Genomic DNA, 112198 nt, shown 5'->3' with positions numbered 1-112198 from the left:
CCGGCGGCGTTGCCGCCCCGGTGCCGGAGGGCTTTTCGGCGGGGGATGCCACGGATCTCGCGGCCCTGACGGAGGCCTTCCGGGCGAGCGGCGCCAAGGTCGCGTGCCTGTGCTCCAGCGACGAGCGCTATGCGCGGGAGGCGGCAGAGGCGACCAGAGCCCTCCAGGGCGCCGGCGCCGCGGCGATCTGGCTGGCCGGCCGGCCCGGCGAGCTGGAAGCCGACCTGCGCGCGGCCGGCATCGAGGGGTTCGTCTTCGCGGGCTGCGACGTGCTGGCGACACTGCGCCAGGTCCACGCTACACTGGGTCTGTGATGGCACCTGAAGCCGACAGCCCCCGTTCCGTTCACCGACGCACGGCGGAGTGACGCCATGAGCCGCATCCCGGATTTCTCCACCCTGCCGCTGCCGGCAGCCTCGGTCCCGGCGCCGGCCACCTCCGGCGAACCCTGGGTGACGCCCGAGGAGATCCCGGTGAAGCCGGCCTACACCCAGGCCGACCGGGCCGGCATCGACTTCGTCGACGGCTTCCCTGGCATCGCGCCCTATGTGCGCGGTCCCTACCCGACGATGTACGTCAACCAGCCCTGGACCGTGCGCCAGTATGCGGGCTTCTCGACGGCGGAGGACTCCAACGCCTTCTACCGCCGCAACCTGGCGGCGGGGCAAAAGGGCCTGTCGGTCGCCTTCGACCTCGCGACCCACCGCGGCTACGACAGCGACCATCCCCGCGTCGCGGGCGATGTCGGCATGGCCGGCGTGGCGATCGACTCGATCTACGACATGCGCACGCTGTTCTCGGGGATCCCCCTCGACCAGATGAGCGTGTCGATGACCATGAACGGCGCGGTGCTGCCGGTCCTGGCGCTCTACATCGTCGCGGCCGAGGAGCAGGGCGTCGCGCCCGAGAAGCTGTCGGGGACCATCCAGAACGACATCCTCAAGGAGTTCATGGTCCGCAACACCTACATCTACCCGCCCGCGCCCTCGATGCGGATCATCTCCGACATCTTCGCATTCACCTCGCAGAAGATGCCGAAGTTCAACTCGATCTCGATCTCCGGCTATCACATGCAGGAAGCCGGGGCGACGCAGGACCTGGAACTCGCCTACACGCTGGCCGACGGCGTGGAATACATCCGCGCGGGTCTCGCGGCGGGGCTGGACGTGGACCGCTTCGCGCCGCGCCTGAGCTTCTTCTGGGCGATCGGCATGAACTTCTTCATGGAAGTCGCCAAGCTGCGGGCGGCGCGCCTCTTGTGGGCGCGGCTGGTCAAGCAGTTCGAGCCCAAGAGCGAGAAGTCCCTGCCGCTGCGCACGCATTCGCAGACCTCCGGCTGGTCGCTGACCGCGCAGGACGTGTTCAACAACGTCGTGCGCACGCAGATCGAGGCGATGGCGGCGACCCAGGGGCACACCCAGTCGCTGCACACCAACGCGCTCGACGAGGCGCTGGCGCTGCCCACCGACTTCTCGGCCCGCATCGCCCGCAACACGCAGCTCGTCCTGCAGCAGGAGAGCGGCACGACGCGGATCATCGATCCGTGGGGCGGCTCCTTCTACGTCGAGCGCCTGACGCAGGAGCTCGCGGCCAAGGCCTGGGCCCACATCCAGGAGGTCGAGGATCTCGGCGGCATGGCCAAGGCCATCGAAGCCGGCATCCCGAAGCTGCGCATCGAGGAGGCGGCGGCCAAGACCCAGGCCCGCATCGACGGGCGCACCCAGACCGTGGTGGGCGTCAACCGCTACCGGCCGACCGAGGAGAAGCCGATCGACGTGCTGAAGGTCGACAACTCGGCGGTGCGGGCACAGCAGCTCGACAAGCTGGCGCGCCTCAAGGCGGAGCGCGATCCGGCCGCCGTCGAGGCCGCGCTGAATGCGCTGACCGAGGGCGCGAAAGGGACCGGCAACCTGCTCGCGCTCGCCATCGACGCGGCCCGCGCCAAGGCCACCGTCGGCGAAATCTCGATGGCGCTCGAGAAGGTCTTCGGCCGGCACCGGGCCGAGATCCGCTCCATCTCGGGCGTCTACAAGCGGGAGGTCGGCACCATGTCCGATGTCGTCACGCGCGTGCAGCGCTTGGTGGAAGCGTTCGAGGAGAGCGACGGACGGCGTCCGCGCATCCTCGTCGCCAAGATGGGCCAGGATGGCCATGACCGTGGCCAGAAGGTCATCGCTTCGGCCTTCGCCGACCTTGGCTTCGACGTCGACATCGGGCCCCTGTTCGCCACGCCGGCCGAGGCCGCGCGCCAGGCGGTGGAGAACGACGTGCACATCGTCGGCGTGTCGTCGCTTGCGGCGGGCCACCTGACGCTCGTGCCCGAGCTGCGGGCCGAGCTCGAGAAGGCAAGCCGCCCGGACATCATGATCGTCGTCGGTGGCGTCATCCCGCCGCAGGACTTCGACGCCCTGCGCGCGGCCGGCGCCAGCGCCATCTTCCCGCCCGGTACCGTGATCGCCGAGGCCGCCACGGGCCTCATCGAAGAGCTGAACCGGCGGCTCGGCTACGTCCAGAAGGACGCGGCGGAGTAGGGCGGTCGCCTAAACGTCCGACAGCCTCAGTCGAAAACCGGGCGCGGCCGGATGCGTGAGCACCTCGGATTCCTCACGTGTCACGATGCTGCCCCAGGTCCCATCCTGTGGCTGCGTGTGCACGAAGGTCCGTCGGCGCTTCACGTCGATGACCCAGTACTCCGGCACGCCATAGCGGGCATAGAGGCGGGCCTTCAGGCCCCGATCATAGGCGAAGCTCGAATGCGAGACCTCGATCGCGAGAACCACATCGGGCCCAGTCAACTTCTCCGCTTTCAGTCGAGTCGGGCAGACCGAGATGTCCGGATCGAGCGCCGTCCGCTCGGCGAGGAACAGCGTGGTCTCGACGCCCAGCCAGAGATGCTCTGGAAGTGCTAGGACGAGCTGCCGAACGAGCGTGTTCTTGATCAGCTCATGGACCGGGGACTTCGACTGCATCGGGACGATCTCCCCCTCGACGAGCTCGAACTTCTCGTCGGGGTGGAAAATGCCCTTGCGCTGCATGGCCTCGACTTCGGCGACGGTGAAGGCCCGCCGCGCGAGACCCGTCGCCGCCCGTGTCGTTGCAGCTCTCATGCGAAACCGCTCCCATGCCCGGTCAACGGACGTCGGTTTCCAGTGTAGCATGAGGTGATCGCTCCCCGTGAGGAGACGAGTCCAGCAGGCTTTAGACTGGCCGACAACGAACTGCGGGTTGAACTCGCAGCGGTGCGGAGTGGCCCGGCCCCGGCCGCCCGGGCTAGACTGGGTCTCCCAGCAGCAGGTTCCCGTCTCATGGCCAAGCAGTTTCCCGCCCTCGAGCCCCAGCATCGCGCCTTCCTCGAGGCGCAAAGGATCTTCTTCGTCGCCTCGGCGACCGCCGACAGCCGCGTCAACGTCTCGCCCAAGGGGCTCGACTCCTTGCGCGTACTCGGGTCGAACCGCGTCTGCTGGCTCGACCGCACCGGCAGCGGAAGCGAAACGGCGGCTCATCTCATCGCCGACGGGCGGCTGACGCTGATGACCTGCGCCTTCGAAGGGCCACCGCTGATCCTGCGCCTCTACGGCCGCGGCCGCTCGCTGCCGCGCGGCACGGCGGAATACGCCGCCCTCCTGGCCGAAGCCTATGGGCCCGACGAGCCGCCGGGCTCCCGCCAGATCGTGGTGCTGGACTTCGACCTCGTGCAAACGTCCTGCGGCTTCGCCGTCCCGCTGCTCGACTTCAAGGCCGAGCGCCCGACGCTGGACCGCTGGGCCGAGAGCAAGGGCGAGGACGGCCTGCAGGAGTATCGCCGCGAGAAGAACGCGCGCAGCATGGACGGGCTGCCCACCGGTCTCGTCGACTGAGTTCCAGAGACACCTCGCGTAGCTTTCGCCGAATCGCCCCCACGCCCCTCAGCCTTCGACTCGGCCGCATGGCGGCCGGCTCGGGATGAGGGAGAGGGTGACGATTGGACCGCCAGGAGGCTTTCACGCCACCGAGCGGGCGGCGGCGCGGTCGCGTTTGCGCTCCAGCGCGTGCACGGCCAGCAACTGGTCCCGGCCCCGCACGCGGTGGCTGCCGAGGTCGCGTTCGGCGATGCCTTCGGGCAGTCCCGGCAGGCGCGCCAGCAGATCGCCCGAGATGAGGTAGGAGACGTTGAGCGTGCGGCTCAGCGCCTCGATCCGGGCGGTGGTGTTCAGCACGTCGCCGAAATAGGCGATCTTGTGCCGGTCGACCCCGATCTCTGCGGCGACCACCGGCCCGCCGTGCATGGCGGCCCGGATCTGCGGCACGCGGCCGAAGCGGCGCTGCCAGCCGAGAGCGTCGCGCGACAGCGCCGCGTCGATGGCGAACAGGCAGGACACGCAGCGCGCCTCGGCGATCCCTCGCTTCAGCGGCCAGGAGATGATGGCGAGATCGCCGACATAGTCCTCGACCGACCCCCGGTACTCGCGGACCGGGTCGGCGATGGCGGCGAAGACGGCGCCCATGAAGGTCTGGGCGGCGAGATCGCCGTGCTTCTCGGCGTAGGCCGTCGACCCCACGATGTCGATGAAGAGGAAGACCCGCTCGATCTCGATCGGCTTGTGGTAGCGCCCGAGCAGGAGGTTGAGGAAGATCTCGCCGCCGATGAGGTCGCGGACACGGGCCGCGAAGACGTAGAGCGACGAGACGACGAAGCTGTAGATGACGGCGCGTGCCGTCGGCGTGATCGCCTCCTGGAGCGACCAGTCGGCGAGGCCGAGGGCCCAGCATGCCAGGCCGCCGGCCGAGTTGCCCACCACCACCGCCAGCAGCATGATGGCTTCCGCGACGGGCAGGTAGATCAGCGTCGGCCCGGAGCGCAGGCGGGCGAAGGCCGGCGAGCGCCGCAGCAGGGAGTCGGTCCCGAGCGCCGAAGCGCCGGTGAAGATCCCGTAGATCGGCGAGGTGAGATAGCCGCCGATCCCGAAGAGGCGGGTGTAGAGGAGCCCCGCCCCGGCACTCACCAGAAGCGTCACGGCCCAGAAGATCCAGCTTCGGCTGATCGGTCTCATGCTTCGTCTTTGCGCCTGCCGAAGGCTCGGTGCAACTCCTAAGCGAAAACTTGGTATCGTCGGCTTCCGGACTCCAGTTTCGGGAGAGACTACCGTGATTCCGCCATGGTTCCCGGGTTGAAGAGCGCCATGCCGAGGCTGAGAACCGTGCTGCTCGCTTTTCTCGTCGTCTTCATCCTTCCCCTCGTCGCCCATGCCGCCTGGTGGTTTGCCCAGGACCGTCCCCGGTCCTGGTCCCAGGCGAACTGGTCGAGCGCGGGCCTGCTGCCGTCGCCCGCCGTGAAGCGGGACGCGGTGCTTCACGTCTATGCCGCCCGCGTCGGGTGGTGGCGCGGCATCTTCGCGCACCACACCTGGATCGTGATCAAGGACCGGGATGCGCCGCGATACACCCGCTTCGACAAGGTGGGCTGGGGCTCTCCCGTGCGGACCGACAACTGGGCTCCGGACGGGCGCTGGTTCGGCCAGGTGCCGGAACTGGTCGCGGCCATCGAGGGGCCGGAGGCCGAGGCCCTGCTGCCGCGCGTCCGTGCCGCGGTCGCGGACTATCCGTACCGCGACTACGGGCAGTACCAGGCCTGGCCGGGGCCCAACTCCAACACGTTCGTGGCCCACGTGCTCGCCGCCATCCCGCAAGCCGGGATCACGCTGCCTCCGACGGCGCTCGGCAAGGACTATCGCACAGACGGCAAGATGGTCGGGCTGACGCCGACGCGCACCGGGGTGCAACTCGAGCTCGCCGGTCTGCTCGGCGTCACGCTGGGCTGGATCGAGGGGCTGGAGGTCAACGTGCTCGGCGCCGTCGCCGGGCTCGACTGGCGGCGCCCGGCGATCAAGCTGCCGGGCTTCGGCCGCATCGGCCTGCCGCAGTGGCCGGAGATCGGCCGCGCCGCGGCGCAGGGCGCGCCGCGGTGACGGACGGGGCGCTTCAGCCCCGGATGTAGCCGGCGCCCGGCCACAGGTTGGGCTTCACGCGCGCCATCTGCGGCGGCCGGGGCAGGTCGAAGCCGAGCGCGTCGGCCGCATGCCAGCCCCAGCGCGGGTTGTCCAGGAAGGCGCGGCCGATGGCCACCTGGTCGGCGGCACCACGCTCCAGGACCTCCTCGGCCTGGGCCGGCGTCGCGATGAGCCCGACGGCGCGCGTGACGATGCCGGTCGCCTTCTTCACCGCCTCGGCGAGGTGCACCTGGTAGCCCGGGCCGGTCGGGATCTTCTGGGCGAGCGAGTTGGCACCCGAACTCACGCAGACGAAGTCGAAGCCCGTCTCCTTGAGGGCGCCGGCCAGCGCGATGCCGTTGTCGACCGTGAGGCCGCCGTCGACCCAGTCGGACCCGGTGATGCGGGCCCCGACCGCCACGCGCTTCGGCACGGCCTTGCGCACCGCCTGGGCGAGGTCCACCAGTGTCGACAGGCGCTTCGCCGCGGTCCCGCCGCGCGCGTCGGTGCGCTTGTTCGACAGCGGCGACTGGAACGAATGCATCAGGTAGCCGTGGGCCATGTGCATCTCGACCTCGTCGAACCCGAGTTCGGCGGCGCGCACGGAGGCCTTCACGAAGAGATCGATCGTGTGGCGGACGTCCTCCTCGGTCATCTCGGCGGGGGTCGCCCAGCCTTCGGCGAAGGGAATGGCCGACGGCCCGATCGTCGGCCAGGCATCTTCTGACGGCTGCAGCGACCGGCCGCCTTCCCAGGGGCGCTGGGCCGACGCCTTGCGGCCCGCATGGGCGATCTGGATGCCGAACTTCGTGCCGGGCAGGGCGACGGCCCGCGCAGCCGCGAGGCAGCGGGCCATGGCGAGAGCATTGGCCTGCGAATAGAGGCCGAGGTCGCCATGGGTGATGCGGCCGCGGCGCTCGACGGCCGTGGCCTCCAGCACGACGAGGCCGGCGCCGGACATGGCGAGGTTCATCCAGTGCTGCAGGTGCCAGTCGGTCGCGCTGCCATCATCGGCGCTGTACTGGCACATGGGCGCCACGGCGATGCGGTTCGGCAAGGCGCAGGGCCCGAGGTCGAGAGGCTGGAAGAGGCGTGCGGTCATGCGTAACGTCCATGTCTGGCAGGCGATGAGGGTTCAGCCGCGAGCGCGCTCGCGGGCGATGTCGACGAGGCAGAGTTCCGTGAAGAGCACCTGGGCCGCGGCATGGGCCGTGTTACTGGTGTGGTCGTATTGCGGGGCCACCTCGACCACGTCGGCCCCCACGACGTCGAGCCCGGCGAGGCCGCGCAGGACCTGGAGGGCCTCCCGGGTCGTGAGACCGCCGACCTCCGGCGTACCGGTGCCCGGGGCGAAGGCCGGGTCGAGGCTGTCGACGTCGAAGGAGACGTAGACGGGCCCGTCGCCGACCACCGCGCGGGCCTTGGCGATCACCGCCTCCGGCCCCATGGCCGCGAACTCCTCGGCATGGATGACGGTCATGCCGCTCTCATAGGAGAACTCCCAGAGGTACTCGGCCCCGCCGCGAATGCCGATCTGGATGGTCCGCTCGGGATCGAGCACCCCGTCGAGCACCGCGTTCCGGAAGGGACCGCCGTGGTGGAACTTGGATCCCTCGTAGGGACCCGACGTATCGGCATGGGCATCGATGTGCACCATCCCCACCGGTCGCGTCTCGCCGACGGCCCGCAGGATCGAGTAGCTGATCGAATGGTCGCCGCCGACGGACAGCGGTACGACGCCGGCCGCCACGACGGAGCGCGTGAAGGCCTCGATGTCGGCGTGGCAGGCCTCCAGGCTGTAGCGGCTGGACAGCGGGATGTCGCCGACGTCGGCGACGCGCAGCGTCTGCATCGGCGCCCGCCGCAGGACGTGCTCGAACGGGCCGATCCGTTCGATGGCCCGCACGGCGCGTGGACCCAGGCGCGCGCCCGCCCGGTTGGTCACCCCCAGGTCCATCGGCACGCCCACGAGCGCCACGTCGAGACCGGCGAAACCCTGCGCGGCGGCATCCGGTCGGAACTCCGCGCCGAGCAAGGTGGCGGGATCGGCGAAGGGCCACTTGCGGCGCTCGCCGCTGAACTGGCCGGCGGCCACGCGCGCAAATTCGGGATCGTGGATCGTCCCGCCGGAGGCATTGGCGTAGCGATCCCTGAGAGCCTTCAGCCGGGCGTCGTCGACCATGTCTGCTCCTGTGGCACGGCATCGGGGGGTGCTGGACGGCCGGGCCGAACACTGTAGGAATGGACCCGCTTGCACCAGCGCGAAATTTGCGCTGCTTGCGCGCCCTGCCTGCAAGTCTGGAGCCTGACATGGCCTCGCGCCGGGCAGGGTCGAGCCGCGGCAGGCGCATGACCCATGCTCGATCGGAGTGTCCCGTGGCCGCCGTCAATTCCCACCTGCTCGACACCGGCACGCCACCCATCCCCGAGGCCAAGGCCTGGGCCCGCCGCTACGACGGGTCTCGCGGGCCTCTCATCGACCTGTCGCAGGCGGTGCCCGGCTATCCCGCCCATCCCGACCTCCTGGCGCGCATCGCCGCCGCCGCGGGCGAGGCGGCGACCGCGTCCTACGGGCCCATCGGCGGCGACACGGCGCTAGTCGACACCTATGCCGCGCACGTCTCCGAGTTCTACGGCGCGCCGGTTTCGCCGGCCGAGATCTCGCTGACGGCAGGCTGCAACCTCGCCTTCTTCGTCGCCATGATGGCCACGGCGAAGGCCGGCGACGCCGTCCTCCTGCCCTCGCCCTGGTACTTCAACCACGAGATGGCGCTGCGCATGAGCGGCATCGAGACCCGTCCGCTGCCGTGCCGCCCGGAAGCCGGGTTCGTTCCCGACCCCGACGATGCGGAGCGGCTTCTCGATGGCAGGGTCCGCGCCATCGTGCTCGTCACGCCCAACAATCCGACGGGCGCGGTTTATCCGCCCGGCACCATCGCGCGCTTCGCCGAGCTGTGCCGGCGCAAGCGCCTGTGGCTCATCCTGGACGAGACCTATCGCGACTTCCTGCCGGGCGAGGGCGACGTTCCGCACGCGCTGTTCAGCGATGCCGGCTGGCGCGACGTGCTGATCGGCCTCTACAGCTTCTCAAAGTCGTACTGCGTGCCCGGCCACCGCCTCGGCGCCATCATCGCGGCCGCGTCCCTGCAGGCGGAGATCGGCAAGATCCTCGACACGGTTCAGATCTGTCCGCCGCGCGTGGCGCAGGGCGCCGTCGCCTGGGGCGTCGGCGCGCTCGCCGACTGGCGCGAGGCCAATCGCCTCGAGATCGCCGGGCGTGCCGCGGCCTTCACCGCCGCGATGGGCCAGGCGCCCGACTGGCGTGTGGATTCGGTCGGCGCCTATTTCGCCTATGTGGCGCACCCCTTCGCGGGCGTCCCGGCCCCCGTGGTGGCGGAGCGGCTGGCCGTCGAGCGCGGTGTCCTCGGATTGCCCGGCGGCTATTTCGGCCCGGGGCAGGACGGGCACCTGCGCATCGCCTTCGCCAACGCCGATGCCGCCGCCCTGGCCCAACTGCCGGCCAGGCTCGCCGGGTTCGGCATCTGACGCGCGCCACTACTGCAGGCGCACCATCACGCTGTCGGTGGCGCCGTTGGCGTCGATCACGGACACCCGCGCGAAGCCCGCGCCATCCGGTGTCCAGAACGACTGGCGCCGCGCCTCGGCTTCGCCCACCGGACGGCCGTTGACCATCCATGTCAGCGGGGGCACGCCGCCCTGGGCCTTCATGGCCAGCGGTGAGGCCTGCGCCTGGCCAAGCGCCAGGCCGAGATCGACGCGCGAGCCGTCCGGCGGGAAGGCGATCTTCAGCGGGGCGTTGGCGGTGGCCGCGATCGTCTTCGGGACGTCCCGGCGCAGATGGCGCAGCGGAGGCGGCAGCGTCGCCGACGAGGCGAACAGCGCGTTGCGGGGCGCGGGCAGGGGTTCCGGCTCCCCGCCCAGGCGGGCGAAGGCATCGAACAGCAGCGGTGCGGCGATCGAGCGACCGACGAGCCCCGGCACCGCCGCGCCGTCGGCCCGGCCGACCCAGACCGCGACGGTGACGCGGCGGTCGAACCCCACGGCCCAGGCGTCGCGGTAGCCGTAGGAGGTCCCCGTCTTGTAGGCGATCCGGCCCGGCGGCGCATTGGCCGGCGGAGGGGCGCCGTGCAGCACGTCCCAGACGTACCAGGACGCCACCGGCTCGGCGATGCCGCGGCTCTCGGCGACGGGCGCTCCGCTGCGCCACACGAGCGACGGCACGTCGCCGCCGCGGGCCAGTCCCGCATAGAGCCGCGCGAGGTCGGCGAGCCTGATCCCCAGTCCGCCGAGCGCGATGGCGAGCCCGGGCGCCCCGCCCTCCTTGGGCAAAACCACGTCGGCCCCGGCGCTGCGCAGCCGTGCGATGAGGCGCGACGGGCCGACCTCGTTGAGGAGCTCGACCGCCGGGACGTTGAGCGACAACTGGAGCGCGCGCCTCGCGGTCACTGTGCCCTGGTAGGCGAGGTCGAAGTTCTCCGGCGCATAGAGCCCGAAGCGCGACGGCCGGTCGTCGAGGACGGTCTCGGGATGGGCGATGCCCGCCTCGAAGGCCATGGCATAGATGAAAGGCTTGAGCGCCGAACCCGGCGAGCGGATCGCCTGGACCATGTCGACGCTGCCGGCCCGCTCGGTGGCGAGATAGTCGACACCGCCGACATGGGCCCGCACCTCGCCGGTCGCATTGTCGATGACGAGCGCCGCACCGGTCAGCTTGGGCCCCAATGCCGGCACCCGCTCGCGCAGCAGTGCCTCGAGCGAGGCCTGCAGCCGGCCATCGATGGTGAGGCGAATGCTGCGGCTCGACGGTTCGGCCCGCACCGCCGCCTCGGCGGCATGGGCGGCGAGCATGGGGACGGGACGGCGGGCCGTGGGAACGGCTTCGGCGCGCGCCATCTCCCGCTCGGCCGGCTGCAGGGCCAGGGCCGGCGCGACGCGCGCCAGCACCCGCTCGCGGCCGGCACGGGCGGCCTCGGGAAAGCGGTCCGGGCGCCTCAATTCCGGCGATTGCGGCAGGGCCACGAGGAGGCCGGCCTCGGCGGCCGACAGCCGCTTGGGCTCCTTGCCGAAATAGGCGATCGACGCCGCGCGGACGCCTTCCAGGTTCCCGCCGTAGGGCGCGAGCGCCAGGTAGAGATCGAGGATCTCGTCCTTGCGGAAGCGCCGCTCCAACTGCACCGCCCGCACGACCTGGCGGAACTTGGCGGCGAGGGTGCGCTCCTCGCGCGGCTCCAGCAGGCGCGCGACCTGCATGGTCAGCGTGGAGCCGCCCGACACCACCCGTCCGTGCCGCACGGCCTGCCATGCGGCGCGACCCAGGGCCGCCGGATCGACACCGTGGTGGCGGCGGAAGCGCTTGTCCTCGTAGGCTTCCAGCATGGCGAGGTAGCGCGGATCGACGTCGCGGGTGCGCGCCGGCAGGCGCCAGCGACCGTCGGCAGTCGTGAAGGCCCTGAGCAGTCGTCCGTCCCGGTCGAGCACGACGGTCGAGCCGTCCGGCACGCGCGACATGTCGAACGGACCGAGCGAGTCCACCGCGTACCAGAGCCAGCCGCCGGCAGCCGCGGCGAGACCCAGCGTGCCGAGCCCGGCCGCGGCGAACCATCGCCGCGTCCGGGAGGCAGGCTTGGCCGCCACACCTGCGCCGGCCGGCTCGCTCATGGCCGTGCGACCACCTCGACGCTGCCGAAGCCCGTCCGGCCGAACCGTTCGGGACGGTACATGTCCTCCACCGTCGCCGGGGGATGCACGTACTTCCCGGGCGCCACCGCGCGGGCGATGTAGGCGAGCGTGAAGAAGGCCGGTTGGCCGCTCTCCCGGTCGATGGCCGCGACGAAGCGGTCGTCGCGGTACTCGGTGGCCGCCGGCGACACGTCGCGCTTCAGGAAGGAGAGACCCGCGATCGAGCCGCCGTCCACGAGGTTGGGATTGTCGATTTCCCAACCGGCGGGCAGCGCATCGACGACGAGCAGGCGCGCATACTTGGCCTCCGTCTCCGTCACCTTCACCACCACGGCGAAGCGCTCGTTCTGGCGGATCGACGCGGGGTCGATCTTGGTGCCGTCCAGCTTGTAGACGGTGCGCTCCACCGTGTAGCCCTGCGATGCGGCAGGCTCCTGCGCCACGGGGTAGCCGGACACGGTCAGCACGACCTGCGCCGGCGTGGTGCCCGCGTTGCCGATGGTGAGGCCCTTCGTGAGCGCCGCGCCGCGCAGCGTGCGGTAGTAGGCGCCCTGCTGGCGAAGACCATCCACCGTGACGCCCATCTGGGCCGCGTCGCGCGCCAGCGCGCTCGCCGCCAGGACCATCCAGGCATTCTCCTGGGTGCTCGTGTAGGGGCTCGCGTTGCGCGATTCGTCCACCACGACACTGGCCCGCTGAAGCAGGTCGGGGCCCTGGTTCGCCTCGGCCGCGAGCGCCAGGATTCCCGCACCGTCACGCAGGCGGCTGCCGTAGTCCGGACGGGAGACCTTGTCGTCCTTCGTCGTGCGCAGGCGCTCGAGCGCCGAGGCGAAGGCCGTCTGGGCCCTGCCACGATCGCCGAGCAGCGCGAGGGCCGCGGCGAGCTGCGCGCGAGACAGCGGCGTCGCGAAGGAGGCGAGCTTCGTGTCGGCGAGATAGCGCAGGTCGCCCATCACCGGGCGGCCGTTGCGGGCCAGCACGTAGATCGCATAGGCCAGCCCCTCGCTGCGCTTCTCGTCCACCTCCGTGGTGTTGGCCACCGTGTTGCGCAGGCGATCGAGTGCGATGTCGAGCGATCGCTGCGGCACCGTGAAGTTGCGTTCGCGCGCCCGGGTGAGGAAGTCGGTGACGTAGCTGTCGAGCCAGATGTCCTCCGAGCCGCCGACGCTCCACAGGCCGAAGGCGCCGTTCGAATCCTGCCGCGACAGCACGCGCTCGATCGCATCGCGGATGCGGTCGTCCGCCTTGTCGTCGAGGGCGAGCGACTCCTCCGCCGCCAGACGGTTCACGTAGAGGAGCGGCATGGCGCGGCTGACGATCTGCTCCGAGCAGCCATACGGGTAGCGATCGAGGGCCTGCAGGAGGGCAGGCACGTCGATGGAGCCATAAGGCGAGGCCGCGATCGAGACCGCGCCGGTCCCGGGCAGCACGTCCGCCGCCAGGTCCTCGGACACGGCCAGCGTGGCGCCCGGCGCGAGCGGCCGGACGATGCGGCGGTACAGCGTCGAGGAGCCGGGCTGAACCCGCAGCCGGAAAGTCTGCGTGGCATCGACGCCCGGCCCGGTAAGCCGCAGGTCGAACACGGCGGTGCCGAGGCCCGCGGCCGTGACCGGGATCACCAGCGAGCTCTTTCCGTTGGCCTCGAGCCTCACCTGCGCGCGGGTCGCGGAGGCCGGAAGCACGACCGGACCCTTGACGTCGAGGTCGACGGTGTAGTCGGCCGCCGGCCCTTCCACGTTGTCGATCTGCAGGAAGAAGCGCGACTGATCGCCGAGGCTGAGGAAGCGCGGCAGGGTGCCGGTGACGACGACGGGATCGCGCACGATCACGTCGGCCTTGGCGCTTCCCGTCCGGCCCTTAGACCAGGCCACCGCCATCACGCGGGCGGTGCCGTTGAAGCCGGGGATCTCGAAGCTCACCTTGGCCGTGCCGTCGGGCCCGACCTTCACGACGCCGGAATAGCGCGCCAGCGGCTCCTGCGTGGGCGGGCTGGCATCGCCCGACAGCCCGGCCCCGTCGCCACCCGAGCGGATGGCGCCGCGCACACCCTGCATGCCGTCGATCAGGTATCCGTAGAGGTCGCGGATGTCCGCGCCGAGCTGGCGCTGGCCGAAGAAGAACGTGTTCGGATCCGGCAGTTCGTAGCGCGTCAGGTTGAGGATGCCGACGTCCACCGCAGCGACCGTCACGAAGGCCTCTTCGCCCGCGGCGAGCCCGGCGAGCCTGACGGGAATGTCGAGCGTTCCGCGCGGGCGCATCTTCTGGGGCGTGTCGAGGGAAACCTCGAGCGTGCGCTGCGCCTTGTCCACGGCGAACCAGGACACGCCGAGGGCTCGCCCGGGCATGCGCTGGGCCGCCTGGTCGAGCGGGCGGTGGGCAAGGGCCACGACATAGGCGCCGGCGCCCCAGGTCGAGCCCACCGGCACGGCGATCCGGTTCTCGCCGGCGCTGACCGGCACGACCCGGATGTCCTTCACCCCGTCGGAGACGATCGCGATCGTCGCCTGGCCGGCGAACCGCGGGGCGATGCGCAGGTTCATCGTGTCGCCCGCCGCATAGGCCGGCTTGTCGAGCGTGACGTCGAGGACGTCCGGCGTCTCGGCGGTGGCATCGCCGCCCCAGCCGACGCTGTAGGCCACGCTGGTCGTTCCGCCCGCATCCCCGCTGCGCACCTCGAGGCGGAAGCGGCCGAGTTCGGTGGGCAGCGTGAGGCGGGCCGGCGCGTCGGCAGCCACGTCCAGCGCTCCGTCGCGCAGCTTGCGCGTGGTCGTGATCGGCTCGAACGACCAGCGCCCGTCCTGCTGGAACCACTGGTAGCGCTTGTCGATGCGGTAGAGGGTCCACTGCAGGCCCTTGCGCGCGAGCTTCTGCCCGTCGGGCGCGGCGACCACCACGTCGAAGTTCGCCGTGGCGCCTTCCTGCAGGTCGTCGCCGAACAGCTTGCGCACGCCCACCACCGGGCCCGACGGACGGATCGGCAGGGTGACCGAACGCTCGACGGCCCGGCCACCGGGCTCGCCGACGCGCAGCGTGATCCTGGCCTCGACGGGCTTGGGCGGCGTGAGCTCGGGCAGCGCGGCCGTGATCGTCGCCTTGCCGCGGGCGTCCGTCGCTCCGGTCTCCTCCAGTTCGCCCGAGACGTTCTCGAACGGCTCGTCCTGGAGGCCGACGGTGTAGGCCTCCAGTCCCGGCACGCCGGGCTTGTCGGAGGGCTGCACGACATACTCGCCGGTGACGTCGAGATTGGCGCCGGGCGCCCCGTAGAGGAAGCGGACGCCGAGGTCGATGACGGCTGGCTCCCCGGCGCGCAGGAACGGGGCCTTCGGCGTGAGCTCGACCTCCATGCGCTCCGGGACGTAGTCCTCGACGAGGAAGGTGGTTTCGCCCACGGCCGGCCCCTTCGGATCGGCGTAGGCCTGCACGCGCCAGGTGCCGCGGGCCGCACCGCTCAGCAGCGGCAGCGAGAAGGCCCGGCCGCCCTGGCCCTGGTCGGCGACGGTCTGGCGCTTGTACTCGACCCCGTCCGGACGGCGCGCCACGAGGGTCAGCGGCACTCCGGCGACCGCGACGCCCGCCGGATCGCGCAGCAGGGCGGTGACGAAGACGGTCTCTCCCGAGCGGTAGACGCCGCGCTCGGCGTAGAGCATCGCGTCCAGCGCCTTCGGCGCGACGCGGCCCTTCACGCCGCGGTCGGTGAGATCGAAGGCGGTCTGCCCCAGGTCGAGGAAGCCATAGTCGCCTCCGGCATCGCTGGCGACGACGAGGCTCGGCGCTTGGCCGCCGGTGCCGCGGGCGAGACCCGGATCGAAGGCGACGTGGCCTGTCGCGTCGGTCTCCCGGGTGCCGAGGATCTCGTTGTTGCGCGCGACCAGCCGGATCTCGACCTTGCCGACGGGCGACGCCGTAGCCAGGGAGCGGACGAACACGTGGACGCCGTCGTCGCCTGTGAAGGCGGTGAGGCCGAGGTCGGACACGACGAACCACTGCGTGGCTCGGGCCGTGTAGTCATCGTCAATTCCGTTGTCGTCGCCGGGCTGGGCGGCCTGCGCCTTCCCGTCGGACGGCTTGGCGGTCATCACGTAGACGCCGGGCTGCAGCTTGCCCACGGCATCGAGCACGGGGAAGGCGGTGACGACGTCCTTGTTGAGCTCGCTGCGGGTGTCGAGCGTGCCGCCCCAGACGCGCGTGCCCTTCTCGTTGCCGATCTGGCGTGCCCGGTAGGCTTCGAGCTGGGCGAGGAAGTCCTCCGAGCGGACGGTCGGCAGCAGGTTGCGGTCGCCGATGCGGCTGATCTCCACGTCGACGCGCTGCGTGTTGACGGAGACGACGGGAATGCCTTCCTGGCCGACGCGCGGAAGCACGTAGTTGCGGCCGGTGAAGCGAACCTGGGGCGAGCGGTCGCGGACATAGATCTCGTAGTCCGCGGCCTTGAGCAGGGCCTCGCCGACCGACGAGGGAAGGCCCTGGCGCACCACGATCGCGTAGCGTTCGCCGTGCTTCAGCCCGTCGACGCAGAGCTGCTGGTCCTCCGGAGCGATGGCGGCGTTGGCGGTGCCCGAGACCGCCACGTACGGGGCGAAATCGACCTTGCCGCGCGCGAGCGGCTCGGAAAACTGGAAGCAGACCCGCGGCGAGGCGGAATCGGAGTCGACCTTGTAGTCGAGGATGCGGAAGCCGCGTTCCTCGCGCAGCGCCTGGTAGGTGGCGCGCACCTGGGCGACGTCGGCCAGGGCGAGGCTGGCCTTGTAGGCATCGAGCGCCGGGCGCCAGACCTCGCGGGTGGCATAGGCCTCGCCCAGCAGCGCCAGCGCGGACGCTTCGTCCGCGCGCGCCGAGGCCCGAAGGTAGGCGCCGTAAGCCGCCGTGGTCGCGCGATGCTGGAAGATCCAGCGGTCCGAGGAATTCGCGGCATTGGCGGCGAGCGCCGTCCGGGTGTAGGCGAGCCAGGAGCCGGCATCCTTCGGATCGGCCACGATGGCGGCCGCGATCAGCTGGACGCCGCGCTTGTGATCGTTGCGATTCGCCGCGGCGAGGCCGTCGCCGCGCAGCTGCGCGGCGGGCCGGCCCACGAGGGCAGCCGGCGTCTCCTTGCGGAACTGCTCTTCCAGCCGGATCACGTCGCTGGCCAGGTCGTCGCGGACGTAGCTCTTTCCGGGCGGACTTGCGGGGGTCTGGGCGGCCAGTGGCGCGGCGGCGCCCAGAAGACCCAGCGAGACGAGGAGCAGGGCGAGACCGCGGGACAGCATGCGCATCGGTGACCTCCGGATGGCGAGAGCCTAGCACCGACTGGTGGCGGAGCAATCAGAGTTGCTCGACCGTGGCGTGTCCTTCTGCAACAGTGCGGCTGAAGTTCATCGCCGGTTCGATGGAGAAGGCGCGATGGCGCGCATGACCCTGCTGCCCACGATTCTGCTGGCGCTCGCGGCGGTTCCGGCCGGGCCCGGCCCGGCCTGGGCTCAGACGGCCGCACCCCCCGCGCCGGCCGCCGTGGATCCCGTGTTCACCGCCGCCCAGAAGGCGTTCGACGTCCTGCCCGAAGCCGATCGCAAGGGGATCCAGGAAAGCCTGATCTGGACGGGGGATTTCTCCGGCGCCGGCACCGGTGGCTTCGGCCCGTTGACCTACAAGGCCATCATGGCCTTCCAGGCCCGCCAGAAGGGCAAGCCCGACGGCATCCTCAAGCCCGTCGAGAGGGCGGCGCTCGACGCCCAGGCCTCGCTGGCGCGGATGAACGTGAAGTTCACGCGCCTGCTGGATGCCCGCACGGGCGCCCAGATCGGCGTGCCCCAGAAGGTCCTGGACAAGATCCGCCCCGGTGCGACCGGAACCGTCTACTACAGCGCCGACAACGCCGCGATGCTGGAGACGATGGGCGGCAAGGACGATCTGGCCAAGCTCTATGGTGCCATGATCACGGAGGTGCCCGGCCGCAAGGTGACCTACAAGGTGCTGCGGCCCGACTGGTTCGTCGTGGCCTCGGAGATGGCGGGCCGGCGCAGCTACGTCCGCGTCAACCTCCTGAAGGATTCGCTCAGGGGCTACACCTTCACCTACCCTCTCGCGCGTGCCGCCGAATTCGACAGGCTGTCGATCGCCATCGCCAACAGCTTCGACCAGGCGCCCGCCGCTGGATCGCCCGGCACTCCCGCGGTGGCGGGACCCGGAACCGGCCAGCCGGCCCTGCAGGTGCTGCCGCCGGGCCCGGCCAGGCCGCCGGCTCTCCTCCTGACGGGGGTTGCGGTCGCGCCCGGAAAAGTCGTGACCACGGCCGCGATCGAATCCTGTGCCGCGCCCCTGGTCGCGCGCCAGCCGGCGACGATCGCGAAGGTGGACAAGGCCGCGGGGCTCGCGCTCCTCGACGCGCCGGCCTCGCGGGCGTCCGCATCGCCGGCAGCGCAGGTGCCCGCGGATGGCGCTGACCTCGTCGTGGTGGGTTTCACGGCGCCGGGCGCCGACGTCCAGCTCTCGGCCGCGCCCGGCGAGGCTCGGGTTCCGGCGGGGGGCGGCCTGCGCATCTTCGCCCCGCTGCAGCGCGGCGCGCCGGGAAGTCCCGTGTTCGACCGTTCGGGCGCCCTGGTCGGCCTGGTGGCCTCGGTGCAGCAGGAGCCCAGGCAGGTGGCCGGGATCATGCCGGCGTCGAGCTGGCCTCTCGTTCCGGCAGCCGGCCTGGCGACCTTCGCGGGGATGACCGCGGCGGCGAAACCGGCCACCGGTCCCATGACCACGGGAGCCGTCGTGGCCGCGGCCCGGCCCTGGGTCGTGGCCGTGGAGTGCGCGCGCTGAGGGGTCGGACGGCGGTGCGGGTTCAGCCCGAGAACACCACCGTGCGGCGCCCGTTCATGATCACCCGGTCGTCGAGATGGTCGGCCAGCGCGCGGGCCAGCACCCGGCGCTCGATGTCGCGGCCCTTGCGGACGAGGTCGTCGGGGGTATCCCGGTGCGAGATGCGCTCCACGTCCTGCTCGATGATCGGACCCTCGTCGAGGTCCGAGGTCACGTAGTGGGCGGTGGCGCCGATCAGCTTCACGCCCCGCTCGTAGGCCTGGTGATAGGGCTTGGCGCCCTTGAAGCCGGGCAGGAACGAGTGGTGGATGTTGATGCAGCGGCCCGACAGCTTCGCGGCGAGCCCATCGGACAGAACCTGCATGTAGCGCGCGAGCACGACGACCTCGGTCCCGGTGCTCTTCACCAGGTCCCAGAGCTGGGCTTCCTGCTCCATCTTGGTCTCCCGCGTGACCGGGAGGTGATGGAAGGGAATGCCATCGAGATCGATGTGTCCGTAGGACTGGCGCGGATGGTTGGCGACGACCGCGGTCACCTCCATCGGGAGTTCGCCGATGCGCTTGCGGTACAGGAGGTCGACCAGGCAATGGTCGAACTTCGACACCAGCAGCATCACCTTGCGCAGTTCGGCCCGGTCGCGGATCGACCAGTCCATGCCGAAGCGCTCGCCGATGGGCGCGAAACCCGATCGCAGGGCCTCCAGGCTCGCCTCGCCGGTGGCCCGGTTGAAGACGACGCGCATGAAGAAGCGGCCCGTGTCGACGTCGTCGAACTGCTGGGCGTCGAGAATGTTGCCGCCGGCCTCGAACAGGTAGGTCGACACGGCCGCGACGATGCCGGGACGGTTCGGGCAGGCGAGCTTCAGGACGAAGGCGGCATGGGGCATGGCGCGGTCACTCTCGATCGGGCCGGGCAGCGGGCCGTCCGGCAAGGTGGGCGTTTCCTACCGAGTGGACGTCCGCCGCGCTAGAGGTGGGGCGACCCAGCGCGGCCCACAGGCGACATCAGGTGCCCAGACCGCCCGCCTTCTCGATGAACGCGGCGACCGCATCGACGCCTTCGCCGCCGCGCACGTTGGTGAACACGTAGGGCTTGTCCCGCCGCATCGCCTTGGCATCGCGGTCCATGACGCCGAGGTCCGCTCCGACGAAGGGCGCGAGATCGATCTTGTTGATCACCAGGAGATCCGACCGGGTGATGCCCGGCCCGCCCTTGCGCGGGATCTTCTCGCCGCCGGCGACGTCGATCACGTAGACCGTGATGTCGGCGAGCTCGGGCGAGAACGTGGCCGCGAGGTTGTCCCCGCCGGACTCGATCAGCACCAGGTCGAGGTTGGGGAAGCGCTTCACCATCTGGTCGACGGCGGCCAGGTTGATCGAGCAGTCCTCGCGAATGGCGGTGTGCGGGCAGCCGCCCGTCTCCACGCCCATGATGCGCTCGACGGGCAGCGCGCCGGCCACGGTGAGCAACCTGGCGTCTTCCTTGGTGTAGATGTCGTTGGTGATGGCGCACAGGTCGTACGTGTCGCGGAAGCGCTTGCACAGCACCTCCATCAGCGCCGTCTTGCCGGAGCCCACCGGGCCACCGATGCCGACCCGGAGCGGGCCATTGGGGGAACGTGCCATGGGACGTCGTCCTTCGTGATGCCGCTCAGGAGCGGAAGAGGCGGGTGTACTGGGTTTCGTGGCGCGCCGACGCGATGTCCGATCGCCATGCGGCGCCGCCGAGATCGTCGAGCGTGGACGTCGCGGCCGTCGCGGCCGTGGCCCGCACGGCCGGCAGCAGCGCCGCGGTGACCCGCTGGCCGTCCGTCTGGCCGATCGCGCCGAGCCGGACGGCGGCGGACACGAGATTGGCGACGAAGGCGAGCATCGCCGCGTCGAGGGTCTGCCCGAGATCGAGCCCGTGCCCGGCGGCCGCCACTCCGACGGCCACGGGATAGACCACGTCGCCGGGCCAGGCGGATGCCAGCAGGTCGAAGGTCGGACAGGGCCATGAGGCCCGCGCGGCGGTCACGAAGGCGTTGCCCTGGGCGGTGGCTTCCAGCCGCCGCTCGGCGGTGGGCTGCAGCGCAACGCCGAGTTCCACGACCTCGCGAAGCGCGGCGGCATCGCCGGCGCTGGCGGCGCGGTAGGCGGCCGCCAGCAGGATGGCGTCGTTGCGGCCCGAGCCCATCTCCAGCAGGTCCGCGATCCAGCGCCGGGCCGTCTCGCCGTCGTGGATCGCACCGGTTTCGACGGCCCATTCCAGCCCGTGCGAATAGGCGAAGGCCCCGACAGGGAAGGCCGGGGAGAACCACACCATCAGCGGCAGGCTGGACCCGCCATCAGCCATGCTTGTGGCCGTGCTGGTGACCATTGTCGTGAGGGTGATCGTGGGAATGGTCGTGGCCGCAGCCGCAGTCCGGGCCATGCTCGTGATGGTGCTCATCCTTGTGCGCATGCTTGTGCTCTTGGGCATGAGCGTGGCCGTGGTCGTGATCGTGGCCATGCGCGTGGTCGTGGCCATGATGCGCATGGTCGTGGCCGCAGTCCGGACCGTGCTCGTGGTGCTCGTGACCGTGGTCATGGTCGTGACCGTGGTGATGGTCATGCCCGTGATGGTGGCCGTGGCCACCCTGGTCATAGGCACCCTTCTCGGGCTGGAAGGGGCGTTCGACCGCGGTGACGCTGCAGCCCTGGCCGCGGACCATCTCGGCCAGGACGTGGTCGTCCTCGATGTAGATGGCGTCGGCGGTGATCTCGGCCGGCGTATGCCGATTGCCGACGTGCCAGGCCACCCGCAGGAGGCGCAGGGGGTTCTCCGCACGGATCTCCAGGAGCTTCTGCGCGGCCGCCTTCACCTGGACGAGCCGTCCGTCCTCGAGCTTCAGGGCATCGCCGTCGTTCAGCACCGTCGCCTTCTCGAGGTCCATCAGGAAGGCGGTGCCCCCGGCGCCCGTCAGGGTCATGCGCCGGCGGTGGCGGCCCTCGTGGTCCAACGTCACGGTGTCGGCCACGCGCTCGGGCTTCACGGCGGGTTTGCGGAGGACGGAGGTGGCGCGCAACATGGGGAATTCCTCGTCAGGACTGTCCAACTGGGCCTCTGGATAGCACGGCCTTCGGCGTCACACACGCCTGCCGGCGGCTCCGAGCGCCAGGGCGAGGGCCTCCAGCGCGCGTGCCATGGCATCGACCGTGGGCGGCCGCGACGTGCGACGCCGCCGTCCGGCCGGCCGTTCCCCGGCCCGTGGGGCCGGCCAGGGCAGGTGCACGAACAGCACCGGCCGGCCGGGCGCGTCGCCCGCGGCGGCCAGCAGCGACCAGTAGTAGACGGCGTTGCAGAGATAGGCCCCCGCGTCCCGGGACAGGCGGGCCGGGATGCCGGCGCGCGCGAAGGCCGCCCGCGCCGGGCCCGCCAGAGCGTGCCCCCGCAGCGTCGACGGCCCCTGCGGGACCAACGCCCGTCGACCGGGAAGCCTGCCGCGGACGTCGACCGCGAGGCTGCGGGTGCGGTTTTCCGCGCGGGTCTCGACGCGGACCTTCGGGGCGCGCGGCGCGAGGCCGAGATGCAGGCACGCCACGGGAGCCAGTTGCTCCAGCAGCGGCCCGATGTCGCGCCCGGCGGCGGCGTAGGACGTTTCGAACACATGGGCCCGCACCGCCAGGCCGAACCGCGAGAACCGCCGCGACCGGCCGATCCGGGCGGCGAGGGATCCCGTGGGATTGACGCGGACGCGCGGATAGGGGCCGAAGCCCGTCACCAGCACGATGGGGTCGTCCGCCGGCGTCACGGAGCCAGGCCCATCAACTGCAGGGCCTCTTCCGCCGCCACGGTCGGGGACAGGGTCCCCTGGGCGACCTCCTTCTCCAGGCCGGGCATGCGGGCCCGCACGGCCGGACTGGTGCGCAGGCGCTCCATGAGGCGGTCCTCGATCATCGTCCACATCCAGCGCGTCTGCTGCTGGCGCCGGCGGGCCTGGAATTCACCGGTGGCCGTGAGGCGCCGGCGATGCTCGAGAACGAGCTGCCAGAGGCCCTCCAGCCCTTCGTTGGCAAGGCCGGAGATCAGCACCACGGCCGGCGTCCAGTTGGGAGAGGACGGCGCGAGGATGTGGAGGGCGGCCTTGTACTCGGCCGCCGCGGACCGGGCGCGCGGCAGTCCCTCGCCCTCGGCCTTGTTGACGGCGATGATGTCGGCCAGTTCCAGCACGCCCTTCTTGATCCCCTGGAGTTCGTCGCCGGCGCCGGGAAGCATCAGGACGAGGAACAGGTCCGTCATGTCGGCGACGGTCGTCTCCGACTGGCCGATCCCCACCGTCTCCACCAGGATCACGTCGAAACCGGCCGCCTCGCACAGGAGCATGGTCTCTCGGGTGCGCGCGGCGACACCGCCGAGCGTGCCGGACGAGGGCGAGGGCCTGATGAACGCGGCTGGATCGACGGCCAGCCTGGCCATCCGCGTCTTGTCGCCCAGGATCGACCCGCCGGTCCGGCTGGACGACGGATCGACCGCCAGCACGGCCACGCGATGGCCGGCGGCCGTGAGGTTCGAGCCCAGGGTATCGATGGTCGTTGACTTGCCCACGCCGGGGACACCGGTGACGCCGACCCGTATCGCCCGGCCCGTGTCCGGCAGGAGGGACTGCACGAGGCCCCGCGCGGCCGCCTGGTGGTCGGCCCGGCGGGACTCGACGAGCGTGATCGCCTTGGCCAGCGCCGCGCGGTCGCCGCTGCGGATGCGTCGGGCGAGCTCTGCGATGTCGATGACGGGCGGGGCGGGCGGCATTGGACTGGCTTACGACGGGGCCCGGCGCGGTTCAACCGGGCCGTCACCTGATACCGCGCGGGCACACCCGCTAGAATCCCGCCGGCCGAGGGCTGCTCTCGACGGTTGCACGAACGCCGATGTTTGACCGGGGGCTGGGGCTTGGCTATCGATGGGACCTCTCAGCGGCGAGTGGCGTGCGATGAACCCCCGGGGCGTGTTGCGTATTCTGGCCTGTGTCGGCCTCTGCCTCACCATGGCCGCCTGCGGCGGATTGCCGAAGGACGTTCTCAACCCGGTGGCGGCGAGTTCGCTTCCGCCGGACGCCCGGCCGGTGAAGATCTTCGTCGCGACGACGCGGGCGCCGAACCAGGCCGAGCCCGACCGCATGTTCGGCGGCGACCGCGCCAAGACCGTCAACCACGCCAGCATGGTCGTCTCGGTGCCGGGTGCCCACAAGACCGGCGAGATCGAGTGGCCGAGCCGCAGCCCGGGCGACCCCAAGATCAACTTCGTCACGGTCAGCCGCGATCTCACCCCGCCGGATGCGTTCTTCGACGGCATCCGCAAGGCGATCGCGGCGAAGCCCGCGGCCGATCGCGACGTCCTGGTCTTCATCCACGGCTACAACACCCGCTACGAGGAGGCCGTCTACCGGCTGGCCCAGATCGTCCACGATTCCGGGTTCAAGGGCGTGCCGGTGCTGTTCACCTGGCCCTCGCGCGGCGAGCTGCTGGCCTATCCCTACGACCGGGAAAGCGCCGTCTATTCGCGCGACGACCTCGAAGCGACGCTGCGTGGGATCGCCAGCAAGACCGGCGCGCGCAAGTTCGACATCCTGGCCCACAGCATGGGCAATTTCCTGATGGTGGAGACGCTCCGCCAGGCGGCGATCCGGGGCGACGGGCGCTTCGGCGGCAAGCTCGGCCAGGTCATGATGGCCGCCCCCGACATCGACATCGACGTGTTCCGGCGCCAGCTGCAGGTCGTGGGTCAGCAGAGGCTGCCCATCACGATCTTCGTGTCCAAGGACGACAAGGCCCTGGGCTTCTCCAAGCTCGTCTGGGGCAGCACGCAGCGGGCCGGCGCCTTCACGGTGGACGATCCCGAGATCGCCAAGCGCCTCGAGGCCATGAACATCACGGTGTTCGACCTCAGCGACTTGAAGACCAGCGACCGGCTGGGCCACGGCAAGTTCGCCGCATCGCCCGACGTCGTGAAGCTGATCGGCTCGCGGCTGGCCGACGACGGCGGCATCAAGGGCCGCGGCGCCACCATCGGCGAAAGCATCGTCGTGGTCGGCTCGTCGCTGGGCAGCACGGTGGGCAGCGTCGCCGGCGGCGTCGTGGCCGCGCCGGTGAAGGCGCTGAGTGGCCAAAATCCCATAGCCGTCGACGAAAACTGAAACCCGAGCCGGTCGCGTCCCATTTGCGTCACGATCGGCTGGCAACTCCGCCCGGTGCGCCGCGATGACTGCAAAGCCATCCAGCGCGTTCACGATCGGGTAACTTTCGCGGATCATCACCGGCGGACCGGACCGGGCGCGAGAAGCGCCTCCATCCCGGCAACAACGCCCGCTTGCATGGGAGTTTCGCCGTGCCCCTCGGCGCGACCGATACGTTCGTTTCCTCCGCCGGCCGCTTGAAGCGAGCCGCCATGCTGGCCTGCGGGCTGGCCGTCCTGGCTGGTCCCCTGGCCGGCTGCGCCGGCACGATGGACACCGTGACGGGATCTACGGGCCTGTTCTCCTCGGCTCAGGCCGCCCAGGCGCGCACGGTCCAGATCTTCGTGGCGTCGACCCGCAAGTCGAACAAGGAAGGCGGCACCGGGGAGACCTCCCGCAACGCCCGGTTCTCGATCACCTCGGTCAGCATCCCCCCAGGCCATGAGCCCGGCGCCATCGAGCGTCCGTCGATCACGCCGGAAAGCCGCTCCCGCCATTTCGTGGTGGTCGGCGAGCGGCGGATCGAGCCCGAAAGCTTCCAGCAGCAGGTCGCGGCCCAGGTGTCCGGACGCATCGGGGTGAGCCGCGACGTCCTCGTCTTCGTCCACGGCTTCAACACCAGCTACGACGAGGCCCGCTTCCGACTGGCGCAGATCGTCGCCGACGGCAACTTCACCGGCGTGCCGGTGCTGTTCACCTGGCCCTCGCGGAGCCAGCTGCTCGCCTATGGAAGCGACAAGGAAAGCGCCACCGCCTCGCGCGATCCGTTGGACAAGCTGCTGCAGGATCTCGCCGCGACGCCCGGCGTCGGGCGCGTCCACATCCTCGCCCACTCCATGGGCACGTGGCTGGCCATGGAATCGCTGCGCCAGGCTGGCATCGCCGGGCGCGCCGATCTCGGCGGCCACATCGGCGAAGTGATGCTGGCGGCACCCGACATCGACCTCGACGTGTTCCGTGCGCAGATGGCGCGCGTCGGCAACGTCGCCCGAGTCTCGGTCTTCGCGGCGGCCGACGACCGCGCCCTGTCGGTGTCGGCGACCCTGGCGGGCAGCCGCACGCGCCTCGGCGCCCTGGACCTCGACAACAAGAAGCACCTGGACGAGCTGCTGGGCTTGAACGTGCGCGTCTACGACCTGAAGGGCACCGGGTCCTCGGACCTGCTGCGCCACGGCACCTTCGCCGAGGCCCCGACGGTGGTGAAAACCATCGGTGCCCAGCTCGCCGAGGCTCCGAAGGTCACCGAGGGCGCCGGCGCCCAGCAGGCGCAGTCCTTCATCGACCCCACCGTGGACGCGGCCCGCAAGGCCGCCCCGCCGGCGCCGGAGAACACCGAACCGGTCGAGGCGAGGCCACTCGCGCCGCTCTGAGGCGAGTGCCGCCCGAGCTGGTCACCCAGCAGCGCGTGAAACGCCCGCGGCCTCGCGGCAGGCCGCCGCGTGACCTCGTCGCGATGCACGGCCATCCGGGCCGGCGTGCTGTTGGCAGGAGGACGGCCGACCGGTAGGAAGGAGCGTCCCTCCGTCGCGGCGTCGCGCATGTCCCCCTCCGAACGATCGAGCGTGATGACCGGCATCGGCCTGGCCATCGCCGGCTATGCCGCCTTCAGCGCGCAGGACGCCATCGTGAAGTGGCTGGTGGTGCACTACTCGGTCTTCGAGATCCTGTTCGTGCGCAGTCTCTTCATCCTGGCCATCGCGCTCGTGGCGACCCGGGGCCGCAGCCTGGAGGCGACGCTCAGGAACCGGGCCCGCACCATGCTGCTGGTGCGCTCGGCGATGATCCTGGTGGCGTGGCTGAGCTACTACACGGCCGCCCGCGACCTGCCGCTCGCCGACCTCGTGACGCTCTACTTCGCCGCGCCGATCTTCGTCGTCCTGCTCTCGTTCCTGATCCTGCGCGAGAAGGTCACGGCGGCACGCTGGGTCGCGGCGCTCATCGGTTTCGGCGGCGTGGTGCTGGCGGTGGACCCCAGCGGCTCGGTGTCGCTCGTGCCGGCCGTGCTGGCGCTGACGGGGGCCTTCACCTGGGCATGGACGACCATCCTGGTGCGCATCATCGCCCGGACCGAGCTCACCACCACGACGATGACGGCGTCCAACCTGCTGTTCGCCGTGGCATGCGCCATCGCGCTGCCCTGGGTCTGGCAGACGCCGACCTTGCATCATTTCGCCGTCATGGCGCTCCTCGGCATCATGGGGGGCGCCGGCCAGTTCCTGGTGTTCGAGGGCTTCCGCCACGCACCGGCCTCCGCCATCGCCCCCTTCGAGTACAGCGGGCTGATCTGGGCCTTCGTCTGGGGCTTCATGATCTTCGCGGAGATCCCGCGCCCCGGGGTCTTCCTCGGCGCGGGCCTGATCCTCGCGTCGGGCGTGGGGCTCTTCCTGTGGGAAGCCTTGTCGGCACGCCGGACGGCATCCTGAAAACGCCACGGCCGGCGCGAAGGGCGCCGGCCGTGAAAGGTTGCGAGGCGATAGCTGGAGGTCAGGCGACCTTGAGCACCGTCTTGACCCGCGACTGGAGCGCGTTCGGCTCCACGGGCTTCAGGATGAACGCGTCGACGCCGGCGGTCTTGGCCTGCCGCACCGTGTCCGACGAGGTCTCGCTCGTGGCCATGATGACCGGCGTGCCCTTGAGCACGGGATGCGAACGGATCGCCTTCAGCAGGCCGAGGCCGGAGATCCCGCCCATGTGCAGGTCGGTGATCACCAGGTCGTAGCGCACCTGCGTGAGCTTCTTGATGGCCTCTTCGCCCGACTCGGCGCCGTCCACGGTCTCCATCCCCATCTGCAACAGGGCGAAGCGGACGAGGCCGCGCATGCTCTTCTGGTCGTCGACGACCAGAACCTTCTTCGACTTCAGATCAGCCATTGCGGGCTCCCATGGACTTGCGGGCGAAGCGCGCCCCGCGGCCTGACGTGGCGACAGCGACGACGCTGTCGGCGATTCGTTCGAGCGGCAGGATCTGGTCGGCGGCACCCAGCTGGGCGGCGACCTTCGGCATGCCGTAGACAACGGACGTCGATTCGTCCTGAGCGACCGTAAACGCGCCCGCCTTGTGCATGGCGAGCAGGCCCTCGGCTCCGTCGCGGCCCATGCCGGTCAGGATGACGCCGATGGCGCTGCCGCCGACCTGGCGTGCGGCGCTGTCGAACAGGATGTCGATCGACGGCTTGTGGCCGCTGTGCAGCGCCTCGTCGGAGAGCGCCGCGTAGAAGCCGGAAGCCTTGCGCACGATCCGCATGTGCAGGCCGCCGGGCGCGACCCAGACCGTGCCGGGCGTCAGCCGGACATTGTCGGTTGCCTCGAGCGAGGGCAATCCGGTTGTTTGCTGAAGGCGTACGGCCAGGCGCGAGGTGAAGCTCGGCGGCATGTGCTGCACGACCACGATCGGGAAGGGCGCGGGCGCCAGCCCGCTCACCACCTGGCACACGGCGGGAACGCCGCCGGTCGAGGCGCCGATGCACACGATCGTGTCGGGATCGGCCAGCGCGCCGCCGCTCTGGGGCTGGGCCGACCGCAGGATCGTCTGCAGGGGCGCGGCGGGCGAGGGGGCCGACTGGTGATTGCGGTGGTTGCTTTCCGCGGCGCGGACGAGGCCCGCCGCGGTGTCCGCGATGAAGCGGTCGATTTCCGCCGGGCGTCCGTCCGGCTTCTGGATGCAGTCGATCGCGCCGTTCTCCAGCGCCTGCACCGTCAGATCCGCGGCGGAGTCGGTGTGTCCCGAGACCACCAGCACCGGCATCGGCCGGACCGCCATGATCTTCTTCAGGAAGTCGATGCCGTTCATGCCCGGCAGCTCGATGTCGAGCGAGAGCACGTCGACCTCGATGTTGGGCTGGCGCAGGACGTCCCAGGCGTCCTCGGCGCTCTCGGCGGAGCCGGCGAGGACGAGACCTTCCGTCTCGTCCACGATGGCACCGATGAGACGCCGGATGGTCCGGCTGTCGTCGATGACGAAGACCTTGTAGGGGGGTCCCTTGCGCATCAGAAGAACTCCACGTCCCCAGCCGGTGCACGACGCGTGATCGTCTTCCGGTAATTCTCTTCCTGTGTGGTGACCGTCGCCGCGCTGGTGCGATCCAGCTCCTGCACGAAGGCCCGTCCGGTGGCCGGATGGAACCTCAGGCGGCGCGGAGCCGTCCCTCCAACGGAACGGGCGACGATCGGGAAGCCTTCCGTCCGCAGGAAGTCCTCGACGAAGGCGATGTTCTGTTCGCCGATCTTCAGCATGGAGTTGCCGCCGAGCACGCGGGCTCCGCCGAAGATCTTGAACTCGATCCGTCCGCGCTGGCCGCCGCGGCGGTAGATGGTGTTGAGCAGCTTTTCCATGGCGAAGTCGCCGAAGCGCATGGCTTCGTCGCCGCCCTGGGACAGGTCATGGGCGTCGCTGGTGGGCAGCAGGAAGTGGTTGAGCCCTCCCACGCCGGTCAGGGTGTCGCGGGCACAGGCCGCCACGCACGACCCCAGCAGCGTCACCACGACCTCGTTGGGATCGTCGGTGACGTAGTGGTCGCCGGGGGCGACGTTCACCAGGGTGGCGCCGGTGGAGTCCTGGAAGGACCGCCGTGCGGGAGGAGCGGAGGTCGGCGACAGCGCCATCAGCGCCTCCGGTAGACGGTGCGGCCGATCAACTCGAACGAGGGATGCGGCGGTGACAGGGATTCGGAATGGCCGAGATAGAGCCATCCGCCGGGCCGGAGCATGTCGACGCAGCGGTCGACGATGCTCTTCTTGGTCGGCCCGTCGAAGTAGATCATCACGTTGCGGCAGAAGATGGCGTCGAACGGCCCCTTCATCGGCCAGGGCTGGATCAGGTTCAGCTGCCGGAAGGTCAGGAGCCGGCGCAGGTTGGCCCCGATCCGCACCATGTCGCCGCCCGCAGGCTCCACCTGCAGCAGCGGCTTCATGTCGGCGGGCGACCGTTCGTAGACCTCGCGCGAGTATTCGGCCGCCTCGGCCCTGGCGAGGACGTCGGTGTCGATGTCGGTCGCCAGGATCTTGAGGTCGATGCTCTTGGGCGGCTGGGCCGCGATCACCGTCCCCGCGATGGTGTAGGGCTCCTCGCCGGTCGAGGACGCCGCACACCAGATCCGCACGCGCTGGTCGCCCTTCTGGGCACGCTGCACGATCTCGGGCATGGCCTGGGACCGCAGGTGGTCGAAGTGGTGACGCTCGCGGAAGAAGGCGGTGTGGTTGGTCGTGAGCACGTTGAGCAACTGCGGCAGCTCGCGGTGCACGTCGGGACCGCGCAGCAGTTCGCAATACTCGGCGACGGAGCGCATCTGGAGCGCGCGCAGGCGGCGCAGCAGGCGGCCACGGATCATCGCCATCTTGTGGGCGCGGATCACGATGCCGGCCTGCTCGCGGGCGATGCCGGCGATCAGCTCGAAGTCACGCTGCGACAGGACGAAATCGCCGTCGTCAACGGCGGCGGGTAGCGCTGACACTGAACACTCTCCCTTGCGTAGGCCCTCTCGGGACCCCGCTCACGCAGCCATGTCGTGCGTCGTCTCGCGGACGATCGCCGCCAGATCGAGCAACGCGACCACGTCGTCGCCCTTCACGAGAAGGGCGGTCAGGACGTCGTCGCCGTCACCCGCGACGTCCGGGGCAGGCCGCAGGTCCGAGGGAAGGATGTCGACGATGTCGGAGACGGCGTCGACGAGGATCCCGCCATAGCGCTCGCCCAGATCGAGGACGATCACGACGGACGAGCGGGAGACCGGCGACGGGCCGAGGCCGAGCCGCTGGCGCAGATCGTAGACGGCGATGATCGCGCCGCGCAGGTTGATCACGCCGAGCACGTGGGCGGCAGCGTTCGGCAGCGGCGTGGTCGGTTGCCAGCCCTTGATCTCGCGCACGGCGCCGACGTCGACGCCGAAGGTGCGGCCCTCGACCTTGAAGGTGACGATCTGCTGCGGCTTGCCCGCGCGCGTCGGGTCGACGTCGAGACCCTCGGGGCCGGAGGTCATGGCAAGGCTCATCACGCTGCTCCCGTCAGTTCTGAAGTGGTGGGCGCCCGGCGCTGGGTCTGGGACAGACCCGGCAGGGCGTCGACGTCGAGAATGAGGGCGACGAGGCCGTCACCCAGGATCGTCGCCGCCGACACGCCCTCGACGCGCCGGAAGGAGGATTCGAGGTTCTTCACGACGACCTGCTGCTGGCCGACGATCTCGTCCACCGCGATCGCCAGGCGCCGCACGGTCTCCGTCTCGACGATGACCACGTTGGGCTCGTTGCCGATGGCGCGGATGCCCAGGAGGTCGCGCAGCTTGAGCAGGGGCGCGATCTCGCCGCGCAGCTGCATGATGTGACGGCCGCCGGGCAACTGCTCGACCATCTTGCTGTCGAGCTGCATCGTCTCCACGATGCTGGACAGCGGGAAGACGAAGCGTTCCGTGCCGGCGCGCACGATCATGCCGTCGAGCACAGCAAGGGTCAGCGGCAGGCCCAGCGTGAACTTGCAGCCCTTGCCGGGCGTCGATTCCACGGTGATGCGGCCGCCCAGGGCTTCCACGTTCCGGCGCACCACGTCCATGCCCACGCCGCGGCCGGAGACGTCCGTGACGGTCTGGGCAGTGCTGAGGCCCGGGTGGAAGATCAGGTTGTCGGCTTCCTCGGGCGTCGGATCCGGCGCATCGGCCGGGATCAGGCCGCGCGAACGGGCCTTGGCGATCAGCCGCTCGCGATTGATGCCGCGGCCGTCGTCAGACACGCAGATCAGGATGCGCGAGCCGCGATGCTCGGCCGAAACCCGGATCGTGCCGTCGGCCGGCTTGCCGGCTTCCAGGCGCTCCTGCGGGGTCTCGAGACCGTGATCCATCGAATTGCGCAGCATGTGGATCAGCGGGTCGGCCAGTTCCTCCACGATGGTCTTGTCGACCTCCGTGTCCTCGCCGGCGAGCACCAGGTGAGCCTTCTTGCCCAGCGAGCGCTCGAGCTCGCGGACGAGACGAGGCAGGCGCTGGAACACCACCTTCACCGGCTGGGCACGGACCGCCATGACGTTGTCCTGCAGCTCGCGCGTCTGGCGGGCCAGCGAGAACAGGGCGTCGACGAAGGCGGCCGCATCGCGCTTGGGAAGCACGTTGGCCCGTTCCGTGAGCATGGACTGCGTGATGACGATCTCGCCCACGAGGTTCATGAGGCGATCGATGCGGTCGAGGTCGACGCGGATCGTGCCGCCGCCGTGCCGGCGCACGGGGCCGGAGCCGTTGGCCAGCGGCGGAGCGGTCGCCTGGGCCGCGGCAGCCGCGACCGGCTTCTCCGCGGCGGCGGCCGGATTAGCGCCGGCGTCGTCGGGTTGCACCGCGGCCGCGGTCTCGGGAGCCGCCGCCTCGATCTCGCCGATCACCGGCACGTCGTCCTCGCCGTCGCGGACGATGCGGAACTCGTGGTCGGCCAGGAAGCTGTCGAGCGTCTCGGCCAGAACCTGGTCGCTGGCGTCCGTCTCCAGGCGCACGGACCAGGACAGGCAGCAGTCGAACGGCTCAAGCGTGTCGATCGTCGGCACCTTGGAGGTGTCGCAGGTCACCTCGATCGAGCCGAGCGAGGCGAGCGTGTCGAACACCATCCGCGGGTTGAACGCGCGCCGGAAGACGTCGCGGTCGGGAGCGATGCGCAGCTCGACGCTGTGCTTCGCGGCCACCGGAGCGGCCGGCGCGGGCGTCTCTTCCGCCGCGGGCGCCTCGTCGACGGGGTCGTTCAGCAGATCGATCTCGGTCGCGGACCCCTTGGGCTGGGGCTTGCCGCCGGCCATCGCTTCCAGCGCCTCGACGAGGGCCGGGGGCGGGGGCCGCGAGCCACCGTCGCGGGCCGCGGCGACGACTTCCGACAGGATGTCGCCGGCCTGCAGCAGGATGTCGATCGGCGCGTCTTCGACCGCGATGCGGCCGGAGCGCAGGGCATCGAGGCAGGCCTCGAAGAGGTGGGCGAATTCGACGAGCTGGCTCAGGCCGAAGGCCCCGGCGCCGCCCTTGATCGAATGCACGGCGCGGAACGCGGCGTGGATGTCGTCTGTCTTGGCGCGACCGTCCGCGATGGCCGCAAGAGTCGACTCGAGCTGGCCGAGGAACTCGTCGCATTCATCGAAGTAGATGCCGCGGATTTCGGCAAGGGCGTCCATGGCGTGATCAGGTCCTGAGGCGGGTCAGCATGTCGAGGAGGCGCTGCGGATCGAATGGCTTGACCATCCACGCGGTGGCGCCGGCCTTGCGGCCTTCCGCCTTGATGTCCGCTCCGCTTTCCGTCGTCAGGATGATGATCGGCACCTCGCCGCCATCGGGTCGCTGCCGGACGGCGCGCGTGAACTCGATGCCGTCGAGGACGGGCATGTTGAGGTCGGTGATGACCACGTCGGGCTTGTGTTCGTGGAAGCGGTTCAAGCCCTCTTCCCCGTTCTCAGCCTCGACCACGTCATAGGATGCAGCGCGCAAGGTGCGGCACAGCAATTCGCGCAAGGTCCGCGTATCGTCGATCGCCAGGATCCGCACTGGTCTACTCCATTCCAATCGTCATGAAATCGGCGAACATCCCCAGCGCCTGGAACCCGTCCACGACGGCTGCAGGGGGGGACACGAGGGTGAAGGATCCACCGGACGCCTCAGCCGTGCGACCGGCCGAGATGATGATCTGGGCGAGTGCCACCGGGAGACGGCTCACCTGGGCCGCATCAAGGCGCACGGCCTCGTTGGCCGCGAAGGCGTCCTTCATCTTGCGGTAGGCGTCAAATATCTCGTCCCGCGTCGGGTCGGGGCTCAGGGCAAGGTCCAAGGCGGCTCTCCGATTGGCTCTCTGCCTCGGACGCTAGGGTTTAAAGGTTAAAAACCGATGGGTGCCATGCCTGGGGCTGAGCCTCTTGGCCGGTTGGGAAAACAAGAACTTACGAAAGCGATGGGAGTAGAGTTTATACAATCTAAACGTGTAATTACCCGGGTAACAGTTGCCAGATCAGTCACTTGATAAAAATCAAGTGATAAAAACAGGCGTCGATGCCTTGCTGAACTTGCGTCTCATCTTGTCGTGCGTGACCTCCGCTTCATGACGGTGTGAGACATCGATGGACGCCGCGCCGGACCGTCCATGCGTTCCCGCTTCCCCAACGGCGGTCCGCCGCCTCCGTTGAGCGCAAGCCTGGCCGTTACGGACTCCGTCGCTCCTGCCATGCCGGTCGAAAACCAAGGGGGCCCGATGGGTTTCGACTTGATTTTGCCGCCGCGTCTTCTTATGGAAGCACCCGAAAGCCGACGGCCTCCGCCGGCGCGCTGCCTTTTTGCCGGGACGAGACCGATGAAGATTCGCAACTCCCTGAAGTCGCTGCGCGAGCGCCACCGCGACAACCAGATCGTGCGCCGCAAGGGCCGCGTGTACATCATCAACAAGACCCAGAAGCGCTACAAGGCCCGCCAGGGCTGAGCGTTTCCGGCGCTCTCAGGCGCCGTCCGTCGTCTTGAAGCAGGGTGCCCGACAAGGCGCCCTGTTTTTGTTTGTCCGGGTCCAGGCTCACCGGCCTCCTCGCCGATCCGTGATGCGGTGCCTTTTGACAAGGCGGCTCGTCGCCCTAAACTCCAAGCCATGGCAGAATCTCGCGTGTCACCGTTCGGACCGCGTCTGCGCCTGGCGGGCGCAACGCTTCTCGTCGCCCTGGGCGTGACGGCGGGGCTGCAACCGGCCTTCGCCCAGCAGCAACAGCGCTCGCCCGGACGTCCCAACCCCGCGCCGACGGCTCCCGTCCGGCCCCAGACGCTCGATGACCTCTTCGACCGGCTCGCGCGGTCCAAGTCCGAGGACGAGGCCAAGGGCATCGCCGGCGCCATCGAGCGTCGCTGGATGCGCTCTGGCAGCGATACCGCCGATCTCCTGATGACGCGGGCGATGGACGCGTTGAAGGCGGGAGACCAGCCTCTCTCCGTCGAGATCCTCGATCGGGTCATCACGCTGCAGCCCGGCTGGGCCGAAGCCTGGAACAAGCGGGCGACGGTGTTCTACCTCATGGGGGACTACACCCGCTCGGTCGCCGACATCCGCGAAGTGCTGGCTTTGGAGCCGCGTCATTTCGGCGCGCTGGCCGGCCTCGGAATGATTCTCAAGAACAACGGGGACGACAAGCACGCCTACGAGGCGCTCAAGAAGGCGCTGGCCGTCCATCCGTACATGAGCGACCTGCGTAACATCGTCGAGCGGATGGCTCCCGACGTCGAGGGACGCGACATCTGAATTCGCGCGGCACGCCGGGCGTTGCCGCGTCGTCCCTTCCGTCCCACCTGGTGCAAGCCTTGATCCTCGGCATTCTTTTCGTGGTCGTGCTGCTCGTGTCGGCGGGCATCGTCGCGACCGTATTCCTCACGACCTGGGCCGAGCGGCGCTATCCGGCCATCGGCCGCTTCGTTCCGGTGACGGGAGGGCGGCTGCACGTCATCGACCGCGAACCGGCCGAACCCGCGGGTCCTCTTCCCGTCGTGCTGTTGCACGGCGCCTCGGGCAATGCCCGTGACATGATGGCCGCGCTGGGCGACAGGGTGGGCCGGGTCCGCCGGGTCATCGCCATCGACCGGCCCGGTCACGGCTGGAGCGACCGGCCGGGGGGCCGGTCCGACGCCGCGCCCGCGCGCCAGGCCGCGCTCATCCGCGAGGCGCTCTCCGCCATGGACGTGCGCCGCGCCGTGATCGTCGGCCATTCGTGGTCCGGCGCGCTCGCGACGCGGCTGGCGCTCGACGCGCCCGATCTGGTGGCCGGACTGGTGCTGCTGGCCCCCGTCACCCACCCCTGGCCGGGTGGCGTGACGTGGTACTACACGCCCGCCTCCCATCCCCTCGTCGCACCGCTGTTCGCCTGGGCCGTCTCCGCTCCGGTGGGGGCCCTCCAGCTGACCGGATCCGTCGCCGGCGTCTTCGCGCCGGACCCGGCTCCGCCGGACTATGTGTCCGCGACCGGCACCTGGCTCGTGCTCAGGCCCGCCGAGTTTCGCGCCAACGCCCAGGACGTGAAGGATCTCCACGGCCACGTGGTGGCCCAGGCACATCGCTATGGCGAGATCGCCGTCCCGACGACCATCGTCCACGGTGAGGCCGACAACACCGTCTCCCCGCGCATCCACTCCGACGCGCTGGCCCGGGAGATTCCGGGTTCGAAACTGGTGCTGCTGCCGAACGCGGGCCACATGCCGCATCATGCCTATCGCGACCTGGTGGCCGCGGAGATCGAACGCGTGGCGGAACGGGCTGAAGCCTTGCTGCGCTGACCGCCGACGCGGAGCCCTCGCGGCTCCGGAAACACGCGAAGGCATGCTGCGCCACCGTCGAAACGCAGCATGCCCCGCTTGGACCGGGGACAGCCCCCCGGATCAACCCTCGAACATGCTGCGAAAAGGCGGAACCCGGCTTTTCGCGTGAAGCATGCGACGATCAAGAATTCTGGAGCATGCTTCGTGTCCATCAGAACGAAGCATGCCCGGGGTTCAGCCGGCCTTGCGCCAGCCGGCAGCGGACGATCGGGCCACCGCGGCTGACGGACGACGCCCGGCGGCGCCCGCTTCGCGTGTCCTGAAGGACGCGACGAGGGTGTCGAGCTTGCCGATCTGGCTGGTCAGGGTGTTCGACGACGCGGCGCTCTGCTCGGCGAGAGCGGCATTCTGCTGCGTCATCTCGTCCATGTGCGCGATCGTCTGGCTCATCTCGTCGATGCCGTTGGCCTGCTCGCTGGCCGCCGTGGCGATCTCCGACACGGCGGTGGAGACCTTGCGCGACGAATCGACGATCTGGTGCAGCACTTCGCCGGCGGTCTGGACGAGCCGGACGCCCTCCGACACCTCCTGGCTCGACGACGCGATCAGGGAGGTGATGTCCTTGGCCGCCTCGGACGAACGCTGCGCCAGCGTCCGCACTTCCGACGCGACGACCGCGAAGCCCTTGCCGGCCTCGCCGGCCCGCGCCGCTTCCACGGCCGCGTTGAGCGCCAGCAGGTTGGTCTGGAAGGCGATGTCGTCGATCACCGACGTGATGTCGGAGATCTTGCGCGACTGCTGCTCGATGCGCGCCATGGCATCGACGACCTGGCGCACAGGTCGCCATTGGCGAGGGCCGCGAGCACGCCGTCGAATTCGCGCGTGGCGTCGTCGACGATGGCGTTGAGCTGGTTCACGTCGCGCACGAGCTGCGTCAGCTCCGCCTCGGAGCTGTTCTCATCCGCGCGCTGGCTGAAGTCGCCCTGCGAGGCCGCGGCCACGACGACCGCGACGTCCTTCACCACCCGCGCCATCTCGGCCGCGCGGGCCTGCTGGCGCTCGGTGTTCAGCTTCTCGGCGGCGCGGAGTTGCTCCGCTTCCACCAGGCTGTCTCGGAACGACAACGCGGCCCGCGCGCTGTCCCCCACTTCGTCCCGGCGCTCGGTGAAGGGCACGGTGACGGAGGTCTCTCCCGACGCCAGGCGACCGAAGATGGCCGAGATGCCGGCGATCGGCCGGGCGATGGTGCGGTTCGCCGCGAAGGCGACGGCGCCCAGAATGAGCATCGCGACGAGGCCGAGGCCGATCCCGACGGTCTGCGCGAAGTCGATGGTCGTGGTGACGACGCCGGAGGCGTCCCGCGAGCGGGCCACGGCGGCATCGCGGACTGCGTTGACGCCGTCGCGCAGTTGCACGCGCAGGGGGGTGGAGCGTTCCGTGAGGAGCTTCTGCTGGGTACCGTTGACCTCCGCGATCCGGGCCATGCCGGCCTGCAGACCGTGGACGATCTTCTCGAGCCCCTCCAGCGCCTCCTTCACGTCGGCATCGTCCACCTGCTTCAGCAGGGGTGAAATCGTGCTCTCGGCATTCTTCAGGCCCAGGCCGACCGATGCGACGAGAACGCTGTCGGACATGGCCTGGCTGCGCCACATGGCGGCGCGCGCGGCCTTGAGCGCCACGTCGGCGTCGCTCAGGCGGCTCTCGATCCGGTCGGACTCCGGAAGCAGGGAGGTCGCGATGATGGTGCGGGTCTGGACGAGCTTGAACTCCCATTCGCCGGTCAGCGCGATCTGCTGGCCCAGGGCTTCCGCCCGCGCCTTCTGGAGCGCGGCCATCTCGACCACGGTGTCGAGGTATCCGGTGAACTGCCCGCGGATGGTGGCCAGGCGTTCGCGGTTCGCGGGAATCACCGCATGGGTCAGCGCCTCCTCCACTTCGGCGAGGCCGGCCTTGCGGATGTCGGCCAGCGGAGCGGAGGCCTTCGCGACCTGCTCCGGCGTGATGGACAACCGCACGTCGCGGCTGGCGATCAGGGCCTCGCCGACGATGCCGTCGAGCGTCAGGACGCTCTTGATCACGGCCGCCGCGCGATCGCTCTGTTCCTTCGCGCCATCGATGCGGTTCAGAAAGACAAACTGGCTGGCCACGAGTCCTAAAATGACGAAAGCGGCAGCGGAGAGCTGCACAAAAAGCTTTTGCCCAATCTTGAGCGACCTGAACATCAGGGGGATACTCCCAACACCAACGCTGCGAAGTGTGTCCCCAAACAGTTACAGTTTTCCTATGCGCAGCCTGTGGCGCATGGAATCACTACGTCTTGGTTGCAGAAGTCGAGTCAATAAAGCCAAGGAAGATCGTAGAATTAGCATTTGCTAATTCTACGACTGATGTGGGTCGATGGAATCGCGGGCAGCCGCCGTCGGCCGCCCGTTGCTTCAGAACAGGAAGTATCGCTGCGCCATCGGCAGCTCGACAGCCGGCTCGCAGACGAGAAGCTCGCCGTCGGCGGTGACGGCGTAGGTCTCCGGATCGACCTGGATGTCCGGCGTGGCCGAATTGTGGATCATCGACGCCTTGCCGATGCCGCCCCGGGTGTTCTCCACCGCGACGAACGCCTTGCTGACGCCGAGCCGTTCGCGCAGCCCCCCGTCGATCGCGGCCTGCGACGTGAAGACCAGCGAGGACGCCGTCAGGGCCTTGCCGAAGGCCCCGAACATCGGTTGATAGTGGACCGGCTGCGGCGTCGGGATCGACGCGTTGGGATCGCCCATCGGGGCTGCGACGATGGTGCCCGCCTTGACCACGAGATCGGGCTTCACGCCGAAGAAGGCCGGCGACCAGAGCACGAGGTCGGCGAGCTTGCCGACTTCGATGGAGCCGATGTGCTTCGACACGCCATGGGCGATGGCGGGGTTGATCGTGTATTTCGCCACGTAGCGCTTGGCGCGGAAGTTGTCGTTGCCCACGCCGTCGCCGGCCAGCGCACCGCGCTGCTTCTTCATCTTGTCGGCCGTCTGCCAGGTGCGCGTGATCACCTCGCCCAGGCGCCCCATGGCCTGGCTGTCCGACGACATCATCGAGAGCGCGCCGAGGTCGTGCAGGATGTCCTCGGCGGCGATCGTCTCGCGCCGGATGCGGCTCTCGGCGAAGGCGAGGTCCTCGGGGATGCTGCCATCGAGGTGATGACAGACCATCAGCATGTCGAGATGCTCGTCGAGCGTGTTGCGCGTGAAGGGCCGCGTCGGGTTCGTCGACGAGGGCAGCACGTTGGGCAGCCCGGCGACCTTGATGATGTCCGGCGCATGGCCACCGCCGGCGCCCTCGGTGTGGAAGGCGTGGATGGTGCGGCCCTTGAAGGCCTTCACCGTGTCCTCGACGAAGCCCGACTCGTTCAGCGTGTCGGTATGGATCATCACCTGCACGTCGTAGTCGTCGGCCACCGCCAGGCAGTTGTCGATGGCGGCGGGCGTCGTGCCCCAGTCCTCGTGCAGCTTCATGGCGCAGGCGCCCGCCTTGATCATCTCGATCAGGGCGCCGGGCAGGGCCGCATTGCCCTTGCCGGAGATGCCGAGGTTCACGGGGAAGGCGTCGAAGCTCTGGATCATCCGCGCGATGTGCCAGGGGCCCGGCGTGCAGGTGGTGGCGTTGGTGCCGGCCGAGGGGCCAGTGCCGCCGCCCAGCATGGAGGTGACGCCCGACATGAGGGCGTGCTCGATCTGCTGCGGGCAGATGAAGTGGATGTGGCTGTCGAAGCCACCGGCCGTCAGGATCTTGCCCTCGCCCGCGATGACGTCGGTGCCCGGGCCGATGATGATGGTCACGCCTGGCTGGATGTCCGGGTTGCCCGCCTTGCCGATGGCGGCGATGCGACCGTCCTTCAGGCCCACGTCGGCCTTCACGATGCCCCAGTGGTCGAGGATCAGCGCGTTGGTGATGACCGTGTCGACCGCGCCTTCCGCGTTGGTGCGCTGGCTCTGGCCCATGCCGTCGCGAATGACCTTGCCGCCGCCGAACTTCACCTCCTCGCCGTAGACGGTGAAATCCTTCTCGACCTCGATGACGAGCGAGGTGTCGGCGAGCCGAACCTTGTCCCCGGTCGTGGGCCCGAACATGTCCGCATAGGCGGAGCGGGAAAGGGTGGTGGCCATCGTTCGTCTCCCGCTCAGAGCTTGCCCATCACGTCCTGCCGGAACCCGTAGACGGTCCGGTCGCCGGCCAGGGCCACGAGGCGGACCTCGCGGGTCTGGCCCGGCTCGAAACGCACCGCCGTGCCGGCGGGAATGTCGAGCCGCATGCCGCGCGCCTTGGCGCGCTCAAACGCAAGGGCGGGGTTCGTCTCGAAGAAATGGTAGTGGCTGCCGACCTGGATCGGCCGGTCGCCGGTGTTGGCCACGGTGAGCGTCACCGTCTCGCGGCCCGCGTTCATGACGATGTCGCCGGGCAGCGTCGTCACCTCGCCTGGCGTCAGCGCGCCCGACGCGCCGCGGATCGGGTTGTGGACGGTCACGAGCTTGGTGCCGTCGGGGAAGGTCGCCTCGACCTGCACGTCGTGGATCATCTCGGCGATCCCGTCCATGACTTGGTCGGCGGTGATGACGTGGGCGCCGGCTTCCATCAGGTCCGCGACGGTCCGGCCGTCGCGCGCGCCCTCCACCACGAAGTCGGTGATGAGCGCCACGGCCTCCGGGTGGTTGAGCTTCACGCCGCGTTCGAGCCTGCGGCGCGCCACGACGGCGGCCATGGCGATCAGCAGCTTGTCCTTCTCGCGCGGGGAGAGGTTCATCGGTCGACCCTTGTCAGCAACAGCGTGTCATCAGCATTGCCAGACCCGCGGCAGCGGGCCCGACCGGAAGGCCTGGAGGAAGCGGGCCAGGTCGCGGCGGACCACGGCTGGCGACGGCGCGGCGAAGCGCACCACCATCATACCCGACCAAGCGGAAGCGCCACAGTCGCTCTCGGCCCCTTCGAGCGCGTCCCGCGCCTCGTCGATCCGGGCCTCCGCGTCCGGCGCCACGTGCAGCATCGTCGCGACGTCGCGGGCGGCTCCGCCGATCGCGGGCCGGTCGAGCAGCGCGGCGAGATCCCCGTCGAGGCGGATGTTCTCGGCAAACAGAAGCTCCCCGTCCCGGCGCACGCGCCAGGTGTCGGCCAGCGCCGCGTTGCGAACCTCCTCGCCCATCGCGCCGCGCCCGAACGTGATGCTCTCGGCCAGCGTCAGGCGGGCGTCGCCGGCCATCTCGACGGCGAACCTGCGGGAGAGCCTTGCGCGGTCGAAGAGGATCGATTCCTGCGGCAGCCAGGCGAACCGGCTGCCGCCGGCGAGAGCGAGGCGGACGTCCACCTGCGTGGCGGCACCCGTGGACCTGTAGACCTTCTCGGCCGATTGCGTCGTGGCGATCGCCTCCGCGCCGGCCTCGAGCGTGATGTCGACCGACAGCCGGTCACCGCCCGTCATGCCGCCGCCGGTGTTGATCATGACGGCCTCGCAGGGACCGACCCGCGGGAAGCGGACCCTGAAGCCGCCGCTTTCGCGCAGATCGATCGCCTCGGTGCCGCGGGGCCGTGGGGCGAAGCGCATGCGCAGCACGCCCTCGCCGCGCACATAGGCGGGGAGGTCAGCCCCGGCGTAGGGCGCAGGGGGCGCGTCAGACGGAAAGGTGCCGGCGTACATCGGCCTCGACCATGTCCTGCTTGCGGCCGGCGAGCACCACCTGCCCGCGGTCCATCACGGCGAAACTGTCGCACAGGTCCCGGGCGAACTCGAAATACTGTTCCACCAGCACGATCGCCATGCCGCCCTTGCCCCGCAGGTAGGAGATGGCGCGGCCGATGTCCTTGATGATCGAGGGCTGGATGCCTTCCGTCGGCTCGTCGAGCACGAGCAGCGAGGGCCGCGTCACCAGGGCCCGGCCGATCGCCAGCTGCTGCTGCTGGCCGCCCGACAGGTCGCCGCCGCGCCGGTTCAGCATGTCCTTCAGCACGGGAAACAGATCGTAGATCTCGTCCTGGATGTAGCGCTCGCTGCGCGGCACCGGCGCGAACCCCGTCTCGAGGTTCTCCTTCACGGTGAGCAGGGGAAAGATCTCGCGGCCCTGGGGAACGTAGGCGATGCCGCGGCGGGCCCGGTCATAGGGGGCAAGGCTGCCCAGCGACTGGCCGTTCCAGGAAATGCTGCCGGAGCGGATCGGCTGGATGCCCATGATGGCGCGAAGGAGCGAGCTCTTGCCCACGCCGTTGCGGCCCAGGACACAGGTGACCTGCCCGGTCTCCGCGGTGAGGGACACGCTGCGCAAGGCCTGCGCCGCGCCGTAGTAGAGATCGACCGAGTCGATGGCGAGCGTGCTCATCTCAGCGCCCCAGGTAAACTTCGATGACGCGCTCGTTCGTCGATACCGCGTCGATGGTGCCCTCGGCGAGGACCGTGCCTTCGTGCAGGCACGTGACCTTGCAGCCCAGCGCGCGGACGAAGGCCATGTCGTGTTCGACCACCACGACCGCGTGGTCCTGCGCGATGCGCGACAGCAGCGCGGCGGTGTGCTCGGTTTCCGCGTCGGTCATCCCGGCGACGGGCTCGTCGACGAGGAGCAGCTTGGGATCCTGTGCGAGCAGCATGCCGATCTCGAGCCATTGCTTCTGGCCGTGCGACAGGTCGGCGGCCATGCGGCGGCGGTGATCGATGAGGCCGATCGTCGTCAGGATGTCGTCGAGCTCGCTCTCCGGCACCCGGTTGCGCCACCCGAAGAGCGACGATCCGGCCGAGCGCGGACCCTTGAGCGCGAGCAGGATGTTGTCGGCCACCGTGTGGGACTCGAAGACGGTCGGCTTCTGGAATTTCCGGCCGATCCCGAGCTCGGCGATGCTCGCCTCGTCGAGCTTCGTCAGGTCGGTGCGCCCCTGCTGGAACAGGACGTCGCCTTCGTCCGGCCGCGTCTTGCCGGTGATGACGTCCATCATCGTGGTCTTCCCGGCGCCGTTGGGACCGATGATGGCCCTCATCTCGCCGGGCCCGATGATCATCGACAGGTTGTTGAGGGCGCGGAAGCCGTCGAAGGAAACGCTGACGCCGTCGAGATAGAGGAGCGACTGGGTGAGTTCGGATTCGGTCACGGCGTCTGCTCCGCCACGGCAGGCCCGACGGAGGCGGAGCGGGCCTCGGCGCGCTTCTGGCTCCAGGCCGACAGGGTTCCGACGATGCCCTTGGGCAGGAACAGCGTCACGACGATGAAGAGGGCGCCTAGGCCGAAGAGCCAGATCTCGGGCAGCGCGCCGGTGAGCCAGGTCTTGGCGAAGTTGACGAGCACCGCGCCGAGCGCCGCGCCGACCAGCGTGCCGCGCCCGCCGACCGCAACCCAGATGACCGCCTCGATGGAGTTGGCGGGCGCGAACTCGGACGGATTGATGATGCCCACCTGCGGGACGTAGAGAGCTCCCGCCACCCCGGCCATGCAGGCGGAGACCGTGAAGGCGACGAGCTTGAAGCGCTCGACCCGGTAGCCCAGGAAGCGGGTGCGGGACTCGGCGTCGCGGATGGCGATCAGCACCTTGCCATAGGCGGAGGTCACCATCGCGCGGGCCAGCAGGTAGCCGGCGGCCAGCGCCACGGCGGTGATGCTGAAGAGGGCCGCGCGGGTTGTCTGCGCCTGGACGTTGAAGCCGAGGATGTCCTTGAAGTCGGTGAGGCCGTTGTTGCCGCCGAAGCCCATGTCGTTGCGGAAGAAGGCCAGCAGCAGGGCGTAGGTCATCGCCTGGGTGATGATCGACAGGTACACGCCCGTCACCCGCGAGCGGAAGGCGAACCAGCCGAACACGAAGGCCAGGAGGCCCGGCACCAGCAGCACCATGAGCGCGGCGTAGGGGAAGGACTGGAAGCCGTACCAGGTGAGCGGCAGGTCCTTCCAGTTCAGGAAGACCATGAAGTCCGGCAGGATCGGGTTGCCGTAGACGCCCCGCGGTCCGATCTGGCGCATGAGGTACATGCCCATCGCGTAGCCGCCCAGCGCGAAGAACGCCCCGTGGCCCAGCGAGAGGATACCGCAGTAGCCCCAGACCAGGTCGAGCGAGATCGCCAGCAGGGCGTAGCAGAGATACTTGCCCATCAGCGACATGGCGTAGGTGGGCACGTGGAAGGCCGAGCCCGGCGGAACGGCCAGGTTCAGGATGGGCACCAGAATGGCGACCGCCGCCAGGATGGCCAGGAAGATGCGGCCGCGCGGGTCGAGGCCGGCGATGAGACGTGCCGTGATCATGCTTCCACCGCCCGGCCCTTGAGCGCGAACAGGCCGCGCGGACGCTTCTGGATGAACAAGATGATGAAGACCAGGAGCGCGATCTTCCCCAGGACGGCCCCGGCGAAGGGCTCCAGGAACTTGTTGGCGATGCCGAGCGCCAGGGCGGCCACCAGGGTCCCCCACAGGTTGCCCACGCCGCCGAACACCACGACCATGAAGCTGTCGACGATGTAGCTCTGGCCGAGGTTGGGCGACACGTTGTCGATCTGGGAGAGCGCCACGCCGGCGATCCCGGCGATGCCCGAGCCCAGCGCGAAGGTGAGGCTGTCGACCCAGGGCGTGCGGATGCCCATGGCCGAGGCCATGCGGCGGTTCTGGGTCACGGCCCGCATCTTCAGGCCGAACGACGTGGCGCGCAGCACGAAGTTGAGACCGATGAACACGCCGATGGCGAAGACGATGATCCAGAGGCGCCCGTAGGTGACCTGGATCCCGTAGAAGTCGAAGGATCCCGCCATGAAGGAGGGCGCGCCGACCTCGCGGTTGTTGGCCCCGAAGATCGACCGCACGGTCTGCTGCAGGATGAGGCTGACGCCCCAGGTCGCCAGCAACGTCTCCAGCGGCCGCCCGTACAGGAAGCGGATGACGCTGCGCTCCAGGACGATGCCGACCGCGCCCGAGACCAGGAAGGCCAGCGGGATCGCGATGGCGAGCGAGTAGTCGAACAGCCCGGGATATTTCGTGCGCAGGAACTCCTGGACGACGAAGGTCGTGTAGGCCCCCAGCATCACCATCTCGCCGTGGGCCATGTTGATGATGCCCATCACGCCGAAGGTGATCGCGAGGCCGATGGCCGCGAGCAGCAGGACGGAGCCGAGCGAGAGCCCGTACCAGGCGTTCTGGATGCCGGAGAGCAGGGCGAGCCGGCGCTTGATGGTCTCGGCCGCGAGGTCGGCCGCGACCTTGACGATCTGGGACGACTTCGCCGCGGCGGCGCCGAGCAGGTTGAGCGCGTCCTGGTCGCCCCGGTCGGCCACCACGTCGATGGCGTTGACCTTGTCGGCGTCGCTGCTGTCGTCCTTGGTGAGGATCACGGCGGCGCGGGCCTGCGCGAAGGCGCGCTTGACCTTCGGGTCGGTTTCCTTGGCGATGGCGGCGTCCAGGGCGGGCAGGGCGCCCGCATCCCGGGACTTGAAGACCGCCTCCGCCGCGAGGAGCCGCTTGGCGGGATCGGGATTGAGCAGCGTCAGCGCGCCGAGGCCCGCCTCGATCGCGCGGCGGACACGGTTGTTGACGCGCACGGGACGGGTGGTCGGCGCGGCTTCGACCTTCGCGCCGGTCCGGGCATCGACGAGCGAGCCGTCGGGCATCTTGATGAAGACGCGCTTGTCGGACGGGGCGTAGACGAGGCGGCTGTCGTTGAGGGCCTCCAGCGCCGGCTGCGCCCGGGGGCTGCCGCTGGCCGCGAGATCGTTGATGCCGGCCTCGATGTCGGGAAAGGCCTCCGTGGCCATCCGCGTGAAGGCTGCGTCCGCCGCGTCCTGTGCGCGGACGGCCTGACCGCCGGCCAGCGTTGCGGCCGCGAGGGCCAGCAGGAGGACGGCATGGCGCAGGACGAGTGCGAGCCTGGATTTTGACATTGGGAGACCGGAACGTTTCAGGTGCCCGAAGGCGGGAAAGGGGCGGGCGGCCGAAGCCGCCCGCCGGGTGACGGCGCCCAGGTCCCCTCCCGGCGCCGTCGATCGTCAGGCGGTGCCGCTCACTTGCCGGCGCCGCCGCACTTTCCGGTCTTGACGTTGAAGTTGCCGCAGGAGAGCGGAGCGCGCCAATCGGAGATCAGGTCCTTCGAGCCCTCGAGGTAGTCGGACCACTCGTCGCCGACCACGAGGCCCGGGGTCTGCGAGACGATGTTGAACTGGCCGTCGGCCTTGATCTCGCCGATGAGCACCGGCTTGGTGATGTGGTGGTTCGGCATCATCGCCGAGTAGCCGCCCGACAGGTTCGGGACGGAGACGCCGATGAGGCTGTCGATGACGGCCGCGGTGTCGGTCGTGCCGGCCTTCTCGACGGCCTTGACCCACATGTTGAAGCCGATCACGTGCGCTTCCATCGGGTCGTTCGTGACGCGCTTCGGGTTCTTCGTGAAGGCCTTCCACTTCTCGATGAAGGCCTTGTTGTCGGGGTTCTCGACGGACTGGAAGTAGTTCCAGGCGGCGAGGTGGCCGACCAGCGGCTTCGTGTCGATGCCGGCGAGCTCTTCCTCACCCACCGAGAACGCCACGACCGGGATGTCGGTCGCCTTGATGCCCTGGTTGCCGAGCTCCTTGTAGAAGGGGACGTTGGCATCGCCGTTGATGGTCGAGACCACGGCGGTCTTCTTGCCGGCGGAGCCGAACTTCTTGACGTCCGCGACGATCGTCTGCCAGTCGGAATGACCGAACGGCGTGTAGTTGATCATGATGTCGTCGGCCTTGACGCCCTTGGCCTTCAGGTAGGCCTCGAGGATCTTGTTGGTCGTGCGCGGGTACACGTAGTCGGTGCCGGCGAGCACCCAGCGCTGGACCTTCTCGTTCTCCATCAGGTAGTCGACCGCGGGGATCGCCTGCTGGTTCGGAGCGGCGCCGGTGTAGAAGATGTTCTTCGAGGACTCCTCGCCCTCGTACTGCACCGGGTAGAACAGGATGCCGTTGAGCTCCTCGAACACCGGCAGCACGGACTTACGCGACACGGAGGTCCAGCAGCCGAACGTGGCCGCGACCTTGTCCTTGGTGAGCAGCTCGCGCGCCTTCTCGGCGAACAGGGGCCAGTTCGACGCCGGGTCGACGACGACGGCCTCGAGCTTCTTGCCGAGCAGACCGCCCTTCTTGTTCTGCTCCTCGATGAGCATGAGCATGACGTCCTTCAGCGTGGTCTCGCTGATCGCCATGGTGCCGGAAAGCGAATGCAGGATGCCGACCTTGATCGTGCCCTGCGCCTGGGCAGCGAACGAGGCCAGCGCGACCCCGGCCGCGACGGTGGCGCCCGCGAGAAGGTTTCGGATACGCAAAGTCATGGATTATCCCCTCTGGACCAGAATGACCGGGGACCGGGTCGCAAGGGGCGTGCCAGACGGGCCGCTGCGTTGTTGGCGACAATGGGGCGTACACCTCCAAGGCGTCACTGGCCTGGTCTGCACGCAAAGCAATGCTGGCTTGCGTATGAAATCCGGTGGTTTCGAATTATAGAATATTACTGCAATGACGGAATCGCGCAGCTTTGCGCGGATTGCGCAGAAAGCGGGCAAAAACGGCGTCCGGAAGCCCGAATTCCATGGAGCTGTATGGGGAAGGTCTCATGCAGGAAAATAGTCGTAGACGCGAAACCTCGTCGAATATCAAGCCGTGGCTTGGCGTATCGGGCGAATTCCGCGGGTCGCGGCAGGCCGGAAGTCGGAGGACCACCGAAAGTTGCAATGGCCGGGCGAAGCCATCGCAGGACAATAGTCTTTACGTGAGGACCCTTAGCGGGTTAACTGGCGCCGCTGATACACCATTGGGATTGCTACCCATTCCATGACATCCCCATCCGAAATGGATATGCTCGTTTCACGAGCCCGCGAGGCGTCGTCCTTGCTGAAATCCCTCTCGCACGAAGCCCGCCTCCTCATCATGTGTCACCTGATGCAGGGCGAGAAGAGCGTCACCGAACTCGAGCGAAACCTGGGCAGGCGCCAGGCGGCGGTGTCTCAACAGCTCGCCCGGCTGCGCCTCGACGGCCTCGTCCGAGCTCGCCGCCACGGCAAGACGATCTTCTACAGCGTCGCTTCCCAACCCGCGGCGGACATCCTGAGCGCGCTGCAGCACGCCATGGAGAAGGTGCCGAGCGAGAGCGCAGCCCAATAAGCGGGCAGAAAAGCTCCGGCGTACTCAATTGCCCAATTTCTGATCAATAATCAGGCATTCGTCATCCAGCGCAGGCCTTCGAGGGTGCCTGCCCGGGGGCGATACTCGCACCCGACATAGCCGGCAAACGCGAGCCGATCCAACTCGGCGAAGACGAAGGGGTAGTTCACCTCTTCGCCGTCCGGCTCGTTGCGCGAGGGGACGCTGGCGATCTGAACGTGGTCCGTCACGGGCAGCAGCGCACGCAGGGCCATGGTCATGTCGCCGTGGAGAATCTGCCGGTGGTAGCAGTCGAACTGGAGCCTCAGGTTGGGCCGGCCCAACTCCTCGATCAGGGCCGTCGCCATGCCGAAGTCGCCGAGATAATAGCCCGGCATGTCGCGCGGGTTCAGCGGCTCCAGGAGGACGTTGACGCCGCGTGCCCCGAGCAGGTCCGCGGCACGTGCGGCGTTGTCCCGGTAGGTCGCCGCATGGGCCGGCGTGCGCGGTGCGATTCCAGCCATCATGTGCACACGGCCTACGCGGGTTGCCTCGATATACGGCAAGGCCGTCGTGAGCGTGTCGGCGAACTCCGCCTCGCGTCCCGGAATGGCGGCCATTCCGCGCTCTCCCGCCTGCCAGTCGCCCGGCGGAAGGTTGAAGAGGGCCTGCGTCAGGCGGGCCTCGTCCAGGGCCCGCCCCACGGCGTCCGCGGGATGGTCGTAGGGAAACAGGAACTCCACCGCCTTAAAGCCGGCGTCGGCCGCGGCCGCGAAGCGGTCCAGGAAGGACCACTCGTTGAACATCATGGACAGGTTGGCGGCAAAGCGCGGCATGGAGTCCTCCCGATCAAGGCGCGGTGTTTTCACTGACCCATATCGGCTACGAGCCCGGCGGCCGCGATGCCCGCGCACGCGGCATCCTCGTCCTTGTCCGATGTATCGCCGGAAATCCCGACCGCGCCAACAAGAACTCCCGACGCGTCGCGAATCAGCACGCCGCCCGGCACCGGCAGCAGAGGGCCGTTGACGCAGCTGTGCAGGCCTTCGACGAAGTGCGGCCGCTCCGTCGCCATGCGATGCAGGGCCCGGCTGCCCATGCCCAGCGCCACCGCCCCGTTGGCCTTGCCGCGCGCCATCTCGCCACGGTTCAGGCTGGTGCCGTCCTCGGCGGCGAACGCCTTCAGGGCGCCGCGCGAATCGAGCACGGCCACCGCGAGCGTGTTGAGGCCGTTGGAGCGGGCGTGAGCCAGCGCCGCGGTGATGATGGTCTGGGCGTGCGCGAGGGTGAGGTCGGCCATGGCGTGTTCTCCGGGGCGGTAGCATCGTGCGGCCGTGGTGGCGCGCGGATCGTCGTCCGATCTAGCACAGGCGGATGCGGTTTGCCTTTAGCGCCGCGAAGCGGCCTTCGGGCGCCGAGGGCCGGTGGCACACGGATCGATGGCCGGGGGCAAAAGCCGGTTTCCACCGTCCCGCCGCATGCTCTAGCTTGCAGCCATGACCAACGCTTCCTCCCGCACCACGTCGTTCGGCGCCCGCGCCATGCGCCGCCTCGACGCTCTCAAGGCCTACACCGACGTTCCCGGGCAGCTGCACAGGCTGTACCTGGCGCCCTCCTATCGCGCCGCGGTGGACGCCACGGCCGCGATGATGCGGGATGCCGGCTTCGACCAGGTGACCGTCGACGCGATCGGCACCGTCGTCGGCCGCTACGACGGCACCGGCCGGTCCGGACCCACGCTGCTGATCGGATCCCACATCGACACGGTGAAGGACGCGGGCGCCTTCGACGGGACGCTCGGCGTGGTGGCGGGAATCGGCGTGGTCGAGGCGCTGCGCGAGGCGGGCGAGCGCTTGCCCTTCGCCATCGAGGTCCTGGCCTTCGGAGACGAGGAGAACGTGCGCTTCCCGTCCAATCTCTCCTCGTCGCGAGCGCTGGCCGGAACCTTCGACATGGCGACGCTCGATGGCCGCGACGAGGACGGCGTGAGCTTCCGCGAGGCGCTGGTCGCTTTCGGCGGCGATCCCGACGACATACCGGCCCTGGCGCGCAGCCGCGACGACGTGATCGGCTACGTCGAGGTCCACATCGAGCAGGGGCCCGTGCTCGAGGCGAAGGATCTGCCGGTCGGCATCGTGTCCGCGATCAACGGCGCGAGCCGTCGCCGGCTGGTGATCACGGGCGAGGCCGGACACGCCGGAACGGTGCCGATGCCGCTGCGCAGGGACGCGCTGGCCGCCGCCGCGGAGATGGTGCTCGCCGTCGAGGCGCTGGGCGGGCGCGATCCCCTCACCGTCGCGACGGTCGGCCAACTCACGGTGGAGCCGGGGGCCGCCAACGTGGTGCCGGGGCGGGTTCGGGCGACGCTCGATGCGCGCGGGCCCGACGACGCCATCCGGGTCGCCATGGTCGGCGAGATCGAGGCCACGTGTCGTGCGATCGCGGCGCGGCGGGGCGTCGCGCTGGCGATCGAGCCGTTCTACGAGTCGGCGGCCTGCCCCGCCGACGCCGGCATCGTGGGCGGCCTGTCGGCGGCGGTCGAGCGCCGCCAGCTGCCGGTGGCCGTGATGCCTTCGGGCGCGGGCCACGATGCCATGGCGATGGCGGCCCTGTGCCCGATGGGCATGCTCTTCGTGCGCTGCAAGGGCGGCATCAGCCACAACCCCGCCGAGGACGCGACCGAGGCCGACATCGACGTCGCGGTCGCCGTCCTGCTGGACTTCGTGCGCAACGTTCGCCCCTGAAGGTCACCGGCCTGGGCGGGGTGGCCGTCGCTCGGCCGTCCCCGCCTTACTCGGCGGGAACGAGGCGCGGCGCGGGCTGGCCGAGCTTGGCCCATGCGGGCCGCTCGAACAGCCAGCGCAGGGGCGTGCCGCGGACGACGCGGTGGATGAGCAGCGGGACGGCGAGGCCGACCATCGTCACGATCACCGAGGACCAGCCGATGCCGAGCGCCAGGCCGCTCTTGACGATCAGGCCGCGTGTGATCGCCATCGGCAGGAAGAACGCGAGATAGATCACGATCGAATGGCGCCCGCACGTGCGCAGCAGGCCGGCCCGGCCGGACGCGGCCAGCAGCGAGGAGATCGTCACGATGGCCAGCGCGCCGGCCATGCCGAGCACGAGGCTGACGCCCGGCAGCATCGACACCGTCGTGTCCTTCAGGAACGACACGGGCGTGATGACGGCGAGCGTCTCCACGTCGAACCACACGACCAGCCCCGCCAGGGCGAGCAGCGGACGGCGGGCGGCGGCCTGGGCGAGCGAGAAGACCGCCGGCGCGAAGATCCAGCCGGCGAGGAAGTAGACCCACCGGGCGGCGAACTCGTCCGGCACCGTCCAGCCGGTGTGGACGCGGGCCGTCTCCAGGGCTGCGCCGACGGCGAGCAGGACGGGCGCGGGCAGGCCGCGCAGCAGCCGGGTCACGACGAAGAAGACGGGCAGCAGATAGATGAACCACAAGGTGCCGAACGGTTCGATGACCGCCAGCGCGAACGGCTCGATGGCCGCGAGATCGCCGTGCAGCAGGGCCGGCGGCAGCTTGAACGCGGCCTGGATCGCCACCCACAGGACGTAGAAATAGGCGAAGTGGACGACCTTCTTGTCGAGGTAGCTGCGCCACGGGCGGTCGATCACCCGCGACAGGAAGAGGCCCGAAACGAGGAAGAAGTCGGGCATGCGGAACGGCTTGGCCCAGGCCACGACCGTGTGCAGGAACCCCGTCCCGCCCATCGCCTCGCCGGTGCCGAGGGTGGAATGCATCATCACCACCAGGATGATGCAGATCCCCTTGGCCATGTCGATCCAGGCCACCCGGCCCTCGTCGCTCGCGTCCGTCACCCGATTGTCCATCGCTGCCTCGTCTCGATTCGGGACACGGCACGCGCGGCGCGTACCGGGACGGAACGACAATTGACCCTGGAGGAGCCAGTTGAGCCGCCGTCGGGTCCATTCGCGCAATCGCGGGGCCAACGGCCGGCGGACGGAGGGCGCTGGTAAGGACTTGGTTAAGAAACAGGGTTGATGATGCGTAAACATCTTCAACCTCGGGTAGTCGCCATGAGCCCAAGCTCTCCGGTCCGCCGCCACCGTCCGGCCAAGCCGCCGGCCCTCATCGAGGGCACCGTCGTCGAGACCCCGCCTGCGGCCGAAACGCCTGCCGCCGCGGAGGCCGGCCCCGCCGCCGCGTCGTCCGGCGATGCGGACGCGGCGCGCAGGCGATCCGCCGCCTTCGCCAGCCGGCCCGACCTCCGCGAGAGCGGGCCTCCCTCCTGGAGCGCGCGTTTCAACGCCTTCGCGGTCGAGTTCGTCCGCCGCCATGCCTCCACGGGCGTGGCGGTGCTGCTCGCGGTCGCCGCCGGGACCCTGGCCGGCCGCATGCTGCCCCAGGCGGCGGCCCCGGTCGCCTCGCGGCCGGCGCCCGACCTCGACGTCCTGCGCGGGACGCTCGCCTCCCTCGACGCGAAAACGGCGACGCTCGCGGCCGCGGCCGACGTTCAGGCGCTCGAGCGCCGCATCGCGTCCCTGCGCGAGGTCGTCGAGCGTGGGCGCACGGAGGCGACGTCGGGCCTCTCGCAGCTCGCCGCCCGGGATCCCTCGTCCGCGATCGCCCAGCTCTCGGTCCAGGTCGGACGCATGGAGGACGCTGTCCGCGACATCGGCGCTCGCCTGGATGCGGCCGAGCAGCGCGCCAGCCTCACACCCACGACGACGGGCTCGATCGCGTCCCGTCAGAGCGTGTCGACGCCCGCCCAGTCGGACGGCGCGACGACCGTTCAGGCCAAGACGTCCGAGCGGCCCGTGCTGACCGGCTGGCTCGTTCACGACGTCCGTCGCGGCGTCGCACTCGTCGAGGGTCCCGCGGGTCTGCTGGAAATCGCGAAGGGACAGTCCGTTCCGGGGCTGGGCCGGGTCGAATCGATCGAGCGGCGTGGCCGTGGCTGGATCGTCCTCACCAGCCGCGGCGTCCTCGAGCCGGCGCCCTGGTAGGCGACGCGGCATCGCATCGGGAAGATTGCGACACCGTAGTCATCCCGATGGCCCGCCAGCCAAGCTTGCTGTTCAAGAGCATGGTACGGAGACGCCCATGCCATCCACCCAACAGCGGCCCACCCGGCTTCCACGCCAGCTCGAGGGCGTCGTCGTCCTGAACGGCGCCGCGCCGGACGTGGAACTCGCCATCGGTGAGCACATGTTCAAGGGCATCGCCTTCGCCGTCGACTACGAGGCCGTCCCGGATCCGGAGCGCACGGCGCTGCAGGACCAGCACCTCACCCTGATGCGCAGCCTGCAGGATCTCCTGCGGCAGCGTGGCTCACGCCTTCACTAAGCGGGCCTCAGGCCAGCCGCGAGAGCGAGAAGGCGGCCACGTCCTTCAGGAGCCGGATGAAGGCCTCGGCCTGGTGCGCGGCCGTGAGGCGTCCCTTCTCGGCCGTGCCGAGGGAAGCATCGCCCGCCGCTCCGTCCGGATGCAGGTCCTGCGCGATCCACCCGAAGGCGTTGACGCCCGTCGGCCGGAGGATCGAGAAGGTCCTGGCGATCTCGATGGTCGTCGGGGCGAAGTTCTGGGCCTTGTCCATCTTCACCAGGTCCGGACGGAAGTGGAGCATGAGGGAGGTCTCGGCATCCCCGCCATGGATTCCGACCATGTCCTCCTCGGCGGTGTAGAGCCCCGCCGGGCGGCCGAGCCGGCTCCAGGCCGAGTGGACCGCGAGCATCTGGCAGCGGATGCGCAGTTCGCGGGCGACGACCTCCAGCAGGGCCGCGTTGCCGCCGTGCGAGTTCACCATGACCAGCTTGCGGACACCGGCCCGGGCCACGCTCTCGCCTATCTCGGTCCATACCGCGGCCGCGGTGGAGGCCGTCAGCGTGAGGGTTCCGGGCGAGCGCAAGTGTTCGTTCGACTTGCCGATCGCCTGGGTCGGCAGCACCAGCACGTTGAGGTCCTCGGGAAGCCGCGACAGCATCTCCGAGACCATGCCCTCGGCGATGGCCGTGTCGGTGCAGACGGGCAGGTGGGGCCCATGCTGCTCGATGGCGGCGATCGGCAGGACGGCGATCGTGGTCTCGGGGTCGAGCCCGTGGAAATCCACGGTGGTCAATTCACCCCAGAAGCGGTGCGGCATGGCGAGTGTCCGGTTGGAGGAGGTCAGAAGCGCACCATGGCCGATCGCACGCGGCGCTTGAAGGCCTCGCGCTGGTCGGCCGTGGCCACGTTCATATGGTAGAGCGCATGATAGTCGACCGTCGCGCGCGGTCCCACATACCAGCGCAGATAGCGTTTCACCATCTTGCGCGGCGGATCCGCCATGGCGATGGCCCGCCAGCGCGGGCGCCCGTAGGTGGAGATGCCTGCGACCTTGCGGATATGCCCCAGCAGGGGACGGACGTTCGCCGGATCGGAGATGTCGAACCCGACGCCCGGCATGAACAGGCGGTCGAAGTAACCTTTCAGCATGGCGGGGAAGCCGAAGCACCAGGTCGGAAACTGGACGATGAAGCCTTCCGCCCGCATCAGGCGATCGATGTGCGGTTCGAGGCCGGCCCGGTTGCGTGCGGTGTCGTGATAGAACCGGCGCCCCTCCTCAGACAAGACGGGATCAAAGCCCTCGGCATAGAGGTCGAGCAGGTCGACCTCGTGTCCCGCCTCCGCCAGGCCCGCCAGCGCCTCCGCCCGCAGGCCGGCATGGAAGCTCTCGGGCAGGGGATGGCAGTAGACGTAGAGGATGCGCACGGTCAGGCCACCTTCGGGACGAAGGTGCGCATCTTTCCCGGGTTGAGCAGGCCGTAGGGATCGACCTCGTGCTTGAAGCCGAGCTGGTCGGCTTCGACGCGCTTGTGCCGGCTGCCGTCCTCCAGCGTCACGACGTGCGGGTTGGCGATGAACACGCCGCGCGCCTCGTGCATCGCGATGATCTCATCGAGGCGCTCGGGCGTGGAATAGCGCACGATCGGCAGGGCGCTGCAGCTGACCCGGCCGTTGAAGCGGATCATTTCCAGATGGGGAATCACCTCGTCGGGGAACAGCTCCACCATCTCGCGCACGGACGCCATCATCCGGTCGTGCGGATAGAGGCACTGGAGATAGGTGATGCTGCGGTCGGTCTTCAGCCACTGCAGCGTCGTGTGGTTCCAGGTGTACTCGTAGAGCGGAACCTTGCCGGGGCTTTCGTCGGCCGGCTGTTCGAGCGTGATGGTGCGGCGTTTGCCGACGATGGCGCGGAAGGTCTCCATCGAGGCTTCCGCGATCATGCAGATCAGGATGGCCTTCCCCTGTGGGCAGGATGGCTTCAGGGCGCCAAAATACTCGGGGATCGGCGCGGCGATCGGCGTCACCAGCTTCTTGATGACGCCATCCGCCAGCGCCACCTCGTAGCCGACCTGGGCCGCATCGAAGAAATCGTCGAAGACGACGACCACGTCGATCCAGGTCCAGGCTGGCGCGAGGGGCATCTCGAGCGCCGTGATGATGCCGGTCGTGCCGTAGGCGCGGTTCACCTTCTGCGCCGCGTCTCCCCGCAGCTCGATGATCCTCGGCTGCTCCTCGACCGTGACGACCCGCGCCGCGAGGATGTTGCCGGGCTCGCGGAGGCCGCCATAGGTCACCCCGCCGATGCCGCCGGACCCGCCGGCGACGAAGCCGCCGATCGTGGCCGTGCGCTTGGTGGAGGGGTGGAGCCGGATCTCCCAGCCGTGCGGGCGGGTCTGCGCGTCCATGTCGTGCATCTTCGCGCCGGTCCCGACGCGGACGACCCCCTCCCTGTGCCATTCGATCGCGGACAGGGCCGTCATGTCGAGCAGGACGCCGCCCTGCAGCGGAACCGCCTGGCCGTAGTTTCCGGTGCCGCCGCCGCGGGGCGTGACCGGCACGCGGTGGCGGGCGCAGGCCGCCGCCACGCGGATCACGTCGGCCTCGTCGCGCGGGGCCACGATGATGTCGGCGGACTTGCCGGTCAGCTGCTCGTTGAGGATGGGGCTGTACCAGAAGAAGTCCCGGGACCGCCGCCGAACGACGGTGGATTCCGTGACGACGGGCACGTCTCCGAGCTCTTCGAGAACGGCATCGATGGCCGAGCCATTCGCCGCTGTGGCCGTGGCAAGCTTCTGGGACGTCATGGTGCAACCTCGATCGATCGGGATGCCTCCCCGGAGCAAGAAGCGTACCCGGCCGGGCCGTGCGGCAGCGCGCCGCGCCTGGCGGCCGCATGCTCATGGTTTGGGCGGATGCACACGAAGGCGGCAGCCGACCTGCGGCTTCGTGTCCTCGGCGGGGCGCCTAGGCCGGCACGACCGTTGCAAACCAGCCGTCATGCGCCGGCGACTGCCGGACCCGACTGGAGGATCGCCATGACGAGCATGAAGTACCGCATCGACCGCCGCGCCGCGCTGGGCCTCATCGGCGGATCCGCCGCATCCCTGCTGATCCCCGTCCCGGGCGCCCGCGTCAACGCGCAGACGCTGGACAAGGTGAGCTACCAGACCAACTGGCGGGCGCAGGCCGAACATGGCGGCTTCTATCTGGCCGTCGCCAACGGCATCTACAAGAAGTACGGCATCGACGCCGACATCCGCATGGGCGGGCCGCAGCAGTCGCCCTCGCAGATGCTGATGGGCGGACGCGTCGACATGACGATGTCGAACAGCTTCGAAGCCATCAACTACGTGAAGGAAGACCTGCCCTTCCTGTGCATCGGGTCGATCTTCCAGAAGGACCCGCAGGTCCTCATCTCCCATCCGGGCGTCGGCAACGACAAGCTCGCCGACCTCAAGGGCAAGCCGGTGCTCATCGCGGCCGGCGGGCGCACCAGCTACTGGCCGTTCCTGAAGGCGAAGTTCGGCTTCGCCGACGAGCAGATCCGGCCCTACACCTTCAACATGGCGCCCTTCCTGGCCGACAAGCAGATCTCGCAGCAGGGCTTCCTGTCCTCCGAGCCGTTCGCGATCATGAAGGCCGGCGTCAATCCGATCGTCCACCTGCTGGCCGACAGCGGCTACGACGCCTACCAGACGACCATCAACATCTCCCGCAAGATGGTCACCGAGAAGAAGGACCTGGTGCAGCGTTTCGTGTCCGCCTCGCTCGAGGGCTGGGCCGAGTACATCAAGGGGGGCGCGGCCGCCGAGCCCGCCAACGTCCTGATCAAAAAGGACAACCCCGACATGGACGACGAGAAGATCGCCTACGCCATCAAGGTCATGAACGAGAAGGGCATCGTGCGCTCGGGCGATGCCGACACGCTGGGGATCGGCGCCATGACGGACGAGCGCTGGAAGCACTTCTACGACCAGATGGCCGATGCCGGCGTGTTCCCCAAGGGGCTCGACGTGCGCAAGGCCTACATGCTCGACTTCGTCAACAAAGGCATCGGCAAGGCCTGATCCGGTGAGCGCAGAGCCCTCGTTTGCGGCGCCCGCCTCGCGGGCGCTCGTCTCCATCCGCCGCGTCTCCAAGCAGTTCGCCAACGGAACGCTGGCTGTGCGCGACGTGGATCTCGATCTCGCCCAGGGCGAGTTCGTGAGCCTGCTCGGCCCGTCGGGCTGCGGCAAGTCCACGCTGCTGCGCATGATCGCGGGTCTCGGCGCTCCCAGTGCCGGGACGATCGACTGGCCGACGGCGGTGCACGACGCCGACGGCCGCCCGCAGCGCGACCTCGGGTTTGTGTTCCAGGACCCGACGCTGATGCCCTGGGCGACGGCTCTCGCCAACGTGACGATGCCGCTCGTGCTCAAGCGCATGAACCGTCGCGAGGCGGACGAGCGCGCGGCCGAGATGCTCGCGCTCGTGGGGCTGAAGGGCTTCGAGAAGGCCTATCCGCGCGAACTCTCGGGCGGCATGAAGATGCGCGTGTCGATCGCCCGCGCGCTGGTGACCCATCCCAGCATCCTGCTCATGGACGAGCCCTTCGCCGCGCTCGACGAAATCACGCGGCACAGGCTCAACGACGACCTCCTGAGGCTCTGGGCCGACCAGCGCTTCACGGCGGTGTTCGTGACGCACTCGGTCTTCGAGTCCGTCTACCTGTCGCAGCGCATCGTGGTCATGGCCGCGCGACCCGGGCGCGTCATGGCCGACCTCACCGTCGACGCCGCCTATCCGCGCGACGACCTGTTCCGCACGTCGGCGGAGTACGCCCACCTGTGCCGGGTGGCGTCCGAGACCCTGAAGAAGGCCATCGCGCTATGAGCGACAGCGTCCTGCCGGCCTCCGTTCCGCACGACGGAACCGACGCCGAGGCCCGCCCCGTCTTCGTCACCGAGCGCCGCGTCCTCGGCATCCCCGTGTCGACCTGGCCGAGCATCCTCGCGCCCGTCGCCATCGGGTGCCTCGCGCTCGCCGCATGGGAGGCGATCGTCCGGATCAAGGGCATCCCGTCCTACATCCTGCCCGGCCCGCTGCTCATCGCCCAGACGCTCGTCGCCGACTGGGGCACGCTGTCGGGCGCGCTGTGGATCACGCTGCGGATCACCTTCGCGGCCCTCATCGCCGCCGTGACGGTGGGCGTGGCGCTGGCCGTCGTCTTCACACAGTCCAAGTGGCTGGAGAAGTCGCTGTTTCCCTACGCCGTCGTGCTGCAGGTCACGCCGGTCGTGTCCATCGCGCCGCTGATCATCATCTGGGTGGGCGACATCAACCTGTCGCTGCTCATCTGCGCATGGATCGTGGCGTTCTTTCCGATCCTGTCGAACACGATCCTCGGGCTGAACTCCGCCGACCACAACCTGGTCAACCTGTTCCAGCTTTACGGCGCGACCCGCTGGCAGACCATGCGCTACCTGAAGCTTCCGGCGGCGCTGCCCTATTTCCTGGGCGGCCTGAAGATCTCGGGTGGCCTGGCGCTGATCGGTGCCGTCGTCGCGGAGTTCGTGGCCGGATCGGGCGGCAGCGCGTCCGGCCTCGCCTATCGCATCCTCGAGGCCAGCTACCAGCTCAAGATCCCGCGCATGTTCGCGGCGCTGGTGATGATCTCGATGACGGGCGTGGCCATCTTCCTGGCGACGAGCTTCGTCGCGCATCTGCTCCTGCGCCGCTGGCACGAGAGCGCCGTGAAGCGGGAGAACTGACATGGGCCAGGGCTTCGCGGCGGTGCCGGACGCACCGGCCTATCGCCTGCTCGACGCCACGCTGCCGGCCTGCCTCGTCGAGGGCGGCGGCCTGCCGGTGGCGGGCGAGGCCACGGTGCGGGCCGACCTGACGATCGCGGAGGGCCGCGTGGCCGCCGTGACGCCGCCCGGCGCGGCGCTGTCGATCGCGTTGCCCGCGCTCAACCTCAGGGGCGGAATGGTCCTGCCCGGGTTCGCGGACTGCCACACCCATCTCGACAAGGGGCACATCTGGCCGCGCAGCAGCAACGCCGACGGCACCTTCATGGGCGCGCTCACGGCCGTGCTGGCCGACCGCGAGGCGAACTGGTCCGCGTCCGACCTGGACGCGCGGATGGATTTCGCCCTGCGCTGCGCCTACGCGCACGGCACCGTCGGCATCCGCACCCACATCGACAGCCGCCCCGGGCAGACCAAGGTGTCCTGGCCCGTGTTCGGGGCCATGAAGGACCGCTGGGCGGGGCGCATCGCGCTCGAGGCCTCGCCGCTGTTCGGGGCCGACCTTGCCCTCGACGACACGCTGCTGTCCGAAGTGATCGAGATGGTGACCGAGCACGGCCACATCCTGGGTGCCGTCACCTACATGGCGCCCAACATGCCGGCGGGCCTTGCCCGGCTGTTCCGGGTCGCCGACGAGCGCGGATGGGACCTCGACTTCCATGTCGACGAGACGCTGGACCCGACGGCCACCTCGCTCCGGCTCATCGCCGAAACCGCGATCGCGACGCGGTTTGCCGGCAGGATCCTGGTCGGCCACTGCTGCTCCCTGTCGATGCAGGCCGAGGACGAGGCGGCCCGCACCATGGACCTCGTGGCGCGGGCCGGCGTGGCCGTGGTGTCCCTGCCCATGTGCAACATGTACCTGCAGAGCCGCGGCCCCGCCCAGACACCGCGGCGCCGGGGCGTGACCCTGCTGCACGAGCTGGCCGCGCGCGGCGTCCCGGTGATGGTCGCCTCCGACAACACCCGCGATCCGTTCTATGCCTATGGCGACCTCGACCTCGTCGAGGTGTATCGCGAGGCCACGCGGATCGCCCATCTCGACCATCCGATCGGCGACTGGCCCAGGGTCGTCACCTCGGCCCCGGCCGAGATCATGGCCTTGCCGGGGGCCGGACGGATCCGGGCCGGAGTGTCCGCCGACCTCGTGCTGTTCAAGGCCCGGTCCTTCAGCGAGTGGCTGTCGCGCCCGCAGGCCGACCGGACCGTGCTGAGGGCCGGCCGGCCGATCGACACGACCCTGCCCGACTATGCCGAACTGGACGAGGTCGTCGGCAGCCGCTGACGGTGCGCCTGCGCCGTCACACGCCCAGCATGGTCAGGGCCTGCGGCTGGACCTCGCAATCGATGAGCGACAGCTCCCGCTCGACGCGGTCGAGGAAGGCTTCACGCTGCTTCGCGGTGGCGGTGTCCATCTTGTGCAGGGCCAGCCAATGGGTGCGGCAGGACGGGTGCATCAGCGCCCTGAGGCCTCGCAGGATGATCTTGCGCCCCGGAGCCCCGATCACGAAGGTCCACCACCACCAGGGCGAGCCCAGGGTGGTGACGACGCCGAGGACGCGGATATGCGTGAGCACCCGCCGGATCGGCGTGTTCTCGTCGGGCATCGTGAAGGTGGCGTGCGGCACCCAGACGCGGTCGAGCCAGCCCTTGAGCATGGCGGGCTGGGCGTACCACCAGGTCGGATAGACGAAGATCAGGCCCTCGCACCAGCGCAGCAAGGCGAGGTCCGCCGCCACCGGCTCCTCGTTGATGCCGGGGGTGTGGTAGTCGCGCCGTTCGGCATCCGACATCACCGGGTCGAAGTCCTGGGCGTAGAGATCGAGCAGGCGTGTCTCGTGGCCGGCGCCCCGCAGGGTCGAAAGCACCCGGTCCCGCAACGCTGCCGAAAAACTATCGGGGCAGGGATGGCAGTAGACGACGAGCATCCGCATCAGCCGGCGGTCTCCCCGAGGCCCTTGAAGAGATAGGTCTTGCCCGACTTGTAGTCGTAGGCGGGATCCTCCCAGGCGATCATCTTGCCCGGGTTCAGGAGGCCCCTGGGATCGGCCTCCTTCTTGAACGCGAGCTGCACGTCGTCCGTCTGCTTCATGCCGCCTTCCTCGAGGGTGTAGCGGTGCGGATCGAAGATCACGGCGCCCATCTCCTCGTGGATCCGCATGATCTCCACGAGCCGCTCCTCGCTGGTGAAGCGCACCAGCGGCAGGCCGAAGCACGTGATCTTGCCGTCGAAGCGGACGAACTCGAGATGGGCCGGAAGTTCGTCGCCGAACCGCTCATGGATGGCCGCGACGAGCTTCACCTGGTTGGGGAAGGGGTAGAGAACCTGGAGATAGGTGATCGAAGGATCGACCCGCAGCGCCCGCAGGGTCGTGTGGTTCCAGGCGAGCTCGAAGCCCGGCGGCAGGCCCTTCAGGTCCTCGGCGCTCGTCGTGTCCTGGCGGAACAGCACCTGCGCGCCCTTCCAGCGTCCCGTGAAGGCGAGCATGGGGCCGAGCGCGAAATCGGCCACCGTGACGATGGCGACGTGGCTGTCGCGGGGGATGAACTTGCGGTGGCGCGGGAAATAGTCGTGCGGAACCGGCGCGCCGACCACGGCCAGGTTCTTGAGGAGCAGGCCGTCCTGCTCGCCGAGCGCGTTCGCAAAGGCCGCCGCGGCCTCGAGCGACGAGAACCCGACGATGACGTCCAGCCAGCCATAGGCCGGGGCGAGCGGCATCTCGACCTCGGTGATGATGCCGTTCGTGCCATAGGCGTGGCTGACCTTGTGCAGGTCCTCGCCCTCGATGGTCAGCAGGCGCGGCGTGGCCTCCATCGTGGCGACCCGCAGGCGCAGGATGTTGCCGAAGTCGCGCAGCCCGCCCCAGCGGATGGAGCCGACCCCGCCCGAGCCGCCGGCGACGAAGCCGCCGACCGACGCCGTGTGGTAGGTCGAGGGATGGAGCCGCAACTCCTGGCCCGACTGCGGCCGTGTCACGGCGTCGATGGCCGAGAGCACGGCGCCCGGTTCCGCGACGACCCGGCCGGATTGGACTGACTTGACCCCGGCAAAGCCGGACAGATCCAGGACGATCCCGCCGGACAGGGGCATCGCCTGGCCGTAGTTGCCCGTGCCGGTGCCTCGTGGCGTGACAGGAATGCCTAGTTCATAGGCAGACGCGAGCGTGGCGACGACCTCCTGCTCGCTGCTCGGCGAGACGACGATGTCGCCCGTCACGCCATCGAGCTGCCGCTTCAGGCGCGGCGAGTACCAGAAGAAGTCGCGACTCTTCTGACGGACGAGAGCGGGGTTTTCCTCGACGCGGATGCCTCCCAGCCGCGCCTTCAACCCCGCGATGTCGTAACGTCCACTCATGCCAGGCTCCGCCCATCTCCACGCGGTCGAGCGAAGCAGGGTTCGTGCCGGGCGCAGGAGCCGGCTCGCTACCGGCCCTGCGGCAGGTAGGCCGTCGCCTCCACCTCCACGAGCACCCGCTCGTCCGGCAGCATCGCCGTGACCTGCACCACGGTGCTCACCGGCGGATCCGTCGGGAAGAACGATTTCCGCACGCGATTGTAGTGCGGGTAGTCGCGCAGGTCCCTGAAATACTGGACGAGCTTGAACACGTCGGCCATCGAGCCGCCCGCGCTCTCGATCGTGGCGCGGATGCGATCCAGCACCCACCAGCTTTGGGCCAGGATCGGGCCTTCCTTGATGTCGACGGACATCTCCCCGGTGCGCCCGAGCAGCGCCTGCGCCTCGGGTGGAATGTCGTCGTAGCCCGACACGACCAGCGACCGCGCCGGATCGACGGCGATGATGCCGGACAGGAAGACGAAGTCGCCCATCCGCTTGAACGCGGCATACCGGGCGAGGGGGGCGGCAGGGGCGGATGGCGATGCGGTCATGGGCAGGCTCCGGACAGGGGTGCGACGGCACCATTCATAGCGCGTGCCACCGGCTTGGGAGACCGCGCAGGTGGGAAATTGCAACTGAAAGTAGAAAAATGACATTGACGGTAGAAACGGCTCTTCATTCGCGTTTTGAAACGATAAATGATCCCGTAAAACTTTCGCGATAGGATCTCACGCGGTGTTGTCATGTGCGACAGCGTCACTTACACAAAAAAGACAACAATCCTGATTTGACGATACTAAACTCTAGATTGTGGTCTTTCCCGTGCACATCATTTCCAGCGCCGCCCCGGTTGCTCGCCTGCATCCCACGAAGACTGTCACGACATCCAGCGGGAAGGGGCCCGCCGACGCCTGGCCGTCGCTCCGGCGCCGTTGGCTTCGGGGCGCGGGCGCCATGACCGCGGTCGGCCTCCTGATGGGCCTCTCGGCCTGCACGCTCGCGCCCGAACCGCTCGAGACGTCCGCCATCGGCGATGCGGCGCGGTCCGCGCTCGACGCGACCGTGCAGGAACAGGTTCCCGTCACCCGGCCGATCGACCTCGCCGAGGCGATGGCCCGCGCCGTGAAGTACAATCTCGACACGCGTGTCCAGCTCCTCGAAGAGACGGTCCGCTCGCGGCAGCTGGTACAGGCGAACCTCGCGATGTTGCCGGCTCTGGCGGCCAACGCCGGCTATGCCGGCCGCGACCAGTTCGAAAGCAGCTACAGCCGCTCGCTCGAGACCGGCCAGCGCTATCTGCAGAACAACACCTCGCAGGACCGCGACCTGTTCACGCGCGACCTGCAGATCTCCTGGAACGTTCTCGACCTGGGTCTCTCCTATGTCAGGGCCGAGCAGGCGGGCGACCGTGTGCTGCTGGCCCGCGAGGAGCGGCGCAGGGTGATGGCCCGGGTCATCGAGGAGGTCCGCACGGCCTACTGGCGCGCCCTGGCGGCGGAGTATGTCGGGCGCGAACTGCAGGTTCTGCAGGGCCGTGTGAAGGGAGCTGTGGCCCAGGCCGAGAAGCTCGTGGAGAACCGCCAGGCCTCGCCGCTGGCCGCGTTGTCGGCCCAGCGCGACCTGCACGAGCTCACCGAGCGTGTCCAGCAGATCCACCAGGAGGTCGCCACGGCACGCAGCCAGCTGGCAGCGCTGATGAACCTGCCGCCTGGCACCCGGTTCAGCCTCGTCCGCCCCGCCGGGCTGCGCTTCCCGGCCCTGCCGGCCACGCCGGAAAAGGCGTTGGCCGAGGCGCTGCGCCAGCGTCCCGAGATCCGCGGCGCCCTGTATGGCCAGCGCATCGAGGAGCGGGAGGCCACCGCCGCCCTGCTCGAGCTCCTGCCGGGGATCACGCTCACGGCGGGGCCGAACGCCACCTCCAACAGCTACACCTTCGCCAATGACTGGGTGTCCTGGGGCGCGAAGGCGAGCTGGAACCTCCTGCGGCTGGCGAGCTACCCCGCCCGTAAGGCCGAGCAGGAGTCCCGCGAGGCGCTCGCGCAGGAGCGGGTGAAGGCGACGGTGGCGAGCGTCGCGCTGCAGGTGCACGTCAGCCGGCTGCGCTACGACCTGGCGCGACAGCGCGCCGAAACGCTGGCCCAGTACGAGGCGACCCAGCGCAAGCTGCTGGCGCAGGTCCAGGCCTCCGCCGCCACCAGCATCACCGGCGACAACGAGCTCGTGCGCGAGCAACTGAACGCGCTGCTGTCCAGGGCGCGGCTGGACGTCGCCGTGGCCGATGCCCAGGCGGCCTATGGTGGCGTGCTGACGGCAATGGGCCGCGACCCCTATCCGCAGGGATCCGACATGTCCCTCGCAGAGCTGGCCGCCGCGTTCCGCCGCGGCCCGGTCGGTCCGTCATGACCGCGCGGGAGGGCATCACCAGCCTCGTTCCCCTGTGTGCGGGGACCCGCTGGCGCCCTCTCCAGGGCCTCGTCATGGCCCTCGTCGTCGCCCTCGCGGCGGGGCGTGCCTTCGCCGGCGACGACGACGGTCTCGAGACACGGGCCAGGGGCGTGGTCCGCTCCGTCGCCGAGGCGACCATCACGAGCGAGATCGCCGCGCGGATCGTGTCCTTCTCCTTTCGCGAAGGACAGGCCTTCCGAGCGGGCGACGTGCTGGTGGCGTTCGATTGCACGCGGCTCCGGGCCGAGGTGGACGGAGCGCGGGCCGACGTCGCGGCGGCCAGGATCGCGCACGAGGGCAGCCGCGAGATGGAGCGCCTCAAGGCCGCGGGCGCGCGCGACGTGGCCATGGCTGCCGCCCGGCTCGAGAAGGCTTCGGCCGATCTGGCCGCCGGCCAGGCCAGGCTGACCGCCTGCGAAGTTCGCGCGCCCTTCGACGGCGTCGTCACCGACAAGGCCGGGAACGAGCACGAGGTCGCCTCGCCGTCCCAGCCCCTCCTGAGAATCGTCGACGATCGACGGTTGGAGATCGAGCTGATCGCGCCGTCCCGATGGATGGCATGGCTGCGCCCCGGCATGGCGTTTCGCTTCGCCATCGACGAGACCGGCCGGGACCATGGCGCGGTCGTCCAGCGCATCGCCGCCGTCGTCGACCCCGTCAGCCAGACGGTGAAGCTCTTCGGGCGTTTCACCGAGCAGGAGCCGAACGTCCGGCACGGGATGAGCGGGGCGGCGCGCTTCGACGGCGGGAGCCGCTGACATGACGCAGCAGCGTCTGCGGTCCTCCCCGCCGGAAAGCCTGGACCTGCCCCGTGAGGACGCGCTGCGCTCCGCGGTCGCTTCGCTCCAGGTGGTGCTGCATCTCGAAGCGTCGATGCGCTCGGCCGCCAATGCCGAACTCCTCGCCAACCTCGTCGCGACCGACTGGGGCACGGTGGTGGGCGCGCAGCAGATCTTCGTGGTGAGGCTGCACCGCCGCCGCCAGGACGTGCTCGCGGTCACCGGTGTGTCGAGCGTCGAGCGCAATGCGCCGCTGATCGTCGCGGTCTCCGCCCTGGCCCGCCGTTTCGTGGAGCCCGACGAGGACAGGCCGCGCATCGTTCGCAGGGAGGCGCTCGAGGGTCCCGACTGGCAGGAGTATCCTCTCCCGCACCTGATGCTCGCTCCTTTGGTGGAGCCCGGAGGCACGGTGTTCGGCGCCGTCCTGCTGGCGCGCTCGACGCCCTGGGGCGACGAGGACGTGGCCCTCGCAGGCCGGCTCTCGGCCTGCTGTGCCCATGCCTGGCTCGCTCTGGAGGGCAAGCGCCGCCTGCGTGGCGGGCGGTGGCAGGGGCTTGCGACGGCGCTGGTCGCGATGGCGCTGGCGGCGCTCGGCGCCGTCCCCGTGCCGCTGAGTGCGCTCGCCCCCGTGGAGGTCGTTCCCCGCGACCCCGATCTGGTGACCGCCGCCATCGACGGCGTGGTGCGCACCATCGCGGTGGAGCCGAACGCCGCCGTGAAGCCAGGGGACGTTCTGGTGCGGTTCGCGGACACCGCGCTGCGCGGCCGCCTCGCCGTGGCGGAGCAGAACGTGGCGGTGGCACAGGCGCGCGAGCGCCGGCTGGCCCAGTCCGCCTTCGACGACCGTGCGGCGCGCCGCGAGTTGGCCGTCGCCACGAGCGAGCTGCGCCTGGCGGAGGTCGAGCGCGACGCGGCGCGCGATGCACTCGACCGCGCGGAGCTGCGGGCGACCAAGGCCGGCGTCGCGGTGTTCCAGAGCCGCAAGGATCTCGAAGGCAGGCCCGTGGCGGTCGGCGAGAGGCTGATGAGCATCGCGCGCCCGGAGGACGTCGAGTTGCGCATCGACCTTCCCGTGAAGGACTCGATCCTCGCGCGGGAAGGCGCCCCGGTGCGCGTGTACCTGGATGCCGATCCGCTGGATCCCCTGGAGGGGACGGTCGAGCAGGCGGCCTTCGCCGCGGCGCCGGTGCCGGGCGGCGGCCTCGCCTTCATTCTGCGGGCCCGCATCGAGGGCTCCGCCGCGATGCCGCGCATCGGATACCGGGGCACCGCACAGGTGCGCGGCGAAACCGTCTCGCTCGCATACCTGCTGCTGCGGCGCCCGCTCACCGCGGCGCGCCAGCATCTGGGCCTCTAAATGTCGGAGCCCCTGCTCCTGCCGGCCCTGCGGCCGGACCTGCAGATCCATGCGGGGGCGACGCTGCCGTCCGGCGAACCTGGCTGGGTGATCCACGACCCGGTCCGTCACCGCTTCTTCCAGATCGGCCGCGACGTCCTGGACATGCTCGCCTCCTGGGCGCCGGGAACGGTCGAGGAGCTGGCGGCCGCCATGCGCCGGCGCGGCGCGCGCGAGCCCGACCCCCGGGCCGTCGCCGATCTCGCCCGGTTCCTGTCCATGCACGAACTCGCCCTCGAGCCGCGGGCCGGGGCGCGGCTGGCGGAGCGGGCCCGGTCGCGCCGGCACCACTGGCTGGTCGGCCTCGTCCACAACTACCTGTTCTTCACCATCCCGCTGGTCCGGCCGCAGCGGTTCCTCGACCGCCATCGCTGGATCGGAGCCCTGTTCTTCTCGCCCGCCTCGCTGGCGATCTTCGCCGCGCTGGGTGTCGTGGCGATGGTCCTGGTGGCGCGGCGGTGGGACATGGTGGTCAGCACGGGGCTCGGCTTCCTCAACCTGCAGGGCCTGGCCGCCTATGGGCTGACCCTGGCCGCGGTAAAGAGCGTGCACGAGCTCGGCCACGCGACGATGGCGACGCGATACGGCGTGCGGGTGCCCAGCATGGGCGTGGCGTTCATGGTGCTGGCGCCGTTTCTCTATTCGGACCTCAGCGATGCCTGGCGACTTCGCAGCCGTCGGCAGCGCTTCATGATCGACGCCGCTGGCGTGCTGGCCGAACTGATCCTGGCGGTGCTGGCGCTTCTCGCCTGGATCTTCCTGCCCGACGGACTCGCCCGGTCCGCCGCCTTCCTGGTCGCCACCACGAGCATCCTGTCGAGCCTTCTGCTCAACCTCAATCCGCTCATGCGCTTCGACGGCTACCACATGCTGGCCGACGGCGTGGGCATACCCAACCTGCAGACCCGCGCCATGGCGGTGGGTCGCTGGCGACTGCGCGAGCTGCTGTTCGGTGTCGGCGCGCCCCCACCGGAGGCGTTGGCGGCGCGCACGCTGGCGGCCATGACGGTCTATGCCTGGGTGATCTGGATCTACCGCTTCTTCCTCTTTCTCGGCATCGCGCTGCTCGTCTACCACATGGCCTTCAAGGTCCTCGGCGTCATCCTCTTCCTGGTCGAGATCGTGTGGTTCATCGCGCGCCCGATCGCCCAGGAGTTGAGGGTTCTCTGGGAGGGACGAATCGTGCTGGTCAAGCGGCCCCGGGCCTGGATCACGGCCGGCGTGGCGGCCCTGTGCGCCGCCGGGGCGTTCGTCCCCCTGTCCACCTCGGTGACCGTACCGGCCCTGCTCGCGGCCAAGCGGGACAGCACGCTCTATCCTCCGCAGCCCTCGCGGATCGATGCGGTGCTCGCGACCCGTGGCAGCGCCGTCGCCGCGGGGCAAGCGCTCTTCGTCCTGTCCTCGCCCGACCTCGAGGCCGAGTTGCGCAGGGTGCGCCGGCGCGCGGAGCTGCTGGCCCTGCGTCTGGCGCGCTCGCCCGCCGAGGCGACGGACAGGGCCGAGATCCAGGTGCTCCAAAGCAAGCTCGCCGCGGAGCGCGCCGCCGAGGTCGCCCTGGTGCGGCAGCTGTCGGAGCTCATCGTTTCGGCGCCCTTCGCCGGCGTCCTGCTCGACGTGGACCCGGGCCTCGTCCACGGCGCCTGGGTCAACCCGCGCACGATCCTCGGCCGGGTCGTCTCGCGCGAGGAGGCGGAACTGCAGGGCTACGTCGAGGAGGCCGACATGCGCCGGATCGCGCCCGGCGCGCGCGGGGTGTTCATCCCCGAGGAGCCGAGGCTCTCCGCTATTCGGGTCACGCTCGCCACCGTCGGGCGGACGGCGGCCGAGGACCTGGCGGTGGCCGCGCTGGCGGCGGTCCACGAGGGCAGCATCCCGGTGGTCGAGGATGCCAGGCACCGGCTCGTGCCGGCCGTCGCCGTCTATCCGGTGACCATGACCCCGGACGAGCCCCACGCCCTCGCGCGTCCGATCCGCGGGCAGGCGCGGATCGAAGGCACGGCCGAGAGCCTGGCGGCCCGCGTGATCCGCCGCGCCGTCGGTGTGCTCATCCGTGAATCGGGCGCGTGACGGGGAGGCGAGCGCTCGAGGCCGCCGGGCTCACGCCGCCGAAAAAGCCGATTTCCACCTTCGCGCGGCATGCATTAAACGAAGACGGCCCGCCGGCCGGAATTGCGATGGCTGCGGAACACCAAGGGGTCGCAGCCAATGAAAGTCCGCTCCGCCATCCTGCGTCAGTCCGGTCTCCCCCGGCCCTACGCCACGTCCCGGCCGCTCTCGATCGAGACCGTCGACCTCGCCCCGCCCGGGCCCGGCGAGGTCCTGGTCAAGATCGCCGCCGCGGGCGTGTGCCACTCGGACCTGTCAGGCATCAACGGCGATCGGCCGCGGCCCTTGCCGGTGGCGCTGGGGCACGAGGCGGCGGGCATCGTGGAGGAGGTCGGTCCGCAGGTGACGGACCTGAAGCGCGGCGACCACGTCGTGATGAGCTTCGTGCCGACATGCGGCACCTGCGCCATGTGCGCCGAGGGGCGGGCGGCGTTGTGCGAGCCCGGCAACGCGGCCAACGTGGCCGGGACCCTGCTTTCGGGAGCGCGGCGGTTCACCTGCGACGACGGCGAGATCAACCATCACTGCGGCGTCTGCGCGTTCTCGGAGTACTCGGTCGTGTCGCGCCGCTCGATCGTCAAGATCGGGCAGGACCTGCCGCTGGCCGAGGCCGCGCTGTTCGGCTGCGGGGTGATGACGGGCGTCGGCACGGTCATGAACACCTGCCAGGTCCGGCCGGGCCAGTCGGTGGCCGTGATCGGGCTCGGCGGCGTCGGGCTCGCCGCCCTGCTGGGCGCGGTCGCCAGCGGAGCCGGCCGCATCGTCGCGGTCGACCTGCAGCCCCACAAGCTGGAGATCGCCCGATCGCTCGGTGCGACGGACGTCTTCCTCGCCAACGATCCGGACGTGGTACGGCTCATCCGCGAGCGGACCTCCGGCGGCGTCGATCACGCGCTCGAAATGGCCGGCGCGACGAAGGCGTTCGAGCTCGCCTATGCGATCACCCGGCGGGGCGGCACGACGGCCACCGCCGGTCTCCCGGCGCCGGCCACCCAGTTCTCCATCCCGGCGGTGCCGCTGGTGGCGGAAGAGCGCGTGATCAAGGGCGGCTACATGGGCTCCTGCGTCCCCTCCCGCGACATTCCGCGCTACGTCGCGCTCTACCAGGCCGGAAAGCTGCCGGTCGACCGGCTCCTGTCGGGCACCGGTCCTCTGGACCAGATCAACGCCGCCTTCGACCTGCTCGACCGCGGCGAAGTGATCCGCCATGTCATCGTCATGTGACCCACATCGTCATGTGAGGCGGCACGGGCGTTAGCTGCGATCCCGCGGGATGGCGCGGGTCTCGTGAAGGGCCGGATACCGGCTCGCCACAGCATCCTGTAGGATCGCAGACAACGGGGAGAAGCGAGCGTGCAGGACCTTCGGGCCGCGTCCCTCATCGCAGACCTTGCCACGCTCGCCTCGCGGGCCGGCGAGGCGATCATGAGACATCGCGGCTGCGCAGCCGCGGCCAAGCACGACGGCAGCCCCGTGACGGCGGCCGACCATGCCGCCGACGGCATCATCGCCGAGGGGTTGGCAAGGCTGTTGCCCGGGATCCCGGTGCTGTCCGAGGAGCGCACCGAGGCCTTCGCGCCGGACGGCTCGGGCACCTTCGTCCTCGTCGATCCCCTCGACGGCACGCGTGAGTTCGTTTCCGGAAGCGACGATTTCACCGTCAACATCGCCATCGTGACGGACGCCCGCCCCTTGACCGGGATCGTCTATGCACCGGCGACCGGCCGCCTCTGGACGGGAGGCAGCATCGCCACCGCGACGCGGGTGGCGCCCGGTGATGGCGCGCGCCTGGACGGCGTCAGCGACCGCATCGCGGTGCGCACCTGCGGCGAACGGCTCACGGCGGTCGCGAGCCGGTCCCACCGGGACGAGGAGACGAACGCCTGCCTGGCGCGCCTGCCCATCGCGGACCTGCGCAGTGCCGGATCGTCGCTGAAGTTCTGCCTCGTGGCGGAGGGAGAGGCCGACATCTACCCCCGCTTCGGGCCCACGATGGAGTGGGACACAGCGGCGGGACACGCGGTCCTCGCCGCCGCGGGCGGGGTCGTGGTCACGCCCTCCTGCCACCCGTTCCTCTACGGGAAGGCGGAGAGCGACTACAGGAACGGCCCTTTCATCGCCGCAGCCAGCCTGGTGCTGGCCCAGCGGGCCTGCCGCTGATCGCACGCTCGGCCGCGCAGCTCACTCCCGGAAAACGGTCGTCCCGGTCCATGCGAGGGCGTCGTGCGTGTGCGCCCGGCGCCTCGCCGGGGCAGGGCGGCGGACGCGCTCTCGCCGCGCGCCGGCCATGTTTTGGTCCATCTCAACCCTGAGCCTGACGAAATCGAAGCAGCCGCCTCTTGCCTCGATCGTAAACGGGACCCGCGCCGCCATGACGGGCTTCCGGCCGACCACCGTGCGGAACCACCGCGACCCGCCGTGTTTTACGATTTGCTAATTCCTATAATCTGACTAGGATAATGGGAATATGGAAGCCGGGAGGCCATTTCATGCTCGGAGCCGATATCCGTCGCGTCGTCGACCACGTGCTTTTCTTCGGGGCCGTTCTCGTCGTCGTGTGCGTGGCGACCTTTGCCCACGCGCAGACCACGTTCCTCAACGTTTCGTATGATCCGACCCGCGAACTCTACAAGCAACTGAACCAGGCCTTCGCGGCCGAGTGGAAGGCCAAGACGGGAGAAGCCGTCACCATCCGGATGTCCCATGGCGGCTCCGGGGCGCAGGCCCGCTCCGTCATCGACGGCATCGACGCCTCCGTCGTGACCCTGGCGCTCGCCGCCGACATCGACCAGATCGCGGCGCGCACGGGCAAGATCCCGGCTGACTGGCAGAAGCGCCTGCCCAACAACGCCTCGCCCTACACCTCGACCATCGTGTTCCTGGTGCGCAAGGGCAATCCCAAGGCCATCAAGGACTGGGACGATCTGGCCAAGCCCGGCATCGCGGTCATCACCCCGAACCCCAGGACCTCCGGCGGCGCCCGCTGGAACTACCTCGCGGCCTGGGGCTACAAGCTCGAGCAGGCCAAGGGCGACGAAAAGGCCGCGCAGGATTTCGTCACCGCGATCTTCCGCAACGTCCCGGTGCTCGACACCGGCGCGCGCGGCTCGACGGTCACTTTCGCGCAGCGCGGTCTGGGCGACGTCCTGATCGCCTGGGAGAACGAGGCCTTCCTCACGTTGCAGGAGTTCGGCGCCGACAAGTTCGACGTGGTCGTTCCCTCCGTCTCGATCCTGGCCGAACCACCGGTCTCGCTGGTGGACGGCAACGCCGACGCCAAGGGCACGCGCAAGGTGGCCGAAGCCTACCTGCAATGGCTCTACACGCCGGCCGCCCAAGCGATCATCGCCAAGAACTTCTACCGGCCGTCGCTGCCGGAGGCCGCGGCAAAGGCCGACCTCGAGCGGCTCCCCAAGCTCAAGCTTTTCACGATCGACGCGGTCTTCGGCGGCTGGGCCAAGGTCCAGAAGGCCCACTTCGACGATGGCGGCGTGTTCGACGTCATCCAGAAGACGATCGCGAAGTGATGGCGGTCGCCCACGCCGACCCCGGCGGCGCCGCCGCGCCTCCCCTCCGGCCCCGGTCGCGCCCGCTCCTGCTGCGGCGGGCCAGCGTCCTGCCCGGCTTCGGCCTCGCCTTCGGCGTGACGCTGGCCTGGCTCGGCCTGATCGTGCTGCTGCCGCTGGCGGCGCTCGTCCTGAAAGCCGCGGGCCTGGGACCGGACGGCTTCGCGCGGCTCCTGTCCAACTCGCGGATCCTGGCCTCGCTGAAGGTGACCTTCGGCATCGCCTTCGCCGCCGCCGTGGTGGATGCCGTCTTCGGCGTCGTCGTGGCCTGGGTGCTCACGCGCTACACGTTCCCGGGTCGCCGCCTGCTGGACGCCGTGGTCGACCTGCCCTTCGCCCTGCCGACGGCCGTCGCCGGCATATCGCTCGCGGCGCTCTATGCTCCCAACGGCTGGATCGGCAAGCCCCTGGCCGAACTGGGCATCAAGGTGGCCTTCACGCCGCTGGGCATCTTCGTGGCCCTCGTGTTCGTCGGCTTGCCCTTCGTCGTGCGCACCGTCCAGCCGCTGATCGCGGATCTCGACCGCGAGATCGAGGAGGCCTCGGCCACCCTGGGCGCCGGCCGCCTCCAGACGCTGGCGCGCGTCGTGCTGCCGCCGCTCGTTCCCGCCGTGCTGACCGGGTTCGCGCTGTCCTTCGCGCGCTGCGTCGGGGAATACGGCTCGGTGATCTTCATCGCCGGCAACATCCCCTTCGTGTCCGAGATCACGCCGCTGCTGATCGTGGTCAAGCTGGAGGAGTACGACTACGCGGGCGCCACGGGCATCGCGTGCATCATGCTGGCGATCTCCTTCGTGATGCTGCTGGTCATCAATCTCCTGCAGGCCTGGACCTACCGGAGATTCGGCCATGTCTGACGCCAGCGCCGGACCGTCACCCAGGGGCAGGGCGGGCCGCATCGCGCCCACGGCCGAGAGCGCCCTCGTGCGCAACCTTCTGATCGGCATCGCCGTGGCGTTCCTCGGCCTGTTCCTGCTGCTGCCGCTCGGCGTCGTGTTCACCGAGGCCCTGCGCCAGGGCGTCGGGCGCTACCTCGCGACCTTCGAGGATCCGGATGCGCAGGCGGCCATTCGTCTGACGCTCACGGTCGCGGCCATCGCCGTGCCGCTCAACGCGGTCTTCGGCGTGGCGGCGTCCTGGGCGGTCGCGAAGTTCGAGTTCCGCGGCAAGAGCCTCCTGGTCACGCTCATCGACCTGCCGTTCTCGGTGTCGCCGGTCGTGTCGGGCCTCGTCTACGTGTTGCTCTTCGGTGCCCAGGGTCTTCTGGGGCCGTGGCTCGCCGCGCACGGGCTGCAGGTCATTTTCGCCTTGCCGGGCATCGTGCTGGCCACGATCTTCGTGACCTTCCCCTTCGTCGCCCGCGAACTGATCCCGCTCATGCAGGAGCAGGGGACGGTGGACGAGGAGGCGGCCCTGACGCTGGGGGCGAGCGGCCTTCGCACGTTCCTCACCGTCACGCTGCCCAACATCCGCTGGGGCCTTCTGTACGGGGTCCTTCTGTGCAACGCCCGCGCCATGGGTGAATTCGGCGCGGTCTCCGTCGTCTCCGGTCACATCCGCGGCCTCACCAACACGACGCCGCTCCATGTGGAGATCCTGTACAATGAATACGACTTCGTCGCCGCTTTCGCGGTCGCGTCTCTCCTCGCCTTCCTCGCCCTCGTCACCCTGGCGGCCAAGTCCATCCTGGAATGGCGTCACGCCGACGAACTTGCCGGCGGCCGGCGTCACTGACAGCCTGTCGCGGGCGGACCGGAGCAAGCCCTTGGGAATCCGTGCCAGCGGCATCCACAAGCAGTTCGGCGCCCACGCGGCGCTCGCCGGCGTCGACCTCGACATCGCCGAGGGCGAGCTGATCGCGCTGCTCGGCCCCTCGGGCTCGGGCAAGACGACCCTCCTGCGCATCATCGCCGGCCTCGAGCATGCCGATGCCGGCACGATCGCGCTGCGGGGCGAGGACGCGACGTTGACGCGGGTCCAGGACCGCGGCGTCGGCTTCGTGTTCCAGCACTACGCCCTGTTCAAGCACCTGACGGTGTTCGAGAACGTCGCCTACGGATTGCGGGTGCGCCCGCGCAGGACACGGCCGACCGAGACGCAGATCCGCGCCCGCGTGCTCGAACTGCTGCACCTCGTCCAGCTCGATGGACTCGAGGGCCGCTACCCGGCCCAGCTCTCCGGAGGGCAGCGCCAGCGGGTGGCCCTGGCGCGCGCCCTGGCCATCGACCCGACCGTGCTGCTGCTCGACGAGCCCTTCGGCGCCCTCGACGCCAAGGTGCGCAAGGAACTCAGGCGCTGGCTGCGCGAAATCCATCACAAGACCGGCCAGACGACGGTGTTCGTGACGCACGACCAGGACGAGGCGCTCGAACTGGCCGACCGGGTCGCGATCCTGAACCGCGGACGGCTCGAGCAGGTCGGCAGCGCCGACGACATCTACGACAACCCGGCGTCCGCCTTCGTCATGGGTTTCGTGGGCGACGCCACGGCGCTGCCCGTCCAGGTCCGCCACGGCCGCCCGTACCTCGACGGCGAGGCCCTGGCGATCCCGGCGACGCCGTGTGCCGACGGCGCTGGCCACCTGTACCTGCGGCCCGGCGGCGTGGCCCTGGCTCCGGCCGGCCGCGGCCACCTGCAGGGGACCGTCACATCAGTCCGGCGCACCGGCGCCGGGCGCCGCGCGGAGATCACCGTCGCCGGTCTCGTCGTCGACATCGACGTGCCGCACGGGGCCGTCGTCGCGCAGGGCGCCGACGCCGGCATCACGGTCGAACGGTGCTGGATCTTCCCGGCCTGACGGCTCTCCCATCCGTCGCGCGTCGCGACCCGGAGATGCGCGGGAGACCCGTTGACGCGGGCCTCGCCGCGTCCTTGGATGCCGGCCCTGGACGAGAGGGATTCCGGCAATGGCGTGGTCGCAGACATGGACGTGGTTCGAGGGTGAGTGGCACGAGGGCAATCCGCCCATCATGGGGCCGCGCTCCCATGCCTTCTGGCTGGGCTCCTCGGTGTTCGACGGCGCCCGGGCCTTCGAGGGGGTCATGCCCGACCTCGACGCGCATCTGGAACGGGTCAACCGGTCGGCCGTGGCGCTGCGGCTGAAGCCCACCATGACGGTCGACGCCATGCGCACGCTGACGCACGAAGGCGTCCGCCGCTTCGGCCCCAACCCGGAGCTCTACATCCGCCCGAGCTACTGGGCCGAGCAGAGCGGCCGCGGTGCGGTCGCCGTCGATCCGGAGAGCACCCGCTTCTGCCTGTGCATCTACGAGGCGCCGATGCCGCAGCCCACCGGCTCGTCGATCACGCTGTCGCCCTTCCGCAGGCCGACCATCGAGACGATGCCGGTGAATGCCAAGGCGGGCTGCCTCTACCCCAACAACGCCCGGGCGATCATGGAGGCCAACGAGCGGGGCTTCGACAACTGCCTCGTGCTCGACATGCTCGGCAACATCGCCGAACTGGGGTCCGCCAACGTGTTCATGGTCAAGGACGGCGTCGTCCACACGCCGGCCGCCAACGGATGCTTCCTGGCCGGCGTCACCCGCGCTCGGGTCATCGCGCTGCTGCGCGAGGCCGGTCACACCGTCCGCGAGAGCACGCTGTCGCACAGGGATTTCCTGGAGGCGGACGAGATCTTCTCGGCCGGAAACTACGGCAAGGTGCAGCCCATCACGCGGATCGAGGACCGTTCGCTGCAGCCGGGACCCTTCTACGCCAAGGCCCGCGCGCTCTACTGGGAGTTCGCGCACGCCGGGTGACGGTTACCGCCTGTTCACCCTGACGCGGCAAGCTTCCCGGCGGACCCGGGATGTTTGTCATGCGTACCCTTTGCCGCCTCGCCCTGCTGGCCGTCGTGCCGGCCCTGGCGGGGTTCACCCAGCCGCCGGTCTCGCCGGAGCACACGCTGCGCTACACGCGTGAGCGGGGCGGCAGCTGCACCGTGATGGTGCCCTACTACGGGCCGCAGGTGCTGTGGATCGGCCGCGTGGCCGGCGGGCGCCCGATGGACAGGTCGGCGGAGCGCGAGTTCACCGACTGGCGGGAGGCCGAGCGCTGCTTCTTCGAGCAGGTCGACTGCGAGACCTGGGTGCAGGGCGTGGCCGCGATCTGGCGGCCGCCGGGCTATGCCTACTGCATTCCGGCAGCCCGCCCCCGCGGCGACGGCCGGCCGGTCACGCCCGGCGTAAGGGGACCCGTAAAGCCTTGAGCAGGCCGAAGAGCAGCCCGAAATAGACGATCGCTCCGCCACCCCCCAGCAGGGCGAGCAGCACGATGGCATGGGCGGAAGGCACGCCCGCAGCCAGCGTCGCCAGCGGCCTGTGGGCGAGCAGCGTGTAGAGCACCAGGGCGGCGACGCTGACGAGCACGGCCACGAGCGTCAGCTTCAGGCCCCGGTCCGGCCGCATCGCCCGCCGGCGCAAGGCCAGGAACGCCAGGAGCGCGAAGTTCACCCAGGCACCGGCCGCGGTCGCCAGCGCGAGGCCCGGAGCACCCAGCGGGGCGTAGAGCACGAGCTTCAGCGCCAGGTTGACGCCGATGCCGGAGAACGACGCGATCAGCGGCGTCGCCGTGTCCTGGCGCGCGTGGAAGCTGGCGATGGCCGAGCGGATCAGCACGACGGCGGGCAGGCCGATGCCGTAGGCCGCGAGCGCCGCGCCGGCCGCGGCGGCTGAGTGCGCGTCGAAGGCGCCGCGCATGAAGAGCGCCTCCATGATCAGCGTCGGGATCAGGAGGAAAGCCACGAAGAACGGAGCCGCGATGGCGAGGGTGAAGGCCATCGCGCGGTTCTGCGCCGCGGCCGCGCCGTCCTCGTCGCCCACCGCAAGGCGGCGGGCCATGGCCGGCAGGACGACGGTCCCGGCGGCGATGCCGATCACGCCCACGGGCAGCTGGTAGAGCCGGTCGGCGTAGTACAGCGAGGAAACGGCCCCCGTCGGCAGGAGCGACGCGATGATCGTGTCGGCGAACATCGCGATCTGCACGCCCGCCGATCCGATGACCGCCGGCCCGAGGGTGCGGAAGAAACGGCGCATGCCGGCATCCAGCACGATGCCCCGGGGGACCGGCATGATGCCCGCCCGGCGCGCGTCGAACACGACGAGAAGCAGCTCGAGGACCCCGGCGACCGCGACGCCCCAGGCGGCGGCATGTCCGGCGGTGGGAAACAGGAAGGCGACGGCCAGCGCCGCGACGACCGTGACGTTGAGCAGGATGGGCGCCGCCGCCGCCGCCGCGAACCGGTCGGCGGCGTTGAGGACGCCGGAGACGAGCGTGACCAGCGTCACGAACAGCAGGTAGGGGAAGGTGATGCGCGTCAGCGTCACCGCCAGCGCGAACTTCTCGGGCTCATCCGGAAAGCCTGGCGCGAGCAGCGCGACCAGCGAGGGCATGTAGACGATGGCGAGCGCCGTGACGATCGTGAGCACGATCGCCAGCAGCGTCAGGAGCCGGCCCGCCAGCAGCGTGGCCGCCTGCTGGCCCTGGCTCTCCAGCGCCTTGGCGTAGCTGGGCACGAAGGCCGAGTTGAAGGCGCCTTCGCCGAAGATCGCACGGAAATGGTTGGGAAGGCGCTGGGCCACGACGAAGGCGTCGGCCACGAGCCCCGTGCCCATGATCGCCGCCATGACGATGTCACGGACGAAGCCCGTGACCCGCGAAAGCAGGGTGAAGCCGCCGACGGACAGGATCTGGCGAAACACGCGTCAGGCTCGCCGGCGCTCGTCCCGCGCCACCCACACCGAGGCGGGGTCGGGCTCGTCGAAGCCGACGCGATCGCCCACGATGTAGAGCGGACGCCGCTTCACCTCGGCAAAGATGCGCCCGATGTACTCGCCGATGATGCCGAGCGAGATGAGCTGCACGCCCGAGAAGAACATCACCGACACGATCAGCGAGGCATAGCCCGGCACGTCCACGCCGCGCATCAGCGTGTCGATGACGAAGTACATGGCGAGCACGAAGGCGCAGGCCGAGACGACGACGCCGACATAGGTCCACAGCTTGAGGGGCAAGGTGGAAAAGGAGGTGATGCCGTCGAACGCGAAGCGGAACAGCTTGCGCGCATTGAACTTGCTCGTGCCGCTGGCGCGCTGGGCGACGTCGAACGGCACGCCCTTGGAGCGGAAGCCGATCCAGGCATAGAGGCCCTTCGAGAACCGGGCCCGCTCGCCCATCGCCCGCAGGGCATCGACCGCCTTGCGATCGAGCAGGCGGAAATCGCCGGCCCCGTCGGGCAGGGGCGTCTCGCCGAAGGCGGCGAACAGGCGATAGAAGGCGCGCGTCAGCGCCCGGCGGATCGGGCCGTCGGCCTCGCGGTCCGTCCGCTGCCCGAACACCATGGCATAGCCTTCCCGCCAATGGGCGACGAAGGTCTCGATCATTTCGGGCGGATGCTGCAGGTCGGCGTCCATGATCACGACGGCCCGCCCGCGGGCATGATCGAGCCCGGCCGCGATGGCGATCTCCTTGCCGAAGTTGCGGCTGAACGAGACCGTCCTGAAGCGCGGGTCGCGCTCGTTCAGGCCCTTCGCCCGCGAGAGGGTGTCGTCGCGCGACCCGTCGTCGATGAGCAGGACTTCCCAGCTGGCGACGGCACGGTCCAGCACGGGCGCCAGCCGGGCGGCGAGAGCCTCGACATTGCCGCCCTCGTTGAAGACGGGAACGACGACGGAGAGTTCTGGAGCGGAAGAGGGTGGGGCGGACAAGGCGAATCTCGTGCTGACCGGCGCGCGGCTCCGATGTCGGCTGGACACTGCGCCGAGCCAACATGGATGTCCAGCAGGCCGACATTGCGGCAAGGCCCCGTCCCGCGCATGGTGAGCGCCCGATCCTGCCCGAATCCGCCCATGCGCCGCTCCTTTCGCCCGACCCAGGTCTGCCTGATCGCCGACGACTTCGCGATGACCGCGGGCGTCAGCCGATCCATCCTCGCGCTGCTGGCGGATGGCCGTCTATCGGGAACCGGCGTCATGACGTCCTTCCGGCGTTGGGCGGACCTGGCGCCCGACCTGAGGGCCTTCGACGGCAAGGCCGACCTCGGGCTGCATCTCAACCTGACGCTGGGAGCGCCCCTCGCGCCGGTGAGGACACTGGCCGAGACGGGCGAACTGCCCGGCTTCGGCGCGCTCGCCCGCCGGGCCTTCTCGCGGCAACTCGACGGGCAGGCGGTGGAAGCCGAGATCTCCCGCCAGCTCGAGGCCTTCGAAACGCATTTCGGCCGCCTGCCCGACTTCATCGACGGCCACCAGCACGTGCACGTGCTGCCGGTGGTGCGCCAGGCCCTGCTGAGGAGCGCCCGCCGGGCCTATGGCGGGGCGGCCCTGCCGTGGATCCGCGATCCCTTCGACACGCCCGGGGCCATCCTCGCCCGCGGCGTCGCGGTGCCGAAGGCGCTGGTGATCGCGGGGCTGTCGATGTTCTGGTCGCGAAGCCTCGTGGCCCAGGGCTTCCGGTCCAACGACGGTTTCGCCGGAGTGAGCCCGTTCGATCCCGGGCGGGACTTCGGGGAGGATTTCGCGGCGTTCCTGCGGGTGCCGGGCCCAAGGCATCTCGTCATGTGCCATCCGGGCCATGTCGACGAGGACTTGCGCAGGCTCGACCCCGTGGTCGAGACGCGTCCCCTCGAGCACGCCTTCCTGGCGGGGCCGGCATTTCCGGCGGCACTGGCCGAGGCGGGGTTGTCACTCGTCAGATTTTGCAATTTTCAAGACTGACCTAGCCATTTAACACCACCTTTACGAGAATCCTTGATTGTGACGGCGTTTGAGCTGGAGCTTCCGGACCATCGTGTGACCCTGGCGCCTCGCAAGTCCCTCCATGCGTTTCTGATCTTTTCGGTCGCGACGGTGCTGGCAGCACTTCTCGCGGCCGCGATGGTCCTGTCGCAGTGGAACACCCGCAGCTTCGTCGAAAAGACGCTGGACGATCACGTGCGGGCGAAATCCGCGCTGGCCGCGGGCCTCGCCGCATCAGCCCTGCGCGGCGCGGGGAATGGCTCGGTTCCTGCGATCCTGCGCGACATCGTGTCCCGCAGCGGCGCCGACGGCGCGCTTCTCCTGGACCAGACCGGCCAGACGCTCGGCGCGGTCAACGCCGCGGGCCAGCCGCTGACGCCCGACCTGGTCCGCAAGCAGTTCGGCCTCGCCACCCGGGCTTCGCTCCCCGAGAACGCGACGGTCCAGGACGACGACGCCACCTTCCAGTCCGCCGCTCTCCCCTTGCTCGCGGGCGAGACCCGCCGCGTGCTGATCCTGCGCTTCGACCGCGGCTATCTCGACGCCGCCGTCGCCTCGGCCATCGTTCCGGCCGCCCATTTCGCGGCCGTCGCCATCCTCACCGTCGGGCTGACGCTTTGGCTCGTCCTCAACCGCCTGACCGGCCCCATTCGCGAGCTCGCGGCCGCGGCCCGCCGCCTGGCGGACGGCGACCTGTCGGTCGAGGTCCCGGCCGTCAGCCGCGGCGACGAACTGGGCGCGCTGGCCCATGCCGTCGCCCTGGTGAAGGAGGGGTTGCAGGAGCGCCAGGCTCTCCAGGCCCGCGACGCCTCGGACCGTTCCGCGCGCGCCGAACGCGAGCGCACCATCGACGCGCTCGTCGCCAATTTCCGCTCCGCCGTTCGCGACGCTCTGCAGAGCGTCTCGGCCAACTCCGAGCAGATGACCTTCGCGGCGCGGACCCTCACCGGCATCGCCGCCGAGAGCACGCAGCGCGCCAAGGGTGCCGCGCGGGCGACCCGCGACGCGTCGGAAAGCGTTCAGAACGTCGCGCGCGCGGCCGAGGCCCTGACGGCGGCGATCACCGACATCGAGACCCGGGTCTCGCAGACGCGCAGCATCGTCGTCGCAGCCACGGACACGACCCGCGCCACGACCGCGACCGTGCAGAGCCTGGCCGGAAAGGCCCGGGACATCGGCGAGGTGGTGAACCTCATCCAGGCCATCGCGGCCCAGACCAATCTCCTGGCGCTCAACGCGACCATCGAGGCCGCCCGCGCCGGCGAGGCCGGCCGCGGCTTCGCCGTCGTCGCCTCGGAAGTGAAGAGCCTCGCGGGCCAGACCGCCAAGGCAACCGAACGGATTGCCGAGCAGATCAGCTCGATCCAGGGGGCGACGGCCTCCGCCGTGAATGCCATCGAGGCCATCGCGAGCCAGATGGAGGAGGTCGAGGGCTTCACCTCCGGCATCGTCCAGGCGGTCGGACAGCAGGCCTCGGCCACGGTCGAGATCACGCAAGGCGTGACCAGGGCCGCGCGGGGCACCGAAAGCGCCGCCGGCGACATGCGCGAGCTGGATGCGGTGGTGGCGGAGACCGATCAATCGGCGGCCCAGGTGAACCAGTCCGCAATGGACGTCGCGGAGCAGGCCAAGCACCTCCACGCCACCGTCGACCGCTTCCTGCAGGCCATGTCGGCGGCCTGAACGAAAACGGCGGCCCAGGGGGCCGCCGTCGGTGTTCGATCCTGACTGCCGGTCACTTGGTCGCGGCGGCGAAACGCTCGGCCACGTACTCCCAGTTGACCATGTTCTCGATGAAGGCCTTCAGGTAGTCGGGGCGACGGTTGCGGTAGTCGATGTAGTAGGAGTGCTCCCACACGTCGACGCCGAGGATCGGCGTGGCGCCCTGGACCAGGGGGCTTTCGCCGTTCGGGGTCTTGGACACGATGACCTTGCCGTCCTTCACCGCCAGCCAGGCCCAGCCCGAGCCGAACTGCGTGGTGCCCGCGGCGATGAAGTCCTCCTTCATCTTGTCGACGGAGCCGAACGCGCTGACCACGGCCTTCTCGAGTTCGCCGGGCAGGGAGCCGCCGCCATTCGGCTTCATCCACTTCCAGAAGTGGAGGTGGTTGTAGTGCTGGCCGGCGTTGTTGAAGAGACCCGCATTCTTGCCATACGAGCCGACCACGATCTCCTCGAGCGACTTGCCTTCCCACTCCGTGCCCTTCAGCAGATTGTTGCCGTTGTTCACGTAGGCCAGATGATGCTTGTCGTGGTGATACTCGAGCGTCTCCCGCGACATGTAGGGCTGAAGCGCATCATGGGCGTAGGGAAGATCGGGGAGGGTGAACGACATGGAAGTCTCCTCTGAAGGCAGGCTGGCCGCGAAAGGGCCGGGCTTCGGTCCGGTTCGGAAGTTAGGCTTCCCGCCGTCCGGCTTCAACAGGGGCGTCCGGATATTTGCGGATCTCCAGGTGGGGGACGGGAATTAACCGCGTGAGCCGCCGTCCGGCATGGACGGAGCCAAGTCCACGTGTTACCGGCGCATTGACGCAAGCCGGACAATCAACCAGCGGATCACGATGGTCTTCCTCCTTTATGTCATCTCGGCTCTGCTCACGCTGAGCGGAGGCGCGGCGGCCGTCTACGGCGCCGACACGATCAGGACCGAGACCGGCTCGACCATGGCGGTCGCGGGAGTCGCGATGGCCTGCGCCGGGCTGCTGATGGTGGCACTGACCGCATGTCTCTCGGAACTCAAGAAGATTCGGGAACTGGTCGAGGCCGGTGAGATCGTTCCGGTGGCGGCGCCCGTCGTGGTGGCGCCCGAGCTTCCCGCCGTGACCGCGGCCTCCGTCGCCGCCGCGGTCGTCGCGGCCGACCGGGCTCCGGCCGACGCCGGGGTCCGCGGCGCGCATGACGAGCCCGGTCCGGCCAAGCCCGCCGACAGTCCCCCGGTCGATCCGTTGACGCCCACCCTGCGCCCGACGCTCGCGCCCGAGGCGGAAGGCGACAAGGCCGAACTCGCCACCCCCGATCCCGACCGATCCGACCGCGCCGCGGCGAACGCCGGGTCGGAACCGTCCGCGGCGGCGGATGCCAAGGCCTCCGCCGAGGACATGGCGCAGGACGACAAGGACGCTGTCGAACGGGACGAGACAGGCTCCGACACGCCGGCCACCGCCGAGGGCGCGGGCGGCGAGGGGACGAAGGAGCGCGAGCTCGTCGCCACCTACGCGTCCGGCGAGCACACCTATTTCATGTACTCCGACAGCGCCATCGAGGCGGAAACGCCGCAGGGGCGCTTCCGCTTCTCCTCGATGGACGAATTGCGCGTGTTCGTGGAAACGGGCAAAGGCGGAATGCCGCTGTCCCCGCCGCCCCCGCGCAAGCCCGACTGAGCGCTCAGGCCCGCAGGCGCCCCTCGGCCACGGCGATGGCGAAGGCGTAGGACTGGGCGATCTCCTTCAGGCGGTCAAACCGCCCCGATGCGCCGCCGTGGCCCGAGTCCATGTCGATGCGCAGCACGAAGGGGCCGCCGCCCGTGGCGCGTGCACGCAGCTGCGCCACCCATTTTGCCGGCTCCCAGTAGGTGACGCGGGGATCGGTGAGGCCACCGACCGCGAGGATCGCGGGGTAGCGCTGGCCGGTCACCTGGTCCACCGGGGAGTAGGCGCGGATCGTCTCGAAATCCTCGGCGCTGGTGATCGGATTGCCCCATTCGGGCCACTCGGGCGGCGTCAGCGGCAGCGACGCGTCGAGCATCGTCGCCAGCACATCCACGAAGGGAACCTCGGCGATGACCGCGGAGAACAGGTCGGGCGCCATGTTGGCGACGGCCCCCATCAGCATGCCCCCGGCGCTGCGGCCCTGCGCGACGACGCGTCCGCGGCTCGTGTAGCCCTCCGCGGCCAGCATCTCCCCGGCCGCGACGAAATCCTTGAAGGTGTTCGTCTTGGCCGCCCGCTTGCCGCCCGTGTACCAGGCCCAGCCCTTCTCCGTGCCACCCCGGATGTGGGCGATCGCATAGACGAACCCCCTGTCCACCAGCGACAGGCAGCGCGTGTCGAAGGCGGCCGGAATGGCATGACCATAGGCGCCGTAGCCGTAGAGGAGGCAGGGCGCCCGCCCGTCGACGACGAGGTCGCGGCCGTGCAGGACGGTCACAGGGACCTGCGCGCCGTCCTCCGACGTGGCGAAGAGCCGCCGGACCACGTAGCGGGCCGGATCGTGGCCGGAGGGGACGGTCTGACGCTTCAGCAGGGTCCGGCCCCGCCCCACGAGGTCGTAGTCGTAGGTTTCCGACGGCGTCGTCGGCGAGGAGTAGACGAACCGCAGCGTGTCGGTCTCGAACTCGTAGCCGGGGCTCGCCCACAGCGAATAGGCTTCCTCGTCGAAGGCGACGGCATGCTCGCCGCCGTGCTCGAGGTCGCGCACGACGATGCGCGGCCTCGCCTCCTCGCGCTCGAGCCGGATCAGCCAGCGCGACAGCACGGCGATCGACAGGATGAGGACGCCGGGCCTGTGGGGGACGAGATCGCTCCACGTCTCGCGCGGCGCGGTCCCCAGCGGGGCCGTGACGATCTTGAAGTCCTCGGCGCCAGCGGCGTTGGTGAGCAGCACGAGGCGGTCGCCCAGGTGCTCGGGCTCGTAGCGGATGCCTTCTTCCCGCGGCGCGATGAGGACCGGCTGCGCCCCCAGGTCGGCGCGGGGCAGCATCCAGGCCTCGGTCGTCTCGTGGTCGCTGATCGTGATGAAGGCGTAGTCGCCGGACTGGCTCTGCTCCAGGTGCACGAACCAGCCGTCCGCCGTCTCCTCGTAGACGAGGACGTCCTCGGCCGTGGGCCGGCCGAGCACGTGCCGCTTCACCTGGCGCGGACGATGGCTCGCGTCGATCACGACGTAGAGAAAGCTGGAGCCCGCCTTGTCCCAGACCACGTCTCCCGAAGCGTCGCCCACGACGTCCGGCAGATCCTCCAGCGTCTCCAGGTCACGCACGCGGATCGTGTAGAACTCCGAGCCCGCCTCGTCGTAGCTCCAGGCGAGATAGCGATGGTCGTCGGAATGCTGGCGCGAGCCCAGGTGATAGAACGGCTTTCCGTGGGCCAGCGCGTCGCCGTCGAGCATGATCAGCTCCAGGCCGCCGTTGCGCGGCGTCCGGCACACGAGCGGGTGCTGCCCCCCGGAGCGGTGGCGCGTGTAGTAGGCCCAGTCGCCGTGGGGGGCCGGGACCGTGGCGTCGTCCTCCTTCATGCGACCGCGCATCTCGGCGACCAGCGACGCCTGCAGTTCGGCAAGCGGCGTCATGAGGGCGGAGGCGTAGGCGTTCTCGCTTTCCAGATAGGTCCGGATGTCGCCGGGCAGCTTGGTCGGGTCCCGAAGGACCTCCTGCCAGTTTTCGGCCTTGAGCCAGGCGAAATCGTCCCGCAGCACGTGGCCGTGCACGACCGTCTCGGTGGGACGGGGCTCGGCCCGCGGCGCGGAGGAAGACATGGTCATCGGGGGCGGTCCTCAGGACAAAGTCGCGATACGGAAGGGTCGGCCCGGTTTAGCGCGGATGACGGCTCCGGTCAGCCACCCCGGCGGACCGGGTCAGCCGGGGCGGAAATCGAGCGCGTGCCCGTTCATGCAGTAGCGCAGGCCGGTCGGGGCCGGGCCGTCCCGGAACACGTGGCCGAGATGCGCGTCGCACCGCGAGCAGCGGATTTCAGTCCTGCGCATGAACCAGGAGCGGTCCTCGTGGGAGGTGACCGCGTCCTCGTCCACCGGGGCCCAGAAGCTCGGCCAGCCGGTCCCGGACTCGAACTTGGCTCGCGCTTCGAACAAGGCTGCCGCGCAGCAGGCGCAATGGTACCGGCCTGGCCGCTTCTCGTTGAGCCAGGGGCCGGTGAACGCGCGCTCGGTGCCGTGGCGACGCGTGATGCGGTACTGCTCCGGCGTGAGCTGCGCGCGCCACTCGGCGTCCGATTTGGTGACCTTGCGTCGTGCGTCGTCCGTGATCATGAGCTCTCCGGCACAGCGTCCCCCACTGGTCAGATAAGCCGAAAAAGCCGCGCCGCAAGCGGCGCGACAACTAGACACTGGCACGGACTTTGCGCGGCTTGCTTGTCGTGGATCGCAAAATATGCGCGGTTCGATGTTGTCTTTAGCAACGCCACGTTCAGATCAGGAAATGAACGCTGCCAAGGCACTTTTCTATTGCAACAACATCGTGCCTGACATAGACCCTGAAGCGAAGTTGAATCGCAGGTGGATTCCCCCCTGACCAAGTCCCGTCAAGAGCTGCACGAGCGTAACCGGCGTCTCGACGCAAGTTTTGGCATCGGTTTGCCGTTCAACCTAAACAACCGGTAACGAAAGCGCGTGACCTTGCGCGCCCATCCGACTGAAGGAAATAATCCTCATGGCCGAGACACTGAGCGCCCCGAACTTCATCGAGCTGGCGGCAGACATCGTTTCTGCGTACGTCAGCAACAATTCCGTGTCGGCCACGGAGCTGACCTCGCTGATCGGTGATGTCCACGGAGCGCTGCTGCGGGTTTCGTCGGGCGCCGTCGAGGTTCCGGCGGAAGCGCCGAAGCCCGCGGTTTCCGTCAAGAAGTCGATCACTCCCGACTACATCATCTGCCTCGAGGACGGGAAAAAGTTCAAGTCCCTGAAGCGCCACCTGCGCACGCAGTACAACATGTCCCCGGAGGAGTACCGGGAGAAGTGGGGTCTGCCGGCCGACTACCCGATGGTCGCCCCCAACTATGCGCAGGCGCGGTCCGCGCTCGCCAAGCAGATGGGCCTGGGCCAGCAGCGCCGCAAGCGCAAGTGAGATCCCTCCCGGCACCTGCGCCGGGACGACGAGGATTGCGGCGGAGGGCACCGGGTTCCGGTGCCCTTTTGCATTGGGGGGCTCTGCAACTCCCGGATGGTTGACCCGGGGGCGGGCGAATGTAAGCTTTTTTTCCTATATTTTGTCAATTTTGAAAGGCGCGACCATGGCTCGTTCCCCGTCCCGTCAACCGCGTCCACGCCAGAGCGCGTCACGCCACCAGGATGCCGCGCTGCGCCGGCTCGCGGACCTGCCGGCCGAAGCCCGGCCGACCGACGCAGCCGGATGGAGTGCCCTGGTGAGCGCGGGCCTCGCGGCCGAAATCGAAGGGCGGATCGTCCCGACACCGGCCGGCCAGGCCCGCCTGCGCCGCCTGGCCGCCACACAGCTGGGGACGCCGGAATGGCTGGCGCAGCACACCCCCCTCCGGCCCGCCGCCGAGACGGACGGTCTTCCGCGCGACGCCCTGGTCGACGAGGGGGAGAGCCCGCTCGCCTGGCTGCGCCGGCGCAAGGACAAGGAAGGCCGGCCGCTCATCGATGCGGCGGCCTTCGCGGCCGGGGAGCGGCTGCGCGCCGACATCACGCGCGCCGGCATCATGCCGCGGGTCACGGCGGACTGGTCGTCGCTGGGAGGACGCGGGGCCGGGGGGCGAGGCGGCGCGGCGGACGTGCTCCATGGCAGCATCGCGGCACGCCAAAGGCTGGATCATGCGATCAAGGCGGTCGGGAGCGACTTTGCCGGCCTGCTCCTCGACGTCTGCGGATTCCTGAAGGGCCTGGAGACGGTCGAGGCCGAGCGCGGATGGCCCGCCCGTTCGGCCAAGGTCGTGCTGGCGATGGCGCTTCGGCGGCTCGCCGACCACTACGGCTACGCGCCGGCCGCGCACGGACCGGGCGGGTCGCTCGGTATCCGGGCCTGGACCGCCACCCCCAGTGAGGCGACCGGCCCCTGACGGCCCCGTGCCGTGGCGAGCTTTAGCCTTGGCCGGCGGCGGCCGCGGCGGCGTCCCGGCGGATGCGCTCCACCATGGAGCGGACGCCGTTCGACCGCTGTGGCGTCAGGTGTTCGGACAGGCCGAGCTTGCGGAACAGGTCCATGGCGTCCGTCGCCACGATCTCCCGGGCCGGGCGGCCCGAATACAAGGCGAGGACGAGGGCGACGAGGCCGCGCACGATGTGGGCGTCGCTGTCCCCCAGGAAATTCAGGACGGGCTCCGGGCCGCTGCGATCGACATGGGTCTCGAGCCAGACCTGGCTGGCACAGCCGCGGACCTTGTTCTCGTCGGTATGCGCCGCCTCCGGCATCGGCGCGAGCATCCGCCCGAGCTCGATCAGGTAGCGGTAGCGGTCGTCCCAGTCGTCGAGGAAGCTGAAGTTTTCGACGATGTCGTCGATCGAGAGGCTCATGACCGGATCCATGCCAAGGGCCGGCGCGCCGTGCCGGCCGACCGGACGGCTATATAACGGGCTCCGCGGCGAGACGCCGCCGGGAAAAACGCCGCGACCCCTATTTCGAGGCATCCCGCCGGAGCGGCGGCATCGGGATCGCGGGACCGCCGGAGGGCGGCGCGGCGACGGAGGGATGCAGGGCTGCCGCCCCGGCGGCCAGCCGTGCGCAGGTCTCCGGATGCGCGGCGCAGGCTTCCATCGCCTTGGTTGCGGCCATGCGGGCGGCCTCGGCGGCAAGGTCCTGCGGCCGGACCGCGGGCTCGTCCGACCGGATCGGCGAAAGCATGTAGATGGCGCCGACCACGAGGGCGGCGCGGATGATGAAGGCCATGGTCCTGGTCCCGATCCGTGTCGCGACAATGCCGTCCGGCGCTTAACGGCGCGTCAAAAGTGACGACGGTCAAGGCCAAGCAACAAAACATTCACCTCGACGCGCTGTACTGCAGGAGGCCCGCCGAGCAGCGAACTCGCACGACAGGCCTCCGCAGACGGCATGCTTAGGTTTCGCTTAAGGCCGAACTGCGATGTTGATGCGAGTTCACCGTGTAACGGTTGCGTCGCAAGGAACGTCCGACGTGCGTATTGGCCCGGGTCTGTCGGGAATCGGAGGTCACCTGGGCGCGCTCGTGCATCCGGCGGCCGCTCACGATCCCCGTTTGCGCCCCCAGCACCAGTGGTTCATCGCGACCCGCCTCGCGATCGGCAGTGTCGGCCTTGCCGCCGTGCCCGTGGCCCTGGCGGTCAACGGCGCCCTGAACAGCCCGACCCTCGTCGCCATCGTCGCACTCGTGCTCCAGGCCGGAATGGCGGTGTGGGTCTCGCGCCGCGGTTCGTTGCCCCTGCCGCTCGCCGCCTCCGATCTCAGCCTGTCGGTGGCGTTGCTGTGGCTGGCCACACACGGCGAGGGCTTCGGCACGCCGTTCCTCAATTTCCTGCCGATCCTCGTGGTCGAGGCGGCCATCATCGGCCATCGCCGCGCGCTGGCGCTCGCCGCGGCCTTCGCCTCCATGGCGCTCGTGGTTCTCGCGGTGGCAGGCCCGGCGGGGCTTCTCGCCGGCGGAGCGTCCGCCTCGGTCCTCGCGCAGCAGCTGGCCCTGGTCGCCGCCGCGGTGGGGATCGGCCTCTACATCATCCGGGAAGCCGAGATACGCCTGGTGCGCGACGAGGAGGTCGCCATCCAGCGCCACCTCATCATCACCGGCTTCGGCGATCTCGTGACGCATCACGACGAACAGGGTGGCGTCGTCTCGGCGGGTGATTCGGCCCTGACCGTCATCGGCGCCTCGCCCGCCAGCCTCGTCGGGCGCGGACTGTTCGAGCGCGTGCACGTGGCGGACCGCCCGGCCTTCCTTAACGCCATCGCCTCGGCCGCGCGCGAGGGCCTGGCGCTGGTGGAACTGCGCATCCGCGTGGGAGGCTCCGACGAGCGCCTCCAGCCGCCGACCTTCAGCTGGTTCGAGCTGCGCGCCCGCGCCATTCCGGCGACGAGCGACGTGCGCGGCCATGTGCTGTGCATGATCAGGGACATTTCGGCGCAGCACGAGCGTGCCGACGCGCTGGAGAAGTCGCGCCGCGAGGCCGACCTGGCGAACGCGCTCAAGAGCCGCTTCCTGGCGATGGTGAGCCACGAGCTGCGCACGCCGCTGAATGCCATCATCGGCTTCTCCGAGATCCTGGCCAACGACGGCCTGGTCCCGACCGATGCCGAGCGCCGGCGCGAATACGCGACCATCGTCAACAACTCGGGCCAGCATCTGCTCGGCGTCGTGAACACGCTCCTCGACATCTCGCAGATCGAGGCGGGCACCTTCCCGCTCGATCCCGAGCCCGTGGACTGCGGTGACGTCCTGGCCGGCGTGGTCGACATGATGCGGCTGAAGGCCGAGCAGTCCGACGTCCGCGTCAACGCCACGACGGCGAGCGATCTTCCCACGATCGTGGCCGATCGCAGGGCCTGCCGGCAGATCCTTCTCAACCTCGTCTCGAACGCGGTGAAGTTCACGCCGCGCGGCGGCGAGGTGGCCGTGGCGCTCGACCGTCAGTTCGACGGGCTCACCATCCGCGTCTCCGACACCGGGATCGGGATCCCCTCGGAGGATCTGCCGCGCCTCGGCGAGCCGTTCTTCCAGGTCCGCTCGGGCCACGACCGGCCGTTCGAGGGCACCGGCCTGGGCCTGTCGGTGGTGCGCGGGCTCGTGGGCCTGCACGGCGGGACGATGACCATCGACAGCGCGCCCGGCAAGGGCACCTCCGTGGTGGTCCGCCTGCCCGCAAGCCCCCCGAAGGCGCGCGCCGGCCAGGCACCCGTCGTGATCGCCCAGGCCTTCGGCCAATCCGCCTCTGGCCAGCCCGGACCGGCCGCCGCCGGCGAGGCCGCCTCTCCCCATTCCGATACCGCGAGGGCCAAGAAACGTGCGTGAAATGCTTGCCCGTACCGACCACGATTTCGTGCTCGAGGAGCAGCGGCCGCGGCGCGCCGCGAAGCGGACGCGCCGCCTGGCCATGTTCAGGACCCTGTTCCGCAACCCGGGTCGCACCATCGTCGGCGCGTCGGCCGCCGCCGTCGGCGTCGCGATCATCGTGAACGCGCTGGCCCTGCAGGGCGGTCCGCACCCCGCTCCGCTGTTCAAGCCGGCGCGGGAGGTGAAGGAGCAGCCGGCCCCGATGCCGCCGGCGAGGCCCTCGAACCTCGCCCAGTCGGCGCCCTCGGCCGCCCCCTCCGCAGCCCCCGCCGAAGTCGAGCGTCCGGTCGCCGCGACCCAGGCTGCCCCGGCGCCGTCGGCGCAGCAGGCGATGACGCAGTCCTCCTCCGCGCCCGCCGCCGTTCCGATGCCGCCTCGCATCCAGCGCCAGGCGGCTTCTCCCGCGCCGGCGCCGCAGCCGTCGACGGCCGCCCTCCAGGCGCCTCCCGTTCCGCCGGCCAACATTCCCAACGTGGCGCGTGACCCGATCGCCGACATGCTGCGCGGCGGCGCGTCCTCGGGCGGCACGACGGAGATCCCTCGGCAGGAGCCGACCCGGCAAGTCCTGGCGGCCCAGCGGGCCCTGAACAAGCTGAACTACGGTCCGATCAAGCCCGACGGCCTCTTCGGCCCGGGCACGCGGCAGGCCATCGAGCGCTTCGAGAAGGACCGCAAGCTCCCGGTCACCGGAGAGGCGACGGGCCGCACGGCACGCGAACTGGCGGCCGCCTCGGGCATTGCGATGGACTGAGCCCCGCGGCGCCGATCGGCGACGCCGGAGAAGCAGCGATGCGCCTGCGCAGCGACATCTTCGTCTCGGCCTACATCCGGCGGTGCGGGGTCGAGAACGTGCCGGCCATGCTGCGACGGCGCGGGGCCGCGGAAGCCGGCGCCGTGTTCGTGAAGATCGACCGGTTGGACGGCAGCTGCGCGCTCTACGGTCCTGCCCCGCAGACGGCCTTCGGCGACGACGGCGACCTCGAGCGACGCTTCGTGCGGATGCACGAGGCGCCGACGATCGATCCCGCGGCCGCCGAAGAACGGCTCACGCGGGAAATCCGCTTCGATCCCGATTGCTGGATCGTGGAGGTGGAAGACCGCAGCGGCGAGCCCCGCCTGGACCTCGCCGGCGCCTGACGCGCGTCCGCCGTCAGGCCTTCTTGCGCTGCGCGGCGGCGGGCTGCTGCGGCTGCGCGGCCGGATCGGCGGTCCGGCGGGCCGGCGACGATCCCGCGGCAGACGCCGGCTGGCTCGCCGGACGGGCATCGCGCGGCGTCAGCCCGAGAAGCGCCGTCGTGATCAGGTGGGCGGCGGCCCACGACACGCGCCGCGACAGGTCGATCAGGCCGAAAAGCTTCTGCGTCGAATGACCGATCAGCGGATCGCGGAACATGAAGATCCGCGTCAGCACCTCGTCCGAGATGCCGAGCGCGACGAGGGCGATGGCGAGCGCCTCGCCCGTACGATCCTCCACGAGCCGGCGCACCTTGGACGGGTGACTGCCCAGGCCGAGCGCCAGCAGCGACACGAAAGCCGACTCGTCGCCCGAAATCGCCGCCGTCTCCAGGCCCGTCGCGATCTCGGGCGGGGCGGCCCGGGTCTGGCGCGAGCGCCCGCTGGTCAGCGCGACCGTCTCCATCTCGTCGATGATCGCACGGCGACCGGTCTTGTCGGCCCGCAGGAACAGGACCGCCCGGTCGCCGCCGCTGAGATCGGAGCGGGACAGGAGGGCGGCGGCGACGGTGTCTTCGTCACAGGCGCGCGACAGCAGGTCCTGCTTCACGTCATCGGCGAGGGTGATTGCGGTGTTGGCGGCGAGGGTGGTGTCGATCAGCGGATCGCGCCGGGCCAGCAGCAGGCGGGCCAGCGGCGGATCGACGTCCATGCGGGCGGCCACGGCCGCCGCCAGGATGCGGTCGCCGGTTGCCGCCTGCGCCAGGACGATGGTCCTCGGCAGCCAGCCGGCGTCGGCCAGGATGATCCGGGCCGCATCGTCGCCGCGCGCCACGAAGGCCTCGCCGACGGCGACGGGCGTTCCGGCATAGTTGGCGAGCTTGCATGCCGCGATCAGGGCGGCATCGCGGTCCACCTGTCCCGCCAGCGTGCCCGCGATGTCCTGGAACTGCACCACTTCGTCGGGGGTGTGGTGATCGGCCGCCACGTAGAGGTCCGTCAGGACCCGCAGCAGGATGGGCTTCATGTCGAGGCCCTGCTCGCGAGCGATGGCGACGAGACCCTGAAGCTCGGGAGACGTGATCGGCTGCATGGCGGGAGTGCCTTGGGTGGCGGTGCGATTCCTTGATGCTCGCGCGGGTATGGTTACTGCAACGTTAAGACCATGGGCTCAGGCCCCCGTTTCCGAGGTCGCTTAAGGGTTCGTTAACCATGACGTGGCCAGTTGGACCCTGCCGCATCGCTGGCCCGGAGATCGTCAGATGGGTGCCGTCATCGCTTTCGCCAGTCCGACCCGCCGCCGTCCCCGACCTGTCGTCGACCGGGACGAGCCGATGGGCGCAATTCTGCTGTTCACGGGCGTCCGCTACGAGCGCAGTGCCGAGGCCGATGCCGGCGGCGACGAGCCCTCGAGCCCGCGCAAGCGTGCGCACGGGCGGCGGCGCGGCACGTCCCGGCACGGTTGAGCCGCCGCGCCGTGGGAGTGCGTGCCGCACCGGGCCTGTCGGTTCTCCTCGCCGCATCGCTGGCGCTGGTCGTGGGCGGCTGCGCCGAGAAGGGTGACTTCGGCCGCGTGAAGCCCGGCCTGTGGAACGACACGGCGGGACCGCTCCTGGGCAAGGCCTCGGCCATGCTCCGCGAGGAACCCGTATCGTGGTCCATGATGACGGACGACGAGAAGGAACTCCGCAACCGCGCCTGGCAGTTCATCACGCCGACGCGCGAACGCTGGGGGTTCGAATTCCAGGCCGGTGACCTCGCCAACAAGCGCATCATCCCCGTCAGCTGGGCCGGGCAGAGTGCCGTGTCCTACCACGAGGCACTCAAGAACTGGTCCGACAGGTCGCAGCGCTCGCGCTATGCGCGCCTGCGCGAGGACATCGAGAACGACCGGCTCCTGCTGGGTGGGTTCGTCGCGGTGGCCTGCCGCGTCCAGGAGATGGACCGCGTGCGGACCCGGGCGCTCGACCGGCTCGACGATCCGGACCCCTATGTCCGCAGCCAGGCCGAAGCGCGCGTCGACGAGAACCAGACGCTGGTGCGCAACGTGTTCGAGAACAGCCGCCAGCGCCTGGACGCCTATCGCTACTCGCTCGAGCACCTGGTCGTCGAAAGCCCCGACCGCGACGCCGTGAAGGTGGAGCGCGTCCTGACGGCCTATGACGCCGACAGGGCCGGTCTGGAGCGCTGCACCTCGCCCGGGCGGGTCCGGGCGATCCCGTCGGGCCCGGACGTCCGGTTCATGCCGAAGACCGAGGTCGAGAAGCCGCCGAAATAGCCGGAACGCCGTCCGCGGCGGCGATGAATCTGCTTCACGAAACCGAGCAAAGTTCCAACTTGTGCATGAAACGGCCGTGCGACAGCATGACCGCAAAACACAGGGAGGGACGGCGCATGATCAATCGCAGGACCGTGGTGAGGTGGGCGGCGGGATCGGTCGCGGCGGCGGCCGTCGGGCGGCCCGCCTTCGCGCAGCAATGGCCGCAGCGCAACATCACCCTGGTCGTGCCCTTCACGCCCGGCGGCTCCACGGACATCCTGGCCCGGTTGATCGGCCAGAAGCTGCAGGCTGCCCTCGGACAGTCGGTCGTGGTGGAGAGCCGGCCCGGCGCGGGCGGATCGATCGGGGCCGATGCGGTCGCCAAGGCCGCGCCCGACGGCTACACCCTGCTGATGGGCCACATCGGCACGCTCGCCGTGAACCCGTCGATCTACCCCAAGCTCGGCTACGACCCGCTCGCGAGCTTCGCACATGTGAGCATGATCGCCCGCGTCCACAATGTGCTGGTCGCCAATCCGGACGTGCCGGCCCGGTCCGTGACCGAGCTGATCGCCCACATCAAGGCCAACCCGGGCAAGTTGAACTACGCCTCCGGCGGCAACGGGAGCGCCGCCCACATCGCCATGGCGGCGTTCGCGGTGGCGGCGGGGCTCGACCTCGTACACGTCCCCTATCGGGGCACCGCTCCCGCGGTGACGGACGTGATCGGCGGCCGGGTCGAGACGATCATGACGGGCGCCCCGGTGGTCCTGCCGCAGGCTCAGGCGGGCAAACTCCGGGCTCTCGGCGTGTCGGGGCTTCAGCGCCTGGCCGCGGCCCCGGACCTTCCGACCATCGCCGAGGCAGCGCTGCCGGGCTTCGAGGCCTCGCAGTGGTACGGCATCGTCGCTCCCGCCGGGACCCCGGCGCCGATCGTCGACCGGCTGAACGTGGAGATCGGCAAGGCGATGAACGACAAGACGGTCGTCGACCGCCTCGCGCTCGAGGGCGCCGACGTCTGGACGACCTCGCCCGAGGCCTTCAAGGCCCACATCGCCTCTCAGATCCCGCGCTGGGCCGAGCTCGTGAAGAAGGCGAACATCCGGGGAGAGTAGCGGGCTCAGCCGCCGGCGTCGCCGCACCGGGCGGTGCGCAGGCGCGCCTCCGCGTCCTCCAGGAGCCCCGGTTCCATGGCCAGCGTGCGCACCGTCACGAAGCCGGTTCGCCCCGGGGCGACGAGGCGCAGCTCGCTCACCGGCTCGTCCTCGGGATCGTTGGCCTGCAGCTCCTCGAGCTGCGCCTGGGTCACCAGCACGACCTCGAGCTTGCCACGCGTCGCGCTGCGGTCGGTGAGCGCGTAGAAAACGCCACCCGTCGGCGTGTAGAACGCGAAGGACATGAAGGCGCCGCCCGGCGTCGCCTCGACACGGACGGGGCGCGCCGAAAGGTCGAAGCGGCACACCGCGATGGCCGCCGCGGGATCGGCGAAGGGCAGGCCGGCGCTGCCGGGTTCGGCGCGCGGCATCAGCGTCATCGTGTGGAGCGGCACCAGGGGAGCCAGCCGGTCGTCCGCGTTGGGCTTCGTCAGCCGCGGGATCGCCAGGACCGAGCCCAGGTGGACGATGCCGGCCAGCATCAGCCCGGCCGTCGCGACGAAGGCGATGCGCGCGAGCGGGTTCATCGGCAGCGATCCTGCAGGATCTGCGGCATGCGACCCGGATCGATCACGGTCGAGGTGCCCGACAGGGGGGTGTCGTAGAGGCGCATCACCAGTTCGAAGCGTCCCTCGCGCACCGGCAGCCAGTTGCCGGGCTGCACGTCCGGGGCGACCGTGACGGTGAACACGCCGCGCCCGTCGCGCACGATCTCCGCCGAGGTGAACCCGTAGCGACGGGCCGGATTGGGGACGAGCGCCCCTCCGGGCGTCTCCAGTGTCAGCGTCCAGAACCGCGTCTGCGGAACGCGCCCGACCACGCGGTAGGTGCAGCTTCCGATCAGCGGGCGGCCTTCGCTGTCGCGGCTCGCCGTGAAGGACAGGCCCTCGCCCAGGCCGAGCGGCAACCCGCCGGATTTCGCCACGATGGCCCGCGAATACGGGTCCGCCTCGAGGGAGCCGTTGCGTGGAAAGGCCGTCCAGGGTCCGACGCGGACCGCGCCGAAGCCTGCCCCGCGCTCGACCGCGACCCATGTTCCGGCGAGCCCCACGCCGGCACCGATCGCCAGGATGGCGACCGTCGCCAGCAGCGCTCCCAGCCGCCAGCGGCGCGCCGCGCGGCCGGGCTCGGCCTGCCGGGTCTCCTGCGCGCGAAGGCGGCGCGTCGTCATGGTCGCGTCCGTCACGGGACCCCGATCCGTCCGCCGATCGCGCGCACCGGGCCGTTGTCCGCCACGGCCCGACCCGTTTCGATGGACACGGACCCTCCGCCGCGCAGCTCGCGCCGCCCGCCGAGGTCGCGCATCACCTGCTCGATGCCGCCCAGCGCATCGAGCGAGCGCTTGTTGAGGACGGCGGGCCGCTGCGGCGCGGAGAGCACCTCGAAGCCCTTGCCCGACCCCGCCGCCGCCACCGCGGCCGGGGCGGCCGGGGCGATGCCGGGCATGGGCCTCAGCTCGACGCTCTGGTGAGCCGGGAGCATCATGTCGTGCCAGGCCTGGGCCGGCAGCGAACCGCCGGTCATCTTGTTCGTCGACGAGTAGTCGTCGTTGCCGAACCAGACGCCGGCCACGAGATTGCCGGTGAAGCCGATGAACCACGCGTCGCGATAGGCGTTCGTGGTGCCGGTCTTCCCGCCCACCTTCACACCGGGCAGGAGGGCGCGCTTGCCCGTGCCCTCCTCGACGACCTTCACGAGCATCGTGTTCATGTCGGCGATGATGTTGGGCGGGAACAGCTGCTTGGGGGGCAGGGCGTCGCGGTCGCGCCGGTAGATCAGGTCGCCGTGCGAGTTGCGAACCTCGGTCGCGGCGTAGGGATCGGCCTTCTTGCCGCCATTGGCGAACACGGCATAGGAGGCGGTCATCTCCAGCACCGTCACTTCGGCGGCGCCGATCGGCAGCGAGACGGTGTCGGTGAGCGGCGTGGTCAGGCCCATGACCCGGCAGGTGTCGACGATCTTGGCGCGCCCGGCCTTGTTGTTGCCGTCGCCGATGGCGGTGGCGAGCTGCACCGGGATCGTGTTGATCGACTTGGCCAGGGCGACAGCCAGCGGCATGGAGCCGGCATAGGAGCGCCCGTAGTTGTTGGGGCACCAGTTGCCCACGCACACGGGGCGATCCGTAACGATGGTCGCGGGGGAGAACTTCCCGGTCATCAGCGCCGCCGTGTAGACGAACGGCTTGAACGAGGAGCCCGGCTGGCGCAGCGCATCGGTGGCGCGGTTGAACTGGCTCGCGCCGTAGTCGCGGCCACCCACCATGGCGCGCACGGCCCCGTCCGGCTCCATCACGACCGTGGCCGCCTGCGACGCGTCATAGGCGTCGCCCTGCTGCCTCAGGATGGTCTCCAGCGCGTTCTCCGACTGCTTCTGCATGCTGGTGTCGAGCGCCGTGCGCACCGTCAGCACGCGATCGCTGCCCAGCTTGCCGTCGTCGGCGAGCCGCTTCACCTCGTTGAACGCCCAGTCGAGGTAGTAGTCCGGGCTGATCTCCTGTTTGCGGTCCACCGGCGTGGCCGGGTTGCGCCGCGCGGCGTAGACCTGCCCCTCGGTCATGTATCCGGCATCGACGAGGTTCGAGAGAACGTCGGCGGCGCGCGCCCGCGCGGCGGGAAGATTGTGGTGCGGCGCGTACTTGGTGGGTGCCTTGAACAGGCCCGCCAGCATCGCGCCCTCCGCCAGGGAGACGTCCTTGATGGACTTGCCGAAATAGAACTCCGCCGCTGCCGTGGCGCCGAACGAGCCGCCGCCCATGTAGGCGCGGTCGAGATACAGCTTGAGGATCTCGCGCTTGCTGAGATGGAACTCCAGCCACAGCGCCAGGAAGGCTTCCTTGATCTTGCGCTCGATCGAGCGCTGGTTCGACAGGAAGAGGTTCTTGGCGAGCTGCTGCGTGATCGATGAGCCACCCTGGACGACGCCCGAGGCCCGCGCGTTCGCCATTAGGGCGCGGCTCGTGCCGATGACGTCGATGCCGAAATGCTCGTAGAAGCGCCGGTCCTCCGTGGCCAGCACGGCCTTCACGAAGTGGTCCGGGAATTCCTCCAGCGCGATCGAGTCGTCGTGCCGGATGCCGCGCCGTCCGACCTCGTTGCCGTAGCGGTCGAGGAACACGACGGCGAGGTCCTGCTTCTTCAGCCAGTCGTCGCCGCCGACCTCGCGAAACGCGGGGATGGCGAGCGTGAGCATGAGCAGGAGCCCACCCACCGACAGCGTCAGCCCCTCGCAGGCCAGGTCCGTGGCCACGCGCCACCCGCCCGTCACGTGGAAGCGGTCCATGACGGCCGAATAGCGGTCCCATGCCGACGAGAGATTGCGGCCGCCCTCGTTGATCGAGGAGGCGGTCCACGAATCAAAGCGCTCGAAGGCGCGGACGAACCGCTGCCAAAGGGAAAGTTTCCCGCGGAATTCCAAAGGCTTGGACCGTTGTGGGCGTAATTTGACGCTTAACAGATTATCAACCAACGCGCCCCGGCGCGAGAGTCTGCGCGCAGGAGCGGTTGTAGCTGGTTAACGGTCGCGCGCGGGCCCCGGCCGGCTCACAGCCGGGCGAGTGCCCGGGGGATGGCCTCGGCGAACCGCCGGATCTCGTCGGCCGTGTTGTAGTGGACGAGCGAGACGCGCAGGCAGCCATAGTCCATGGCCAGCCCGAGGCGCCCCATGAGCCGCGGCGCATACATGTGGCCGTCGCGGATGCCGAAACCCTCGGCGTTCATCGCCTCCGCGAACGCGGCCGGCTCGGCGCCCGGCAGGTTGAAGCAGATGGTGGGAACGCGCTCGGAGACCCGCGCCGGGTCGGCGATGCCGTAGACGGTCGCCCCCGCGTCGCGCAGCACCTCGAGCATCTGCCGCGCGAGGTCCGTCTCGTGGCGGCGGATGGCCGCAAAGCCGGCGACGAGGTCGGCCCGGCGGTCGGCGCCGTTGGAGCCGCCGATCTCGCGGCCGAGGCCCTCGACATAGGCAATGGCGGCGTTCATGCCGGCCACGTTCTCGTAGACGAAGGTCCCCGCCTCGACCTTGTAGGGCGGCCGGTCGGGAATGAAATCCTCGCGGAACGTCGGCAGGCGCCGCAGCGCGTCGAAGCGCCCCCACAGGAATCCCATGTGCGGCGCGAACGCCTTGTAGCCCGAGGCGACGAGATAGTCGCAGCCCCACGCCTTCACGTCGGCCACCGCGTGCGGGGTGTAGTGCACGGCATCGACGAAGAGTTCGGCGCCCGCGTCATGGGCGAGCTTCGACACGGCCGGAAGGTCGACCAGGCTGCCCAGGGCGTGCGACACCGCGGTGCAGGCCACGAGCCGCGTGCGCGGACCGAGCAGCGGGGCGAGGTCGGCCGGGTTCAGGGTGCCGTCCTCCCGCATGTGCCAGACGCGGATCTTGGCGCCCATCGGCTGGAGCGCCGTCCAGGTGGCGACGTTGGCGTCGTGGTCGAGGTCGGTGACGACGATCTCGTCGCGCTCGCCGCCGGCCTGGATGCCCTGGCCGATCCCCAGGCTCACCAGGCGGATGAACGAGGTCGCGTTCAGGCCGAAGCACACCTCGTCCGGCGAGTCGGCGTTGAGCAGCAGCGCCACCGAGGCACGGGCCTCGGCGACGCCGGCATCGACGAGGCGGCTCTTGTCGTAGCGCCCGCCGCGCTGGACGTTGTGGTCGACGAGGTGGTGGACGACCGCGTCGAGAACGGTGCGCGGCACCTGGGCGCCGGCCGCATTGTCGAAGAACACGAAGGATCCCGCCTGCTCGAGCGCCGGGAAGCGCGTGCGGATCGCGTCGACGGGGAAGGGGGCAGTGGTGGCATGGGCCGTCATGGCGGGATCCGAATGTTGGAGGCTTGCGCTCAGTCCGGCCGGTATCCGGACTCGATCTGGGCCTTGATGAGCAGGATTTCCGTCTCGTGGGCGGAACACAAGCGTCGCCAGCGCTCGTCGGCCATGCCGGCCGGGCGCCAGGCGATCAGGGACACGTAGCAGGTGCCGGCCGGCAGGGCGCAGCGCTCAGGGCGAACGACCTGGGCCGCGATGCGCCATGCGAGGGCCTGCGGCGTGCCCAAGCCGTAGTCGACGGTCAGGCGCTCGGGATCGGCCTGGATGCGGAACCAGCCCCGGCCGCCGTCGAAGAGCGATTCGCCCGTATGCAGCCCGTCGTCGCCGTCGGGTCGCGTCCGCATGCAGCCCAACGACCAGCCGCCCAGCGCGATCGGGTCGGCCATGAACCGGAACGCCGCGTCCGCCTCGGCCATGACGTGGGCGGTGGCGCAATGGGACAGGGCGGCAGGGTCGGACATCGTGCATGGCTCCCGGGTCAGGCCTTGTAGCATGGCCTCTGGATTGCTGCCGCCCATGCTGCCAGACTGCCGCCATGCTCTGGCGACATTACCCCGACCGCGCCGCGCTCGACGCGCAGTTCACCCTCGACACGATCGCGGACCTTCCCGCCGTGATGCAGCGGCGCCTCGACGCTTCCGCGGCGGCCCGGCGCGACGTCCCGCACCGCCTCAAGGTGCCGTATGGCCCCGGTCCGGAGGCGACGCTCGACCTGTTCATGCCGCCGGCCGGCCGCGGACCCGCGCCCGTGCTGGTGTTCATCCATGGCGGCTTCTGGAAGTCGCTCGACGCGGCGACCTTCAGCTTCGTCGGCGGGGCCTTCGCCCCGCGCGGCGCGCTGGTGGCCGTCATCGACTACCCGCTCATCCCGTCCGTGCGCATGGACGGCATCGTGGACCATCTCGGGCAGGCCCTGCACTGGCTCTCGCAGCATGCCGGCGACTTCGGCGGCGACGCGGCCTCGCTCCACGTCGCGGGCCATTCGGCCGGCGGGCAACTGACGGCCATCGCGCTCGATCCGGACTGGCAGGCTCGGCACGGCATCCCGGCCGGCGCGGTCAGGGGAGGCGTGGCGATCTCGGGTGTGTTCGAACTCGAGCCCCTGCGGCGCAGCTTCCAGCAGGACACGCTGGGGTTCACGGTCGACGAGGTGGCGCGCTGGAGCCCGCTCCGGCACGTGCCGCGCAAGGCGGCCCCGCTCATCGTCACGGTCGGCGGGAGCGAGACGCAGGAGTTCGTGGACCAGTCCCTCGAACTCGCCGATGCCTGGCGCGCGGCCGGCAACCGGGTCGAGGTGCACGTGGTGGCGATGGCCAACCACATCGACATCCTGACAGGCGCGCTCGCCAAGCCCGGGGCGCCGCTGCACACCGCGGTGCTGCGGCAGTTGGGGCTGGCCGGCGGCTGAACGCCCGCCCTGGTGACAAGTCCGTTCGATTGTCTCAGCCGTCATGGCCGGGCTTGGCCCGGCCGCCCACGACTTTGGAGCGGCTGGGAGCTTCAGTCGTGGATGCCCGGGCCGAAGCCCGGGCAGGACGCGCTGGGGGATGGAGGACTGTGAAAAGGGGGCCCAACGACCCCATTCACATCCTCCAGGCCAATGCCAAGTCCCTTACTCGACCTTCTTGAACAGCGCCTGCATCTCCTCGATGGAGATGACGCGGTCGGTGACGATCTGGCCGTCGGCGATCTTCCACACCAGGGCGGGGCCGGTCACGTCGCCGTTGGCGTCGAACTCGATCGGGCCGGTGGCGCCGAAATACTTGATCGGCTTGCCCTCCTTGATCAGGGCGACGGCCTTCTTGAACTCGTCCGGGCCGGTGCCGACCTGGGCACCGCCGGCCGCATGGACCTGGCGCACCGCGTCCTTGATCGACGGGCCAGTGAGGTCCTTGGCGATGTTCATCGCCAGGCCCAGCACCATCAGCGCGTCGTACTGGGTGTGCACGCCGGGCCCGTTGCTGTCGTACTTGTACTTCTCGGCGAAAGCCTTGTTGAAGGCGTCGACCGTGGCGCCGGCGACCTGGGCGTTGTCCATGCCGAAGGACTCGTTGAGGAACTTCGGCCCGACGCCGTTCACGAAGTCCATGACGCGCATGGAGTTGTTGAGCGCGATCTTGGGCGAGCCGCCCAGCGACAGCCACTCGCGGACGATGGTGACGGCATCCTTGGGGAAGCCGACCAGCATCAGCGATTCAGGCTTGGCGGCCAGCGCCTTGGTGACCTCGGCGCGGTAGCTCGGCTGGTTGTCGGTGTAGGGCACTTCCACCACGAACTCGCCGCCGAGCTTGGGCAGCGCTTCCTTGATGAAGCGCGTCATGTCGACGCCGAAGTCGGTGTTGACGTAGATGATCGCCGTCTTCTTGAGACCGCGCCGGGCGATCTCGGAGGCGGTGGCGAAGGCCTGCGTCTTGCTGGTCGGCAGGGTGCGGAAGAAATAGCCGCCGCTGCGGCCGTCGAGCGTGAAGGCGCTCGCCGTGGAGCAGCAGCTGATCTGCACGATCTTGGACGGTCCGGTGATCGACGAGATGATCGGACCGGTGACGCCCGAGGAGATCGTTCCGGTGATGGCCGGCACGCGCTCGACCTCGACGAGGTACTTGGCCGCGTCGACGCCGACGGTCGGCTGGCCCTGGTCGTCGCGCAGGACGAGTTCGACGGGGCAGCCCTTGATGCCGCCGCCCTGGTTGATGTGGTCGAGCGCCAGTTGCGCCGCCTCGGCGATCTTCTTGGTGATCGGCGCCATCGAGCCCGTCATCGGCAGGATCCCGCCGATCTTCACCGGGCAGCTCACGGCCTGGGCGGACGTCTGGTTTGGCGCCGTCAGTGCCCCGGCGGCCAGGACGGCCGCCAGTGTCAGCAAGTGCTTCATTGACCCTCTCCCTCGTGACGGTCTCCCGGCATCCGCCTCTGAGGGCTCGGGCGCCGGCCGTCCTTGGCCGAAATGTCAGGACAATGCAGGACGCTGTCAATCGTCCGCGGCGTGCCGGGAGACGGTCGCGGCCTCGCCCAGCAGGCCACGCGGCCGGAACAGAAGGGCCAGCACGAGGACGAGGCCGATCAGGATGACCTGCAGCGCGCCGCCCTGGGCCGCATAGGCCGCCGGCACGAGCTTGGTGACGGCGACGCCGGACGCCGCCCAGATGGCCCAGACCAGCAGGGTGCCGAGGAGGACGCCCAGATTGTTGCCGCTGCCGCCGACGATCACCATGGCCCAGATCTGGAAGGTGAGGATCGGCACGAAGTCGTAGGGGCTGACGAAGCCGATGTAGCTCGCATAGAGCGCGCCGGCGAGCCCCATGAGCGTCGAGCCGATCACGAAGGCTTCCAGCCGGAAGCGCAGGGCGCTCTTGCCGAGCGCGACCGCGGCGGTCTCGTCCTCGCGGATGGCTTTCAGCACCCGCCCCCAGGGCGATCGCAGGATGCGCTCGAGGCCCCAGTAGACCAGGCCCGTGACCACCACGAGGACGCCGAGGAAGAAGATGTTGAACAGGGCCGGCGAGCCCAGCGTCGTGAACAGCGGGCGTGGAATGCCGGGAAACCCGTTGGGGCCGCCGGTGAGGCTTTCCAGGTTCAGCGTCACGAGCTGAATGCTCACGGCGATGCCGTAGGTCGAGATGGCGAGATAGTCGCCGCGCAGCCGGATCGTGACGAGCCCCACGAGCCAGGCGGCGAAGGCCGTGGTCACCATCGCGCCCGCGATGCCGAAGGCCCACGGCAGGCCCAGGTTGGCGATCATGCCTGCCTTGGCCGGCGAGGTGACGATGGCGTGGGTGTAGGCGCCGATGGCGTAGAAGCCGACGATTCCGGCGTTGAAGAGGCCCGTATAGCCCCATTGCAGGTTCAGCCCCAGGGCGACGATGCCCAGGATCAGGACGATGCTGAAGAAGAAGACGAGGTAGGAAGCCAGCCCGATCACGCCTTGTCTCCGAAGAGGCCCTGCGGCCGCACGGCCAGCACCAGCAGGAGCAGCAGGAAGGGCATCGCCGTCTTGTAGCCGGGATCGACGAAGAGCACCGACAGGTTCTCGGCGAGCCCGACGAGAAGCCCGCCGACGACGGCCCCCACGAGCGAGCCCACCCCGCCGAGGATCGCCGCGGCGAACAGCGCGAGCATGAGCGAGAGACCCATCTCGGGATGGATCTGGGGCGACAGCCCCATGAACACGCCGGCCATCGCCGCGAGCGCGCCGGACAGGATCCACGTCCACCGCACCACGGCCTCGACCTCGATGCCGCAGACGCGCGCCAGCGCCGGGCTCTCGGCCATGGCGCGCATGGCCATGCCGGTCCGGCTGTGGGTGAGGTAGAGATGCAGGCCGGTGACGACGAGGAGCGTCAGGCCGAGGATGAACAGCTGGTCCGGCAGCATGCGCACGCCCGGCAGCACCTCGAGCGCGATCTGCAGCTCGCTGGTGTAGAAGTAGCTGCCGCTGCCCCAGATCAGCACCACGACGTGGCGCATGACGAGGGCCGCGCCGAAGCTCGCGAAGACCATGGAGAGCGGCTGGGCGCCGCTGCGCCGCAGGCGGCTGAACACCAGCCGGTCGACCAGCCAGGCGAGGCCGCCGGTGAGCACGGCGGCGAGCAGCATGGCGGCGATGAGCTGCCAGCCGAAGCTGAAGGGACCGGTCGGCGTGCCGGGACCGGCGAAGGTGACGAAGACCAGCGCCAGGTAGCCACCCCAGGTGACGAGTTCGGCATGGGCGAAGTTGGCGAAGCGCAGGATCTGCAGCCCGAGCGACACGCCGATCGCGCCGAGCGCGATGATCGCGCCCGTGAGGATGCCGTCGGCCAGCGATTGGGCGAGCATCACGCGCCTCCCGGAGTGGCGGCCTTGCGGTGGCCGAGAAAGGCCTCGCCCACGGCGGGGTCGGCCAGAAGATCGGCGGCGCGGCCCTCGAAGCGGTTGCGGCCTTCCACCAGCACGAGCCCGCGATCGGAGAGCCGCAGCGCCGCCTTGGCATTCTGCTCGACGAGGAGGATCGCCACGCCCGACGCCGCCAGCCGGCGCAGGTCGTCGAACACCTCGTTCACGGCCTTCGGCGAAAGCCCCGCCGTCGGCTCGTCCAGCATCAGCACCGCCGGCCGGGTCATGAGGGCGCGGGCGATGGCGAGCATCTGCCGCTGCCCCCCCGACAGGACGCGGGCCCGCTGCCCGCGCTTCGCGGCGAGGGCGGGGAACATGGCATAGGCGGCGGCGAGCCGCGGCCCGAGGTCGCCGCCGACGGTGTGGGCGCCGACCACGAGGTTCTCGTGGATGGTGAGCGTCGTGAACACGTTGCCCGTCTGCGGCACGAAGCCGAGGCCGGCGCGCACGAGCTCTGGCGCGGGCAGCCCCGTCACGTCGCGTCCGGCCAGCGACACCCGGCCCGACGTGGTGGGCACCAGACCGGCCAGGGCCTTCAGGAAGGTCGACTTCCCTGCGCCGTTGGGCCCGATGATGGTGACGATCTCGCCCGCCGCGACGGCGACCGACGCGCCTTGCACGATGGGCAGGCCGGGCACGTAGCCGGCCACGACGGCCTCCGCCGTGAAGACGGCCCCGGTCATGCCGGCACGTCCCCCAGATAGGCGTCGAGCACCGCGGCATCGCGCTGCACGCCGTCCGCCTCGCCGCGGAAGATGACCTTGCCCTGCGCCATGACCACGATGGGGCTGCACAGCCGCATCACCAGATCCATGTTGTGCTCGATGAGCAGGAAGGTGATGCCCTGCTTGTTGAGGGCCACGATCTTGTCGACCAGCGTTTCCATGAGGGTGGGGTTCACGCCCGCGGCCGGCTCGTCGAGCAGGATCAGGCGAGGCTCGATCATCAGCACGCGCGCCAGCTCGAGCAGCTTCTGCTGGCCGCCCGAGAGCTGGCCGGCCGGGAGGGCGAGCTTGTCGCCGAGCCCGCAGAAGCCGAGGACCTCGAGCGCCCGCTGGCGCGACGCGCGCTCCTGGCCGCCGACCGTGCCGGGCCGGAACCAGTTGTTCCAGAACCGCTCGCCTGCCTGCTGCAGCGGCACCAGCATGGCGTTCTCCAGCACCGTCATGCCGGGAAAGGGCCGCGGGATCTGGAACGTGCGGGCGAGACCCAGGCGGAAGATCCTGTCCGGCGACAGGCCGCCGATGGCATGGCCCTCGAAGCGGATCTCGCCGGCCGTGGGCGCCAGGGATCCCGCGATGAGGTTGAACAGCGTCGTCTTGCCCGCACCGTTGGGACCGATGAGACCGGTGATGGTGCCCTTCGCCACCGTGAGGTCGACGCCATCGACGGCCTTCATGCGGCCGAACGACCGTTCAACGCCCCTGACCTCCAGCATGCCTGCGAACCACCCCGCTCCCGCGACGCGACAATCAACCACGACCTTCGGAACAGGAAAAGGTGTCAGCGACGCTTCAGTGCGGTGACCTCGATCTCGACCTTCATCTCCGGCATGGCGAAGCCGCACAGGATCGTGGTGCTCGCCGGCCGGGGATCGGAGAAGGTCTCGCCCAGGATGGACGACACCGCCATCACGTCGGCGCGGTCGGTGAGGAACACCCGCACCCGCACGATGTCGGCCATCGTCGCCCCGGCCTGCGCCAGCGTCGCGGCGATCGTCTCCAGCGCCTTGCGCGCCTGCGAGGCGGCATCGGGCGCGATCGTGTCGGCGGCGAAGTCGTAGCCGGCGGTGCCCGACACGAAGACGAAGTCGCCGTCGATGACCGCGCGGGAATAGCCGGCCCAGGTCTCGAACTTGGACCCTGTTGAGAGGGTCCGGCGGCTGTCGGCGCTCATGCGGCTCACCCTGCGTTGCGCCGGCAGGGTGGACGCTGCCCGCCGCTTTGCCAAGCGGCAGACGGCGGTGGCCATCAATACGAGCAGTCGGACCTGCGCTGGGCGAAGGCGAGCTGCTTGTCCACGCTCGCCGGCTCGATCCCCGCCGCGAGCATGACGTCGCGGGCCTTCGCCGGCTCGGCGCCGAGCGCCACGAGGGTGTTCAGGCCGAGGCGTCCGTAGCTGCCGCCGCCCGGCATCGCGCGGCGCTCGAGCAGGGCTATGACCGCCGGAAGCGCGGCGGCGCCTTCGGTCTTCATGGTGCACAGGGCGGTCATGCCGGCGAGATAGGGATGCTGCCAGGCTTCGACGTCCTTGGCGCCGGCGGCCCGCTGGGCGGCCGCCGCATCCAGGAGCGTGAGGATCACGGGCACGGCGTCGCGGCCCAGGGCCGACAGGCGACGCAGCGCGGTGTAGCCGTGCACCCGCATCACCGGGTCGCCGGCGAGCCAGACGAGATCGTCCCGCCGTCGGCGGATATCGTCGTCGGGGAGGGCGGCGATGGCGCCAGAGATGGCGTGGCCCTCGTCGCGCAGCGAGCGCGGCGGCGCCGGGGCCGGGCCCCGGGCGAGCTTGCGCAGCCGGTCGAACAGCACGTCCGCCACCTCCCCGGCATAGCCGGGCCGGACGGCGGGGCCGAAGCGCACGGCCGCCCAGGCGGTGTAGGGCACGGGCACCCGCTCGTCGCGAAGCAGGGCGAGGGCCGCCTCCGCCTGCTCGGCGTCCATCCGGTTCTGCATGACGACCGCGTGGAGGAGGTCGTCCGCGATGGCCTGTCCCGCCTTGGGCAGGGCGCCCTCGCGGGCCAGGAGCGCCTTCGCGGTGGCCACGGGGGCCGGGCGGCCGATCCCCGCGAGGCTTAGATCGATGCGCAGCGTCTGCGCGAAGAAGGCGACCCAGTCGGGCGAGAGCTGACCCTTCCAGGCATTCCGGGTTTCGGACGAGCGCAGGAAGGCCGGCTTGAGCTCCAGGCCGGAGAGCCCCGCATAGGTCGGGACCAGCACCGGAAACAGCGGCGCGAAGAGCACGGCGGTGCGCCGATGGCGCTCGACCAGGGCGCCGTTCTCGACGACGTGGAGCGCCAGGCGTTGTGCCCGCACCGTGTCGGCCGAGATGCTCAGGCCGGCCCCGGCGGGGCCTTTCCCATCGGCCACCATGCCCTCCGACACGACGACCGCGGCGTCGCCGAGGCGGCCCGGTTCGCTGACCAGGCATCGGCCTTCCACGAGCGCCGCCCGCATCAGCTCCGCCGAGCGCGCCGTTTGCCGCTCGGCGGGTATGGAGATGACGGGGCCGTTCTCCTGGATCGCGACGTCCGGGCAGGCGCCGCCGCCCGTCGCGAGCCGGAAGGACACGGCCGGGGTCGCGGGTGTCGCGGGCTGGTCGGCCCTGAAACCCGCGGGGTCGACGAGAACCTTGGTCGCGGCCCCCGTGAGCAGGAGCCGTCGGCACAGGTCGCCGCAGACCGCGTCGCGCGATCGCAGGCCGTCGCGCAGCGCGATGACGAGCCCGCGTGCGGCGGAAACGGCCTCCGCCCTGTCGTCCTTGACGAGGGCGGCGACCCGGTCCTCGGTCTTGGCGTTGTACACCGCGGGCGGCAGGGTCATGGCGATCGCCGCGACGACGGCGCTGGCGATGGCGCTGCGAAAGCCCATGCGCGCCAGCCCGACGAAGGACAGGCGCCAGGCGACGACCGCGAGCGCCAGCGTCGGGATGGCCGCCATGAGCACGAAGATCGGCAGGCCGATGATGGAGATCGCGGCGAACACCGCGATCGGCCAGCCCACCAGGCAGAGGACGCCCAGCGCCGCGACGCCGACGACGAAGGCGTTCAGGGGCAGGGATCGCAGGCCCACGATCGGCATGGAACGGCTCCGTCTCGACCCGCCGACCTTGCCGGGCCGGGCGTAAAGACATTGGCGTTCTTTCATCTTCGATGAGGGCCGCGCTCGTGTCGTCCTTGACGGAGGGTGAATCCGCACCGGAGACCGTGCTGCCATGGGGAACACGGGCCCAGGGCCGGCGATCGTTAACGCGCGGCCAACGCTTGGATGCTATCGGGTTCTTGAATTCGTAGGCTTTCGATGCAGCTTCCCCACGTGCAGCCCCCGAGCGTCAGCCGCATGGCGCTCTACGGCGTTGACTGGACCACGGCCGACGTCGCGCGGCGCGTGCTGGCGCGTGTGGAGCCCTGGCTCCACGCCATGGTGCTGGAGACCATCGACGAGTCGATCCACCGTTCGTCGGTCATCGCCGACATCCTCACGCCCAACCGCACCGAGCTGGCGGAGCTTGAGGCGGCGCATCTCAGGATTCTGCTGCAGGCCGACTTCGGCGACGCCTATGCCGGCTCGCAGGAGCGCTCGATGCTCCTGTGCAACCGCCTCGGGCTCGGGGCCCGCGTGCGCAACTCGGTGCTGAACCGCCTGCCGGACCTCACCGATTTGCGGCGCGGCTGGGCGTCGCGGCTTTGGCCCGGGGGCGCCCGGGAGCGCCGGCATCTCTCGCGGCTCATCATGTTCGATGTCGCCAACGCGATCACGGTCGACCAGCAGCTGACGCGGGCAGGCGTGGACGACCGCCGCACCACGCTCGCCGACCAGATGGACATGTTCCAGAAGGCCATGCACGGCATCAGCGCCACCATCGTGCAGGCCGCGACCGACCTGAAGCGCAACGCCGAGGCGACGCAGCAGCAGATCGAGGAGACCCGCACGGCGCTGGAGGCGGTCGACCGTTCGGCCGATGCCAGCCGCGCGGCCCTCGTCGACAACGTCGCGGCGGCCGACCGGGTGTCGGAGACGATCCAGTCCCTCGAACGCCAGTCGGCCGGCGTGCTCGCGAAGGCGGAGTCGGCGCGCGGCACGGTGCTGGAGACGCACCGCTCCATCGAGCGCCTGTCCACCTCGACCTCCGCCATCGCCTCCGCCGTGACGATGATCTCGGACGTGGCGGCGCAGACGAACCTGCTGGCGCTCAACGCCACCATCGAGGCGGCGCGGGCCGGCGAGGCGGGCAGGGGCTTCGCGGTTGTCGCCTCCGAGGTCAAGAGCCTCGCGGCGCAGACGGTGCGTGCGGCCTCCGACATCAAGGCCCTCATCGACAGGGTGAGCCACGACGCCTCGCTGGCCACCTCGCTGCTCTCCAGCATCTCGACCACGGCCGAGGACCTGCGGCTCGTCGCGCCCATCATCCGCGACGCGGTGGAGGAGCAGGCGCGCGCCCAGGCCATGCTCGGCGGCGTCATCGACATCGCCTCCACCCGCACGGGGGCGGTGCTCGACAGCGCCGCGGCCATCCGCCAGGCCTCGCAGAACACCCAGGCGGCGGTGGCCCGCATCACGCGCGAGGCCGACGGCGTGGGCGCGCAGGCCCAAGCGTTCTCCGCCGCGGTGGACGAGTTCCTGGCGCGGCTGCAGACCTCGGCGGCGTGAACGCCACGCGGACGCGGCCGGCCGGGCGTGCTAAGCACGCGTCCCGCGAGGACGCGACATGACCGACGAGCCCGACGACACCTCTCTCCGCCCGCCCTTCTGGCGCACCACCACGCTGGAGGACATGGACCCGGCGCAATGGGAAAGCCTGTGCGACGGCTGCGGCCGCTGCTGCCTGGTGAAGCTCGAGGACGAGGACACGGGCACCATCCACGCCACGGACATCGCCTGCCGGCTGTTCGACGCCGGCAGCTGCCGCTGCCGGGACTACGCCAACCGCACGCAGGCCGTACCGGATTGCGTCGGTCTCACGCCGGAGGCCGTGCGCACCCTCACCTGGCTGCCGCCCACCTGCGGCTATCGCCTGGTGGCCGAGGGCAAGGACCTGCCCTGGTGGCACCCGCTGGTCTCCGGCCGCGCCGAGACGGTGGTGGAGGCGGGCGTGAGCGTGAAGGGGCGGGTGCACGCGTCGGAAGACGAGGTGGCGCTGGAGGATGTGGTGGACCGTATCCGCCGCTGGCCACTGGCCTGGCCGAAGCGCGCGAGGGGGCGGGGGCCGGCCTGATAGAGCTGCGACAAGATTATAGGAAAATAGTCTTGACAGCGTCACGCTAACCGAGTAGTTTCTGGTCATTCTCCACAATTGCACCCGGCGGAACCAGCAACGGTTGCTGTGATCTGATCAATCACTGCAATGAAACAACCATTGGTCCTCCGCCGTTTCCGGGTAGGAGAAGTTCATGACCAAGTATATTCCAAATGAAGATTTTATGGAAGGCATTCGTCAACGATACGACGAAGGAGTTCCGATCGAGAACATCGTGTCGGATACCGGGCTGGACCGACGAAAGATTTATTCCCTCTTGGGCCACCAGCCCGAGGGCCATGGTCCTCCAACGGAGGATCCTCTCGTCGACGGAGTCCGGACCGCACTGCTGCGCCGGCTCTGGCTCAATGCCGATCATCAGGTCGCCGAGATCGAGCGGCGCCTGGCGGCGGCGCCGCCCGACGCACCGCCCGAGCGCGAGACGCGCACCCTGGCCGTGCTCGCCAGGATCGTGCGCGAGCTGAGCGCCGCCGAGGCGGTCAGCGATGCCACGCGGTCGCGCCGTGCCAAGGCACGGGCCGATGCGGCGCGGCGCCGGGAGGCCGACGATGACGGACAGCCCCGTACCCTCGAACAGCTCCGCGACGAGCTGGGTCGACGTCTTGAACAGCTCCGCAGCGCTCGGGCTGCAACCGGAGCTGCTGGCGACGTGCCGCGAGGCTGACTTCGCGCTGATGATGGCCGACTGGCTGACCTTCAGCCGGTCCGACCAGCGCCCGCCGCCGGCGGCGCGGGACGGCACGCCCTGGCGGGTCTGGCTGGTGCTGGGCGGGCGCGGGGCGGGCAAGACGCGCACCGGCGCGGAATGGGTGAG

At 69.9% G+C, this 112198-nt stretch carries 107 protein-coding genes (2 of these 107 only partly in view); 48 read left to right on the top strand and 59 right to left on the bottom strand.

Annotation, left to right across the window (positions count from 1 at the left end):
- Positions 1-314 carry the end of a methylmalonyl-CoA mutase subunit beta gene (locus tag Q0Q47_RS01015; protein ID WP_293853396.1) on the top strand. The gene continues 1543 nt to the left of window position 1, outside the view, so the window shows 314 of its 1857 coding nt (coding positions 1544-1857); the start codon falls outside the window, past its left edge; the stop codon is at positions 312-314.
- 57 nt (positions 315-371) lie between these two features.
- On the top strand, positions 372-2531 hold the full coding sequence (scpA, locus tag Q0Q47_RS01010; protein ID WP_293853394.1) for a methylmalonyl-CoA mutase: 2160 nt from the start codon (positions 372-374) through the stop codon (positions 2529-2531).
- 9 nt (positions 2532-2540) lie between these two features.
- Here scpA and Q0Q47_RS01005 read toward each other — a convergent pair whose 3' ends face one another.
- Entirely contained in the window at positions 2541-3107 is a 567-nt protein-coding gene (locus Q0Q47_RS01005; RefSeq protein ID WP_293853392.1) for a Uma2 family endonuclease, read from the bottom strand.
- Between the two features lie 198 nt (positions 3108-3305).
- Between Q0Q47_RS01005 and Q0Q47_RS01000 the strand changes: the two genes are divergently transcribed.
- Entirely contained in the window at positions 3306-3857 is a 552-nt protein-coding gene (locus tag Q0Q47_RS01000; RefSeq protein WP_293853390.1) for a pyridoxamine 5'-phosphate oxidase family protein, read from the top strand.
- A 123-nt stretch (positions 3858-3980) separates the two neighbouring features.
- Here Q0Q47_RS01000 and Q0Q47_RS00995 read toward each other — a convergent pair whose 3' ends face one another.
- Entirely contained in the window at positions 3981-5030 is a 1050-nt protein-coding gene (locus Q0Q47_RS00995) for an adenylate/guanylate cyclase domain-containing protein (protein ID WP_293853389.1), read from the bottom strand.
- Positions 5031-5159: 129 nt separating this feature from the next.
- On the opposite strand from Q0Q47_RS00995, the gene Q0Q47_RS00990 reads away from it, so the two are divergent.
- On the top strand, positions 5160-5945 hold the full coding sequence (locus Q0Q47_RS00990; protein ID WP_367278194.1) for a DUF3750 domain-containing protein: 786 nt from the start codon (positions 5160-5162) through the stop codon (positions 5943-5945).
- Between the two features lie 13 nt (positions 5946-5958).
- Here the strand turns inward: Q0Q47_RS00990 and Q0Q47_RS00985 are convergent, their stop codons facing one another.
- Positions 5959-7068, bottom strand: coding sequence for an NADH:flavin oxidoreductase/NADH oxidase (locus Q0Q47_RS00985; RefSeq protein WP_293853385.1), 1110 nt, complete (start codon positions 7066-7068; stop codon positions 5959-5961).
- Positions 7069-7101: 33 nt separating this feature from the next.
- Entirely contained in the window at positions 7102-8148 is a 1047-nt protein-coding gene (speB, locus tag Q0Q47_RS00980) for an agmatinase (protein ID WP_293853384.1), read from the bottom strand.
- Between the two features lie 194 nt (positions 8149-8342).
- Here speB and Q0Q47_RS00975 point away from each other — a divergent pair, with 194 nt between their 5' ends.
- Entirely contained in the window at positions 8343-9512 is a 1170-nt protein-coding gene (locus Q0Q47_RS00975) for an aminotransferase (RefSeq protein ID WP_293853382.1), read from the top strand.
- 9 nt (positions 9513-9521) lie between these two features.
- Here the strand turns inward: Q0Q47_RS00975 and pbpC are convergent, their stop codons facing one another.
- Both pbpC and Q0Q47_RS00965 read right to left on the bottom strand, forming a co-directional pair.
- Positions 9522-11645, bottom strand: a complete 2124-nt coding sequence (gene pbpC, locus Q0Q47_RS00970) for a penicillin-binding protein 1C (RefSeq protein WP_293853380.1) — start codon at positions 11643-11645, stop codon at positions 9522-9524.
- Positions 11642-16909 carry an alpha-2-macroglobulin gene (locus Q0Q47_RS00965; RefSeq protein ID WP_293853513.1) on the bottom strand — a complete coding sequence of 1756 codons (5268 nt, stop codon included), beginning with the start codon at positions 16907-16909 and terminating at the stop codon, positions 11642-11644. The genes pbpC and Q0Q47_RS00965 overlap by 4 nt, the downstream gene beginning before the upstream one ends.
- Positions 16910-17045: 136 nt before the next feature.
- Between Q0Q47_RS00965 and Q0Q47_RS00960 the strand changes: the two genes are divergently transcribed.
- Entirely contained in the window at positions 17046-18449 is a 1404-nt protein-coding gene (locus tag Q0Q47_RS00960) for a serine protease (RefSeq protein WP_293853379.1), read from the top strand.
- A 22-nt stretch (positions 18450-18471) separates the two neighbouring features.
- Here Q0Q47_RS00960 and purU read toward each other — a convergent pair whose 3' ends face one another.
- The 6 genes from purU to meaB form a co-directional block, all read right to left on the bottom strand.
- Positions 18472-19335 carry a formyltetrahydrofolate deformylase gene (gene purU / locus Q0Q47_RS00955; protein ID WP_293853512.1) on the bottom strand — a complete coding sequence of 288 codons (864 nt, stop codon included), beginning with the start codon at positions 19333-19335 and terminating at the stop codon, positions 18472-18474.
- Between the two features lie 118 nt (positions 19336-19453).
- Positions 19454-20074 (bottom strand): urease accessory protein UreG, encoded by a 621-nt coding sequence (gene ureG, locus Q0Q47_RS00950; RefSeq protein WP_293853377.1) that lies wholly within the window; start codon positions 20072-20074, stop codon positions 19454-19456.
- A 25-nt stretch (positions 20075-20099) separates the two neighbouring features.
- On the bottom strand, positions 20100-20783 hold the full coding sequence (locus Q0Q47_RS00945; RefSeq protein ID WP_293853375.1) for an urease accessory protein UreF: 684 nt from the start codon (positions 20781-20783) through the stop codon (positions 20100-20102).
- Positions 20776-21498 (bottom strand): urease accessory protein UreE, encoded by a 723-nt coding sequence (ureE, locus tag Q0Q47_RS00940; RefSeq protein ID WP_293853374.1) that lies wholly within the window; start codon positions 21496-21498, stop codon positions 20776-20778. Before ureE ends, Q0Q47_RS00945 begins: the two co-directional genes overlap by 8 nt.
- A gap of 57 nt (positions 21499-21555) precedes the next feature.
- The gene (locus Q0Q47_RS00935) at positions 21556-22221 is read right to left on the bottom strand and encodes a peptidase C15 (RefSeq protein ID WP_293853372.1); all 666 of its coding nucleotides are present in this window, start codon (positions 22219-22221) and stop codon (positions 21556-21558) included.
- Positions 22218-23216, bottom strand: a complete 999-nt coding sequence (gene meaB / locus Q0Q47_RS00930) for a methylmalonyl Co-A mutase-associated GTPase MeaB (protein ID WP_293853370.1) — start codon at positions 23214-23216, stop codon at positions 22218-22220. Before meaB ends, Q0Q47_RS00935 begins: the two co-directional genes overlap by 4 nt.
- 196 nt (positions 23217-23412) lie before the next feature.
- On the opposite strand from meaB, the gene Q0Q47_RS00925 reads away from it, so the two are divergent.
- From Q0Q47_RS00925 to Q0Q47_RS00915, 3 genes are all read left to right on the top strand, one after another.
- Positions 23413-24600, top strand: a complete 1188-nt coding sequence (locus Q0Q47_RS00925; RefSeq protein WP_293853368.1) for an alpha/beta hydrolase — start codon at positions 23413-23415, stop codon at positions 24598-24600.
- 191 nt (positions 24601-24791) lie between these two features.
- Positions 24792-26009 carry an alpha/beta fold hydrolase gene (locus tag Q0Q47_RS00920; protein WP_293853366.1) on the top strand — a complete coding sequence of 406 codons (1218 nt, stop codon included), beginning with the start codon at positions 24792-24794 and terminating at the stop codon, positions 26007-26009.
- Between the two features lie 195 nt (positions 26010-26204).
- Positions 26205-27062: a DMT family transporter gene (locus Q0Q47_RS00915; protein ID WP_293853365.1), complete on the top strand. Its 858-nt coding sequence runs from the start codon at positions 26205-26207 to the stop codon at positions 27060-27062.
- A 61-nt stretch (positions 27063-27123) separates the two neighbouring features.
- Here Q0Q47_RS00915 and Q0Q47_RS00910 read toward each other — a convergent pair whose 3' ends face one another.
- From Q0Q47_RS00910 to Q0Q47_RS00875, 8 genes are read right to left on the bottom strand one after another with little or no spacing between them, the layout of a single operon-like run.
- A complete protein-coding gene (locus Q0Q47_RS00910; RefSeq protein ID WP_293853363.1) occupies positions 27124-27510 on the bottom strand; it encodes a response regulator in 387 nt (128 codons plus the stop codon).
- Positions 27503-28627 carry a chemotaxis-specific protein-glutamate methyltransferase CheB gene (cheB, locus tag Q0Q47_RS00905; protein ID WP_293853361.1) on the bottom strand — a complete coding sequence of 375 codons (1125 nt, stop codon included), beginning with the start codon at positions 28625-28627 and terminating at the stop codon, positions 27503-27505. The genes Q0Q47_RS00910 and cheB overlap by 8 nt, the downstream gene beginning before the upstream one ends.
- On the bottom strand, positions 28627-29241 hold the full coding sequence (locus tag Q0Q47_RS00900; RefSeq protein WP_293853359.1) for a chemoreceptor glutamine deamidase CheD: 615 nt from the start codon (positions 29239-29241) through the stop codon (positions 28627-28629). Before Q0Q47_RS00900 ends, cheB begins: the two co-directional genes overlap by 1 nt.
- Entirely contained in the window at positions 29241-30089 is an 849-nt protein-coding gene (locus Q0Q47_RS00895) for a protein-glutamate O-methyltransferase CheR (protein ID WP_293853357.1), read from the bottom strand. Before Q0Q47_RS00895 ends, Q0Q47_RS00900 begins: the two co-directional genes overlap by 1 nt.
- 39 nt (positions 30090-30128) lie before the next feature.
- A complete protein-coding gene (locus Q0Q47_RS00890; protein ID WP_293853355.1) occupies positions 30129-30626 on the bottom strand; it encodes a chemotaxis protein CheW in 498 nt (165 codons plus the stop codon).
- Positions 30626-32767 carry a chemotaxis protein CheA gene (locus Q0Q47_RS00885; RefSeq protein WP_293853354.1) on the bottom strand — a complete coding sequence of 714 codons (2142 nt, stop codon included), beginning with the start codon at positions 32765-32767 and terminating at the stop codon, positions 30626-30628. Before Q0Q47_RS00885 ends, Q0Q47_RS00890 begins: the two co-directional genes overlap by 1 nt.
- 7 nt (positions 32768-32774) lie before the next feature.
- Positions 32775-33134, bottom strand: a complete 360-nt coding sequence (locus Q0Q47_RS00880; protein WP_293853352.1) for a response regulator — start codon at positions 33132-33134, stop codon at positions 32775-32777.
- A gap of 4 nt (positions 33135-33138) precedes the next feature.
- The gene (locus Q0Q47_RS00875; protein ID WP_293853350.1) at positions 33139-33414 is read right to left on the bottom strand and encodes an STAS domain-containing protein; all 276 of its coding nucleotides are present in this window, start codon (positions 33412-33414) and stop codon (positions 33139-33141) included.
- Positions 33415-33930: 516 nt separating this feature from the next.
- Between Q0Q47_RS00875 and ykgO the strand changes: the two genes are divergently transcribed.
- The 3 genes from ykgO to Q0Q47_RS00860 all read left to right on the top strand — a co-directional run bounded on the left by ykgO (position 33931) and on the right by Q0Q47_RS00860 (position 35882).
- The gene (gene ykgO / locus Q0Q47_RS00870) at positions 33931-34056 is read left to right on the top strand and encodes a type B 50S ribosomal protein L36 (RefSeq protein WP_106334813.1); all 126 of its coding nucleotides are present in this window, start codon (positions 33931-33933) and stop codon (positions 34054-34056) included.
- Positions 34057-34230: 174 nt separating this feature from the next.
- The gene (locus Q0Q47_RS00865; protein ID WP_293853346.1) at positions 34231-34857 is read left to right on the top strand and encodes a hypothetical protein; all 627 of its coding nucleotides are present in this window, start codon (positions 34231-34233) and stop codon (positions 34855-34857) included.
- Positions 34858-34907: 50 nt separating this feature from the next.
- Positions 34908-35882 (top strand): alpha/beta fold hydrolase, encoded by a 975-nt coding sequence (locus Q0Q47_RS00860; protein WP_293853345.1) that lies wholly within the window; start codon positions 34908-34910, stop codon positions 35880-35882.
- A gap of 216 nt (positions 35883-36098) precedes the next feature.
- Here the strand turns inward: Q0Q47_RS00860 and Q0Q47_RS00855 are convergent, their stop codons facing one another.
- The 10 genes from Q0Q47_RS00855 to urtA form a co-directional block, all read right to left on the bottom strand.
- Positions 36099-36680, bottom strand: coding sequence for a methyl-accepting chemotaxis protein (locus tag Q0Q47_RS00855; RefSeq protein WP_293853343.1), 582 nt, complete (start codon positions 36678-36680; stop codon positions 36099-36101).
- Positions 36629-38011: a HAMP domain-containing protein gene (locus Q0Q47_RS00850; RefSeq protein WP_293853341.1), complete on the bottom strand. Its 1383-nt coding sequence runs from the start codon at positions 38009-38011 to the stop codon at positions 36629-36631. Before Q0Q47_RS00850 ends, Q0Q47_RS00855 begins: the two co-directional genes overlap by 52 nt.
- Before the next feature lie 288 nt (positions 38012-38299).
- Positions 38300-40012, bottom strand: coding sequence for an urease subunit alpha (ureC, locus tag Q0Q47_RS00845; RefSeq protein WP_293853340.1), 1713 nt, complete (start codon positions 40010-40012; stop codon positions 38300-38302).
- 14 nt (positions 40013-40026) lie between these two features.
- On the bottom strand, positions 40027-40647 hold the full coding sequence (locus tag Q0Q47_RS00840) for an urease subunit gamma (protein ID WP_293853338.1): 621 nt from the start codon (positions 40645-40647) through the stop codon (positions 40027-40029).
- 30 nt (positions 40648-40677) lie between these two features.
- A complete protein-coding gene (locus tag Q0Q47_RS00835) occupies positions 40678-41535 on the bottom strand; it encodes an urease accessory protein UreD (protein WP_293853336.1) in 858 nt (285 codons plus the stop codon).
- A complete protein-coding gene (gene urtE, locus Q0Q47_RS00830) occupies positions 41510-42211 on the bottom strand; it encodes an urea ABC transporter ATP-binding subunit UrtE (protein ID WP_293853334.1) in 702 nt (233 codons plus the stop codon). The genes Q0Q47_RS00835 and urtE overlap by 26 nt, the downstream gene beginning before the upstream one ends.
- 1 nt (position 42212) lies before the next feature.
- On the bottom strand, positions 42213-42971 hold the full coding sequence (gene urtD / locus Q0Q47_RS00825) for an urea ABC transporter ATP-binding protein UrtD (protein WP_293853333.1): 759 nt from the start codon (positions 42969-42971) through the stop codon (positions 42213-42215).
- Entirely contained in the window at positions 42968-44110 is a 1143-nt protein-coding gene (gene urtC, locus Q0Q47_RS00820) for an urea ABC transporter permease subunit UrtC (RefSeq protein WP_293853331.1), read from the bottom strand. Before urtC ends, urtD begins: the two co-directional genes overlap by 4 nt.
- Positions 44107-45732 (bottom strand): urea ABC transporter permease subunit UrtB, encoded by a 1626-nt coding sequence (gene urtB, locus Q0Q47_RS00815; protein ID WP_293853329.1) that lies wholly within the window; start codon positions 45730-45732, stop codon positions 44107-44109. The genes urtC and urtB overlap by 4 nt, the downstream gene beginning before the upstream one ends.
- Before the next feature lie 119 nt (positions 45733-45851).
- A complete protein-coding gene (urtA, locus tag Q0Q47_RS00810; RefSeq protein WP_293853327.1) occupies positions 45852-47144 on the bottom strand; it encodes an urea ABC transporter substrate-binding protein in 1293 nt (430 codons plus the stop codon).
- A gap of 499 nt (positions 47145-47643) precedes the next feature.
- Between urtA and Q0Q47_RS00805 the strand changes: the two genes are divergently transcribed.
- Positions 47644-47973, top strand: a complete 330-nt coding sequence (locus tag Q0Q47_RS00805) for a helix-turn-helix transcriptional regulator (RefSeq protein ID WP_293853326.1) — start codon at positions 47644-47646, stop codon at positions 47971-47973.
- 50 nt (positions 47974-48023) lie between these two features.
- On the opposite strand, the gene otnI is transcribed toward Q0Q47_RS00805, so the two are convergent.
- Together otnI and Q0Q47_RS00795 are read right to left on the bottom strand one after the other, a co-directional pair.
- Entirely contained in the window at positions 48024-48788 is a 765-nt protein-coding gene (gene otnI / locus Q0Q47_RS00800; protein WP_293853324.1) for a 2-oxo-tetronate isomerase, read from the bottom strand.
- Between the two features lie 29 nt (positions 48789-48817).
- Positions 48818-49252, bottom strand: coding sequence for a heme-binding protein (locus tag Q0Q47_RS00795; protein ID WP_293853322.1), 435 nt, complete (start codon positions 49250-49252; stop codon positions 48818-48820).
- Between the two features lie 196 nt (positions 49253-49448).
- On the opposite strand from Q0Q47_RS00795, the gene Q0Q47_RS00790 reads away from it, so the two are divergent.
- Positions 49449-50696 (top strand): allantoate amidohydrolase, encoded by a 1248-nt coding sequence (locus Q0Q47_RS00790; protein ID WP_293853320.1) that lies wholly within the window; start codon positions 49449-49451, stop codon positions 50694-50696.
- A gap of 46 nt (positions 50697-50742) precedes the next feature.
- On the opposite strand, the gene Q0Q47_RS00785 is transcribed toward Q0Q47_RS00790, so the two are convergent.
- Positions 50743-51804 carry an acyltransferase family protein gene (locus Q0Q47_RS00785; RefSeq protein ID WP_293853319.1) on the bottom strand — a complete coding sequence of 354 codons (1062 nt, stop codon included), beginning with the start codon at positions 51802-51804 and terminating at the stop codon, positions 50743-50745.
- A 207-nt stretch (positions 51805-52011) separates the two neighbouring features.
- On the opposite strand from Q0Q47_RS00785, the gene Q0Q47_RS00780 reads away from it, so the two are divergent.
- Both Q0Q47_RS00780 and Q0Q47_RS00775 read left to right on the top strand, forming a co-directional pair.
- Entirely contained in the window at positions 52012-52941 is a 930-nt protein-coding gene (locus tag Q0Q47_RS00780) for a hypothetical protein (RefSeq protein WP_293853317.1), read from the top strand.
- Positions 52942-53038: 97 nt separating this feature from the next.
- Positions 53039-53281 (top strand): hypothetical protein, encoded by a 243-nt coding sequence (locus Q0Q47_RS00775; protein WP_293853315.1) that lies wholly within the window; start codon positions 53039-53041, stop codon positions 53279-53281.
- Between the two features lie 7 nt (positions 53282-53288).
- On the opposite strand, the gene Q0Q47_RS00770 is transcribed toward Q0Q47_RS00775, so the two are convergent.
- Genes Q0Q47_RS00770 through Q0Q47_RS00760 form a run of 3 tightly spaced genes read right to left on the bottom strand, consistent with a single transcriptional unit; the run spans position 53289 to position 56067 of the window.
- A complete protein-coding gene (locus Q0Q47_RS00770; protein ID WP_293853313.1) occupies positions 53289-54077 on the bottom strand; it encodes a creatininase family protein in 789 nt (262 codons plus the stop codon).
- A gap of 23 nt (positions 54078-54100) precedes the next feature.
- Entirely contained in the window at positions 54101-54685 is a 585-nt protein-coding gene (locus Q0Q47_RS00765) for an NAD(P)H-dependent oxidoreductase (RefSeq protein ID WP_293853312.1), read from the bottom strand.
- Between the two features lie 2 nt (positions 54686-54687).
- On the bottom strand, positions 54688-56067 hold the full coding sequence (locus Q0Q47_RS00760; RefSeq protein ID WP_293853310.1) for an FAD-binding oxidoreductase: 1380 nt from the start codon (positions 56065-56067) through the stop codon (positions 54688-54690).
- Positions 56068-56298: 231 nt separating this feature from the next.
- Here Q0Q47_RS00760 and Q0Q47_RS00755 point away from each other — a divergent pair, with 231 nt between their 5' ends.
- The 4 genes from Q0Q47_RS00755 to Q0Q47_RS00740 are packed head-to-tail and all read left to right on the top strand — an operon-like array spanning position 56299 to position 60337.
- Entirely contained in the window at positions 56299-57330 is a 1032-nt protein-coding gene (locus Q0Q47_RS00755; protein ID WP_293853308.1) for an ABC transporter substrate-binding protein, read from the top strand.
- Between the two features lie 4 nt (positions 57331-57334).
- Entirely contained in the window at positions 57335-58135 is an 801-nt protein-coding gene (locus tag Q0Q47_RS00750; protein ID WP_293853306.1) for an ABC transporter ATP-binding protein, read from the top strand.
- Positions 58132-59013, top strand: coding sequence for an ABC transporter permease (locus Q0Q47_RS00745; RefSeq protein ID WP_293853304.1), 882 nt, complete (start codon positions 58132-58134; stop codon positions 59011-59013). Before Q0Q47_RS00750 ends, Q0Q47_RS00745 begins: the two co-directional genes overlap by 4 nt.
- Position 59014: 1 nt before the next feature.
- Entirely contained in the window at positions 59015-60337 is a 1323-nt protein-coding gene (locus Q0Q47_RS00740) for a cytosine deaminase (protein ID WP_293853303.1), read from the top strand.
- A 16-nt stretch (positions 60338-60353) separates the two neighbouring features.
- Here the strand turns inward: Q0Q47_RS00740 and Q0Q47_RS00735 are convergent, their stop codons facing one another.
- From Q0Q47_RS00735 to Q0Q47_RS00725, 3 genes are all read right to left on the bottom strand, one after another.
- On the bottom strand, positions 60354-60986 hold the full coding sequence (locus Q0Q47_RS00735) for an NAD(P)H-dependent oxidoreductase (RefSeq protein ID WP_293853301.1): 633 nt from the start codon (positions 60984-60986) through the stop codon (positions 60354-60356).
- Positions 60986-62407 carry an FAD-binding oxidoreductase gene (locus Q0Q47_RS00730; protein ID WP_293853300.1) on the bottom strand — a complete coding sequence of 474 codons (1422 nt, stop codon included), beginning with the start codon at positions 62405-62407 and terminating at the stop codon, positions 60986-60988. The genes Q0Q47_RS00735 and Q0Q47_RS00730 overlap by 1 nt, the downstream gene beginning before the upstream one ends.
- 68 nt (positions 62408-62475) lie before the next feature.
- The gene (locus Q0Q47_RS00725) at positions 62476-62940 is read right to left on the bottom strand and encodes a RidA family protein (RefSeq protein WP_293853298.1); all 465 of its coding nucleotides are present in this window, start codon (positions 62938-62940) and stop codon (positions 62476-62478) included.
- A 403-nt stretch (positions 62941-63343) separates the two neighbouring features.
- On the opposite strand from Q0Q47_RS00725, the gene Q0Q47_RS00720 reads away from it, so the two are divergent.
- The 12 genes from Q0Q47_RS00720 to Q0Q47_RS00665 all read left to right on the top strand — a co-directional run bounded on the left by Q0Q47_RS00720 (position 63344) and on the right by Q0Q47_RS00665 (position 76891).
- On the top strand, positions 63344-64792 hold the full coding sequence (locus tag Q0Q47_RS00720; protein WP_293853296.1) for a TolC family protein: 1449 nt from the start codon (positions 63344-63346) through the stop codon (positions 64790-64792).
- The gene (locus Q0Q47_RS00715) at positions 64789-65592 is read left to right on the top strand and encodes an efflux RND transporter periplasmic adaptor subunit (protein ID WP_293853294.1); all 804 of its coding nucleotides are present in this window, start codon (positions 64789-64791) and stop codon (positions 65590-65592) included. The genes Q0Q47_RS00720 and Q0Q47_RS00715 overlap by 4 nt, the downstream gene beginning before the upstream one ends.
- A gap of 1 nt (position 65593) precedes the next feature.
- Positions 65594-66970 carry an HlyD family efflux transporter periplasmic adaptor subunit gene (locus Q0Q47_RS00710; protein WP_293853292.1) on the top strand — a complete coding sequence of 459 codons (1377 nt, stop codon included), beginning with the start codon at positions 65594-65596 and terminating at the stop codon, positions 66968-66970.
- Positions 66971-69076, top strand: a complete 2106-nt coding sequence (locus tag Q0Q47_RS00705) for a site-2 protease family protein (protein WP_293853291.1) — start codon at positions 66971-66973, stop codon at positions 69074-69076.
- A 138-nt stretch (positions 69077-69214) separates the two neighbouring features.
- Complete coding sequence (locus Q0Q47_RS00700; protein WP_293853289.1) at positions 69215-70339, top strand: zinc-dependent alcohol dehydrogenase family protein; 1125 nt, start codon at positions 69215-69217, stop codon at positions 70337-70339.
- Between the two features lie 129 nt (positions 70340-70468).
- A complete protein-coding gene (cysQ, locus tag Q0Q47_RS00695) occupies positions 70469-71275 on the top strand; it encodes a 3'(2'),5'-bisphosphate nucleotidase CysQ (protein WP_293853287.1) in 807 nt (268 codons plus the stop codon).
- A gap of 329 nt (positions 71276-71604) precedes the next feature.
- Positions 71605-72642 carry a sulfate ABC transporter substrate-binding protein gene (locus tag Q0Q47_RS00690; protein ID WP_293853286.1) on the top strand — a complete coding sequence of 346 codons (1038 nt, stop codon included), beginning with the start codon at positions 71605-71607 and terminating at the stop codon, positions 72640-72642.
- Positions 72642-73538 carry a sulfate ABC transporter permease subunit CysT gene (gene cysT, locus Q0Q47_RS00685; protein WP_293853284.1) on the top strand — a complete coding sequence of 299 codons (897 nt, stop codon included), beginning with the start codon at positions 72642-72644 and terminating at the stop codon, positions 73536-73538. Before Q0Q47_RS00690 ends, cysT begins: the two co-directional genes overlap by 1 nt.
- Positions 73531-74415, top strand: coding sequence for a sulfate ABC transporter permease subunit CysW (gene cysW, locus Q0Q47_RS00680; protein ID WP_293853282.1), 885 nt, complete (start codon positions 73531-73533; stop codon positions 74413-74415). Before cysT ends, cysW begins: the two co-directional genes overlap by 8 nt.
- 31 nt (positions 74416-74446) lie before the next feature.
- On the top strand, positions 74447-75478 hold the full coding sequence (locus Q0Q47_RS00675; RefSeq protein WP_293853280.1) for a sulfate/molybdate ABC transporter ATP-binding protein: 1032 nt from the start codon (positions 74447-74449) through the stop codon (positions 75476-75478).
- A 109-nt stretch (positions 75479-75587) separates the two neighbouring features.
- Entirely contained in the window at positions 75588-76442 is an 855-nt protein-coding gene (locus Q0Q47_RS00670) for a branched-chain amino acid aminotransferase (protein ID WP_293853279.1), read from the top strand.
- Positions 76443-76501: 59 nt separating this feature from the next.
- Positions 76502-76891, top strand: coding sequence for a hypothetical protein (locus tag Q0Q47_RS00665; RefSeq protein WP_293853277.1), 390 nt, complete (start codon positions 76502-76504; stop codon positions 76889-76891).
- On the opposite strand, the gene murJ is transcribed toward Q0Q47_RS00665, so the two are convergent.
- Both murJ and Q0Q47_RS00655 read right to left on the bottom strand, forming a co-directional pair.
- A complete protein-coding gene (gene murJ / locus Q0Q47_RS00660; protein ID WP_293853275.1) occupies positions 76857-78383 on the bottom strand; it encodes a murein biosynthesis integral membrane protein MurJ in 1527 nt (508 codons plus the stop codon). The two genes, Q0Q47_RS00665 and murJ, sit on opposite strands and share 35 nt — an antisense overlap.
- A gap of 3 nt (positions 78384-78386) precedes the next feature.
- Positions 78387-79388 carry a glycosyltransferase family 2 protein gene (locus tag Q0Q47_RS00655; protein WP_293853273.1) on the bottom strand — a complete coding sequence of 334 codons (1002 nt, stop codon included), beginning with the start codon at positions 79386-79388 and terminating at the stop codon, positions 78387-78389.
- 141 nt (positions 79389-79529) lie between these two features.
- Between Q0Q47_RS00655 and Q0Q47_RS00650 the strand changes: the two genes are divergently transcribed.
- Both Q0Q47_RS00650 and Q0Q47_RS00645 read left to right on the top strand, forming a co-directional pair.
- On the top strand, positions 79530-80396 hold the full coding sequence (locus Q0Q47_RS00650) for a ChbG/HpnK family deacetylase (RefSeq protein ID WP_293853272.1): 867 nt from the start codon (positions 79530-79532) through the stop codon (positions 80394-80396).
- Between the two features lie 75 nt (positions 80397-80471).
- A complete protein-coding gene (locus Q0Q47_RS00645) occupies positions 80472-82100 on the top strand; it encodes a methyl-accepting chemotaxis protein (protein ID WP_293853270.1) in 1629 nt (542 codons plus the stop codon).
- Between the two features lie 52 nt (positions 82101-82152).
- Here Q0Q47_RS00645 and Q0Q47_RS00640 read toward each other — a convergent pair whose 3' ends face one another.
- Positions 82153-82752 carry a superoxide dismutase gene (locus Q0Q47_RS00640; RefSeq protein WP_293853269.1) on the bottom strand — a complete coding sequence of 200 codons (600 nt, stop codon included), beginning with the start codon at positions 82750-82752 and terminating at the stop codon, positions 82153-82155.
- Positions 82753-82978: 226 nt separating this feature from the next.
- Here Q0Q47_RS00640 and Q0Q47_RS00635 point away from each other — a divergent pair, with 226 nt between their 5' ends.
- Positions 82979-83797, top strand: coding sequence for a hypothetical protein (locus Q0Q47_RS00635; RefSeq protein WP_293853267.1), 819 nt, complete (start codon positions 82979-82981; stop codon positions 83795-83797).
- A 4-nt stretch (positions 83798-83801) separates the two neighbouring features.
- Here Q0Q47_RS00635 and Q0Q47_RS00630 read toward each other — a convergent pair whose 3' ends face one another.
- Both Q0Q47_RS00630 and msrB read right to left on the bottom strand, forming a co-directional pair.
- A complete protein-coding gene (locus Q0Q47_RS00630; RefSeq protein ID WP_293853265.1) occupies positions 83802-85895 on the bottom strand; it encodes a S9 family peptidase in 2094 nt (697 codons plus the stop codon).
- Between the two features lie 93 nt (positions 85896-85988).
- Positions 85989-86399, bottom strand: a complete 411-nt coding sequence (msrB, locus tag Q0Q47_RS00625; RefSeq protein WP_293853263.1) for a peptide-methionine (R)-S-oxide reductase MsrB — start codon at positions 86397-86399, stop codon at positions 85989-85991.
- Positions 86400-86799: 400 nt separating this feature from the next.
- On the opposite strand from msrB, the gene Q0Q47_RS00620 reads away from it, so the two are divergent.
- Both Q0Q47_RS00620 and Q0Q47_RS00615 read left to right on the top strand, forming a co-directional pair.
- A complete protein-coding gene (locus Q0Q47_RS00620) occupies positions 86800-87216 on the top strand; it encodes a MucR family transcriptional regulator (RefSeq protein ID WP_293853262.1) in 417 nt (138 codons plus the stop codon).
- Between the two features lie 298 nt (positions 87217-87514).
- A complete protein-coding gene (locus Q0Q47_RS00615; RefSeq protein WP_293853260.1) occupies positions 87515-88171 on the top strand; it encodes a DUF6456 domain-containing protein in 657 nt (218 codons plus the stop codon).
- Positions 88172-88193: 22 nt separating this feature from the next.
- On the opposite strand, the gene Q0Q47_RS00610 is transcribed toward Q0Q47_RS00615, so the two are convergent.
- Both Q0Q47_RS00610 and Q0Q47_RS00605 read right to left on the bottom strand, forming a co-directional pair.
- Positions 88194-88625, bottom strand: a complete 432-nt coding sequence (locus tag Q0Q47_RS00610) for a SufE family protein (RefSeq protein WP_293853259.1) — start codon at positions 88623-88625, stop codon at positions 88194-88196.
- A 100-nt stretch (positions 88626-88725) separates the two neighbouring features.
- Positions 88726-88998, bottom strand: coding sequence for a hypothetical protein (locus Q0Q47_RS00605; protein ID WP_293853257.1), 273 nt, complete (start codon positions 88996-88998; stop codon positions 88726-88728).
- 244 nt (positions 88999-89242) lie between these two features.
- Here Q0Q47_RS00605 and Q0Q47_RS00600 point away from each other — a divergent pair, with 244 nt between their 5' ends.
- The 3 genes from Q0Q47_RS00600 to Q0Q47_RS00590 are packed head-to-tail and all read left to right on the top strand — an operon-like array spanning position 89243 to position 92266.
- Positions 89243-91087, top strand: coding sequence for a PAS domain-containing sensor histidine kinase (locus tag Q0Q47_RS00600; protein WP_293853255.1), 1845 nt, complete (start codon positions 89243-89245; stop codon positions 91085-91087).
- A 1-nt stretch (position 91088) separates the two neighbouring features.
- Positions 91089-91880: a peptidoglycan-binding domain-containing protein gene (locus Q0Q47_RS00595; RefSeq protein WP_293853253.1), complete on the top strand. Its 792-nt coding sequence runs from the start codon at positions 91089-91091 to the stop codon at positions 91878-91880.
- A gap of 38 nt (positions 91881-91918) precedes the next feature.
- Complete coding sequence (locus tag Q0Q47_RS00590) at positions 91919-92266, top strand: DUF1491 family protein (RefSeq protein WP_293853251.1); 348 nt, start codon at positions 91919-91921, stop codon at positions 92264-92266.
- Positions 92267-92279: 13 nt separating this feature from the next.
- Here the strand turns inward: Q0Q47_RS00590 and Q0Q47_RS00585 are convergent, their stop codons facing one another.
- Positions 92280-93395: a DUF2336 domain-containing protein gene (locus Q0Q47_RS00585; RefSeq protein ID WP_293853250.1), complete on the bottom strand. Its 1116-nt coding sequence runs from the start codon at positions 93393-93395 to the stop codon at positions 92280-92282.
- 241 nt (positions 93396-93636) lie between these two features.
- On the opposite strand from Q0Q47_RS00585, the gene Q0Q47_RS00580 reads away from it, so the two are divergent.
- The 3 genes from Q0Q47_RS00580 to Q0Q47_RS00570 all read left to right on the top strand — a co-directional run bounded on the left by Q0Q47_RS00580 (position 93637) and on the right by Q0Q47_RS00570 (position 95677).
- On the top strand, positions 93637-93768 hold the full coding sequence (locus Q0Q47_RS00580) for a hypothetical protein (RefSeq protein ID WP_293853248.1): 132 nt from the start codon (positions 93637-93639) through the stop codon (positions 93766-93768).
- An 11-nt stretch (positions 93769-93779) separates the two neighbouring features.
- Positions 93780-94580 (top strand): hypothetical protein, encoded by an 801-nt coding sequence (locus Q0Q47_RS00575; RefSeq protein WP_293853247.1) that lies wholly within the window; start codon positions 93780-93782, stop codon positions 94578-94580.
- A 116-nt stretch (positions 94581-94696) separates the two neighbouring features.
- Positions 94697-95677 (top strand): tripartite tricarboxylate transporter substrate binding protein, encoded by a 981-nt coding sequence (locus Q0Q47_RS00570; RefSeq protein ID WP_293853245.1) that lies wholly within the window; start codon positions 94697-94699, stop codon positions 95675-95677.
- A gap of 5 nt (positions 95678-95682) precedes the next feature.
- On the opposite strand, the gene Q0Q47_RS00565 is transcribed toward Q0Q47_RS00570, so the two are convergent.
- The 5 genes from Q0Q47_RS00565 to Q0Q47_RS00545 form a co-directional block, all read right to left on the bottom strand.
- Positions 95683-96243 (bottom strand): DUF1254 domain-containing protein, encoded by a 561-nt coding sequence (locus tag Q0Q47_RS00565; RefSeq protein WP_293853244.1) that lies wholly within the window; start codon positions 96241-96243, stop codon positions 95683-95685.
- Positions 96240-96887 carry a DUF1214 domain-containing protein gene (locus Q0Q47_RS00560; RefSeq protein ID WP_293853242.1) on the bottom strand — a complete coding sequence of 216 codons (648 nt, stop codon included), beginning with the start codon at positions 96885-96887 and terminating at the stop codon, positions 96240-96242. Before Q0Q47_RS00560 ends, Q0Q47_RS00565 begins: the two co-directional genes overlap by 4 nt.
- Before the next feature lie 11 nt (positions 96888-96898).
- Positions 96899-98995 carry a transglycosylase domain-containing protein gene (locus Q0Q47_RS00555; RefSeq protein WP_293853240.1) on the bottom strand — a complete coding sequence of 699 codons (2097 nt, stop codon included), beginning with the start codon at positions 98993-98995 and terminating at the stop codon, positions 96899-96901.
- A gap of 260 nt (positions 98996-99255) precedes the next feature.
- Positions 99256-100524 carry a cysteine desulfurase-like protein gene (locus Q0Q47_RS00550; RefSeq protein WP_293853239.1) on the bottom strand — a complete coding sequence of 423 codons (1269 nt, stop codon included), beginning with the start codon at positions 100522-100524 and terminating at the stop codon, positions 99256-99258.
- Between the two features lie 29 nt (positions 100525-100553).
- Entirely contained in the window at positions 100554-101000 is a 447-nt protein-coding gene (locus Q0Q47_RS00545) for a hypothetical protein (protein WP_293853237.1), read from the bottom strand.
- A gap of 74 nt (positions 101001-101074) precedes the next feature.
- On the opposite strand from Q0Q47_RS00545, the gene Q0Q47_RS00540 reads away from it, so the two are divergent.
- Positions 101075-101947 carry an alpha/beta hydrolase gene (locus Q0Q47_RS00540; protein ID WP_293853235.1) on the top strand — a complete coding sequence of 291 codons (873 nt, stop codon included), beginning with the start codon at positions 101075-101077 and terminating at the stop codon, positions 101945-101947.
- A gap of 204 nt (positions 101948-102151) precedes the next feature.
- Here Q0Q47_RS00540 and Q0Q47_RS00535 read toward each other — a convergent pair whose 3' ends face one another.
- From Q0Q47_RS00535 to Q0Q47_RS00505, 7 genes are all read right to left on the bottom strand, one after another.
- Positions 102152-103411, bottom strand: coding sequence for an ABC transporter substrate-binding protein (locus Q0Q47_RS00535; protein WP_293853233.1), 1260 nt, complete (start codon positions 103409-103411; stop codon positions 102152-102154).
- Positions 103412-103507: 96 nt separating this feature from the next.
- The gene (locus Q0Q47_RS00530) at positions 103508-104458 is read right to left on the bottom strand and encodes a branched-chain amino acid ABC transporter permease (RefSeq protein ID WP_293853231.1); all 951 of its coding nucleotides are present in this window, start codon (positions 104456-104458) and stop codon (positions 103508-103510) included.
- On the bottom strand, positions 104455-105351 hold the full coding sequence (locus tag Q0Q47_RS00525) for a branched-chain amino acid ABC transporter permease (RefSeq protein ID WP_293853229.1): 897 nt from the start codon (positions 105349-105351) through the stop codon (positions 104455-104457). The genes Q0Q47_RS00530 and Q0Q47_RS00525 overlap by 4 nt, the downstream gene beginning before the upstream one ends.
- Positions 105351-106091: an ABC transporter ATP-binding protein gene (locus tag Q0Q47_RS00520; RefSeq protein ID WP_293853227.1), complete on the bottom strand. Its 741-nt coding sequence runs from the start codon at positions 106089-106091 to the stop codon at positions 105351-105353. Before Q0Q47_RS00520 ends, Q0Q47_RS00525 begins: the two co-directional genes overlap by 1 nt.
- Complete coding sequence (locus Q0Q47_RS00515) at positions 106088-106846, bottom strand: ABC transporter ATP-binding protein (RefSeq protein ID WP_293853225.1); 759 nt, start codon at positions 106844-106846, stop codon at positions 106088-106090. Before Q0Q47_RS00515 ends, Q0Q47_RS00520 begins: the two co-directional genes overlap by 4 nt.
- 65 nt (positions 106847-106911) lie before the next feature.
- On the bottom strand, positions 106912-107304 hold the full coding sequence (locus Q0Q47_RS00510; RefSeq protein WP_293853224.1) for a RidA family protein: 393 nt from the start codon (positions 107302-107304) through the stop codon (positions 106912-106914).
- 74 nt (positions 107305-107378) lie between these two features.
- On the bottom strand, positions 107379-109208 hold the full coding sequence (locus tag Q0Q47_RS00505; protein ID WP_293853222.1) for a hypothetical protein: 1830 nt from the start codon (positions 109206-109208) through the stop codon (positions 107379-107381).
- A gap of 219 nt (positions 109209-109427) precedes the next feature.
- Here Q0Q47_RS00505 and Q0Q47_RS00500 point away from each other — a divergent pair, with 219 nt between their 5' ends.
- From Q0Q47_RS00500 to Q0Q47_RS00485, 4 genes are all read left to right on the top strand, one after another.
- The gene (locus Q0Q47_RS00500) at positions 109428-110777 is read left to right on the top strand and encodes a methyl-accepting chemotaxis protein (protein ID WP_293853220.1); all 1350 of its coding nucleotides are present in this window, start codon (positions 109428-109430) and stop codon (positions 110775-110777) included.
- 58 nt (positions 110778-110835) lie between these two features.
- A complete protein-coding gene (locus tag Q0Q47_RS00495; protein ID WP_293853219.1) occupies positions 110836-111342 on the top strand; it encodes a YcgN family cysteine cluster protein in 507 nt (168 codons plus the stop codon).
- 175 nt (positions 111343-111517) lie between these two features.
- The gene (locus tag Q0Q47_RS00490; RefSeq protein WP_293853217.1) at positions 111518-112048 is read left to right on the top strand and encodes a hypothetical protein; all 531 of its coding nucleotides are present in this window, start codon (positions 111518-111520) and stop codon (positions 112046-112048) included.
- Positions 112049-112058: 10 nt separating this feature from the next.
- Positions 112059-112198, top strand: partial view of a terminase family protein gene (locus Q0Q47_RS00485; RefSeq protein ID WP_293853510.1) — the 5' portion only. The gene runs 1117 nt beyond the window's last position; 140 of the gene's 1257 nt are visible here — the first part of the coding sequence; the start codon lies at positions 112059-112061; its stop codon lies beyond the right edge, outside the window.

The sequence above is a fragment of the uncultured Alsobacter sp. genome (genome assembly GCF_945952055.1).
In the GTDB taxonomy this organism is placed as follows: domain Bacteria; phylum Pseudomonadota; class Alphaproteobacteria; order Rhizobiales; family Beijerinckiaceae; genus Alsobacter.
The sequence above is the reverse complement of the archived record's forward strand: the minus strand, read 5'-3'. Positions and strand labels throughout refer to the sequence as shown.

Bases quoted from the DNA above. Each gene is read 5' to 3' on its own strand.
- scpA (WP_293853394.1), top strand. From the start codon at position 372: ATGAGCCGCATCCCGGATTTCTCCACCCTGCCGCTGCCGGCAGCCTCG.
- Q0Q47_RS01005 (WP_293853392.1), bottom strand. From the start codon at position 3,107: ATGAGAGCTGCAACGACACGGGCGGCGACGGGTCTCGCGCGGCGGGCC.
- Q0Q47_RS01000 (WP_293853390.1), top strand. From the start codon at position 3,306: ATGGCCAAGCAGTTTCCCGCCCTCGAGCCCCAGCATCGCGCCTTCCTC.
- Q0Q47_RS00995 (WP_293853389.1), bottom strand. From the start codon at position 5,030: ATGAGACCGATCAGCCGAAGCTGGATCTTCTGGGCCGTGACGCTTCTG.
- Q0Q47_RS00990 (WP_367278194.1), top strand. From the start codon at position 5,160: ATGCCGAGGCTGAGAACCGTGCTGCTCGCTTTTCTCGTCGTCTTCATC.
- Q0Q47_RS00985 (WP_293853385.1), bottom strand. From the start codon at position 7,068: ATGACCGCACGCCTCTTCCAGCCTCTCGACCTCGGGCCCTGCGCCTTG.
- speB (WP_293853384.1), bottom strand. From the start codon at position 8,148: ATGGTCGACGACGCCCGGCTGAAGGCTCTCAGGGATCGCTACGCCAAT.
- pbpC (WP_293853380.1), bottom strand. From the start codon at position 11,645: ATGAGCGAGCCGGCCGGCGCAGGTGTGGCGGCCAAGCCTGCCTCCCGG.
- Q0Q47_RS00960 (WP_293853379.1), top strand. From the start codon at position 17,046: ATGGCGCGCATGACCCTGCTGCCCACGATTCTGCTGGCGCTCGCGGCG.
- purU (WP_293853512.1), bottom strand. From the start codon at position 19,335: ATGCCCCATGCCGCCTTCGTCCTGAAGCTCGCCTGCCCGAACCGTCCC.
- ureG (WP_293853377.1), bottom strand. From the start codon at position 20,074: ATGGCACGTTCCCCCAATGGCCCGCTCCGGGTCGGCATCGGTGGCCCG.
- Q0Q47_RS00945 (WP_293853375.1), bottom strand. From the start codon at position 20,783: ATGGCTGATGGCGGGTCCAGCCTGCCGCTGATGGTGTGGTTCTCCCCG.
- ureE (WP_293853374.1), bottom strand. From the start codon at position 21,498: ATGTTGCGCGCCACCTCCGTCCTCCGCAAACCCGCCGTGAAGCCCGAG.
- meaB (WP_293853370.1), bottom strand. From the start codon at position 23,216: ATGCCGCCCGCCCCGCCCGTCATCGACATCGCAGAGCTCGCCCGACGC.
- Q0Q47_RS00915 (WP_293853365.1), top strand. From the start codon at position 26,205: ATGACCGGCATCGGCCTGGCCATCGCCGGCTATGCCGCCTTCAGCGCG.
- Q0Q47_RS00910 (WP_293853363.1), bottom strand. From the start codon at position 27,510: ATGGCTGATCTGAAGTCGAAGAAGGTTCTGGTCGTCGACGACCAGAAG.
- cheB (WP_293853361.1), bottom strand. From the start codon at position 28,627: ATGCGCAAGGGACCCCCCTACAAGGTCTTCGTCATCGACGACAGCCGG.
- Q0Q47_RS00900 (WP_293853359.1), bottom strand. From the start codon at position 29,241: ATGGCGCTGTCGCCGACCTCCGCTCCTCCCGCACGGCGGTCCTTCCAG.
- Q0Q47_RS00890 (WP_293853355.1), bottom strand. From the start codon at position 30,626: ATGAGCCTTGCCATGACCTCCGGCCCCGAGGGTCTCGACGTCGACCCG.
- Q0Q47_RS00885 (WP_293853354.1), bottom strand. From the start codon at position 32,767: ATGGACGCCCTTGCCGAAATCCGCGGCATCTACTTCGATGAATGCGAC.
- ykgO (WP_106334813.1), top strand. From the start codon at position 33,931: ATGAAGATTCGCAACTCCCTGAAGTCGCTGCGCGAGCGCCACCGCGAC.
- Q0Q47_RS00855 (WP_293853343.1), bottom strand. From the start codon at position 36,680: ATGGCGCGCATCGAGCAGCAGTCGCGCAAGATCTCCGACATCACGTCG.
- ureC (WP_293853340.1), bottom strand. From the start codon at position 40,012: ATGGCCACCACCCTTTCCCGCTCCGCCTATGCGGACATGTTCGGGCCC.
- Q0Q47_RS00840 (WP_293853338.1), bottom strand. From the start codon at position 40,647: ATGAACCTCTCCCCGCGCGAGAAGGACAAGCTGCTGATCGCCATGGCC.
- Q0Q47_RS00835 (WP_293853336.1), bottom strand. From the start codon at position 41,535: ATGTACGCCGGCACCTTTCCGTCTGACGCGCCCCCTGCGCCCTACGCC.
- urtE (WP_293853334.1), bottom strand. From the start codon at position 42,211: ATGAGCACGCTCGCCATCGACTCGGTCGATCTCTACTACGGCGCGGCG.
- urtC (WP_293853331.1), bottom strand. From the start codon at position 44,110: ATGATCACGGCACGTCTCATCGCCGGCCTCGACCCGCGCGGCCGCATC.
- urtB (WP_293853329.1), bottom strand. From the start codon at position 45,732: ATGTCAAAATCCAGGCTCGCACTCGTCCTGCGCCATGCCGTCCTCCTG.
- urtA (WP_293853327.1), bottom strand. From the start codon at position 47,144: ATGACTTTGCGTATCCGAAACCTTCTCGCGGGCGCCACCGTCGCGGCC.
- Q0Q47_RS00805 (WP_293853326.1), top strand. From the start codon at position 47,644: ATGACATCCCCATCCGAAATGGATATGCTCGTTTCACGAGCCCGCGAG.
- otnI (WP_293853324.1), bottom strand. From the start codon at position 48,788: ATGCCGCGCTTTGCCGCCAACCTGTCCATGATGTTCAACGAGTGGTCC.
- Q0Q47_RS00795 (WP_293853322.1), bottom strand. From the start codon at position 49,252: ATGGCCGACCTCACCCTCGCGCACGCCCAGACCATCATCACCGCGGCG.
- Q0Q47_RS00790 (WP_293853320.1), top strand. From the start codon at position 49,449: ATGACCAACGCTTCCTCCCGCACCACGTCGTTCGGCGCCCGCGCCATG.
- Q0Q47_RS00785 (WP_293853319.1), bottom strand. From the start codon at position 51,804: ATGGACAATCGGGTGACGGACGCGAGCGACGAGGGCCGGGTGGCCTGG.
- Q0Q47_RS00780 (WP_293853317.1), top strand. From the start codon at position 52,012: ATGAGCCCAAGCTCTCCGGTCCGCCGCCACCGTCCGGCCAAGCCGCCG.
- Q0Q47_RS00775 (WP_293853315.1), top strand. From the start codon at position 53,039: ATGCCATCCACCCAACAGCGGCCCACCCGGCTTCCACGCCAGCTCGAG.
- Q0Q47_RS00770 (WP_293853313.1), bottom strand. From the start codon at position 54,077: ATGCCGCACCGCTTCTGGGGTGAATTGACCACCGTGGATTTCCACGGG.
- Q0Q47_RS00760 (WP_293853310.1), bottom strand. From the start codon at position 56,067: ATGACGTCCCAGAAGCTTGCCACGGCCACAGCGGCGAATGGCTCGGCC.
- Q0Q47_RS00755 (WP_293853308.1), top strand. From the start codon at position 56,299: ATGACGAGCATGAAGTACCGCATCGACCGCCGCGCCGCGCTGGGCCTC.
- Q0Q47_RS00745 (WP_293853304.1), top strand. From the start codon at position 58,132: ATGAGCGACAGCGTCCTGCCGGCCTCCGTTCCGCACGACGGAACCGAC.
- Q0Q47_RS00740 (WP_293853303.1), top strand. From the start codon at position 59,015: ATGGGCCAGGGCTTCGCGGCGGTGCCGGACGCACCGGCCTATCGCCTG.
- Q0Q47_RS00735 (WP_293853301.1), bottom strand. From the start codon at position 60,986: ATGCGGATGCTCGTCGTCTACTGCCATCCCTGCCCCGATAGTTTTTCG.
- Q0Q47_RS00730 (WP_293853300.1), bottom strand. From the start codon at position 62,407: ATGAGTGGACGTTACGACATCGCGGGGTTGAAGGCGCGGCTGGGAGGC.
- Q0Q47_RS00725 (WP_293853298.1), bottom strand. From the start codon at position 62,940: ATGACCGCATCGCCATCCGCCCCTGCCGCCCCCCTCGCCCGGTATGCC.
- Q0Q47_RS00720 (WP_293853296.1), top strand. From the start codon at position 63,344: ATGACCGCGGTCGGCCTCCTGATGGGCCTCTCGGCCTGCACGCTCGCG.
- Q0Q47_RS00715 (WP_293853294.1), top strand. From the start codon at position 64,789: ATGACCGCGCGGGAGGGCATCACCAGCCTCGTTCCCCTGTGTGCGGGG.
- Q0Q47_RS00710 (WP_293853292.1), top strand. From the start codon at position 65,594: ATGACGCAGCAGCGTCTGCGGTCCTCCCCGCCGGAAAGCCTGGACCTG.
- Q0Q47_RS00705 (WP_293853291.1), top strand. From the start codon at position 66,971: ATGTCGGAGCCCCTGCTCCTGCCGGCCCTGCGGCCGGACCTGCAGATC.
- Q0Q47_RS00700 (WP_293853289.1), top strand. From the start codon at position 69,215: ATGAAAGTCCGCTCCGCCATCCTGCGTCAGTCCGGTCTCCCCCGGCCC.
- Q0Q47_RS00690 (WP_293853286.1), top strand. From the start codon at position 71,605: ATGCTCGGAGCCGATATCCGTCGCGTCGTCGACCACGTGCTTTTCTTC.
- cysT (WP_293853284.1), top strand. From the start codon at position 72,642: ATGGCGGTCGCCCACGCCGACCCCGGCGGCGCCGCCGCGCCTCCCCTC.
- cysW (WP_293853282.1), top strand. From the start codon at position 73,531: ATGTCTGACGCCAGCGCCGGACCGTCACCCAGGGGCAGGGCGGGCCGC.
- Q0Q47_RS00670 (WP_293853279.1), top strand. From the start codon at position 75,588: ATGGCGTGGTCGCAGACATGGACGTGGTTCGAGGGTGAGTGGCACGAG.
- Q0Q47_RS00665 (WP_293853277.1), top strand. From the start codon at position 76,502: ATGCGTACCCTTTGCCGCCTCGCCCTGCTGGCCGTCGTGCCGGCCCTG.
- Q0Q47_RS00650 (WP_293853272.1), top strand. From the start codon at position 79,530: ATGCGCCGCTCCTTTCGCCCGACCCAGGTCTGCCTGATCGCCGACGAC.
- Q0Q47_RS00640 (WP_293853269.1), bottom strand. From the start codon at position 82,752: ATGTCGTTCACCCTCCCCGATCTTCCCTACGCCCATGATGCGCTTCAG.
- Q0Q47_RS00635 (WP_293853267.1), top strand. From the start codon at position 82,979: ATGGTCTTCCTCCTTTATGTCATCTCGGCTCTGCTCACGCTGAGCGGA.
- Q0Q47_RS00630 (WP_293853265.1), bottom strand. From the start codon at position 85,895: ATGACCATGTCTTCCTCCGCGCCGCGGGCCGAGCCCCGTCCCACCGAG.
- msrB (WP_293853263.1), bottom strand. From the start codon at position 86,399: ATGATCACGGACGACGCACGACGCAAGGTCACCAAATCGGACGCCGAG.
- Q0Q47_RS00620 (WP_293853262.1), top strand. From the start codon at position 86,800: ATGGCCGAGACACTGAGCGCCCCGAACTTCATCGAGCTGGCGGCAGAC.
- Q0Q47_RS00610 (WP_293853259.1), bottom strand. From the start codon at position 88,625: ATGAGCCTCTCGATCGACGACATCGTCGAAAACTTCAGCTTCCTCGAC.
- Q0Q47_RS00605 (WP_293853257.1), bottom strand. From the start codon at position 88,998: ATGGCCTTCATCATCCGCGCCGCCCTCGTGGTCGGCGCCATCTACATG.
- Q0Q47_RS00595 (WP_293853253.1), top strand. From the start codon at position 91,089: ATGCTTGCCCGTACCGACCACGATTTCGTGCTCGAGGAGCAGCGGCCG.
- Q0Q47_RS00590 (WP_293853251.1), top strand. From the start codon at position 91,919: ATGCGCCTGCGCAGCGACATCTTCGTCTCGGCCTACATCCGGCGGTGC.
- Q0Q47_RS00585 (WP_293853250.1), bottom strand. From the start codon at position 93,395: ATGCAGCCGATCACGTCTCCCGAGCTTCAGGGTCTCGTCGCCATCGCT.
- Q0Q47_RS00580 (WP_293853248.1), top strand. From the start codon at position 93,637: ATGGGCGCAATTCTGCTGTTCACGGGCGTCCGCTACGAGCGCAGTGCC.
- Q0Q47_RS00570 (WP_293853245.1), top strand. From the start codon at position 94,697: ATGATCAATCGCAGGACCGTGGTGAGGTGGGCGGCGGGATCGGTCGCG.
- Q0Q47_RS00565 (WP_293853244.1), bottom strand. From the start codon at position 96,243: ATGAACCCGCTCGCGCGCATCGCCTTCGTCGCGACGGCCGGGCTGATG.
- Q0Q47_RS00560 (WP_293853242.1), bottom strand. From the start codon at position 96,887: ATGACGACGCGCCGCCTTCGCGCGCAGGAGACCCGGCAGGCCGAGCCC.
- Q0Q47_RS00555 (WP_293853240.1), bottom strand. From the start codon at position 98,995: ATGGACCGCTTCCACGTGACGGGCGGGTGGCGCGTGGCCACGGACCTG.
- Q0Q47_RS00550 (WP_293853239.1), bottom strand. From the start codon at position 100,524: ATGACGGCCCATGCCACCACTGCCCCCTTCCCCGTCGACGCGATCCGC.
- Q0Q47_RS00545 (WP_293853237.1), bottom strand. From the start codon at position 101,000: ATGTCCGACCCTGCCGCCCTGTCCCATTGCGCCACCGCCCACGTCATG.
- Q0Q47_RS00540 (WP_293853235.1), top strand. From the start codon at position 101,075: ATGCTCTGGCGACATTACCCCGACCGCGCCGCGCTCGACGCGCAGTTC.
- Q0Q47_RS00535 (WP_293853233.1), bottom strand. From the start codon at position 103,411: ATGAAGCACTTGCTGACACTGGCGGCCGTCCTGGCCGCCGGGGCACTG.
- Q0Q47_RS00525 (WP_293853229.1), bottom strand. From the start codon at position 105,351: ATGCTCGCCCAATCGCTGGCCGACGGCATCCTCACGGGCGCGATCATC.
- Q0Q47_RS00520 (WP_293853227.1), bottom strand. From the start codon at position 106,091: ATGACCGGGGCCGTCTTCACGGCGGAGGCCGTCGTGGCCGGCTACGTG.
- Q0Q47_RS00515 (WP_293853225.1), bottom strand. From the start codon at position 106,846: ATGCTGGAGGTCAGGGGCGTTGAACGGTCGTTCGGCCGCATGAAGGCC.
- Q0Q47_RS00510 (WP_293853224.1), bottom strand. From the start codon at position 107,304: ATGAGCGCCGACAGCCGCCGGACCCTCTCAACAGGGTCCAAGTTCGAG.
- Q0Q47_RS00505 (WP_293853222.1), bottom strand. From the start codon at position 109,208: ATGCCGATCGTGGGCCTGCGATCCCTGCCCCTGAACGCCTTCGTCGTC.
- Q0Q47_RS00500 (WP_293853220.1), top strand. From the start codon at position 109,428: ATGCAGCTTCCCCACGTGCAGCCCCCGAGCGTCAGCCGCATGGCGCTC.
- Q0Q47_RS00495 (WP_293853219.1), top strand. From the start codon at position 110,836: ATGACCGACGAGCCCGACGACACCTCTCTCCGCCCGCCCTTCTGGCGC.
- Q0Q47_RS00490 (WP_293853217.1), top strand. From the start codon at position 111,518: ATGACCAAGTATATTCCAAATGAAGATTTTATGGAAGGCATTCGTCAA.